The organism is Mycobacterium sp. NGS54, from assembly GCF_059812465.1.
Map to the genome: position 1 here is coordinate 509001 of NZ_JCALCS010000001.1, position 112654 is coordinate 621654.

110 protein-coding genes, 1 pseudogene and 1 riboswitch (1 of these 112 running past the window's edge) are annotated in these 112654 nt (G+C 69.5%); of the genes and pseudogenes, 43 read left to right on the plus strand and 68 right to left on the minus strand.

What is annotated here, in order from left to right:
* The first annotated feature begins 198 nt into the window (after positions 1 to 198).
* Together AC5Y5E_RS02515 and AC5Y5E_RS02520 are read left to right on the plus strand one after the other, a co-directional pair.
* On the plus strand, positions 199 to 1047 hold the full coding sequence (locus tag AC5Y5E_RS02515) for an SDR family oxidoreductase (RefSeq protein ID WP_499901402.1): 849 nt from the start codon (positions 199 to 201) through the stop codon (positions 1045 to 1047).
* Between the two features lie 2 nt (positions 1048 to 1049).
* Positions 1050 to 1535: a YbaK/EbsC family protein gene (locus tag AC5Y5E_RS02520; protein WP_499901403.1), complete on the plus strand. Its 486-nt coding sequence runs from the start codon at positions 1050 to 1052 to the stop codon at positions 1533 to 1535.
* Here the strand turns inward: AC5Y5E_RS02520 and AC5Y5E_RS02525 are convergent.
* From AC5Y5E_RS02525 to AC5Y5E_RS02535, 3 genes are read right to left on the minus strand one after another with little or no spacing between them, the layout of a single operon-like run.
* Positions 1532 to 2353, minus strand: a complete 822-nt coding sequence (locus tag AC5Y5E_RS02525) for an alpha/beta fold hydrolase (protein WP_499901404.1) — start codon at positions 2351 to 2353, stop codon at positions 1532 to 1534. The genes AC5Y5E_RS02520 and AC5Y5E_RS02525 overlap by 4 nt on opposite strands.
* A gap of 27 nt (positions 2354 to 2380) precedes the next feature.
* Positions 2381 to 4072, minus strand: a complete 1692-nt coding sequence (locus AC5Y5E_RS02530) for a PHA/PHB synthase family protein (RefSeq protein ID WP_499901405.1) — start codon at positions 4070 to 4072, stop codon at positions 2381 to 2383.
* Positions 4073 to 4074: 2 nt separating this feature from the next.
* A complete protein-coding gene (locus AC5Y5E_RS02535) occupies positions 4075 to 5583 on the minus strand; it encodes a long-chain-fatty-acid--CoA ligase (RefSeq protein WP_499901406.1) in 1509 nt (502 codons plus the stop codon).
* A gap of 142 nt (positions 5584 to 5725) precedes the next feature.
* Here AC5Y5E_RS02535 and AC5Y5E_RS02540 point away from each other — a divergent pair, with 142 nt between their 5' ends.
* Positions 5726 to 6952, plus strand: a complete 1227-nt coding sequence (locus AC5Y5E_RS02540; RefSeq protein ID WP_499901407.1) for a PucR family transcriptional regulator — start codon at positions 5726 to 5728, stop codon at positions 6950 to 6952.
* Here AC5Y5E_RS02540 and AC5Y5E_RS02545 read toward each other — a convergent pair.
* Positions 6949 to 7530: an HdeD family acid-resistance protein gene (locus AC5Y5E_RS02545; RefSeq protein ID WP_499901408.1), complete on the minus strand. Its 582-nt coding sequence runs from the start codon at positions 7528 to 7530 to the stop codon at positions 6949 to 6951. The genes AC5Y5E_RS02540 and AC5Y5E_RS02545 overlap by 4 nt on opposite strands.
* Positions 7531 to 7643: 113 nt before the next feature.
* Between AC5Y5E_RS02545 and AC5Y5E_RS02550 the strand changes: the two genes are divergently transcribed.
* Both AC5Y5E_RS02550 and AC5Y5E_RS02555 read left to right on the plus strand, forming a co-directional pair.
* On the plus strand, positions 7644 to 9062 hold the full coding sequence (locus AC5Y5E_RS02550) for a phytoene desaturase family protein (RefSeq protein ID WP_499901409.1): 1419 nt from the start codon (positions 7644 to 7646) through the stop codon (positions 9060 to 9062).
* Between the two features lie 48 nt (positions 9063 to 9110).
* On the plus strand, positions 9111 to 9341 hold the full coding sequence (locus tag AC5Y5E_RS02555) for a hypothetical protein (protein WP_499901410.1): 231 nt from the start codon (positions 9111 to 9113) through the stop codon (positions 9339 to 9341).
* A 9-nt stretch (positions 9342 to 9350) separates the two neighbouring features.
* Here the strand turns inward: AC5Y5E_RS02555 and AC5Y5E_RS02560 are convergent, their stop codons facing one another.
* Genes AC5Y5E_RS02560 through AC5Y5E_RS02570 form a run of 3 tightly spaced genes read right to left on the minus strand, consistent with a single transcriptional unit; the run spans position 9351 to position 12474 of the window.
* A complete protein-coding gene (locus AC5Y5E_RS02560; protein WP_499901411.1) occupies positions 9351 to 10217 on the minus strand; it encodes a 3-hydroxyacyl-CoA dehydrogenase family protein in 867 nt (288 codons plus the stop codon).
* Complete coding sequence (locus tag AC5Y5E_RS02565; protein WP_499901412.1) at positions 10214 to 11653, minus strand: PE family protein; 1440 nt, start codon at positions 11651 to 11653, stop codon at positions 10214 to 10216. The genes AC5Y5E_RS02560 and AC5Y5E_RS02565 overlap by 4 nt, the downstream gene beginning before the upstream one ends.
* 53 nt (positions 11654 to 11706) lie before the next feature.
* Entirely contained in the window at positions 11707 to 12474 is a 768-nt protein-coding gene (locus AC5Y5E_RS02570; protein ID WP_499901413.1) for an SOS response-associated peptidase, read from the minus strand.
* Between the two features lie 36 nt (positions 12475 to 12510).
* Between AC5Y5E_RS02570 and aroA the strand changes: the two genes are divergently transcribed.
* A complete protein-coding gene (gene aroA, locus AC5Y5E_RS02575) occupies positions 12511 to 13854 on the plus strand; it encodes a 3-phosphoshikimate 1-carboxyvinyltransferase (protein ID WP_499901414.1) in 1344 nt (447 codons plus the stop codon).
* Positions 13851 to 14831, plus strand: a complete 981-nt coding sequence (rsgA, locus tag AC5Y5E_RS02580; protein WP_499901415.1) for a ribosome small subunit-dependent GTPase A — start codon at positions 13851 to 13853, stop codon at positions 14829 to 14831. Before aroA ends, rsgA begins: the two co-directional genes overlap by 4 nt.
* A gap of 94 nt (positions 14832 to 14925) precedes the next feature.
* Here the strand turns inward: rsgA and AC5Y5E_RS02585 are convergent, their stop codons facing one another.
* The 3 genes from AC5Y5E_RS02585 to AC5Y5E_RS02595 are packed head-to-tail and all read right to left on the minus strand — an operon-like array spanning position 14926 to position 16019.
* A complete protein-coding gene (locus AC5Y5E_RS02585; RefSeq protein ID WP_499901416.1) occupies positions 14926 to 15309 on the minus strand; it encodes a type II toxin-antitoxin system death-on-curing family toxin in 384 nt (127 codons plus the stop codon).
* Positions 15306 to 15512, minus strand: a complete 207-nt coding sequence (locus AC5Y5E_RS02590) for a CopG family transcriptional regulator (protein WP_499901417.1) — start codon at positions 15510 to 15512, stop codon at positions 15306 to 15308. Before AC5Y5E_RS02590 ends, AC5Y5E_RS02585 begins: the two co-directional genes overlap by 4 nt.
* Before the next feature lie 33 nt (positions 15513 to 15545).
* Entirely contained in the window at positions 15546 to 16019 is a 474-nt protein-coding gene (locus AC5Y5E_RS02595) for a winged helix-turn-helix transcriptional regulator (RefSeq protein WP_499901418.1), read from the minus strand.
* 94 nt (positions 16020 to 16113) lie between these two features.
* Here AC5Y5E_RS02595 and AC5Y5E_RS02600 point away from each other — a divergent pair, with 94 nt between their 5' ends.
* From AC5Y5E_RS02600 to AC5Y5E_RS02615, 4 genes and pseudogenes are all read left to right on the plus strand, one after another.
* Complete coding sequence (locus AC5Y5E_RS02600) at positions 16114 to 17295, plus strand: thiolase family protein (RefSeq protein WP_499901419.1); 1182 nt, start codon at positions 16114 to 16116, stop codon at positions 17293 to 17295.
* Between the two features lie 4 nt (positions 17296 to 17299).
* Complete coding sequence (locus AC5Y5E_RS02605; RefSeq protein WP_499901420.1) at positions 17300 to 17791, plus strand: DUF302 domain-containing protein; 492 nt, start codon at positions 17300 to 17302, stop codon at positions 17789 to 17791.
* 275 nt (positions 17792 to 18066) lie between these two features.
* Positions 18067 to 19059: a quinone oxidoreductase family protein gene (locus AC5Y5E_RS02610; RefSeq protein WP_499901421.1), complete on the plus strand. Its 993-nt coding sequence runs from the start codon at positions 18067 to 18069 to the stop codon at positions 19057 to 19059.
* Positions 19060 to 19372: 313 nt separating this feature from the next.
* A pseudogene (locus AC5Y5E_RS02615) lies at positions 19373 to 19522 on the plus strand (DUF302 domain-containing protein); the annotation flags it as partial.
* On the opposite strand, the gene AC5Y5E_RS02620 reads toward AC5Y5E_RS02615, so the two are convergent.
* From AC5Y5E_RS02620 to AC5Y5E_RS02665, 10 genes are all read right to left on the minus strand, one after another.
* Positions 19512 to 20483, minus strand: coding sequence for a carbon-nitrogen hydrolase family protein (locus AC5Y5E_RS02620; RefSeq protein ID WP_499901422.1), 972 nt, complete (start codon positions 20481 to 20483; stop codon positions 19512 to 19514). The pseudogene AC5Y5E_RS02615 and the gene AC5Y5E_RS02620 overlap by 11 nt on opposite strands.
* Positions 20484 to 20600: 117 nt before the next feature.
* Positions 20601 to 20987, minus strand: a complete 387-nt coding sequence (locus AC5Y5E_RS02625; protein ID WP_499901423.1) for a hypothetical protein — start codon at positions 20985 to 20987, stop codon at positions 20601 to 20603.
* 49 nt (positions 20988 to 21036) lie between these two features.
* Positions 21037 to 21369 (minus strand): DUF732 domain-containing protein, encoded by a 333-nt coding sequence (locus AC5Y5E_RS02630; RefSeq protein ID WP_499901424.1) that lies wholly within the window; start codon positions 21367 to 21369, stop codon positions 21037 to 21039.
* 88 nt (positions 21370 to 21457) lie between these two features.
* Positions 21458 to 21994, minus strand: coding sequence for a hypothetical protein (locus AC5Y5E_RS02635; protein ID WP_499901425.1), 537 nt, complete (start codon positions 21992 to 21994; stop codon positions 21458 to 21460).
* Between the two features lie 36 nt (positions 21995 to 22030).
* The gene (locus AC5Y5E_RS02640; protein ID WP_499901426.1) at positions 22031 to 22411 is read right to left on the minus strand and encodes a nuclear transport factor 2 family protein; all 381 of its coding nucleotides are present in this window, start codon (positions 22409 to 22411) and stop codon (positions 22031 to 22033) included.
* 30 nt (positions 22412 to 22441) lie between these two features.
* The gene (locus tag AC5Y5E_RS02645; RefSeq protein ID WP_499901427.1) at positions 22442 to 23722 is read right to left on the minus strand and encodes a fatty acid desaturase family protein; all 1281 of its coding nucleotides are present in this window, start codon (positions 23720 to 23722) and stop codon (positions 22442 to 22444) included.
* Positions 23723 to 23809: 87 nt separating this feature from the next.
* Positions 23810 to 24997, minus strand: a complete 1188-nt coding sequence (locus AC5Y5E_RS02650; protein WP_499901854.1) for a ferredoxin reductase — start codon at positions 24995 to 24997, stop codon at positions 23810 to 23812.
* Between the two features lie 87 nt (positions 24998 to 25084).
* Positions 25085 to 25585, minus strand: coding sequence for a DUF6912 family protein (locus AC5Y5E_RS02655; RefSeq protein WP_499901428.1), 501 nt, complete (start codon positions 25583 to 25585; stop codon positions 25085 to 25087).
* A complete protein-coding gene (gene ppk2 / locus AC5Y5E_RS02660) occupies positions 25582 to 26451 on the minus strand; it encodes a polyphosphate kinase 2 (protein WP_499901429.1) in 870 nt (289 codons plus the stop codon). The genes AC5Y5E_RS02655 and ppk2 overlap by 4 nt, the downstream gene beginning before the upstream one ends.
* A gap of 44 nt (positions 26452 to 26495) precedes the next feature.
* Positions 26496 to 27914 (minus strand): WS/DGAT/MGAT family O-acyltransferase, encoded by a 1419-nt coding sequence (locus tag AC5Y5E_RS02665; RefSeq protein WP_499901430.1) that lies wholly within the window; start codon positions 27912 to 27914, stop codon positions 26496 to 26498.
* A gap of 163 nt (positions 27915 to 28077) precedes the next feature.
* Here AC5Y5E_RS02665 and AC5Y5E_RS02670 point away from each other — a divergent pair, with 163 nt between their 5' ends.
* Positions 28078 to 28587, plus strand: coding sequence for an Rv3235 family protein (locus tag AC5Y5E_RS02670; protein ID WP_499901431.1), 510 nt, complete (start codon positions 28078 to 28080; stop codon positions 28585 to 28587).
* 4 nt (positions 28588 to 28591) lie between these two features.
* On the opposite strand, the gene AC5Y5E_RS02675 is transcribed toward AC5Y5E_RS02670, so the two are convergent.
* From AC5Y5E_RS02675 to mddA, 4 genes are all read right to left on the minus strand, one after another.
* The gene (locus AC5Y5E_RS02675) at positions 28592 to 29731 is read right to left on the minus strand and encodes a cation:proton antiporter (RefSeq protein ID WP_499901432.1); all 1140 of its coding nucleotides are present in this window, start codon (positions 29729 to 29731) and stop codon (positions 28592 to 28594) included.
* A 4-nt stretch (positions 29732 to 29735) separates the two neighbouring features.
* Positions 29736 to 30218 carry a cation:proton antiporter regulatory subunit gene (locus tag AC5Y5E_RS02680; RefSeq protein WP_499901433.1) on the minus strand — a complete coding sequence of 161 codons (483 nt, stop codon included), beginning with the start codon at positions 30216 to 30218 and terminating at the stop codon, positions 29736 to 29738.
* A 51-nt stretch (positions 30219 to 30269) separates the two neighbouring features.
* Positions 30270 to 30743: a GtrA family protein gene (locus AC5Y5E_RS02685; protein WP_499901434.1), complete on the minus strand. Its 474-nt coding sequence runs from the start codon at positions 30741 to 30743 to the stop codon at positions 30270 to 30272.
* 82 nt (positions 30744 to 30825) lie between these two features.
* A complete protein-coding gene (gene mddA / locus AC5Y5E_RS02690; protein ID WP_499901435.1) occupies positions 30826 to 31590 on the minus strand; it encodes a methanethiol S-methyltransferase in 765 nt (254 codons plus the stop codon).
* A gap of 196 nt (positions 31591 to 31786) precedes the next feature.
* On the opposite strand from mddA, the gene AC5Y5E_RS02695 reads away from it, so the two are divergent.
* Complete coding sequence (locus AC5Y5E_RS02695; RefSeq protein WP_499901436.1) at positions 31787 to 33514, plus strand: ABC transporter ATP-binding protein/permease; 1728 nt, start codon at positions 31787 to 31789, stop codon at positions 33512 to 33514.
* A gap of 22 nt (positions 33515 to 33536) precedes the next feature.
* Here the strand turns inward: AC5Y5E_RS02695 and AC5Y5E_RS02700 are convergent, their stop codons facing one another.
* The 6 genes from AC5Y5E_RS02700 to oxlT all read right to left on the minus strand — a co-directional run bounded on the left by AC5Y5E_RS02700 (position 33537) and on the right by oxlT (position 41943).
* Complete coding sequence (locus AC5Y5E_RS02700) at positions 33537 to 34331, minus strand: adenylate/guanylate cyclase domain-containing protein (protein ID WP_499901437.1); 795 nt, start codon at positions 34329 to 34331, stop codon at positions 33537 to 33539.
* A 76-nt stretch (positions 34332 to 34407) separates the two neighbouring features.
* Positions 34408 to 35958: an HD domain-containing phosphohydrolase gene (locus AC5Y5E_RS02705; RefSeq protein WP_499901438.1), complete on the minus strand. Its 1551-nt coding sequence runs from the start codon at positions 35956 to 35958 to the stop codon at positions 34408 to 34410.
* A 99-nt stretch (positions 35959 to 36057) separates the two neighbouring features.
* A complete protein-coding gene (gene secA / locus AC5Y5E_RS02710; protein WP_499901439.1) occupies positions 36058 to 38898 on the minus strand; it encodes a preprotein translocase subunit SecA in 2841 nt (946 codons plus the stop codon).
* Between the two features lie 100 nt (positions 38899 to 38998).
* Positions 38999 to 39688 carry a ribosome hibernation-promoting factor, HPF/YfiA family gene (gene hpf, locus AC5Y5E_RS02715; protein WP_499901855.1) on the minus strand — a complete coding sequence of 230 codons (690 nt, stop codon included), beginning with the start codon at positions 39686 to 39688 and terminating at the stop codon, positions 38999 to 39001.
* A 285-nt stretch (positions 39689 to 39973) separates the two neighbouring features.
* Positions 39974 to 40606 (minus strand): ComF family protein, encoded by a 633-nt coding sequence (locus AC5Y5E_RS02720; protein ID WP_499901440.1) that lies wholly within the window; start codon positions 40604 to 40606, stop codon positions 39974 to 39976.
* Between the two features lie 38 nt (positions 40607 to 40644).
* Positions 40645 to 41943, minus strand: coding sequence for an oxalate/formate MFS antiporter (oxlT, locus tag AC5Y5E_RS02725; protein ID WP_499901441.1), 1299 nt, complete (start codon positions 41941 to 41943; stop codon positions 40645 to 40647).
* Between the two features lie 391 nt (positions 41944 to 42334).
* Between oxlT and AC5Y5E_RS02730 the strand changes: the two genes are divergently transcribed.
* Positions 42335 to 42502 carry a hypothetical protein gene (locus AC5Y5E_RS02730; protein WP_499901442.1) on the plus strand — a complete coding sequence of 56 codons (168 nt, stop codon included), beginning with the start codon at positions 42335 to 42337 and terminating at the stop codon, positions 42500 to 42502.
* On the opposite strand, the gene AC5Y5E_RS02735 is transcribed toward AC5Y5E_RS02730, so the two are convergent.
* The 13 genes from AC5Y5E_RS02735 to AC5Y5E_RS02795 all read right to left on the minus strand — a co-directional run bounded on the left by AC5Y5E_RS02735 (position 42499) and on the right by AC5Y5E_RS02795 (position 55688).
* Positions 42499 to 43443: a R2-like ligand-binding oxidase gene (locus tag AC5Y5E_RS02735; RefSeq protein ID WP_499901443.1), complete on the minus strand. Its 945-nt coding sequence runs from the start codon at positions 43441 to 43443 to the stop codon at positions 42499 to 42501. The two genes, AC5Y5E_RS02730 and AC5Y5E_RS02735, sit on opposite strands and share 4 nt — an antisense overlap.
* A 42-nt stretch (positions 43444 to 43485) precedes the next feature.
* A complete protein-coding gene (locus tag AC5Y5E_RS02740) occupies positions 43486 to 44205 on the minus strand; it encodes an SDR family NAD(P)-dependent oxidoreductase (RefSeq protein ID WP_499901444.1) in 720 nt (239 codons plus the stop codon).
* A gap of 31 nt (positions 44206 to 44236) precedes the next feature.
* Positions 44237 to 45265, minus strand: coding sequence for a nitronate monooxygenase (locus tag AC5Y5E_RS02745; protein WP_499901445.1), 1029 nt, complete (start codon positions 45263 to 45265; stop codon positions 44237 to 44239).
* Positions 45266 to 45417: 152 nt separating this feature from the next.
* A complete protein-coding gene (gene lpqB / locus AC5Y5E_RS02750) occupies positions 45418 to 47175 on the minus strand; it encodes an MtrAB system accessory lipoprotein LpqB (RefSeq protein ID WP_499901446.1) in 1758 nt (585 codons plus the stop codon).
* The gene (gene mtrB / locus AC5Y5E_RS02755) at positions 47175 to 48842 is read right to left on the minus strand and encodes an MtrAB system histidine kinase MtrB (RefSeq protein WP_499901447.1); all 1668 of its coding nucleotides are present in this window, start codon (positions 48840 to 48842) and stop codon (positions 47175 to 47177) included. Before mtrB ends, lpqB begins: the two co-directional genes overlap by 1 nt.
* A gap of 13 nt (positions 48843 to 48855) precedes the next feature.
* Entirely contained in the window at positions 48856 to 49542 is a 687-nt protein-coding gene (gene mtrA / locus AC5Y5E_RS02760) for a two-component system response regulator MtrA (protein ID WP_055576516.1), read from the minus strand.
* Between the two features lie 80 nt (positions 49543 to 49622).
* Positions 49623 to 50255 carry a dTMP kinase gene (locus AC5Y5E_RS02765; protein WP_499901448.1) on the minus strand — a complete coding sequence of 211 codons (633 nt, stop codon included), beginning with the start codon at positions 50253 to 50255 and terminating at the stop codon, positions 49623 to 49625.
* A 91-nt stretch (positions 50256 to 50346) separates the two neighbouring features.
* The gene (gene ahcY, locus AC5Y5E_RS02770) at positions 50347 to 51819 is read right to left on the minus strand and encodes an adenosylhomocysteinase (RefSeq protein WP_499901449.1); all 1473 of its coding nucleotides are present in this window, start codon (positions 51817 to 51819) and stop codon (positions 50347 to 50349) included.
* A gap of 52 nt (positions 51820 to 51871) precedes the next feature.
* Positions 51872 to 52483 (minus strand): TetR family transcriptional regulator AlkX, encoded by a 612-nt coding sequence (alkX, locus tag AC5Y5E_RS02775; RefSeq protein ID WP_499901856.1) that lies wholly within the window; start codon positions 52481 to 52483, stop codon positions 51872 to 51874.
* Between the two features lie 35 nt (positions 52484 to 52518).
* Positions 52519 to 52701 carry a rubredoxin RubB gene (gene rubB / locus AC5Y5E_RS02780; protein WP_068100530.1) on the minus strand — a complete coding sequence of 61 codons (183 nt, stop codon included), beginning with the start codon at positions 52699 to 52701 and terminating at the stop codon, positions 52519 to 52521.
* Positions 52698 to 52871, minus strand: a complete 174-nt coding sequence (locus tag AC5Y5E_RS02785) for a rubredoxin (protein WP_499901450.1) — start codon at positions 52869 to 52871, stop codon at positions 52698 to 52700. The genes rubB and AC5Y5E_RS02785 overlap by 4 nt, the downstream gene beginning before the upstream one ends.
* Positions 52868 to 54103, minus strand: a complete 1236-nt coding sequence (locus tag AC5Y5E_RS02790; protein WP_499901451.1) for an alkane 1-monooxygenase — start codon at positions 54101 to 54103, stop codon at positions 52868 to 52870. Before AC5Y5E_RS02790 ends, AC5Y5E_RS02785 begins: the two co-directional genes overlap by 4 nt.
* Before the next feature lie 100 nt (positions 54104 to 54203).
* On the minus strand, positions 54204 to 55688 hold the full coding sequence (locus AC5Y5E_RS02795; protein WP_499901452.1) for an amino acid permease: 1485 nt from the start codon (positions 55686 to 55688) through the stop codon (positions 54204 to 54206).
* Positions 55689 to 55795: 107 nt separating this feature from the next.
* On the opposite strand from AC5Y5E_RS02795, the gene AC5Y5E_RS02800 reads away from it, so the two are divergent.
* The gene (locus AC5Y5E_RS02800) at positions 55796 to 57166 is read left to right on the plus strand and encodes an FAD-dependent oxidoreductase (RefSeq protein WP_499901857.1); all 1371 of its coding nucleotides are present in this window, start codon (positions 55796 to 55798) and stop codon (positions 57164 to 57166) included.
* Here AC5Y5E_RS02800 and manA read toward each other — a convergent pair.
* From manA to AC5Y5E_RS02820, 4 genes are all read right to left on the minus strand, one after another.
* The gene (gene manA / locus AC5Y5E_RS02805) at positions 57144 to 58370 is read right to left on the minus strand and encodes a mannose-6-phosphate isomerase, class I (RefSeq protein WP_499901453.1); all 1227 of its coding nucleotides are present in this window, start codon (positions 58368 to 58370) and stop codon (positions 57144 to 57146) included. The genes AC5Y5E_RS02800 and manA overlap by 23 nt on opposite strands.
* An 8-nt stretch (positions 58371 to 58378) precedes the next feature.
* Positions 58379 to 59488, minus strand: coding sequence for a TobH protein (locus AC5Y5E_RS02810; protein WP_499901454.1), 1110 nt, complete (start codon positions 59486 to 59488; stop codon positions 58379 to 58381).
* The gene (locus AC5Y5E_RS02815; protein WP_499901455.1) at positions 59485 to 60870 is read right to left on the minus strand and encodes a phosphomannomutase/phosphoglucomutase; all 1386 of its coding nucleotides are present in this window, start codon (positions 60868 to 60870) and stop codon (positions 59485 to 59487) included. Before AC5Y5E_RS02815 ends, AC5Y5E_RS02810 begins: the two co-directional genes overlap by 4 nt.
* 83 nt (positions 60871 to 60953) lie before the next feature.
* Positions 60954 to 61403, minus strand: a complete 450-nt coding sequence (locus tag AC5Y5E_RS02820) for a DUF3499 domain-containing protein (RefSeq protein ID WP_499901456.1) — start codon at positions 61401 to 61403, stop codon at positions 60954 to 60956.
* 186 nt (positions 61404 to 61589) lie between these two features.
* On the opposite strand from AC5Y5E_RS02820, the gene AC5Y5E_RS02825 reads away from it, so the two are divergent.
* Positions 61590 to 62012 carry a metallopeptidase family protein gene (locus tag AC5Y5E_RS02825; RefSeq protein ID WP_499901858.1) on the plus strand — a complete coding sequence of 141 codons (423 nt, stop codon included), beginning with the start codon at positions 61590 to 61592 and terminating at the stop codon, positions 62010 to 62012.
* Between the two features lie 21 nt (positions 62013 to 62033).
* Here AC5Y5E_RS02825 and AC5Y5E_RS02830 read toward each other — a convergent pair whose 3' ends face one another.
* The gene (locus AC5Y5E_RS02830; protein ID WP_499879403.1) at positions 62034 to 62372 is read right to left on the minus strand and encodes a WhiB family transcriptional regulator; all 339 of its coding nucleotides are present in this window, start codon (positions 62370 to 62372) and stop codon (positions 62034 to 62036) included.
* Positions 62373 to 62692: 320 nt separating this feature from the next.
* Here AC5Y5E_RS02830 and cofD point away from each other — a divergent pair, with 320 nt between their 5' ends.
* Genes cofD through AC5Y5E_RS02850 form a run of 4 tightly spaced genes read left to right on the plus strand, consistent with a single transcriptional unit; the run spans position 62693 to position 67161 of the window.
* On the plus strand, positions 62693 to 63685 hold the full coding sequence (gene cofD, locus AC5Y5E_RS02835) for a 2-phospho-L-lactate transferase (protein WP_499901457.1): 993 nt from the start codon (positions 62693 to 62695) through the stop codon (positions 63683 to 63685).
* Positions 63682 to 65043, plus strand: a complete 1362-nt coding sequence (locus AC5Y5E_RS02840) for a coenzyme F420-0:L-glutamate ligase (RefSeq protein ID WP_499901458.1) — start codon at positions 63682 to 63684, stop codon at positions 65041 to 65043. Before cofD ends, AC5Y5E_RS02840 begins: the two co-directional genes overlap by 4 nt.
* A gap of 10 nt (positions 65044 to 65053) precedes the next feature.
* Positions 65054 to 66628 (plus strand): Eco57I restriction-modification methylase domain-containing protein, encoded by a 1575-nt coding sequence (locus AC5Y5E_RS02845; RefSeq protein ID WP_499901459.1) that lies wholly within the window; start codon positions 65054 to 65056, stop codon positions 66626 to 66628.
* Positions 66571 to 67161, plus strand: a complete 591-nt coding sequence (locus tag AC5Y5E_RS02850) for an NUDIX hydrolase (RefSeq protein WP_499901460.1) — start codon at positions 66571 to 66573, stop codon at positions 67159 to 67161. The genes AC5Y5E_RS02845 and AC5Y5E_RS02850 overlap by 58 nt, the downstream gene beginning before the upstream one ends.
* A gap of 52 nt (positions 67162 to 67213) precedes the next feature.
* Here AC5Y5E_RS02850 and AC5Y5E_RS02855 read toward each other — a convergent pair whose 3' ends face one another.
* The 4 genes from AC5Y5E_RS02855 to rfbD all read right to left on the minus strand — a co-directional run bounded on the left by AC5Y5E_RS02855 (position 67214) and on the right by rfbD (position 71033).
* Positions 67214 to 68062: a type IV toxin-antitoxin system AbiEi family antitoxin gene (locus tag AC5Y5E_RS02855; protein ID WP_499901461.1), complete on the minus strand. Its 849-nt coding sequence runs from the start codon at positions 68060 to 68062 to the stop codon at positions 67214 to 67216.
* A gap of 107 nt (positions 68063 to 68169) precedes the next feature.
* Positions 68170 to 69246, minus strand: coding sequence for a mannose-1-phosphate guanylyltransferase (manB, locus tag AC5Y5E_RS02860; RefSeq protein ID WP_499901462.1), 1077 nt, complete (start codon positions 69244 to 69246; stop codon positions 68170 to 68172).
* A gap of 1 nt (position 69247) precedes the next feature.
* A complete protein-coding gene (locus tag AC5Y5E_RS02865; protein ID WP_499901463.1) occupies positions 69248 to 70147 on the minus strand; it encodes a glycosyltransferase family 2 protein in 900 nt (299 codons plus the stop codon).
* A complete protein-coding gene (gene rfbD, locus AC5Y5E_RS02870; protein WP_499901464.1) occupies positions 70140 to 71033 on the minus strand; it encodes a dTDP-4-dehydrorhamnose reductase in 894 nt (297 codons plus the stop codon). Before rfbD ends, AC5Y5E_RS02865 begins: the two co-directional genes overlap by 8 nt.
* A 74-nt stretch (positions 71034 to 71107) precedes the next feature.
* Here rfbD and AC5Y5E_RS02875 point away from each other — a divergent pair, with 74 nt between their 5' ends.
* From AC5Y5E_RS02875 to AC5Y5E_RS02900, 6 genes are all read left to right on the plus strand, one after another.
* On the plus strand, positions 71108 to 72586 hold the full coding sequence (locus AC5Y5E_RS02875) for an LCP family protein (RefSeq protein ID WP_499901465.1): 1479 nt from the start codon (positions 71108 to 71110) through the stop codon (positions 72584 to 72586).
* Positions 72574 to 73296: a TIGR03089 family protein gene (locus AC5Y5E_RS02880; RefSeq protein ID WP_499901466.1), complete on the plus strand. Its 723-nt coding sequence runs from the start codon at positions 72574 to 72576 to the stop codon at positions 73294 to 73296. The genes AC5Y5E_RS02875 and AC5Y5E_RS02880 overlap by 13 nt, the downstream gene beginning before the upstream one ends.
* A gap of 99 nt (positions 73297 to 73395) precedes the next feature.
* Positions 73396 to 73677, plus strand: coding sequence for a DUF1490 family protein (locus AC5Y5E_RS02885; RefSeq protein WP_499879391.1), 282 nt, complete (start codon positions 73396 to 73398; stop codon positions 73675 to 73677).
* Positions 73678 to 73735: 58 nt separating this feature from the next.
* Positions 73736 to 75829: a manganese-exporting P-type ATPase CtpC gene (ctpC, locus tag AC5Y5E_RS02890; RefSeq protein ID WP_499901859.1), complete on the plus strand. Its 2094-nt coding sequence runs from the start codon at positions 73736 to 73738 to the stop codon at positions 75827 to 75829.
* Positions 75830 to 75928: 99 nt separating this feature from the next.
* Complete coding sequence (locus AC5Y5E_RS02895; protein ID WP_499901467.1) at positions 75929 to 76999, plus strand: helix-turn-helix transcriptional regulator; 1071 nt, start codon at positions 75929 to 75931, stop codon at positions 76997 to 76999.
* Between the two features lie 251 nt (positions 77000 to 77250).
* The gene (locus tag AC5Y5E_RS02900; RefSeq protein ID WP_499901468.1) at positions 77251 to 78825 is read left to right on the plus strand and encodes a PE domain-containing protein; all 1575 of its coding nucleotides are present in this window, start codon (positions 77251 to 77253) and stop codon (positions 78823 to 78825) included.
* A 27-nt stretch (positions 78826 to 78852) separates the two neighbouring features.
* Here the strand turns inward: AC5Y5E_RS02900 and AC5Y5E_RS02905 are convergent, their stop codons facing one another.
* Complete coding sequence (locus tag AC5Y5E_RS02905) at positions 78853 to 80496, minus strand: AMP-binding protein (protein WP_499901469.1); 1644 nt, start codon at positions 80494 to 80496, stop codon at positions 78853 to 78855.
* Between the two features lie 79 nt (positions 80497 to 80575).
* Positions 80576 to 80758, plus strand: a riboswitch (cobalamin riboswitch).
* Between the two features lie 35 nt (positions 80759 to 80793).
* On the opposite strand from AC5Y5E_RS02905, the gene AC5Y5E_RS02910 reads away from it, so the two are divergent.
* Positions 80794 to 82359, plus strand: a complete 1566-nt coding sequence (locus tag AC5Y5E_RS02910; RefSeq protein WP_499901470.1) for a PPE family protein — start codon at positions 80794 to 80796, stop codon at positions 82357 to 82359.
* 4 nt (positions 82360 to 82363) lie between these two features.
* On the opposite strand, the gene AC5Y5E_RS02915 is transcribed toward AC5Y5E_RS02910, so the two are convergent.
* A complete protein-coding gene (locus AC5Y5E_RS02915) occupies positions 82364 to 83020 on the minus strand; it encodes a cation efflux transmembrane domain-containing protein (protein ID WP_499901471.1) in 657 nt (218 codons plus the stop codon).
* A gap of 154 nt (positions 83021 to 83174) precedes the next feature.
* Between AC5Y5E_RS02915 and AC5Y5E_RS02920 the strand changes: the two genes are divergently transcribed.
* Positions 83175 to 84089, plus strand: a complete 915-nt coding sequence (locus AC5Y5E_RS02920) for a class I SAM-dependent methyltransferase (RefSeq protein WP_499901472.1) — start codon at positions 83175 to 83177, stop codon at positions 84087 to 84089.
* Between the two features lie 13 nt (positions 84090 to 84102).
* The gene (locus AC5Y5E_RS02925; protein WP_499901473.1) at positions 84103 to 85284 is read left to right on the plus strand and encodes a CoA transferase; all 1182 of its coding nucleotides are present in this window, start codon (positions 84103 to 84105) and stop codon (positions 85282 to 85284) included.
* Here AC5Y5E_RS02925 and AC5Y5E_RS02930 read toward each other — a convergent pair.
* From AC5Y5E_RS02930 to AC5Y5E_RS02955, 6 genes are all read right to left on the minus strand, one after another.
* Positions 85281 to 85730, minus strand: a complete 450-nt coding sequence (locus tag AC5Y5E_RS02930; RefSeq protein WP_499901474.1) for a response regulator — start codon at positions 85728 to 85730, stop codon at positions 85281 to 85283. The genes AC5Y5E_RS02925 and AC5Y5E_RS02930 overlap by 4 nt on opposite strands.
* Positions 85705 to 87285: a sensor histidine kinase gene (locus tag AC5Y5E_RS02935; RefSeq protein WP_499901475.1), complete on the minus strand. Its 1581-nt coding sequence runs from the start codon at positions 87283 to 87285 to the stop codon at positions 85705 to 85707. The genes AC5Y5E_RS02930 and AC5Y5E_RS02935 overlap by 26 nt, the downstream gene beginning before the upstream one ends.
* Positions 87282 to 88463 (minus strand): PP2C family protein-serine/threonine phosphatase, encoded by a 1182-nt coding sequence (locus AC5Y5E_RS02940; protein ID WP_499901476.1) that lies wholly within the window; start codon positions 88461 to 88463, stop codon positions 87282 to 87284. Before AC5Y5E_RS02940 ends, AC5Y5E_RS02935 begins: the two co-directional genes overlap by 4 nt.
* Positions 88464 to 88654: 191 nt before the next feature.
* The gene (locus tag AC5Y5E_RS02945) at positions 88655 to 89824 is read right to left on the minus strand and encodes an acyl-CoA dehydrogenase (RefSeq protein WP_499901477.1); all 1170 of its coding nucleotides are present in this window, start codon (positions 89822 to 89824) and stop codon (positions 88655 to 88657) included.
* Between the two features lie 25 nt (positions 89825 to 89849).
* The gene (gene purE, locus AC5Y5E_RS02950; RefSeq protein ID WP_499901478.1) at positions 89850 to 90365 is read right to left on the minus strand and encodes a 5-(carboxyamino)imidazole ribonucleotide mutase; all 516 of its coding nucleotides are present in this window, start codon (positions 90363 to 90365) and stop codon (positions 89850 to 89852) included.
* A complete protein-coding gene (locus AC5Y5E_RS02955) occupies positions 90358 to 91575 on the minus strand; it encodes a 5-(carboxyamino)imidazole ribonucleotide synthase (protein WP_499901479.1) in 1218 nt (405 codons plus the stop codon). The genes purE and AC5Y5E_RS02955 overlap by 8 nt, the downstream gene beginning before the upstream one ends.
* Positions 91576 to 91641: 66 nt before the next feature.
* Here AC5Y5E_RS02955 and AC5Y5E_RS02960 point away from each other — a divergent pair, with 66 nt between their 5' ends.
* On the plus strand, positions 91642 to 92301 hold the full coding sequence (locus AC5Y5E_RS02960; RefSeq protein ID WP_499901480.1) for a GtrA family protein: 660 nt from the start codon (positions 91642 to 91644) through the stop codon (positions 92299 to 92301).
* On the opposite strand, the gene AC5Y5E_RS02965 is transcribed toward AC5Y5E_RS02960, so the two are convergent.
* The 3 genes from AC5Y5E_RS02965 to AC5Y5E_RS02975 form a co-directional block, all read right to left on the minus strand.
* Positions 92256 to 92774 (minus strand): PH domain-containing protein, encoded by a 519-nt coding sequence (locus tag AC5Y5E_RS02965; RefSeq protein WP_499901481.1) that lies wholly within the window; start codon positions 92772 to 92774, stop codon positions 92256 to 92258. The two genes, AC5Y5E_RS02960 and AC5Y5E_RS02965, sit on opposite strands and share 46 nt — an antisense overlap.
* A 19-nt stretch (positions 92775 to 92793) precedes the next feature.
* Positions 92794 to 93609, minus strand: coding sequence for a biotin--[acetyl-CoA-carboxylase] ligase (locus tag AC5Y5E_RS02970; RefSeq protein WP_499901482.1), 816 nt, complete (start codon positions 93607 to 93609; stop codon positions 92794 to 92796).
* A gap of 76 nt (positions 93610 to 93685) precedes the next feature.
* Positions 93686 to 95254 carry an FAD-binding protein gene (locus AC5Y5E_RS02975; protein WP_499901483.1) on the minus strand — a complete coding sequence of 523 codons (1569 nt, stop codon included), beginning with the start codon at positions 95252 to 95254 and terminating at the stop codon, positions 93686 to 93688.
* Between the two features lie 90 nt (positions 95255 to 95344).
* On the opposite strand from AC5Y5E_RS02975, the gene AC5Y5E_RS02980 reads away from it, so the two are divergent.
* The 7 genes from AC5Y5E_RS02980 (at position 95345) to AC5Y5E_RS03010 (ending at position 101706) form a co-directional block, all read left to right on the plus strand.
* Complete coding sequence (locus AC5Y5E_RS02980) at positions 95345 to 96985, plus strand: acyl-CoA carboxylase subunit beta (RefSeq protein WP_499901484.1); 1641 nt, start codon at positions 95345 to 95347, stop codon at positions 96983 to 96985.
* Entirely contained in the window at positions 96982 to 97218 is a 237-nt protein-coding gene (locus AC5Y5E_RS02985) for an acyl-CoA carboxylase subunit epsilon (RefSeq protein WP_499901485.1), read from the plus strand. The genes AC5Y5E_RS02980 and AC5Y5E_RS02985 overlap by 4 nt, the downstream gene beginning before the upstream one ends.
* On the plus strand, positions 97215 to 97850 hold the full coding sequence (locus tag AC5Y5E_RS02990) for a Maf family protein (RefSeq protein WP_499901486.1): 636 nt from the start codon (positions 97215 to 97217) through the stop codon (positions 97848 to 97850). The genes AC5Y5E_RS02985 and AC5Y5E_RS02990 overlap by 4 nt, the downstream gene beginning before the upstream one ends.
* A 10-nt stretch (positions 97851 to 97860) precedes the next feature.
* Positions 97861 to 98751, plus strand: coding sequence for a sulfurtransferase (locus AC5Y5E_RS02995; protein WP_499901487.1), 891 nt, complete (start codon positions 97861 to 97863; stop codon positions 98749 to 98751).
* Positions 98751 to 99170: a SufE family protein gene (locus AC5Y5E_RS03000; protein WP_499901488.1), complete on the plus strand. Its 420-nt coding sequence runs from the start codon at positions 98751 to 98753 to the stop codon at positions 99168 to 99170. Before AC5Y5E_RS02995 ends, AC5Y5E_RS03000 begins: the two co-directional genes overlap by 1 nt.
* 130 nt (positions 99171 to 99300) lie before the next feature.
* Positions 99301 to 101094 (plus strand): acetyl/propionyl/methylcrotonyl-CoA carboxylase subunit alpha, encoded by a 1794-nt coding sequence (locus tag AC5Y5E_RS03005; protein WP_499901489.1) that lies wholly within the window; start codon positions 99301 to 99303, stop codon positions 101092 to 101094.
* Positions 101095 to 101286: 192 nt separating this feature from the next.
* Entirely contained in the window at positions 101287 to 101706 is a 420-nt protein-coding gene (locus AC5Y5E_RS03010; RefSeq protein WP_499901490.1) for an STAS domain-containing protein, read from the plus strand.
* Here AC5Y5E_RS03010 and AC5Y5E_RS03015 read toward each other — a convergent pair.
* Entirely contained in the window at positions 101677 to 102465 is a 789-nt protein-coding gene (locus AC5Y5E_RS03015; RefSeq protein WP_067010372.1) for an RNA polymerase sigma factor SigF, read from the minus strand. The two genes, AC5Y5E_RS03010 and AC5Y5E_RS03015, sit on opposite strands and share 30 nt — an antisense overlap.
* Complete coding sequence (locus tag AC5Y5E_RS03020; protein ID WP_499901860.1) at positions 102462 to 102899, minus strand: ATP-binding protein; 438 nt, start codon at positions 102897 to 102899, stop codon at positions 102462 to 102464. The genes AC5Y5E_RS03015 and AC5Y5E_RS03020 overlap by 4 nt, the downstream gene beginning before the upstream one ends.
* Before the next feature lie 254 nt (positions 102900 to 103153).
* Between AC5Y5E_RS03020 and AC5Y5E_RS03025 the strand changes: the two genes are divergently transcribed.
* Positions 103154 to 103537 carry a hypothetical protein gene (locus AC5Y5E_RS03025; RefSeq protein ID WP_499901491.1) on the plus strand — a complete coding sequence of 128 codons (384 nt, stop codon included), beginning with the start codon at positions 103154 to 103156 and terminating at the stop codon, positions 103535 to 103537.
* Positions 103538 to 103556: 19 nt separating this feature from the next.
* Positions 103557 to 103874: a protein UsfY gene (gene usfY, locus AC5Y5E_RS03030; RefSeq protein WP_499901492.1), complete on the plus strand. Its 318-nt coding sequence runs from the start codon at positions 103557 to 103559 to the stop codon at positions 103872 to 103874.
* A 1-nt stretch (position 103875) separates the two neighbouring features.
* Here the strand turns inward: usfY and AC5Y5E_RS03035 are convergent, their stop codons facing one another.
* Entirely contained in the window at positions 103876 to 104259 is a 384-nt protein-coding gene (locus AC5Y5E_RS03035) for a hypothetical protein (RefSeq protein WP_499901493.1), read from the minus strand.
* Positions 104260 to 104623: 364 nt separating this feature from the next.
* Here AC5Y5E_RS03035 and AC5Y5E_RS03040 point away from each other — a divergent pair, with 364 nt between their 5' ends.
* The 4 genes from AC5Y5E_RS03040 to AC5Y5E_RS03055 are packed head-to-tail and all read left to right on the plus strand — an operon-like array spanning position 104624 to position 111094.
* Positions 104624 to 105289 (plus strand): TetR/AcrR family transcriptional regulator, encoded by a 666-nt coding sequence (locus tag AC5Y5E_RS03040; RefSeq protein ID WP_499901494.1) that lies wholly within the window; start codon positions 104624 to 104626, stop codon positions 105287 to 105289.
* A 49-nt stretch (positions 105290 to 105338) separates the two neighbouring features.
* Entirely contained in the window at positions 105339 to 109946 is a 4608-nt protein-coding gene (locus AC5Y5E_RS03045; protein WP_499901495.1) for an ATP-dependent helicase, read from the plus strand.
* A 3-nt stretch (positions 109947 to 109949) separates the two neighbouring features.
* Positions 109950 to 110714: an endonuclease VIII Nei2 gene (gene nei2 / locus AC5Y5E_RS03050; protein ID WP_499901496.1), complete on the plus strand. Its 765-nt coding sequence runs from the start codon at positions 109950 to 109952 to the stop codon at positions 110712 to 110714.
* Between the two features lie 59 nt (positions 110715 to 110773).
* Positions 110774 to 111094, plus strand: coding sequence for a DUF732 domain-containing protein (locus tag AC5Y5E_RS03055; protein ID WP_499901497.1), 321 nt, complete (start codon positions 110774 to 110776; stop codon positions 111092 to 111094).
* A 7-nt stretch (positions 111095 to 111101) separates the two neighbouring features.
* Here AC5Y5E_RS03055 and pstS read toward each other — a convergent pair whose 3' ends face one another.
* Positions 111102 to 112214, minus strand: a complete 1113-nt coding sequence (pstS, locus tag AC5Y5E_RS03060) for a phosphate ABC transporter substrate-binding protein PstS (protein WP_499901861.1) — start codon at positions 112212 to 112214, stop codon at positions 111102 to 111104.
* 44 nt (positions 112215 to 112258) lie between these two features.
* Positions 112259 to 112654, minus strand: partial view of an extracellular catalytic domain type 1 short-chain-length polyhydroxyalkanoate depolymerase gene (locus tag AC5Y5E_RS03065; RefSeq protein WP_499901862.1) — the 3' end only. 462 nt of this gene lie beyond the right edge of the window; only the last 396 of its 858 coding nucleotides appear in the window; its start codon lies beyond the right edge, outside the window — the gene reads right to left on this strand; it ends in the stop codon at positions 112259 to 112261.

A 112654-nucleotide genomic window follows, 5' to 3' on the forward strand; every position in this document is an offset into this window, starting at 1 on the left:
AGCGGGTCAACTGCTCGTCCTCCAAGAGGCACGTCGCGGTTGGCACCAGACTGCTCCTCCCAATCTAAAGGCTGCCCCCGACAGTGTCCGTCCGGGCTGCGCATCTGCATCAGAAACCGACTGTTTTAACAGCATCCGCCAGCCGGCTATTTCCCGGGCGGAATCGGGGCGGTTCGGGCGTGGCGTTAATGTGACGCCATGTCCCTGAACGGCAAGACCATGTTCATCTCCGGCGCCAGTCGCGGAATCGGCCTCGCGATCGCCAAACGGGCCGCGCAGGACGGCGCCAACGTCGCGCTGATCGCCAAGACCGCCGAGCCGCACCCCAAGCTGCCGGGCACGGTGTACACGGCCGCCAAGGAGCTCGAGGAGGCGGGCGGGCAGGCCCTGCCGATCGTCGGGGACGTCCGCGACCCGGATTCGGTCGAGGCCGCGGTGGCCAAGACCGTCGAGCAGTTCGGCGGCATCGACATCTGTGTGAACAACGCTTCGGCGATCAACCTGGGCTCGATCACCGAGGTGCCGATGAAGCGGTTCGACCTGATGAACGGCATCCAGGTGCGCGGCACGTACGCGGTCTCGCAGGCCTGCCTGGCGCACATGAAGGGCCGGGAGAACCCGCACATCCTGACGCTGTCGCCGCCGGTGCTGCTGGGCAAGGAGTGGTTGAAGCCGACCGCCTACATGATGGCCAAGTTCGGCATGACGCTGTGCGCGCTGGGGATCGCCGAGGAGATGCGCGACGAGGGGATCGCCTCCAACACGCTGTGGCCGCGCACGCTGGTGGCGACCGCGGCGGTACAGAACCTGCTCGGCGGGGACGAGGCGATGGGTCGGGCCCGCAAGCCCGAGGTGTATTCCGACGCCGCCTACGTGATCCTCAACAAGCCCGCGCGCGAGTACACCGGCAACATGCTGCTGTGCGAGGACGTGCTGGTGGAATCCGGCGTCACCGACCTGTCGGTGTACGACTGCATTCCGGGTTCGAAGCTGGGCGTCGACTTCTGGGTGGACGGCGTCAACCCGCCGGGGTACGCGGGCCCCTAGCCGTGTCCGGCGCTGCCACGCCGGCTCTGGCCGCTCTGACCAAAGCCGGTGTGCCGCACGAGATCGCCAAGTTCGGTCACGATCCCCGGGAATCGTCGTTCGGCGTGGAGGCGGTCCAGGCGCTGGGCCGGGCCGGCGTGGCGCCCGGGCAGATCTACAAGACCCTGATCATCGCCGTGCCCGACGGGTTGGCCGTCGCGATGGTGCCGGCGGCGGCGAAGTTGTCGCTCAAGGCCGCCGCCGCGGCGCTGGGCGTGGCCCGGGCCGGCATGGCCGAACCCGGTGCCGCCGAACGCGCGACGGGCTATGTGGTCGGCGCGGTTTCTCCGTTCGGGCAGCGCAAGCGCCTGCCCACCGTCGTCGACGCGAGCGCGCTGGGCTGGGAACGCGTGTACTGCAGCGCGGGCCGGCGCGGCTGGGACGTCGCGGTCTCGCCGCACGACCTGATCCGGCTGACCGGGGCGGTCACCGCGGACATCCGGGCCTAGGCGCGCTCGCCCGCCTCGCTGAGAAAGCCCTCGATGACGGGGGCGAGTTCGGTCGCGTTGTGCACGATGTCGATGTGCCCGCCCGGATGCAGGTGCAGAATCGAATGAGGCAGCAGCCGGTGCAGGATGTGCGCGTTGACCACCGGGATGATCGGGTCGTCGGTACCCGCGACGATCAGCGTCTCCTGCCGCACGGCGGGCAGCGCGAACAGGCTCGTCCAAATCGACCCGGCGAGCAGTTGGTGCAGGTAGCCCATCTTCGATCCGGCGTGCAACTGGCGCACGAACAGGCGCGCCACGTCTTCACCGTGGGCGCGCACGGTACCGCCGTAGAGGTCACCGGCGATCGACGCGGCGTAGTCGGGATCCGAAAACCTGTGCGGGGTGATCATTTTGGACAGCACCGATAAGCGAGCGGGCACCATGAGCACGCCGGTGCCGGTCGCCACCAACACCATGCGACGGCAACGACGCGGGTTCTGGAAGGCGAACTGCTGCGCCAGGGCACCGCCCCAGGACAGCCCGAGGATGTCGACCACGCTGATGCCGAGTTGGGACAGCACCCGGCCCAAAACCCAGGCGAGGTAGGGAATCCCATACGGCAGCGGCGAGGTCGGCGATCCCCCGGTGCCCGGCACGTCGAACCTGATCACGGTCATCGGCAGCTGTTCGACCAGCGGATCGAGCACCTCGAGGCTGGCGCCGATGCCGTTGCACAGCACCAGCGGCACGCCCGGCCCCCGGCGCACGTTGACGCGGACGCGCTGACCGCCCGCGCTGACGTAGTGCTCCTCGCCCAGCGTGCTTGGCGTAACCACCCGTAGCCGCCTCCGTTGTGCCGTCACTCACTTGTCCATCACGTAGCGGCCCGGGGCCGGCCCGAGCGGCGGGAGTCCTTCTCCGCCGAGCTGTTTCGGCGCCCTGACCTCGGGGCCGCTCCGCTCGGCGAGCCAATTCGCGTAGTCCGGCCACCAGGAGTCGCTGGACTTCTGCGACGATTCCAGCCACTGCTGGGGGTCTTCGGCGTCGACGGCACCGGTCCGGAAGGACGCCTTCGGGTTGCCCGGCGGGTTGACCAGCGCCGCGATGTGGCCACTGGTGGACAGCACGTAGCGGTTGTCCTTGCTGCCGAGCAGGCGTGCGCTGCGATAGGTGGCCTGCCACGGCGAGATGTGGTCGGCGACGCCGCCGACGACGTAGGCGTCGGACGTGACCTTGCCCAGGTCGACGGGGCTGCCCAGCATGCTGACGGCGCCGGGGGTGACCAGCGCGTTGCGCATCGCCATCGACACCATGTCGCGGTGCAGCGCGGCGGCCATCCGGGTGGTGTCGGCGTTCCAGAACAGCACGTCGAACGCCGCCGGCTTGCGGCCCTGCACATAGTTGTTCACCCAGTACCGCCACACCAGGTCGGTTGGCCGCAGCCAGGCGAACATCTCGGCCATGTCGCGCCCGTCCAGGTAACCCTTGCGGCCCGAAACCCGGATCGCCGCCTGGGCCGCGCGGTCGCTCATCGCCGCCACGGCGAATCCGGCGCGGGTCTCGTCGAGCACGGTGACCGACAGGTTCAGACCCGCAATCCGGTCGCCCTGCCCGATGTCGGCGAGGTGGGCCGCCGTCATCGCGGCCAGGATGCCTCCCGAGCAGGTGGCCAGCAGGTGGGTGCTGTCGGTCCCGGCGATCTTCTGCACCGCGTCCATCGCCTCGACGATCGCGGCGCCGTACGCGTCGAATCCCCAATCCCGGTGCCGCTTTTGCGGATTGCGCCACGAGATCGTGAAGACCTGTTGGCCCTGCTGGACGAAGTACTCGATCATGCTGCGCCCGGGCGCGATGTCCATGATGTAGAACTTGTTGATCACCGGCGGCACCATGAGCAGCGGAACCTCGCGCACCTTGGCCGTCTGCGGTGCGTACTGGATCAGCTCGAACATCGGGGTCTGCAGCACGACCGCCCCCTTGGTGACGGCCAGGGTCTCGCCGACGGCGAACGCGTCGGGCTCGACCATCGCCGGCACCCGTGGCTTCGAAAGCATGTCCCGCGCAAAGGCTTTCAGGCCGCGGACCGCGCTCAGCCCCCCGGTGTCGATCATCGCCTTCCAGCCCAGCGGGCTGATCAGCGGGTTGTTGCTGGGGGCCAGGCCCTCGACGAGGTTGTCGACGACGAACCGCATCCGCTCGTTGTCGCGCCAGTCCAGCTGGGCGTCGGCGAGCAGACCCTCGGCGGTCTCGGCGCCGGCGAGGTAGGCCTGCATGATCCGGTGCAGCACCGGATTCTCCTGCCAGGCAGGGTCACTGAAGCGCTTGTCGGCCCGCGCCGGGACGCGTTGCGAATCCCCCACCGCGATGGCGCCCAGCTCGCGCGTCAGCGCGCCGATCCGGTCGGCCACCGCGCCCGGCCGCCGGGCGAGGCTCGCCCCGAAGTGGCTCCAGGTGGCATCGGGCATCATGCGGCTGACGAACGGCTTGGTAGCGCTGGTCAGCAGCAGGTCGAGCGGCGCGGCGAGCTCGTCGGGTTTCGTGTTTACAGTTGCCATGATTATCGTGCGCTTTCGGTTGTCGGAGGGGTGATTTCGCGTTTCAGGACCTTTCCGGTCGGCCCCTTGGGCAGCGCGTCCACGAGCCACACCAGGCGCGGGTACTTGTACGCGGCGACCCGCGCCTTGACGTACCGGCGCAATTCTTCCGGAGTTGCGGCCGCGCCCTTCTTGAGCGCGACGGCGGCGCCGACGTCTTCGCCGAGCGAGTCGTGCGGGACGCCGATGACGGCGGCCTCGGCCACCGCCGGATGCTCGTAGAGCACCTCCTCGATCTCGCGCGGATAGACGTTGTATCCGCCGCGGATGATCATGTCCTTGGTGCGGTCGACGATGTAGAAATAGCCGTCCTCGTCGACGCGCCCGACGTCGCCCGTGTTGAGCCAGCCGTCGGCGGTGATCGTGGCCTTGGTGGCGTCCGGCAGGTTCCAGTAGCCCTTCATCACGTTGTGGCCGCGGATCTGAATCTCGCCCGCCTCCCCGCGCGGAACCTCGACCCCGTCCAGGTCGACCACCCGCATCTCGACGCCCTCGATCGGGGTGCCGATCGAACCCGCCTTGCGGGGCCGGTCGGGATGGTTGAACGCGGCCGCCGGGGAGCTCTCGGATAACCCGTACCCCTCGAGAACGGAGCAGCCGAAAGCCTCCTCGAAGTCGGTGAGCACCTGGACCGGCAGCGCGGCGCCGCCGGAGACGCAGGTCCGCAAGCTCCGGGTGGCGTCGGGTCGGGCCTCGTCGGCGACGCCGAGCAGCGCCGAATACATCGTCGGCACCCCTTGGAACACCGTCACCGCGTCGCGCTGAATGACCTCGAGCGCCTTGCGCGGCTCGAATCGGGGAATGAGGGTCAACGTCGCGCCGGCGAGGACGGCGCCGTTGAGCCCGCAGGTCAGGCCGAAGACGTGAAACAGCGGCAGGCAGCCCATCACCACGTCGTCGGGACCGATCTCGACCAGGGTGCGCACGCTGACCTCGGCGTTGCGACCCAGGTTGCCGTGAGTGAGCATGGCGCCCTTGGGCTTTCCGGTCGTTCCCGAGGTGTGCAGGATGACCGCGACGTCCTCGTCGCCACGCCGCGCCGGGGCGTGGGCGGGCAGGTCGGCGATCAGGGCGCCCAGCGCGGCGTCGTCGACGAGCACGCATTGCGCCCCGGTCTCGGCGGCGCCCGCGCTGGCCTCCTCGCCGAAGGCCGGCGTCGCGAACAACGCCTTGGCGGCGGTGTTGGACAGGTAGTAGGCCACCTCGCGGCGCTTGAGCAGGGGGTTCATCGGGACCGCGACGGCGCCGCGGTACATGATGCCGTAGAACACGATCGCGAACGCGGGTGTGTTGGGCAGCATCACGCCCACCCGGTCGCCGGGCTCGACTCCGGCCCGTTCCAGCAGCGTCGCGACCCGGGCCGCGGCGGCGTCGAATTCGGCGTAGCTGAACCGCAATTCGTCACACCGCAACGCCACCCGGTCCGGGTGACGGTCTTTCGACGCAACGAGATTGGCGCTCAACGCGGTCATGGGGTGCCTCCGGGACGTGGTTTCCTGCGTGCTTCAAGCGTGATCCGGCCGTCCCCGGCCCACAATGTTCGCGAAAACAACAACCGCGGCGGTTGGCTGTGACCGCTCACATTCACCGGCGCCCGGGCATAAGGTTTGCGATATGGGCGTGGCATCGAAAAGCCGCGGCGTCCGGCCCGGCGCGACGACAGTGGACCCCCACGTCGTCGAGCTCGGCAGGCTCATGCTGTCCCGGGCACCGGAACTGGGCCGGGCGATGGCGGACGTGCTGTGCCGCGACATCGACGCCTACCGGGACGGCACCGTCGTCACGACGGAGCAGGTGGCCGAAAGTTGCGTGGCGAACGTGACGTTCATATTCGACTCGCTCGCCGGTGCCGCCGACGTCGATGTTTCGCCCGCGGAGCGTACCGGCACCGAGCGCGCGCTCGCCGGCGTGCCGCTGCCGGCGGTGATGACCGCCTACCGGATCGGTTTTCGGTTCGTGTGGGAGGAGACCCTGTCCGCCGCCCGCGCCGCGGCAATACCGACCGACGCGGTCCTGGACGCCACCGCCCGGATCTTCTTCGCGCAGGACACGTTCACCCAGGCGATGGCCAATGCCTACCGTCAACAGCTGACCTCGCAGATCGTCGAGCGGGAGGAAGAACGATCGGCGTTGGTCGAAGCGCTGCTGGCGCACCGGATCACCGACAAGCAAAGCCTTTGGGAGGCAGCCGATCTGCTGCGGCTGCCCACCGCGGGACCCTACGTCGTGGTGGCGGCCGAGCTGCCCGCGATCGGGAAGCTGGGGTTGCCGGCGATCGAGAACAAGCTGTCCGCCCGCGACATCCGGTCCGCGTGGCGGCTCCTGCCCGACCTGCAGGTGGGCATCGTCCACCTTCGCGGGCCGGCGAATTCGACGACCGTGGAGCCCCTCGTCGAGGTGCTGCACGAGGCCGCGACGGCGCGAGTCGGCATCAGCCCGGCGTTTCGCGACCTGGCCGAGACCAGCGACGCGTTGCGCTTGGCCAGGGTCGCGGTGACCGGCAAGCCCTCCGGCGACTCGCTGATCTCCCTGTTCGATGACACCCCACTGGCCGTCGCGGCGGTCAGCGCGCCCGAAGTGATGGCGAGGATCAAGGCGCTGGTGCTCTCCCGCGTCGAGGAGCTGCCCGCCGAGGAACGCACCATCCTGATCGACACGTTCCGGGCCTGGGTCGAGGCGGGCGGCTCGGCCAACGACACCGCGACGCGGATCTTCTGCCACCCCAACACGGTGCGCCACCGGCTGCGCCGCATCGAGGAGCTGACGAGCCGATCCCTCTCGCGGCCAAGGGATCTCGCCGAGCTGTGCCTCGCGTTCGAGGTCGAGCGGCGACTGCCTTAGCCGACCAGGTGCTTCGCCCGGCTGCGAGTCTGGAACGCGGTGATGATGTCCATGACGCCGATGACGATCAACCACCAGCCGGCCACCAGGGTCAGGATCGCGATCGACCGGAGCGGCGAGACGATCATGACGGCGCCGCCGATCACGATGATCAGCCCGGTCAGCGCCTGCCAGGCGCGGCCCGGCATGTGGTCGAACGACAACGCCGCGGCGAGCAGCGTCATCCCGCGGAACAGCCAGCCGATGCCGATCCAGATGGCCAACAGCCAGACCGCCTCGAATTCTTCGCGGAAGCAGAAGAATCCCAGCACCAGCGAGACGACACCGGTGATGAATGTCAGAACTCTCATTGCCACTCCGGCGTGGGTGCCGAAGGCAGCAAACATGTATCCGATCCCGGACACCACCAGGTAGATGCCGAACAAGACACCCGCAACGAACAGTGTCTTGCCTGGCCAGACCAGCACGATGACGCCCAGCGCCACGGCGGCGAGGCCGATGAGCAGCAGCAGCTGCCACGCGCTGCGAGCAAGCTGCTTCAGTGGACCTTCAAAAACGGTCTGATCGGTATTCGTCATGTGAATATGATTCGCCCTCGTCGGCGTAAAGAAAATGTCTCTGGCGACACGATTCGGTATCGCGCACGGGTATCGCGAACAACGTCCACCCAAAATTCCTGTTGTATGGAGGCATGACAACCGCGCTGGTGGTGGGCGCCGGGCCCAACGGCCTGGCGGCCGCCGTTTGCCTGGCCGCCGAGGGCGTGCAGGTCACGCTGCTCGAGGCCGCCGACGAGGTGGGCGGCGGCACCCGCAGCGGCGAGGCGATCGTCCCGGGCCTGCTGCACGATCACTGCTCCGCGATCCACCCGATGGCCGTCGGCTCGAGCTTCCTGGGCCGCTTCGACATGGCGCGGTACGGGCTGAGGTGGCGCTGGCCCGAGATCGATTGTGTGCACCCCCTCGACGGCGGCGGCGCGGGCGTGCTGCACCGCTCGGTGGACCAGACCGCGGCAGGCCTGGGCCCCGACGGGCCGCGCTGGCGGCTCGCGTTCGGTTACTCCGCCGCCCGGTTCGACGCCCTGAGCGAGGACATCATGGGGCCGCTGCTGCGGGTCCCGCATCACCCGCTGATGCTGGCCCGGTTCGGCGCGCCCACGCTGCTTCCGGGATCGACGTTCGCCCGGCTGTTCCGCACCGACGAGGGCCGCGCGTTGTTCGGAGGCGTTGCGGCGCACACCTTTCGGCCGCTGCATTACCCGATGACCTCCGCCATCGCCCTGGGCCTGATCGCCGCGGGCCACCGGCACGGCTGGGCGGTGGCCGAAGGCGGATCGCAATCGATCGCCAACGCCCTGGCCGCGCTGCTGACCGACCTGGGCGCCAAGATCGAGACCGGCGTGCGGGTCAAGGCGGCCGCGCAGTTGCCGCCCACGGACATCACCATGTTCGACCTGGATCCGGGCGCGGTCGCCCGGATCCTGGGAGATCGCCTGCCGCGCCGCGTTTCCCGCGCCTTCAGCAGGTTTCGCCGCGGCCCAGGCGCGTTCAAGGTCGACTTCGCCGTGGAGGGCGGCGTGCCGTGGGCGAACCCCGACGCACGCCGGGCCGGCACCGTGCACCTGGCCGGGACCTACGCCGAGCTGGCCGCGACCGAGCGGGAGATCCACGCCGGCCGCATGCCCGAGCGGCCGTTCGTGCTGGTCGGTCAGCAGTATCTCGCCGATCCGCAACGCTCGGTGGGCGATACGCACCCGGTGTGGACCTACGCGCACGTCCCCAACGGCTACGCCGGCGACGCCACCGAGGCCATCGTCGCCCAGATCGAGCGATTCGCCCCCGGATTCAGCGAGCGCGTCGTCGGCCGCGCGGTTCGTTCGCCCGCCCAGATGGCGACCTTCAACCCCAACTACGACGGCGGCGACATCATGACCGGCGCCAAGGACATCCGCCAGCTGACGTTCGGCCCCCGAATCACGCTGTCGCCCTACACCATTGGCGTTCCCGGGATGTACATCTGCTCAGCGGCGACACCGCCGGGCCCCGGGGCGCACGGCATGTGCGGCGCCAACGCCGCCCAGCTCGCGCTGCGCACCCTTGTGCGAGCGTAGTCATATGACTACGCTCGTCGCATGCATCGAGCACGCTAGGAGGATGCGGTGAACAAGATTGTCGCAGTGGTCGTGCTGGCCTTTGCCGGGTTACTGACCACCGGCGTGGGCATCAGCAAGGCGGACACGATCCAGACCGAGGGCAGTTATCCGACCCGGGAGGCCTGCCAGGACGCCGGGCCGGGCGTCAAGGCCTCGACGCCGGGGAACTGGAACAACTTCTGGTGTGTCCCCGACCGCACGGCCGCCGGCCAGTGGCGCCTGGTGCTCAGCAACTGAAAAGCCAAGTCAATACTTGTAGAAACCCTCGCCGGTCTTGACGCCGAGCTTGCCGGCATCCACATAGGACGCCAGCAAGTCGCGCACGCTCTTCGGTAGGTGCGGAAACTCTGCGGCGTAATGGTTTTCGATGTCGAGCACCACATCGAGCCCCACCAGGTCCATCATCTGGAACGGCCCGGCCGGCACGCCCCAGTTCGCCTTGAACATCCCGTCGACGTCCTCCGGGCGGGCCACCCCCTCGGCGACCACGGCCAGCGACTCGCGCTTAATGGCCGCCCAGATGCGGTTGAAGATGAAGCCGGTGGACTCCTTGCGGGCCTCGAAGGGCGCAATGCCGAACTCCGGCAGCACGGCCAGCAGCGTGTCCAGCAGGCCGCGGTCGGTCTGGCCGTCCGACATCAGATCGACCGCGTTGAGCTCCGGTGGCATGTAGAAATGCATGTTGCACAAACGCGTTTTGTCGCGGACCTTTTCGGCCATCAGGCGCGACGGGTACGACGACGAGTTGGTCGCGAAGATCGTGCCCGGCGGCGCCGCCCGGTCGATCTCGCCCCACAGCGGGATCTTGATCTCGAGCTTCTCCGGGACGGATTCCACGACGAGCCAGGCGTCCTCGAGCGCCTCGTCGAGCGATCCGGCGCCCGTCGCGACGCCGGCTTCGCCAAAGCCCCTCTGCTGCAGCACCCTCGGCAGGGTTTCGTCCACATACCGGGTGGCCGCTTCCAGTTGCTCCGCACGCCGCGCGTGGATTCGCACGGTTCCACCGCGACTGGCGAACATCACCGCGATGCGCCGGCCCAGCGTTCCGGCCCCGACCACGGCCACCGGGCGGTTGCGAACGTCCTCGAATGTGTGGGTGTAGGCGCCGGTCACAGCACGATCCCGGCGGCGTTGCCGAGGATGATCTGCTGGCCGCCGGGGGGCAGGTAGCCGCCGGTGGGCCCGTAGACGCCGTAGATCGGGTCGGTGGGGCCCGCCCCGGCGTAGATGTCGTTGATCCAGCCCGTGGTCAGGGTGTACACCGCCGCGGTGTTGCCGGGCGGGGAGAACCTGGTCACCAGCTGGGCGACGAAGTCGACAAGGGGATGCCCGCCCACCATCGAGTCGACATGCGAGCCGTTGACGAGCTCGACCCCGACGAACTGCCCCGGGTACAGGCTGATCAGTTGGTTGGTGGTGGCGCCGAATGCGTTCCACGGCTGGGGCGGCGCGGCCACCACGTAGTCGGGAATGTGCAACGCCTGCAGGTTGGCCACCGCAGTCGCGAAGGCCGAGGAATCCATCGCGACCCCGTCGAACATCACCACGCCGAGGAGGTGGTTGCTGGCGGTGTTCGTCCCGAGGTCCGCGATGTAATCGCCGGCGGCGATCGTGGCGAGGCCACCGCCGGCGGAGTGTCCGGCCAGGATGAAATCCACCGGCAGCGTGCCCTGGTAGCCGGCGTGGTTCGCGCTGATGTTCAGCGCCGTCTCGCTGCCGAGGAACAGCGAGGCCACGCCCTGCTGCAGCTGCGGGCCGCCCAGCCAGGCGCCGAACGGCAACGGAAGCGACGGCACGGTGGGCACCACCACGATGCTGTCGGTCTGCTGGGCCAGCTGCATGGCCAGCGGGTCGTAGAACCACCCGATCGCCCCGAAGCCGTGCTGCAGGTAGATGACGCCGTTGGCGTGCACCGAGCCGTCGGCCTGGGTCGGGAAGTACCAGTGCGCGGGGGCGGGGAGGCTGAGCTGACCGAGCGGAATTCCGAAGATCGAGGCCTCGCCGAGCGGGATCTGCAGGAAGGCGAACCCCGTCTTGACCCCGGTCACCCCGTTGGTGGTCGGCGCGGTGGTCACCGCCCCGCCGGTGGGGGTCGTGGCAAGCAGCGTGCCCGCCTGACCGGTGCCGGTGCCGGTGGTGCCGCCGAACAGCGGGTGCCCGAGCAACCGTTCGATGGGCGCCAAGACCCCCAGGCTCTCGACCTGTTGCTCCAGCGCCTGCAGCGGCGGCACGTTCGCGGCCTCGGTGGCCGCGTACGCGGCGCCGGCCGCGCTCAACGCCCGCACGAACTGGGTTTGCAATGCCAGCGTCCGCGCGGTCAGCGTCTGAAATTCCGTGGCGCAGCTGCCGAAAACGTTCGCGACGGCCGCCGAAACCTCATCGCCGGCCGCGGCGACAACCCCCGTCGTCGACGGCGCCGCCCCGGCGGCGGCCGCCTTGATCGCGTCCGCGATCCCGGTCAGGCCCTCCGACGCTTCGCCAAGGGCCACGGGCGCGGCGATCACGTACGACGACATGGTGGCTCCCATCTCCAGCACCGCCAGGCTCAAGATGCTAGCCAGGTTGGCCCCGGCTTCGGGCGCGATCCGACAATCGGGGCGCGCTAGAGCAGCTTCATCTGCTCCGACTGCTCTTCGACCGGCTCGAGCAGCTGCGGCCCGTTGTTGCGCACGCTGTTGACCAGCGTCGACACCTCGCGCATGCGGATGTCCCGCACGTCGGGCGCGCGGGTGAGCAGCTCCTCGTCGACCGGGGCGTCCGGGTCCAGCCAGCGGTCCCAGTCGCGTTCGGGCAGCGCCAGCGGCATCCGGTCGTGGATCTCCGCCAGCTCGCCGGGCGCGTCGGTGGTGATGATCGTGCAACTCAGCAGCGGCGCGCCGTCCTGCTGGTCCTTGGGCTTCCACACCGACCACAAGCCCGCCATGAACAGCGGCTCGCCGTCCTCGCGGTACATGAAGAACGGCGTCTTGCGCGACTTCTTGCCGTCGCGGTCGGGGTTGACGCGCCATTCGTAGTAGCCGTCCATCGGGATCAGGCAGCGCTTCGACTTGGCGCTGGAGCGGAAGGCGGGCGAGTTGGTGACCTTGTCGGCGCGCGCGTTGATCAGCAGCGGGCCCTTGCCCTCCGGCGCCCCGTCGGGACCGGCCTTGACCCAGGGCGGGATCAGGCCCCACCGCATCAGCCGGACGCGCCGGGTGGGGTCGTCGTCGGGCTCGGTGTGCCGGGTGACCACGGTCGCGATGGTCGCGGTGGGGGCGACGTTGTAGTTGGGCTCGCCCGCGCGTTCAGACGTGCCGGTCGCCTCGTCGATCGCCTTGATCTTCTCGGCCAGCTTGGCCGGATCGGTCGTCACGGCAAAACGTCCGCACATAACACCCATGGTGCCCGGTACGGCAGGATGAAGCACGTGAGCTCGTGGACGGCCCCCCAGGCGACCGGACCGGTGCGCGCGACCGTCACGGTTCCGGGCTCGAAGTCGCAGACCAACCGGGCGCTGGTGCTGGCGGGGCTGGCGGCCGCGCAGGGGCAAGGCACCTCGACCCTCAACGGGGCGTTACGCAGCCGCGACACCGACCTGATGATCGGGGCGCTGCGCACCCTGGGCCTGCGCGTCGACGGGCCCGGCTCCGAGCTGACCGTCGGCGGCGGGATCGCGCCGGCGCCGGGCGCCACGGTGGATTGCGGCCTGGCGGGCACGGTCCTGCGGTTCGTGCCGCCGCTGGCGGCGCTGGCCGATTCGGTGGTCGAGTTCGACGGCGACGAGCAGGCCCGCGCCCGGCCCATCGCGCCGCTGCTGGACGCCCTGCGCGGCCTGGGCGTGAAGATCGACGGCAGCGGTCTGCCGTTTCGGGTCCACGGCGGCGGGTCGGTGGCGGGTGGCACCGTGGCCATCGACGCCTCGGCGTCCTCGCAGTTCGTTTCGGGCCTGCTGCTGTCCGCGGCGTCGTTCACGCAGGGCCTGACCGTCCAGCACACCGGGTCCGCGGTGCCGTCCGCACCGCACATCGCGATGACGATCGTGATGCTGCGGCAGGCCGGGGTCGACGTCGACGACTCCGTCCCCAACCGCTGGCGGGTGCGCGCCGGCGCGGTCGCGGCCCGGCACTGGGAGGTCGAACCCGACCTGACCAACGCCGTCCCGTTCCTGGCGGCGGCCGTGGTCAGCGGCGGAACGGTGCGCATCACCGGCTGGCCGGCGACCAGCGTGCAACCCGCCGGCGACATCCTGAGTGTCCTGGGCCAGCTCAATGCCGTTGTGACGCAAACCGATTCGTATCTCGAGGTGAGCGGGCCGGCCGGGTACGCCGGCTTTGACGTCGACCTGCGCGCGGTCGGGGAGCTGACGCCGTCGGTGGCGGCGCTGGCCGCGCTGGCCACCCCCGGGTCGGTGTCCCGGCTGTCGGGCATCGCCCATCTGCGCGGGCACGAGACCGATCGGCTGGCCGCGCTGAGCGCCGAGATCAACCGCCTCGGCGGCGACTGCGCCGAGACGCCCGACGGCCTGGTGATCACCGCGAAGCCGCTGCACGCCGGCACCTGGCGCGCCTACGCCGACCACCGGATGGCGATGGCCGGCGCGATCGTCGGGCTGCGGGTCCCCGGGGTGGCGGTGGACGACATCGGCTCCACCGGCAAGACGCTGCCGGAGTTTCCGCGGTTGTGGGCCGACATGCTGGAGCCCGGTGACGATGCGGGCCGCATCAGCGGCCCGAGGAGGAGGCGGGCAATCGAGCCGGAGCCCGGCGTTTGAAGCCCGGCGACTACGACGAGTCCGACGTCAAGGTCCGCTCCGGCAGGGGCTCGCGACCGCGAACGAAGACCCGTCCGGAGCACGCCGACGCCGAGGCCGCCATGGTGGTCAGCGTCGACCGCGGGCGCTGGGGGTGCGTGCTGGGCGGCCGGCCCGACCGCCGGGTCACGGCCATGCGGGCGCGCGAGCTGGGCCGCACCCCGATCGTCGTCGGCGACGACGTCGACCTGGTCGGCGACCTGTCCGGGCGGACGGACACCCTGGCCCGCATCGTGCGCCGCGGCGAGCGGCGAACGGTGTTGCGGCGCACCGCCGATGACACCGACCCCACCGAACGCGTGGTGGTCGCCAACGCCGACCAGCTGCTGATCGTCGTCGCGCTGGCCGACCCGCCGCCGCGCACCGGGCTGGTCGACCGGGCGCTGATCGCCGCCTACGCCGGCGGCCTGACGCCGATCCTGTGCCTGACCAAGACCGACCTCGCCCCGCCGGGGCCGTTCGCCGAGCACTTCGTGGACCTGGACCTGACGGTGGTCGCCGCCGGCGTCGACGATCCGCTGCTGGCGGTGGCCGGGCTGATCGCCGGGAAGATCACCGTGCTGCTCGGGCATTCCGGCGTCGGCAAGTCGACCCTGGTGAATCGCCTTGTGCCGGAAGCGGACCGGGCCGTCGGCGCGGTCACCGAGATCGGCCGGGGCCGGCACACGTCGACCCAGTCGGTCGCCCTGCCACTGGAAGGCTCCGGCTGGGTGATCGACACCCCGGGAATCCGCTCGTTCGGGCTGGCCCACATCCGGCCCGACGACGTGCTGGACGCCTTCTCGGACCTGGCCGAGGCGATCGACGACTGCTCCCGCGGCTGCGGACACATGGGCCCGCCGGCCGACCCGGAATGCGCGCTGGACGCGCTGTCCGGCCCGGCCGCGCGCCGCGTGGCCGCGGCCCGGCGGCTGTTGGCCGTGCTCAGGGAGACCTGACAAGCACGGCGAGCGCGCGCGTTGGTACGCCGACACGCCGCGCGGGCCGTACATTTGCGCGCCCTCGCGGCGCTGCGCGATGTTTAGGCCTGGCTCAATCCTCGGTGTAGCTCCACGCGCGTAGTTGATCGGCGATCTTGTCCAGATCGGCGAGCGCACCCATGGCCACCTCGATGACGAAATCAAAGCGGTCATCCTCGGGCGCGCGGATCCACTCGCCATTGATCGCGAGGAACGTCCGGCAGGCCGTCCACGCCAGTCGTTTGTTTCCATCCACCAGCGCGTGATTCCGCGCCAGCGAGTGCAGTAGCGCGGCCGCCTTGTGGTGCAGGTCTGGATAGGCGTCCTGGCCGAACACCGATGCGCGCGGTCGTGCCAGCGCCGATTCGAGCAACCCGTAATCGCCGACCGCGACGGCCGGACCGACGGCCGCGCGCGCGATGTCGAGCAGGTCGTCGAGGTCCAGATACTCGGTCACGCGTCCTTAAGGCGCTCCAGCACCCCTGCTTCCTCGCGGACCACTCGCTCCAGGGCCGCGGCAACGCCGGCCTTGTGCGTCCGCCGCGCGATGTATTCGTCGATGGCCGACAACGCGACGGCCTGCATCGACCGCCCCTCGGCGGCGGCCTGCTTGCGCAAGGCTTCCGTCTGCTCATCGCTGGTGCGCAGGGTCATTCCCATGACCGAATGATACCAGAGTGATACCACATGGTCTCAGCCGGACTTGGCCAGCCGCATGCCCAGCTCGCCCGGCGGCACCAGATGCCCCTCGGTGCAGCGGATTTCGACGCTCACCTCGGCGCCGCAGCCCACGTGCGTGAGCCGCAGCCGGTTGCGGCCCGGCAGATGGCGCCGGCCCCACTCGAACATCGCCCAAACCACCGGCATGAAGTCGACCCCCGCGTCGGTCAGCACGTACTCCTCGCGGCCGCGCTGCCCGGGTTCGCGGTAGGGCCGCCGCTCCAGCAGGCCCAAGTCGACGAGTTCGGTCAGCCGCGCCGACGTGGCCGCCTTGGTGATGCCGACCCGGCGGGCGAAGTCGTCGAACCGGGTGGTGCCGTAGTAGGCCTCGCGCATGATCAGCATCGCGGACTTGGTGCCGACCACCGCCATGGTCTTCTCGATCGCGCATTCACCGACGGGCGACCACTTCTCCCGGTCCGCCAGCGCGCCCTGCAGGAATGTCACGCAGATCACCTCCCAGTCTGGGTTGATTTTAGTGTACCTAGATGTTTACCTGGGTACAGCTGGTGATACCCAGCTTCGGACTCGAGGAGGAGCCATGGTTCAAGGTCGCGACGCCGTCATCGTTGGTGCCGTGCGCACCCCGATCGGCAAGGGCAAGGCCAGCGGCGCGCTGCACGACGTGCTGCCCGCCGACCTGCTGGCCCACAGCCTGCGTGAACTGGTGGCCCGCACGGGCGTCGACCCGGAGCGCGTCGACGACGTCATCGCCGGCGCCGTCACCCAGGTCGGCGACCAGGCCGTCAACATCGCGCGCAACGCGCTGCTCGGCGCCGGATTCCCGGAGTCGGTCCCCGGTGTCACCATCGACCGCCAGTGCGGCAGCAGCCAGCAGGCCATCAGCTTCGCCGCCCAGGGCGTGATCGCCGGCGCGTATGACCTCGTCGTCGCCGGTGGGGTGGAATCGATGGGCCGGGTACCGATGGGCACCCAGGTGCTGCCCGGCAGCAACCCGTTCGGCGCGGGCATGGACGCGCGCTACCCCGACGGGCTCGTCCCGCAGGGCATCAGCGCCGAGCTGATCGCGGCCAAGTGGGGCTTCTCGCGCACCCAGCTCGACGAGTTCTCCGCCGGCAGCCACGACAAGGCCGCCCGGGCCACCAAGGACGGGCTCTTCGACAACGAGCTGATCCCGATCGCCGGGCTGACGACCGACGAGATCATCCGGCCCGGCACTACGGTCGAGACGCTGGCCGCCCTGCAGCCGGCGTTCTACAGCGACGCGATGAAAGAGCGCTTCCCGCAGATCAATTGGGAGATCACGCCCGGCAACTCCTCGCCGCTGTCCGACGGCAGCGCGGCGGTGCTGATCACCAGCAGCGAGGTCGCCAAGAAGCTGGGCCTGCGCCCGCTGGCGCGGATCCACACCACGACGGTGGTGGGCTCCGACCCGCTGTACATGCTGACCGGGGTCATCCCCGCAACCGAGAAGGTGTTGCAGCGCGCCGGGCTGACGCTGGCCGACATCGACCTGTTCGAGGTGAACGAGGCGTTCGCGCCCGTCGTCCTGGCCTGGGCGCACGACACCGGCGCCGACCTGGCCACGACCAACGTCAACGGCGGCGCCATCGCGATCGGCCACCCGCTGGGGGCCAGCGGCGCGCGCCTGATGACCACCCTGGTCAACGCGCTCGAGCAGCGCGGTGGCCGGTACGGGCTGCAGACGATGTGCGAGGGCGGCGGGATGGCCAACGCCACGATCATCGAGCGGTTGGGTTAGGCCGATGACCGAAATCAAGTTCGACGGCATAAGGGTCCGCTATCTGAGCACCAAGGGTGTGGACGAGCTCCTAGCCGCGCTACTGGCCGACATCGGCGACAAACCGGTGCCCATCAACGAGATCGCCAAGACCCATGACGACTGGGAGTCATATCGGCAAGAGGTCGAAAAATACGTCGGACCAAGCGGATTCATGTTGTTCGGGTTGTTCGACCACGGTGCATGGATCGCGAAGGCCGGCATCGACCGAAAGGTGTTACGCGTCATCCTCGGCAACCCGCTGATCGCGATCACGATGCTGCGCCACGACGCGAGCGCGGGCCTGTTCGCCCCGGTCGAGCTGCTGATCCTCGATGAGGGGGCCGGCTCCAGCCTGACCTATGTCAAGCCGTCATCGCTGATGGTGGTCGAACCCAACGCCGAATTACTGAGCGCGGCAGAAGAACTCGACGCCAAGCTGGCCGCCCTGGCCGCCAACGTGACCGGCGGCTCGTGACGCAACTTGCTCAGCGCGGCGGTGGTTGCAGGAAATGCTGTAGGCGCGCTGCGGACGATTGATGTCGGGAGATCCAGTAGGTAAGTACTCTTTCGCTATGCACCGCAACAACGCTCAGGAACTCGACACACGCCGCCGTGCCGAAAGCAATAGGCATGGCACGTTGCACCCTCATACCTGAGGCGCCCGCAGCACGGACACCGGACTCGACTCATTCGACAGCGTCGTCGTCATGCTTACTGTGGTCACGAATAGCCGCAAGGGAGAAGGCAGTTATGAAAGCGTGGCTGTGGGATGGACATGCAGGGATAGATCATCTGGCCCTGACTGCCGTGCCTGATCCGGTCCCAAGAGAAGGCGAAGTGGTCATGCAAGTCCACTACGCCGGCTTAAATCCGGCCGACCAGATGATGGCAGAGAGGCGGTACCCATATCCGGTGCACCCTCCCGCACCGCACGTGCTGGGGCGGGATGGCGTCGGGGAAGTAATCAAAGTCGGTAAAGGCGTCGAGGATGTGCAGGTGGGCGACCAGCGCGTTCTCCTGCGCAGTGATGTCGGGCTGCTCCGCTGGGGCATGTTTGCCCAGCAAGTGTCGATACCGGCAGTTAACTTAGCGGAGATCCCCACAGGTTGGACCGAAGAGCAGTCGTCGGGCGCCGCCGTGGTTTATCTATCGGCGTACCGTGCGCTCACCATGTGGGAGCCGCTCAAGCCGAACTCAGTGGTGCTGGTCACCGGCGCATCAGGAGGGGTCGGAGTTGCGGCTGTTCAATTGGCGGCGGCGATGGGCCACACGGTCGTGGCGCTCTCGCGCAGCGACGAAAAGCAACGACACCTCAAGGAACTCGGCGCAACGTTCACATTCAACCCTGAAGACCCGCAGTGGCGAGCTGGTGTCAAGGACGCCCTGAATGGCGGCGGGGTGAACCTGGCAGTCGACACGATCGGGGGCATGCTGCTTCCTGAAGTCATCGATACGATGGGCGATTCGGGAAGACTCAGCTTGGTAGGAGAACTCGGAGGCCCGATGCCCAACTTTTACACGGGCACGCTCTTTTCCCGCTGGCTGCGAATTGGCGCAATGGCTCTCAGCTACTACACACCGGAGCAACACCGCGCCGGCTGGCACGACCTCTTGGGCATATTGGCCCGCTCGGGAGCGCGGCCATTGGTCGACCGTGTGTTTCCGTTCGAACAGTTGCCGCAAGCCTTCGAACGCCTAGCTGACGGCCCGATGGGGAAAGTGGTGATCAAGGTAAAGCCCTGAGGCTGAATCACGTGGAACGTATGGGTCCTGGCGGATTCGAGAACCGTTGCGCAGCTTGACCAAACAGGTCGACGTGAGACGGCACCGCGGCCAATGCTCAACCACGTTTCCCGCAAGGACACACCCTCGCATTGCGAGGGCTGATCGTGAGCCAAAACCCGTACTTCGATCCCGCCGACGAAGTTCCGCCGAGATTTGCGGAGCAGTGGTTCGCCCGATATGAACGCAGCGACGATGTATCACGTTGGTACGGCAGCAGAGCAGGGTTTGGCGGCCCACGTACCTGACGCGCGGGGCGTCCTGGCCGAAGGGCATGCTGCGCCACGACGAGAGCGCCGGCAGCAGCCTGACCTACGTCGAGCCGTCGTCGCTGATGGTCGTCGAACCCAACGCCGAATTTCTCAGCGCGGCCGAGAAGGTGACCGACGAGACGGTGAATTTGAAGCTCGAGTTCACCGAGTGAACATGCCGCGGACGTAGGGCAGCGTGGTCGACAAGTAGTACTGGTGGCCGGTCTCGAGGTCACGTTCCCATTGGCGATAAACCGCTTCGGGAAAATCGGCGATCCAGAAGCTGTCTGGTATCGCTTCCGGCTCATTCGCCACGGGACCGAGCGTGACGTCAGCGGTGATGACGCCTTCGCCTTCTTCGCGGGACATCCGCGCGAGAATGCGGCCGTTACCGTCGACGATTTGAGCCTCGCCCAGGTAACGAGAAGGATAGCTCTCGCCCGAATCGGGCCAGGACTGCCCCACAAACCGTCCCGCGTGCGCGGCGTGAACCACCGGCACGCCAAGCATTCTGGCGAATCGACTCGGCGCGGCTTTCATCACTTCAAGGCCGAACTCGGCCGAAGGGCCATCCGATTGGTCGCTGTCCTTTCCGCCCCACCATCCCGAACCGCCCGCCACGATGTCGACCTTTCCCTTCAACCGCGTCGCCGTCCTGGATCGGATGAACTCCCAACACAGCGCGGCGCCTATGGTGCCCTGGAGGGTGTGCAGAACGCCGTCATCGTCTCCGCCGATGTAATAGCAGTTCTCCCAGAAGGTTGGGGCATCCTTGTCGTGCCGGTGGGTGCTTCCGTCCGGCAGCGCCAAAACAAAGGTGTTATAGACGTGGCGGTCGCGCCACGCCAGAAACGAGCCGCCGACAACGGCGTCGCCTTCGCGCGCCAAGTCCACGAGCAACTGGGCCGGCGGGCCGTCGACCGCCCGAGTCGTCGACGCCATGTGAGGAAAGAATGCATTGCCGGAGGCAAAGAACTCCGGCAGGATGACCAAGTTTGCGCCGCGTTCGAAAGCCGCCCGCACGAGGCGTCGCGCCATCGCCAGGTTGGCGTCGACATTGCCCAATTCGGCGAGCATCTGAATCGCCGCGACACGAATCGTCGGCGAGGTCACGGCGGCCTCATCGTTCGCCATCGCCCGGATATTACCCGTGCGGCAAGCCCCCGAACAGGGAAAAGGCCTGCCGGGCGGGCCTGCATCGCAGGAACTCTGGGTCCGGACGCGAACCCGAGTCGAACCTACCTGCGCCCCTTACGGAGTGCCCTGCCAATGTTTGGCAAGCGGGGTGCCGGAAAACTTTTCGAGCATCAGACGGGAGAAGGACAGCAACGCACTGCGAGGCCGGTGGTTCACCACGACTTGCTGCGTCTGCCCCGCGGCGTTGAAGGTGACCCAGACGATTACGTTGGTTCGCACGCCGCGGATCTCGGTCGTGTAGTCCTCGACGAAGCCGTAGTCGCCAGCGGGTCCGGCGAAATTGAACTCCTGGTCGTCGTACACGTCGCGGGCGGTCACCACGATTGAGCGAACGTCTTCCGCGCCGTGGGCGCTCCCGTCCATTGCCGCGGCTTCCAAGGTGACGTCCTCGGCGAGGTTGTCCAGCCATACCGGGTAATAGGGCTTGCCCATATAGGTCACGGGTGCGCCTCCCTCGAAACCCGGTCGGCCAGCCGGACGCTGCGCTCGCTCAGTCGAACTTGCTGGAGTACTGCGGGCAGTAAACGCCGGTCGCCGCACCCATGATCTTGGCCAGCGAGGTGTCCTGCAACTGCGGGAGCCCCTGTTTCGCATCGGCGAAGGTCTGCTCGAACGTGAACCCGTGCGACCAGTCCGTGCAAACGGCGTGCCCGATCTGGACCATCGTCTGGTCCGCGCTGCTGGGCCAGGTGATTCCCTTGTCCTTCAGCGTTTGCAGGTACGCGTCATCCATTGAGTCGGCACTCGCGATCGCGGCGGTGAAGACGGCGATACCGCCCAAGACGGCAGCGAGCGGGGCGGTCAACCGTGCGGCCTTCTTCATTCGTTGACTCCTCGGTGTGGCCCCCCTGGTGCCTACGCGGCAGCAAATAGATTATCTGGATCCAGCTGCCTCGCAAATCGCGAGGGGTCTACAGCCAGCCGGTGCGGGCGGCGGCGACGGGCTCGGCGGGGGCGGGGGCCAGCGTCCCGTCCCGCACGCCGTCGAGCATCCGTTTCACCGCGGCGACGATCTCCGGGGCCGCCGCGACCAGCCCGGCCAGATCGGCCTCGCTGACGTCATCCAGCGCGACGCCCGCCCGTTCCAGCACCGCGGCCGGGTCGGCCAGCTGGCCGGCCAGCCAGGCCACCGGGTCGGCCGACAGTTCGGGGACGAAGTGCCGGCGCCCCGGCTCCCAGCCGTCGAACCGCGGATGGTGATGGGCCCGGTCCAGCGTCCCGGGCGGGCTCTCGGTGGACCCGAAGAGGTCCACCCGCCACACCGGGCGGGTAAAGGCGATCGGGACGCCCGCGTAGATCGATCCCTGCGGCTCGTCCTTGTCGATCAGGCGAAGTTCGAGCCTGACCCCCCGCTCCGGGGTTTCCTGTCCGGCCAGCGGGGTCGGGTCGACGAAATACATGTCCCCGACGACCACACCGAGGTTTTCGAATCCGAATGCAGCGAGCATCGCGTGCCTTTCCCTATGCCCCTTCGAGCGTAGCGGTCATTCGATGCGTTCGGCCCACTGAGCCCGGGACGGCCCCGGCTCGAATGGTTCGCCGAAGTACTGGGTCTCGTGGACCACCTCGCCACCCTCGAATTCCATGCTGCTCACAACGTAATTCGGTTGCCCGTCATACGTCAGGACGAGTTCGCTGATCCACAGATCATCGCCGCCAAGCACGCGCCGCACGGTGAAGCGTTTCGCGTTCGGCTGGGCCTCGCGCGACGCCTGGATGCCGGCCCGCCCCCGGATCCGTTCGCCCGATTGCGGATACTCGAGAACCGCATCGGCCCGGTAGATTTCGTGCTCCGCCATGAAGTCGTTGGCATCGGAGGCCGCCCAATGACGCCGCAGGGCAGCCCGTACGTCCTCGTCAGCCATGGCCATCCCTCCTCGGAGAGAAACCAAACTCTACGCGGCCAGGTCGCCCGTGCGCCCCTGCTTCAGCTGCTTCTTCGCGCGCCGCCAATCCCGCACGGTGGCGATGGCGGTCTTCAGGCCGCGGCGGCGTCCGGTGGCCGGATCGGTGCCGGCGAAACCGGGCTCCAATTCGGCGAACATCCGCTCGCTGCGCGTCTCCGGCGCGTTGTCGGCGTCGTCGCGCAGGTACTTGTTCGGCAGCGACAGCTTGGCCAGCGTGCGCCACGTCTTGCCGTACTGCACCAGGAAAGAGCCTGTGGTGTAAGGCAAGTCGTACTTGTCGCACAGCGCGCGCACCCGCACCGAGATCTCGTGCAGCCGGTTGCTCGGCAGGTCCGGATACAGGTGGTGCTCGATCTGATGGCACAGGTTGCCGCTCATGAACCGCAGCGCCGGGCCGGCCTCGAAGTTGGCGCTGCCCAGCATCTGGCGCAGGTACCACTGACCCTTGGTTTCGCCGATCATGTCGGTCTTGGTGAATTTCTCGGCGCCATCGGGGAAGTGGCCGCAGAAGATGACGGCGTTGGCCCACACGTTGCGGATGATGTTGGCGACCGCGTTGGCCGTCACCGTGGAGCGGTAGGTCGCGCCGGGCGACAGCGCGGTCAGAGCCGGGAACGCGACGTAGTCCTTGACGACCTGCCGGCCGGCCTTGGCCAGGAACTCGTCGATCCGCTGGCGGGCGTCGTCGTTGTCCATCCGCTTCTTGACGATCTTGCCGAGCTCCACGTGCTGCAGTCCGACGCCCCATTCGAAGAGGAGCGCGAGCATGGTGTTGTAGAACAGGTTGAAGATGTTGAAGCGCTTCCAGCGCTGATCCCGGGTGACGCGCAACAGGCCGTAGCCGACGTCGTCGTCCATCCCGAGGATGTTGGTGTACTTGTGGTGCACGAAGTTGTGGGTGTAGCGCCAGTGCTTGGACGACCCGCTCATGTCCCACTCCCACGTCGAGGAGTGGATCTCCGGGTCGTTCATCCAGTCCCACTGGCCGTGCATGACGTTGTGGCCGATCTCCATGTTCTCGACGATCTTGGCCACGCCCAGCGTGACAGTGCCCGCCCACCAGGCCGAGCGGCGCGAGCTGGCGGCCAACAGCAGCCGCCCGGCCACCTCGAGCGCGCGCTGCGCGGCGATGGTGCGGCGGATGTAGCGCGCGTCGCGCGCCCCCCGAGAGTCTTCGATGTCCTGGCGGATGGCGTCCAGCTCAACGGCCAGGTTCTCGATGTCAGCGTCCGTCAGATGGGCGAATACGTCGACGTCTGTGATTGCCACTCGTCGTCATCTCCCTACGGTCGTCTTGTCGGTGCAATACCTACGCTATCGTAACCTACGAATCCGTAGGTTACCTTTGAGTAGCCTTTAGATGTCGAGCACACAATCGCCGGACGCGGCCGACACACAGGTCTGAATCCGGGTTCCGGGATCGTGTTCGGCGCCGGTTCGCAGATCGCGCACGTGGCCTTCCACCAGGCTTACCACGCAGGACTGGCAGATGCCCATCCTGCAGCCGAAGGGCATCTGCACACCCACGCCCTCGCCGGCGTCCATCAACGATGTCGCCGCGTCGGCCGCGACCTCCCGCCCGCTGCGCGCGAACGTGACGGTCCCCCCGGCCCCGGCGGGTGCGGCCTTGGTCACCGCGAACCGCTCCAGGTGCAGCCGGTCGCCGATGCCCGCCGACGACCACACCTTCTGCGCCTGAGTGAGCATGCCCTCCGGCCCGCACGCCCAGGTCTGACGCTCGCGCCAGTCCGGAACCTGCTGGTCCAGCGAGGAGAGGTCGAGCCGGCCCTGAGTGCGGGTTTCGCGGACCTGCAAGCGGTAGCCCGGCTGGTTGGCGGCCAGGGCGGCCAGCTCGGCGCGGAACATCACGTCCGATTCGGTGGGCGCCGAATGCAGGTGCGTGACGTCGCCAATCTGGTTGCGGCGCACCAACGTTCGCAGCATCGACATCACCGGCGTGATCCCGGACCCGGCGGTCAGAAACAGGATCGACGGCGGCGCCGGGTCGGGCAGGACGAAGTTGCCCTGCGGCGCGGCCAGCCGCACGATGGTCCCGGGCTCGACGCCGGCCACCAGGTGGGTGGACAGGAACCCTTCGGGCATCGCCTTGACGGTGATGGTCACCGTGCGCGGCGAGCCGGAGGTCTCGGCCGGGCTCGAGGTCAGCGAGTAGGACCGCCACCGCCAGCGCCCGTCGACCAGCAGCCCGATCCCGATGTACTGGCCCGGCTGGTAGTCGAAGCTGAACCCCCAGCCCGGTTTGATCACCAGGGTCGCGGAGTCTTCGGTTTCGCGGCGGACCTCGAGGACGCGGCCCCGCAATTCGCGCGCGGACCACAGCGGGTTGGCCAGATGCAGGTAGTCGTCGGGCAACAGCGGGGTGGTGATGCGGGCGGCGAGCTTGCGCAGCGCGTGCCAGCCGGGGTGCCGCTCGGCGCCGGCCACCACGGGTCGCTTGGTGTCGACGACGTTGCCCCGGATCGATGGGTTACGTCTGCCCAGCGGAAGCTCCTGCTCACTAGCCGGCGTCTGGCTTACGCCCAACATTGTCGCCGATTCTGTGCGCTTCACGAAACCTACGGTACCGTAACCTACGGTGTCGTAGCTAGCGCGAATTCCTCACATTCGACGTCAGAGCAGGTCAAGCAGGAACGGCAATTCCTGATTCGCGTACCAGGCGAGGTCGTGATCCAGCGCGTCCCCGACGGTCAGCTCGGCGTCCTCGTCGCCCAGGTCGGCGGCGTCGATGATCTCGATGGCCCGGATGACGTCCGGCTCGGCGGCGGCGTTGTCGATGTAGGCGGCCACCACCTCGTCCATCGTGACGGGCGCGGCGAGCCGGACCACGGCGTCGTCGAGATCGGGGCGGTACGTGGCGTCGGAGACCTCGGCGGCCAGCACCGCGCGCCGCGGCGGCAGGCCGGCGTCCACGCCGCCCGCGAGCAGCCGCAGCGACGCCAGCGCCGCCTCGCGCAGCGCCACGTCGGCGAGCTCGTCGTCGTCGCCCTCCGCGTAGGCCTCCCGCAAGGTCGGCGTGACCGCGAACGCGGTGCCGTTGACCGGCCACAGGGAGCCGTCGGCGACGAGCCGCTGCAGCATCTCGAGCGTGGCCGGGATGTAGACCTGGATCATTGGCTCCCGACCAACGTGGCCGCATAGTCGTCGACGTAGTTCGACAGCTCGCGCGGCGGGCGCTGGTAATTCTCGGCCGCCACCGGCTCCTTGGGCAGCTTGACCTTGGGCCGGCCCACGTCGTAGTACTCGATCGTCGACAGCAGATGCGCCATCATGTTCAGCCGCGCGTGCTTCTTGACGTCGGATTCCACTATGTACCAAGGGCTTACCGGAGTGTCGGTGTGGACCATCATCTCGTCCTTGGCACGCGAGTAGTCCTCCCACCGATACAGCGACTCCATGTCCATGGGGCTGAGTTTCCATTGGCGGACAGGGTCATTCAGGCGCGCTTTGAACCGGCGCAACTGCTCGACCTCGGACACGGAGAACCAATACTTGCGCAACAGGATCCCGTCGTCGATCAGCATCTGCTCGAAGATGGGCGTCTGCCGCAAGAAAAGCACATACTCCTGCGGTGTGCAGAATCCCATCACCCTTTCCACGCCCGCGCGGTTGTACCACGACCGGTCGAACAGCACGATTTCGCCCCGGGCGGGCAGGTGCGCGATGTAGCGCTGGTAGTACCACTGACCCTTTTCCCGGTCGCTCGGCGCGGGCAACGCCGCTATCCGGGCGACGCGCGGGTTCAGGTATTCGGTGATCCGTTTGATCGTGCCGCCCTTGCCAGCCCCGTCCCGGCCCTCGAAAATGATCACGACGCGCGCGCCGACGTGCCGCACCCACTCCTGCAATTTCACGAATTCCGTTTGCAGCCGGAATATTTCGGTTCGGTAGACATCGTCGGGGATTTTGCGCACGGTCGCGGTGCTCGATTTCTTCGCGCTCGCCTTCGCCGACGCCCCGTCATTTGTCGCGGTGCTCACAAGAACGAATCATAGAACCAGGCACCGATTTTCACCCCGACTAATCAGCGGGAAGCTTCGAGAAGTTCCTCGAGCGATTGGCTCAACAGCCCGGGCAGCAGGTGGACGTCGCTCATCGCCTCGCGGTCGGCGTTGATCCCGAAATACAGCATGCCGTTATAGGACGTCACGCTGATCGCCAGCGCCTGATTGTGCAGCAGCGGTGGGACGGCGTAGGTCTCCAGCAGTTTGGTGCCGGCGATGTACATCTGCGACTGGGCGCCCGGGGCGTTGGTGATCAGCAGATTGAACGTCCGCTTGGAAAAGCTCGGGAAGCCGGTCGCGACCCGGATGCCCATGGCGTGCAGGGTCGGTGGCGCGAATCCCGACAGGGTGACGATGGTGCGGGCGTCGACCAGGCTGCCGGCGGTCGGGTTGGATTCGGTGGCGTGGGCGATCTGCGACAGCCGCACCACCGGGTTCGCCTCCCCCACCGGCAGATCCACCAGGAACGGCGTGACCTGACTGATCGTCTGGCCCGGGCCGGTCGAGTCGAGGCCGTCGTCGGCGTAGACCGACAGCGGCGCCATCGCGCGGACCGTCGCGGTCGGTGACACCGCCACCCCGCGGGACAGCAGCCAATTGCCCAGCGCGCCGGCCACCACGGCGAGCACCACGTCGTTGATGTCGCAGTCGTAGCGCGCGCGCACGGCGCGGTAGTCCTCGAGGTTGCCGCGCGCGACCGTGAACCTGCGGTGCCGCGACACGGTCGCGTTCAGCGGGCTGCTGGGCGCGGTGCCCCGCGCCACCGCGCGCGCGATGTCGACGGCGCGGCGGCCGGCTTCGAGCAGCTCGCCGTAGTTCGTCACCAACCCGGCCACCGCCGACCCGACGGCCTGCAGCTGCGTGCCCGGCCCCGCCATCCAGTCGCCGACCGCGCCCAACACCAACCGCGTGTTGCCGGGGTCGCGTTCCGGTATCCAGATGTCTTCGGGGAACGGCGGCGGCCGGCGCGTCCGGTCGGCGATGACGTGGCCGATCTCCACCGCCGTCATGCCGTTGATCAGCGCCTGGTGGGACTTGGTGTACAGCGCGATCCGGTTCTTGGCCAGGCCCTCGACCAGGTACATCTCCCACAGCGGCCGCGACTTGTCCAACGGCCGCGCGGCCAGCCGCGCGACCAGCTCGTGCAGCTGCTCGTCGCTTCCCGGGGACGGCAGGGCCGAGCGCCGCACGTGATAGGTGATGTCGAAGTCGCTGTCGTCGAGCCACACCGGCCTGGCCGTGCCGATCCGCACCTGCCGAACCTTTTGCCGGTAGCGCGGTATCTGGGGCAGCCGCTGTTCGATGGTGGCCAGCAGCGTCTCGTAGCTCAGCCCGGCGCGCGGACGCTGCAGGATGGACAGTGACCCCACGTACATCGGGGTGGCCGTGTTCTCCAGCCGATAGAAGGACGCGTCCGTCGGGGACAACCGGGTCACCATTACGGCGCGTCCCTCCTGGTCAATTCGTCCTCGGTTCCTTGGGTGAACGGATGTACCCGCTCACGGTAATCGAGCGGATACGCGCCGGCCCGACCTGTGCCATGATGACCACTTACCAGCCCGTCTGCCACTCTCCAGCAGGCCTATCCATGGAGAGTGCGCGTTGACCGTTTTCGCCGTGACACCCGTCGTCGACTACGAGCCGCCCAGGCGCGATGTCCCCAAATGCTGGCAGCCGCCCCATGCGACGCCGCGCCGCCGCGCGCGTGCGCCCCGCCGGCCCTCGGCCGGGCAGCCGGCCGGGCCGCCGGGACCGTCCGCGCCCATGCGCCAGGCGGCCGCCTTCGCCGATGCCGCGCTGCGCCGGGTGCTCGAGGTCGTCGACCGCCGCCGTCCCGCCGCGCAGCTGCGCCCGATGCTGGCACCCGGCCTGGTGGACTCAGTGGTCGCGATCGGCGGTTCGGCGGGCGCCCGCGGGCGCGGACGGGACGGGGCGGCGGTGCTGCGCCGGTTGCGGCTGCAACCCTCCGGGCGCCGCGACCCGGAGGCCGCGGCCGAGGTGTTCGGGTCCTACAGCCGCGGGGACCGGATCCACGCCATCGCCTGCCGCGTGGAACGGGTCCCGTCCGGCGCCGGGACGCGCTGGCTGATGGTGGCCCTGCACATCGGGTGACGCGTCAGCCGGCCGCGCGGCCACCCGCGTACCGGGCCAGCACCGGGCCCACGATCGCCATGACGAACACATACGACGTCGCCAGCGCCGCGACCACGGGGATCGAGGTGCCGACCAGGCCGATGATGATCAGCGAGAACTCGCCCCTGGCGATGAGCGCGGCGCCCGCGCGCAGCTGCCCGCGCCGCGCGACGCCGTCGCGCCGGGCGGCGAGCATCCCGGTGGCCACCTTGGTCGCCGCGGTGACGGCGGCCAGGACCAGCGCCACGGGGAGCATCGGAAGGAGCTCGTGCGGGTCCACCGAGAGGCCGATCGCCAGGAAGAAGATGGCGGCGAACAGGTCGCGCAGCGGTCCCAGCACCTGCCGGGCCCGGTCGGCCGTCGCACCCGTCAGGGTCAGGCCCACCAGGAAGGCGCCGACGGCGGCCGAGGCGTGCAGGACCTCGGCCACCGCCGCCACCATCAGGGTGATGCCCAGGACCCGCAGCAACAGCTGCTCGGAATCGGGGTGTTCGACCAGCCGGCCGACGTGGTGCCCCCAGCGGTAGGAGGCGGCGAACGCGGCCAGCAGCGCGCCCACCGCGGCGACCATGCCGACGACCGCGTGCACCCAGCCCCCGCCGGACGCCAGCACCGCGAACAGCGGCAGGTAGGCCGCCATCGCGAAATCCTCGAGCACCAGCACCGAGAGCACCGCCGGCGTTTCCCGGTTGCCGAGCCGGCCCAGGTCGACCAGCACGCGCGCGATGACGCCCGACGACGAGATGTAGGTGACCCCGGCCAGGGCCAGGATCGCGACGCCGTCCAGCCCCAGCAGCCAGCCGGCCACCGCGCCGGGCGTGGCGTTGAGGACGACGTCGACCGCGGCCGACGGCAGGTGGTGTCGCAGGCTGCTGGCGAATTCGGTCGCCGAGAATTCCAGGCCCAGCGTCAGCAGCAACAGCACGACGCCGATGGGCGCGGCCGTCGCGATGAACTCGCCGGCCGCGGCGACGGGCAGCAGCCCGCCCTTGCCCAGCGAGAGCCCTGCCAACAGGTAGACCGGGATGGGCGACAGCGCGAAACGCCTTGCGAGGGCACCCAATACGGCGAGTGTGGCCAGGAGGGCGCCGAGTTGAAACAGTAGCGCCCCCGAAACCTGCATCGGCTCAACCCTTGTCGATGATCCGCTCGACACCGGCGATGCCGTCTTCGGTGCCGATCACGATCAGAACGTCACGCGCGTGCAACATTTCGGCCGGGCCGGGCGAGGCGAGCACTTCCTCGTTGCGCACGATGGCGACGATCGACGCCCCCGTGCGGGTCCGGGCGCGCGTGTCACCCAGCGGGTGGTCCACGAACGGGCTGCCGGCCACGATGTGGACCTGCCCGGTTTCGATACCCGGCAGCCCCCGGGACAGCTCGGTGAACCGCTCGGCGATGCGCGGCGCGCCCAGGATCTGGGCCACCGCCTCGGCCTCGGCGTCGGTCAGGTGCAGAACCGGCTTGGCCTGGTCGGGATCGTCGGGGCCGTAGAGGACGACGTCGAAATCGCCGCCGCGGCGCGCGATGATCCCGATCCGCTCCCCGGTGTGGCTGGTGAATTCGTACCGAAGGCCGACGCCGGGCAGCAACACCTCCTTGACATCCATACCGTCCATCCTTACCAGCCGGACGGGCGCCGAGTTTGCTTCAGGTCGAACTCATCGGCGGAAGACCACCCACCGCATGGCGCAGTACATGAACACCGCTTCGCAGACGCCCGCCAGCACCCGCGACAGCTGGTATTGCACTCCGATCGCCGTCAGCGCGCTGGAGACACCCAGGATCAGCGCCAGGTAGTTGACGACGACCACCACGACGTAGACGGCGACCTGTTGTCCGACCGGCGCGTGGGATTGAAAGTTGAAGGTGCGGTTGAGCACATAGCTGAGCGCGAAGGCGCACGCGTAGGCGACCGTGACGGCGATCGGCACCGGAAGGCCGAGCCCGCCGCGCAGGCCCGTGAGGATCGCCAAGTCGATGCCGAAGGTGAGCCCGTTGATCAGGCAGAAGCCGAGGAACGTGGGCGCGACGACCGATCCGAGCCCGAACGGCAGCCGATCGACGACCGCCTCGCACCACTGGTGGAACCGGTCCACCCGGCGCGCTTGACCGACCCGCGACCCGGTTTGCACACGGGTACCGTGCCATGTTCAGGTATCCGCCACGTGATCAATTGGCCAACGCCGGGCAGAGCGTTTGACGCTGCGTCGAGAGCTAGTGCTGGCCAACCGCTTCCGCCGAACGCCGGCGCGGCCGGTGCTTCAGCGGGACCAGCATGGGGACCTCGCGACGGTATTGGCGGTAGTCGCCGCCCAGCGCCGCGACGAGGCCACGCTCTTCGATGTGCACGGCGATCAGGATGTACCCCGTCATCGCGACCGAGAAGAGCAGATGCCCGGCCGTCATGGTGGGGGTTGCCCAGAACGAGATGAGGAAGCCCAGCATGAGCGGGTGGCGCACCAGCCGGTAGAACAAATGAGTGCGGAAATGCAGCTCGGTGTAAGGCTTTTGGCGCCAGGCCAGATACACCTGCCGCAGCCCGAACAGGTCGAAATGGTTGATCATGAACGTGGCGCCCAGCGCGATCGCCCAGCCCAGCCAGAACAATGCCCACAGCACCGCGCGCGGCGCCGGCTGCCGCACGTCCCAGACGACGTCCGGCATCGTCCGCCACTGCCAATAAAGCAGCAGCAGCACGGCGCTCGACAGCACCACGTAGGTGCTGCGCTCGACCGACCCCGGCACGAATCGGGTCCACCACGCCTTGAACGCCGGGCGCGCCATGACGCTGTGCTGCAGTCCGAACGCCCCGACCAACAACACGTTGACGACAATCGCCTCGCCGAGGGTGGCCGGGAGCCCATGATCGACGGTGCGCGGCACCCAGAGATTCGCCACGAAGGCAACGAGATACAGGAAGGCGACGAGGAACAGCAGGTAGGCCGCCGCGCCGTAAGCAACAGTCAAGTAACGCTTCATGGCCCCAGTGTCGGCCGCGGCGGCAGCTGGGTATATAGGTCATCTGCCTCATCTTTGCGCGGCGGCGCCCTAGTTATTTTTGACTATTCGGTTCTGGGCTCGAGCATTTGAGGCAAACGCCTCATGCGGCCGTCGCAGCGGTGGGCCGATGATCGCCCATGACAAGGCCACTTCGAGAAGACACGGAGACCGGATCATGAGCGAAACGACATGCGACACATCAGCCATCGAGGTACTCGGTACCCGGTCCGCCGAGCCGCCGGGTGGCGCGCGGATCGATGCGATCGACGTAGGCCGGCGCGTCGCCGGCCGGCAGATCCTCGACAAGCTGTCGCTCTCGGTGGAACCCGGCGAATTGGTCGCCATCGCCGGCGGCAGCGGAGCGGGGAAGACCACGTTGCTGGAGATCCTTGCCGGCCTGCAACCGCCGTCCGCCGGTGAGGTTCGGCACGACGGAGTCGTGCGCCGCGCGCGCGTCAGCGCCGATGCGAAAGTCGGCTTCGTGCCCCAGGACGACATCATCCACCTCGAGATGCCCCTGCGCCGGACGCTGCGCTACGCGGCGCTGCTGCGGCTCCCGGCGGGCACACCTGCAGTCGAAGCGGAGCGGATCGTCGAGGAGACCATGCGCGACCTCGACTTGGCCGATCGGGCCGACGTGCCGGTGCGTTCCCTGTCCGGCGGCCAGCGCAAACGGGCCAGCATCGCCGTGGAACTCCTGACCAGGCCCCGCCTTTTCTTCCTGGACGAACCCACCTCCGGGCTCGACCCCTCGACTGCGGCTGACGTCATGCGCCTGCTGCGCCGGCTCAGCCAGCGCGGGGTCACCATCGTTCTCACCACCCACGAGCCCACCGGCATCGACCAGTGCGACCGCGTGGTCTTCCTGGCCCGCGACGGCCACCTGGCCTTTGCCGGCAGTCCGGCCGCGGCGCGGCACTACTTCGGCGTGGAGAATCTCACGGCGGTCTACGAGCGCCTGGCCGCGGAGCACACCCCGCGGATCTGGGCTGAGCGTTTCGCGCAGAGCCGCGCGAGGTCAAACGCCCGGCCCGGCTTCCCCCGGCAGGCCGTCTCGGCGACCAAATCCGACGTCAGGCGAACCGGCACGGTCCGGCAATGGTGGCTCCTGACCCGTCGCAACGTCGACGTTCTCGTCCGCAACCGGCTGACCCTTGCGATCCTGCTCGGATCACCGGTGCTGGTGACGGCGATGATGGCGACGCTGTTCAAGCGCGGTGCGTTCGATCCCGGTGGCGCTGCCGACATCGGCCCGGCCCAGATCGTGTTCTGGATCGCTTTCGACGGCTTCTTCTTCGGGCTGACGTACGGCCTGCTGCAGATCGTCGGCGAGATGGCCGTCTTCCGGCGTGAACGCTTTGCCGGGCTCAGCGTGGGCGCGTACGTGGCGTCAAAGGTGACGGCGCTGCTTCCGATTCTCGCGGGCGTGAGCGCGATGTTACTGCTTGTGCTGCGCGCGCTCGGGAGGCTGCCCGCGGCGGGATGGGACGTCTACGCCTCGCTGTTCGCGACGATTGTGATCGAAGCGATCTCGGCGCTGGCCCTGGGCCTCTTCGCCTCGGCCGCGGTCTCCAACGCCGCGCAGGCTGCCCTCGCCCTGCCGATGCTGTGCTTCCCTCAGGTGCTGTTCGGCGGTGCGATCGTGCCCACCGACCAGATGGCCACCCCCGGACGCCTGATGAGCCTGGCCCTGTCCAACCGCCACGCCTTCGATGCGTTGGGGCGCGACCTGGAACTCGACCGCTACACCGCGACGCTGCCGGCCATGTCCGTGTACCGCGAGACCTTCCAGGGAGGCAACGCCGCCAGTCTCATCGCGCTCGCCTCGTTCGCTATCGCCCTCACGGTGGCAACCGCCTGGCTGTTGGACCGGCGATCCCGGCCCGGAGCGTCCATGCGATGACGGGAACGAGCCGAACGAAGGCTCAAAGCTCGTGGACGAAGACGTTGATCGGCTCGTCCTGCCCCCGCAGAATCAGCGTGCGTTGCTGCATGCCGGCCGTCATTTCATCGGCGACCCCACTGGCCACGAGCAACTCCCCGGCCGCGGCGCGTTGTTGCATCCGAGCCGCAGCGTTGACCGGGCGGCCGAGGGCGGTGAAGTCGACGACGGCCCCACCGACGTTGCCGACGTATGCGACGCCCGCGTGCACGGCGACGCCGACGTCCAGCCAAGGTCCGTTCGGCGTGCCGCAACCGACGGCTCGGAGCAGCTCGATTCCCGCCTCGACGGCTCGTTGCCGGTACCGGGGGCCGCTGATGCCGCGGACGAAAAACGCCATCACCTCGTCGCCGATGAGCTTGTCGATCACGGCGTCATGGCGCAGCAGGGTCTGCGTCGCGGCGCCGTAAAACCGGTTGAGCAACGCGGCGAAGTCTGCGGCGGCCCGGCGGTGACCCAACGCCGTGGAGCCTCGAACGTCAACGAACAGCACCGCGATATCGACTTCAGCTCCTCCGCGCGGCAGCGCATCGCAACATCGCGTGCACAGGTTGGGGTTTTTGCGCGATCGGCGGAATCCGACAACGGCAAAGAGCCGGCCGACGGGGCCGCCGAACGGGTTGTTACACAGCTTGCATCGTGGCGCCGACGGCAGGTAGCGGAAAGCGTGCCGCGCCCGGACCAGCGACGAGTGGCCCTCGGTCAGCACCTTGTCCCACAACCGCGGCGAGAGCCCCGTGTGCGACTCGTAAGGGTGGCTTCGGCCAATGCTGAACATGCAGAAATGGTCGCCTCGATTTCCCGCGTGCACATGAGGCATTCGCCCCAAACATTCGGCCGCCCGGGGCCGGCTTTCAGTTGGGCGCGCTGCCGGTCAGGCCGTGCCGGGTCGCATACAGGCTGGCCCCGATCCGGTTCGACACCCCGATCTTGGCATAGATGTGCTCGACGTGATTGCGCACGGTCTTCTCCGAAATCCAAAGAGCCGAGGCGATTTCGCGGTTGGACCGCCCCTGGGCCACATGGAGCAAGACCTCGGCCTCGCGCCGGGTCAGGCCCGACGGCCTGGCGGCTCTGCGCGACGGCCGGTGACCCGCGGCCTCCAGCACGGCTTCAACCGCGTCGCCGTCCAGGCGAGCGCGCGCCGCCTCGCTGCGCAATTGCGTGGCCGCGGCTGGCCCATCCAGCGCATCGCGATACGGTCGCGGCTCGGTTGAGCCGCAATAGCTTTCGGCGGCGGCGAGTATCCGCTCGCATATCGAAAGATCGTCGCCACGGAGCCCGTTCGGGTAACCCGACCCGTCCAGCCGTTCGTGGTGGTTGACCGCGACCTCCCGGACGGCCTTGAGTCCACCGACGCGGGCCAGGATCCTGCCGGTCAGATAAGGATGCAAGTGCACACGCTCGCGCTCCGCGTGGGTCAATTCACCCGGCTTTTCCCACACCCGGTTGGACACACCAATCCGGCCGAGATCGTGAACGTAGCCGGCGCGGCGCAGCGTGTCGATCTCGTCTGTCGCCAGCCCGGCGCACTTGCCGGCTTTCTCCGCCAGATCGGCCACCGCTCGCGAATGGCCAAGGGTGAAGGGGCATTTCAGGTCCACGAAATCGCCCATCGCACACAGGAGCCGGTCCAGCGACGAACCACTCAGCGTTTCCCCGGGATCCGGCGCCAAGCCGGCAGCCGTCTCCCACGCGTCTTCGTCGTCGCGCAGCAGCTCATCGGCGAGTTCGCAAAACACCGCGACTATGTCGGGGTCGAACTGTCTGCCGCTGCGCCGGCGAACCTCCGCGATCGCGCCGCTCGCGCCGTAGGCGCGATGATGCACTTCGGCGATGTCGGCGAGCTGCGCGACCCGCATGGTCACGGGTATCTGGCTTCCCGCCGCACCAGTGGGAAGGCCGCTGCCGTCCCACCGCTCGTACGCAAAGGGCAGGGCTTCGCACACGTCCTCGCCGAGGCCGATCTCCTCGGCGAGCAGGGCGGCCGAAAGGCAATGGGAGTGCATCAACGTGCCGAGGTTGCCGCGTGCGTCCAAAAACAGCTTCGCCGCCAGCTGGGCCCGTTTCGGCAACGACGACCCGCGGCCCAGGTTGCTGACGAGGAATCGCCGGAACTCTCCGCCGGACCAGTCGATGAAGTGGCTGTCGTGTCGCACCGCGATGTCGTCGCCGAACCACCGCGCGTACTCGTGCGAGTCGGCATGACACCCGATCCACATCACCAGGCCGGTGTAGAAAACCGTCCCGCGCTCACGCTCGCTGAGGCCGAGGCGCTCGGCAAGCCTCGTCCCCATCGCCGCCGACCGCAACATGTGATCCATCGGCTGGCCGAGCCCGAGGTCGATCGCCAACGACAGCGCCGCCAATACCTCAGTCCGCGACACCGCTCCGTCAAAGGGCATAAACTCGCCCCTTCCCGGCCCGTCACGGTGGCGGCGTCGGTGTAGCCACAGAGAAGCCGACGCCTGATAAGCCTATGGCATCGGCGTTGCCCGGTAGGGTCAGCGCCGCTTGACCGACTTCGGCGGCTTGGCGCCGCGCCCCTGCTGTCGCGCGGCCGCGCGACGCTCGCGTCGGCTGCCGCCGCCCGCCACACCGGCCGGCGTCTTCTGCGCGCCACCGCCGTTGCGCTGCACCTGCGCCGAGCCGTCCTCGGACGGCCCGGAATAGGTCAGCGCGGGCGCCTCGTCATCAATGCCCTTGGCGCGCAACACGCTTGGGGTCTCTTCGCGGGCCGCGGCGGGGGCTTCGCCTTCGCCGTCGGGCTGTGGAGAGGAGCCGCCGCCCAATTCCGTCAGCCCCTCGGGCGTCGCCTGCGGGGCGACCTGGGGAGCGGGCACCGCTTCCACGGTGACGTTGAACAGGAAGCCGACCGACTCCTCCTTCATGCCGTCGAGCATGGCCATGAACATGTCGTAGCCCTCGCGCTGGTACTCGACCAGCGGATCGCGCTGCGCCATCGCCCGCAGCCCGATGCCCTCCTTCAGATAGTCCATCTCGTAGAGGTGCTCGCGCCACTTGCGGTCGATGACGTTGAGCAACACGTTACGTTCCAGCTGACGCATCGCGCCCTCGCCGGCGATCTCCTCCAGCTCGGCTTCCCTTGCCGTGTAAGCCTTTTCGGCGTCGTTGACCAGCGCCTCGAGCAGCTCGTCGCGGGTGAGGTCGTCGCGGTCGGAGTCGGCGTCGCGATGCGTCAGCGTCTCGTGCGAGATGCCGACCGGGTAGAGCGTCTTGAGCGCCGTCCACAGCGCGTCCAGGTCCCAGTCCTCGGCGTAGCCCTCGGCGGTCGCGCCGTCGACGTAGGCCGTGATGACGTCGCGGACCATGCTCAGCGCCTGGTCCTTGACGTTCTCGCCCTCGAGGATGCGGCGGCGCTCGGCGTAGATCACCTTGCGCTGCTGGTTCATCACCTCGTCGTACTTGAGGACGTTCTTTCTGACCTCGAAGTTCTGCTGCTCGACCTGGGTCTGGGCGCTCTTGATGGCGCGGGTCACCATCTTGTTCTCGATCGGCACGTCGTCGGGCAGGTTCAGCCGGTTCAGCATCGCCTCGAGCGCGGCGCCGTTGAAGCGGCGCATCAGCTCGTCGCTCAGCGACAGGTAGAAGCGCGACTCCCCCGGGTCGCCCTGCCGGCCGGACCGGCCGCGCAGCTGGTTGTCGATGCGCCGCGACTCGTGGCGCTCGGTGCCCAGCACGTACAGGCCGCCGGCCTCGATTACCTCTTCGGCCTCCTTGCCGGCCTCCTGTTTGACCAGGGCCAGCTCCTCGTGCCACGCCGTCTCGTACTCCTCGGGCGTTTCCACCGGATCCAGGCCGCGCTCGCGCAGCCGCTGGTCGGTGAGGAAGTCGACGTTGCCGCCCAGCACGATGTCGGTGCCGCGGCCGGCCATGTTGGTGGCGACGGTGATGCCGCCGCGCCGGCCCGCCACGGCGATGATGCCCGCCTCCTGCTCGTGGTACTTGGCGTTGAGCACGTTGTGCGGGATGCGGCGCTTGGTGAATTGGCGCGACAGGTACTCGGAGCGCTCGACGCTGGTGGTGCCGATCAGGACCGGCTGGCCCTTCTCGTAACGCTCCTCGACGTCGTCGACCACCGCGATGTACTTGGCTTCCTCGGTCTTGTAGATGAGGTCCGACTGGTCGGTGCGGACCATCGGCTTGTTGGTCGGGATGGAGACCACGCCCAGCTTGTAGATCTCGTGCAGCTCGGCCGCCTCGGTCTGGGCGGTGCCGGTCATGCCGGCCAGCTTCTCGTAGAGGCGGAAGTAGTTCTGCAACGTGATGGTGGCCAGCGTCTGGTTCTCGGCCTTGATCTCGACGTGCTCCTTGGCCTCGATGGCCTGGTGCATGCCCTCGTTGTAGCGCCGGCCGATCAGCACGCGGCCGGTGAACTCGTCGACGATGAGCACCTCGCCGTCGCGGACGATGTAGTCCTTGTCGCGGTTGAACAGCTCCTTGGCCTTCAGCGCGTTGTTGAGGTAGCTGACCAGCGGCGAGTTGGCCGCCTCGTAGAGGTTGTCGATGCCGAGCTGGTCCTCGACGAACTCCACGCCCTTCTCGTGCACGCCGACGGTGCGTTTGCGCAGGTCGACCTCGTAGTGGACGTCCTTTTGCATCAGCGGGGCGATGCGGGCGAACTCGAGGTACCAGTTGGAGGCGCCGTCGGCCGGGCCGGAGATGATCAGCGGGGTGCGGGCCTCGTCGATCAGGATGGAGTCGACCTCGTCGACGATGGCGTAGCTGTGCCCACGCTGCACCAGGTCGTCGAGCGAGTGCGACATGTTGTCGCGCAGGTAGTCGAAGCCGAACTCGTTGTTGGTGCCGTAGGTGATGTCGGCGTTGTAGGCGACGCGCCGCTCGTCGGGCGTCATCTGCGCGAGGATCACCCCGACCTGCAGGCCCAGGAAGCGGTGCACCCGGCCCATCCACTCGCTGTCGCGCTTGGCCAGGTAGTCGTTGACGGTGACGATGTGCACGCCCTTGCCGGCCAGCGCGTTGAGGTAGGCCGGCAACACGCAGGTCAGGGTCTTGCCCTCACCGGTCTTCATCTCCGCGACGTTGCCCAGGTGCAGCGCGGCCGCGCCCATCACCTGCACGTCGAAGGGGCGCTGGTCCAGGACCCGCCAGGCGGCCTCGCGGGCCACGGCGAACGCCTCGGGCAGCAGGTCGTCGAGGGTTTCGCCGTCTTCGAGGCGCTTCTTGAACTCGTCTGTCTTTGCCCGTAGCTCGGCGTCGGTCAGCTTCTCGACGTCGTCGGACAGGGTGTTGACGTAGTCGGCCACCTTCTTGAGGCGCTTGACCATGCGACCTTCGCCAAGGCGCAGCAACTTATCCAGCACGGTGTTGTCCCCTTCGGGATATTCCCCCGTTGATAGGAGTCTTCTTCTTCGTTAGACCGACCCCCATCGTAGGTGACGAGCCGCCGACGGCCGCCGAACCTCAAGCCAGCCTGATCAGCCCGTAGTCGTAGGCGTGCCGGCGGTACACGACGGACGGCCGTTCGGTCTCCTTGTCGTAGAACAAGAAGAAGTTGTGCCCGACCAGCTCCATCTCGTAGAGCGCCTCGTCGACCGACATCGGCGTGGCCTGGTGCTCCTTGGTGCGCACCACCCGCCCCGGCTCGTGGTCTTGCAGGTCCCCGTGGTCGAGACCCACTCCGTCGTGTTGGTGCGCCTCGACGGGTTCGGCGTTGAAGGCCTTCGCGGGAAGCGGCGCCGCGGTGGCGGCGGCCAGTGACACCGGCGTCTTGTCGCCGTAGTGCACCTTGCGGCGGTCCTTGACGCGGCGCAGCCGGTTCTCCAGCTTGTCGACGGCCGACTCGAAGGCGGCGTAGAAGCTGTCGGCGCAGGCCTCCGCGCGGCTGACCGGCCCGCGCCCGCGGGCGGTGATCTCGACGCGCTGACAGGACTTGCGCTGACGGCGGTTGGGAGCGTGTTTGAGCTCGACGTCGAAAAGATAGATGGAGCGATCGAATCGCTCGAGGCGGGCGAGTTTTTGCGAGACGTAGAAGCGGTAATGATCGGGGATTTCGACGTTGCGGCCCTTGAACACGACTTCGGCGTTGAGGGTCAGTTCGGCCGGCTCGCTGCTTTCTGCCGGCGCTTGGTCGAGAATCTGACCGGAATCCACGGTAAGCCTTGACATACGTGTCAACTCGTTTCCTTTTCCACGTCGCACGCGGGGCGTGCCGGCTTCTACAAGACGCGCCGACGGGGGTTGGGAGCGGTTTCCCATAGGTCACCGCCGCAGGCAGCCCGCCGATGCAAGGTGCCGAATTCTCACCCCCTCGTTGTGGCCCGGGCCAAGGATGTTCCTGAAGGTTGTCCTCGACGTTAGCTCGTGTTCGCCTTGGGATGCCACTGATTTCGCACAGCTGTTGCGAGTTCTTCACAACCGCTTGGCCGCCGCACAGGTTCAGGCGGCGGCGACCGCCAGCACGGCGGCGACGCGGATCCCGGCGCCGCGCAGCGTCCGCACCGACTCACGGGCCGTCGCCCCGGTGGTGACGACGTCGTCGACGATGACGACCTCGCTGGCCGGGCGCCGGCCGCGCAGCACCACCCGGCCCGCGATGTTGCGCTCGCGGGCCGACGTGCCGAGGCCCACCGAGTCGCGGGCCAGCGCCTTCATCCGCAACACCGGCGCGACGGCGATGTCCGGGTGCCCGGCCACGGCGGCCCGCGCCAGCCGCGTGACGGGGTCGCCGCCGCGGGCCCGCGCCGCGGAACGCCTCGTCGGCGCGGGCACGATGGTCAGCGGCGTCTCGACCATCCCCCACGTCAGCAGCCGGTGGATACCGAGGGCGAGGCTGCGGGCCAACGGGGTCACCAGGTCGCCGCGCCCGTTCTCCTTGCACGCGAGGATCGCGGCGCGGCGGGCGCCGGCGTAGCGACCGAGCGCGAACACCGGCGCCCCGGGGTCGATGCGGGGGTTGACGACGTGCGGCTCGTCGGGCCTGACCCCGAGCTCGGCCGCGCAGGCGCCGCACCAGCGGGTCGACGGCGCGCCGCAGCCGCCGCATTCCAGCGGCAGGATCAGGTCGAGCATGCCTGCCAGTGTGGCGGTGACGGGTGACAACGGGGCGCTCACGACGGCGCGATCGGTGCTGCTTCGACGAAACGCCTGCGCGCCGGCTTCAACACGAGCACGGCCAGCGCCGCGGTTGCCAGATCGAGTGCAATCGCACACTCGAACACCGGAATCCAGCTCCCGGCTTGCTGATGCAACAGCGCCGCGAGCGGGCCGCCGAAGACCGAACCGATCCCGAAGGAGATGTAGAGCCAGCCATAGTTCGCCGTGGCGTAACGGGTCCCAAAGGTGTCGGTCAACGTGGAGGGGAACAGCGAGAAGATCTCGCCCCATCCGAAGAACACCAAACCCGAAAGGAGGACGAACATCGTGGCGTCGTGTCGCGTCAGCAACCAGAGCGTCATGGCGATACCCTCCAACGCGAAGGCGAACCCCATGGTGTTCTCGCGGCCCAGCCGATCCGATACCCAACCGAACAACGGGCGGGTCAGCCCGTTCGTGAAGCGATCGATGGTCAAGGCCAGCGGCACGGCGGCGAGCCCGAACACCAAGACCTTGCTCACGCCGAACTCTGTGGCGAACGTCGCCATCTGCGACGTGACCATCAGGCCCGAGGTAGCCATCATCGTCATCATCAGGAACATCAACCAGAAGACCCGCCGCGTGAGCATTTCGGACGGCCGGTAATCGCGCACGGTGGTGGACGCGCGGGCGCTCGGTGCGTTCCCTGCCGGAGCCAGCGGCGGCGCGTGCAACCCCTGCGCCGCAACGAAACCCACGGCGGCGAACGCAATGCCGAACAGCCACAACGTGGAGTCGACGCCCCGCGCGGCCAGCGATGAGGCAATCGGAAACGTGGTGAGGATCGCGCCCATTCCGTAGCCGGCCGCCACCACACCGGCGGCGAATCCGCGTCGATCCGGAAACCACTGGACCATCAGCCCGACGACGCCGACGTACACAATCCCCGTGCCGATGCCGCCGACACCGCCATAGGTGAGGTACAGCACCGAGACGGTATGCGCGTAGGAGGCGAGCACCCAGCTCGCGCCCGCCAGCAACGTGCCGATCGAGATCAACCGGCGGGGCCCGAAACGGTCGACCAGCGCCCCCTGGAAGGGGGAGAAAAAGGCCTGCAACATCACGAGAATCGAGAAGGTCACCTGCAACTCTGGCAGGGCAATCCCGAGTTTGGCGGCGAGCGGCTTGGTCATCAGCGTCCACACGTATTGCGGGCTCGATATCGTCATCATGCACACCAGACCGAGGCCGAGCTGAAGCCAGCGGCTGCGCGCGATGGTCGGCGCGATAGCCGGGGCCGCGCCGTCCAGTATGTCCGTGCGAGCAGTCACCATGGTCCTCCGTTTCGATTTCGCCCTGGGCGACCGCCTTGCGGTCAACCCGTCTGACGCCGCCTTGCCCTGCGAATGGGATCGATGCGACGTCAATCTGCGCCGCCAACAGTAAGTTTCGCGTGTTACCCGGAGATTTCCCACCGTAGCGGGCACGTCAACATCCACTCACAGGAGTATGGCCAGCTCTCGAATTACCTTCTGCTACAGACTAATTCACTCATCACCGTCGGCGATCGAGGCGATGACAAACCGTGGGGATTTACCCCGATACAACGGGCGATGTCACTTTGTCTGCGCACTACCGGTGTTAAGTATCGAGTGTTATTCTTCGGCCTTACAACAGATATCGATAAGTCCGGCTGTCATTCATCTGCGTCGCGATGGCTCTCGCGTGAAGGCGGTGCTCGACGAGGACGTGCGGGCGAAGCTGACCGCCAGCGCGGCGACGCACGCGTCACACCAGCGGGCCGACGGGCCGCGCAAGAGCACGCCAGCCGGTGGTGCGGCGGGGGGTGACATCGATGCTCGGTTCGACGCCGGAGACGACCGCCGTACCTAGTCCCCGGAGCCGACCACAGCGCGCCGATCCTCGTCGGCGAAGGCTTCCTCGAGTTGCAGCGGCGAGTAATCGACATCGATGTCGCCGATCGGACGCCCGCGAGCGCTGGAAATCGTGGCCAACCGCCGCGACCCCCTGGCGGAGGAGTAACTCAGAAGTTCGTCCGCCTTCAGGCCGAACGGAGGATCGTCGCCGTAGAGGGCGAACACCTCCTCGGTAATCCCCAGCGCCGGAGGGATTAGTTCGTTCATCCGGGCCTCGAACACCGCCCAATTCGCATCGTCGGCGGCGACGTGGCGGCGGCACGTGAAGGTGCCCCAGGCCATGTGCCGTCGCTCGTCATCACCGATGCGCCGCACCAATTCCCGCATCCCGGGCAGGATTCCGCGGTGCACGCAGATGCTGTTCCAGGCGTGATAGCCGGTCAGGGCCAGCATCCCCTCCACCAGGTGGTTGTAGGTCGCGGAGGCGCGAACCTGGGCCGCCGGCGCCGGGTCGGCCGCCAGGACGGCGAGCGAGGCCGGTAGCTCCTCGTTGAATATCCGCTTGTAGCTTGGCGATTGGTCGAGGTAAGCGTGCAGGTCCTCGGTGATCCCAACCGCGTCGAGCCACAGCCGAAACCCCGCGGTGTGTTTGGCCTCTTCGAATGCGAACTGGGTCAGGTACATCTCGTCGCCAAGTCGGGCCTCGGCCCGCATCGCGGACATGAAGGGCTGGATGTCCTCGGTGACGGCTTCCTCGCCGACGATGAACTGGGCGCACAGCCGGGTCGCGTAGTCACGTTCGCGGTCCGACAGCGCGTCCCAGTCGGCCCGCTCACCGGAGAAGTCGATGTCGGCCGGGTCCCAGAATTTCGCATTGCCCCCGGCGAACAGCCGCAGCGGCAGGCTGTGCCAGTCGAGGCCGTTGGCGGCGAGCGAGCCGTAAAGATTGCGTGGCATGGGGTTTCATTCCTTATCTGTGTGTCGGGATGGTCGCACTTGTCAGTGGCCCGCGCTCTGTCCGCCGTCGACGTGCAGGATCTCGCCGGTGACGAAGGGCGCGGTCTCCAGATACAGCGCGCCGTGCACGACGTCGGCGATGGCGCCGATCCGCCGCTGCGGATGCATGCCCGCGTAGGCGGCGGACGCGTCCACACCGGCGTGCATCGGGGTGTCGATGACGCCGGGCGATATCGCGTTGACGCGTATCCCTTCGCGGGCGTATTCGATGGCCAGCGACTTGGTGACGGCGGTCAGCCCGCCCTTGGTGAGTGCGGTCAATGCCGACGGGACGCCGGAATGCGCGTGTTCCACCAGCGTGGTGGTGATGTTGACGATGTGGCCGCCGCCGCCCTGCGCGAGCAGTTGGGCGACGACGCGCTGCGTGATCCCGAAGAAGCCGAGAGTGTTGACCGACGTCACCAACCCGTAGTCCTCGGGCGTGTAGCGGGTGAAGGGCTTCGCGAGGAAGACGCCGGCGTTGTTGATCAGCGTGTCGATGCGGCCGAACCGTGCCAGCGCCTCGTCGACGATAAGTCCGGGCGTGCCGGGTTCGCCGATATCCGCTGCCACGCAGTGGACGTCGGGATGCGGCGAGGCCGTGATGGCGCGCGACGTGGCGACCACCCCATAGCCCCGCTTGCGGTAAGCCTCGACCAGACCCGCGCCGATCCCTCGCGATGCGCCGGTGATGACCGCGACTTTGCCGTAGCCGGATTCCATTGTGCGAGAACCTTTCTGGTTGCCCGGGCGCTCAGCCCGCCATGTAGTGCACGATGTCTGCGGCCGGGCCCGTTTTGGCCTCGCGGAAGGCCGCGCCCGCCCACATCGCGACGCCGTGTGGATCACCGATTTTCAGCGCGGCGGCCTGAAGCGGCGCGGTGAGCATCGCCACCTGAGGGAAGCCGGAAATCGCATCGGCGTCGTAGGCGTCGAGGAACCTGTTGCGCAAAGCGCGGGCAGGGCGCCCGGTGAACGCGCGCGTCACCGCCGTGTCGGCGAACGCCGGATCACGCAGCGCCGCGCGGTGCACGGCGTTGGTTCCGGCCTCGTCGGCGAGCAGGAACGCCGTGCCGAGCTGGACGGCGGCGGCGCCGGCGTCGCGCAGCCGCCCCACATCGTCGGACGTCCCGAGGCCCCCGGCGGCGACGACGGGACGATCGAAACAGGCCACCAGCGCGGTGACGAGGTCGTCGAGCGAATCGCGGGGCGGCGCGGCGAGGGGGTCGAACGTCGCCCGATGCCCGCCCGCGTCGGGACCCTGGGCAACCAAAGCGTCCACTGGGCAGTTCAGGGCGATCACCGCCTCGCGAACGGTGGTGACGGTGGCGACGGTCGAGACGCCGGCGTCGTGCATCGACCTGCACACCGCGGCGCCGGGCGAGCCGAAGGTGAATGACACCGCCTCCGGCCGAAGCTCCCGCACCACATCGAGTTTCGCGTCCCATTCGTCGTCATACGCGGAAGCGGAAGGTTCTTCGAGCGATACACCGTAGTGGTGCGCTTCGCGCGCCAGGGTTTTCCTGAACGCGGTGAGCTGGTCCAGGTCGGCCGTCGGCCCTTGCGGGACAAACAAATTCACGCCCAAGGGTCCTGACGTCAGCCTTCGCGCCGCGACGATCGCGTCGGCCAGCCCCGTCGCGGACGACATGCCGCCCGCCAGGAAGCCCAGGCCGCCGGCATTGGATATCGCGGCGGCCAGCGCCGGCGTCGACGGCCCACCCGCCATGGGCGCACCGAACACCGGAACGGTCAAGTCCGCCAAGGTGAATCGATCAAACACCGCGAAGCTCCGACTCTCTAGCGAGCGCTTTTCATACTGGTAAACGCGACGCTAGCCCCGCCCCGCACTGCCGCGCGATGCCGATCATGCGACCCCGCGCTATTCGGCCAGGGCGCCGCGTAATTCGGCCGGCAGGCCGCTGCGGTGCCCGCTCAGCCCGGCAAAACCGGCAACGCGCCGGGCGTCGACAACCCGGACACCTCCGACCAGCTCTGCTGGCTTTCGGGGGCCGACGCCGAATACTGCAGCACCCCTTCCGGGGCCGCGACGTACACGGCCGACGGGTTGGCCGCGACCGTCGTGACGGGCATCTGCAGGCCGCGGGACGGGGCGTCGGAGTTCACCCCGTCGAGGTTGACGTAGGACACCGGATGGTTGGCGTCGGTGCGGGTCACCACGATGTCGTCGCCGGTGCGCCACGACAGCGACACCACCGAGTTGCCCAGGCCGAAACCCAGCCGCCGCGGGTAGGTCAGGGCGTACTGCCCGGCCTGCGTCTGCTCCACACCGGCGAGGATCACCTGGCCGCTGATCACCATCGCGGCGCGCGTGCCGTCGCGGGACAGCTGCAGGTCGGTGATGGGCCCGGGGAAGCTGGAGGCCACCACCGCGGAATCCACCGGGATGCGGGCGGGCTGCCCGGTCGCCGGTTCCTGAATCGCGCGCAGCACGTTGTTGTTGTCGACCACCACCCACACGGCGTCGTCGAGCGACCAGCTGGGCCGCGTCAGGCTCCGCCCGTCGGCGGCCTGGACCGCCTCGCCGCCCAGGTCGCCGATCCACAGCGACGCCGCCTGGTCCGGGGCGCCGCGGCGCAGCGTCACCACCGACGCCACCTGCCGCCCGCTGCGGGACAGCGCGGCGCCGGTCTGGTCACCCACCCGCCCGAACGCCCCCGGCACGGTGTTGGCGTGCTGCCCGTCCAGCCCCACCAGCGACCCGTTGACCAGGGCGTGCAGCCCCGCGCCGGCGCCGTCGGCCACGCCCGGGTCGGTGGCGGCGACGTCGGAGGTGGTCCACCCCTCGGCGAACCTGTCGTCCAGCGGTGCGCCGTCGGCGTTGATCACATAGGGGCCCCTGATGTCGGCCCGGGCCAGCGTCCAAATGATCTGTGCCGCAAGCAATGCCCTGCTGTGCGGGTCGGTGGTGGACAGCTTCTCCAGGTCGATGCGGGCGCCGCCGTAGCCCTTGCCGATGCCGTTCTTGCCGCCATCGGCCCGGGTCACCGGCCCGCGCAGCCGCAGCGGTGGGGCGAGCAGGTTACGCACGGTGTGGGCCATCTCGGGCCGCGGCCCGGCCAGCATCTTGGACACCAGCTCGGTGGCCAGCTGGTCGTGATCGGACACCGCGACGTAGCGGGGGTCGGGCACCACCGTCTTGCCGGTCGGGTCGGCGAAGTACAGGGTGTTGCGTTTGTAGGTGGACTGGAACTGCTGCCAGTCCAGGAAGACCCCGTTGGGCAGGCGGTCGATTCGCCAGCCGCCCGACGTCTTGACCAACTCGATCGGCCCCGGGTCCGGCAGCACGCCCTCGGCCGTTTCGAACACCCCGACATCCGACAGCGAGCCCAGGATGTCGGCACGCATGGTCGCCGAAACCCGTTCGGCGCCACGGGTTTCCACGAACACCACGTGGTCGATCAGCAGGGCACTACCGGCGTCGTCCCACGCGTTGGACGCCGACTGCGTGAGAAATTGCCGGGCCGCCAGGTGCCGGTTCGCCGGATCGGCGGTGGCCTTGAGGAATTCGCGCAGCAACACGTCGGGGTCCATCCCCGGGGTGGGCTTGGGCAGGTTCGACGGCGCCGGCCGCTCGACGGTGCCGATGGCCTGCGGGGCCGACGAGCTGGGCACCCCCGCGCAGCCGGCGAGGACGAACGTCAGGGAGAGAAGCGCGAGCAACCGCCACATCAGACGCTCCGCTCGGCGTGCTCGCGTGGGCGCGGCGCGTCCGGGCGCGGCGGCGCGGGCGGCTCCGGGATCGGCTTCAACGGCAGCGGGCTGGTGGTGACCTTGTGGCCGCGCACCAGGGGCAGCGTCAGCCGGAAGCAGGCGCCCTGGCCGGGCTCGCCCCACGCCTCCAGCCGGCCCTGGTGCAGCCGCGCGTCCTCGATGCTGATCGCCAGGCCCAGCCCGGTGCCCCCGGAACGGCGCACCCGCGACGGGTCCGAGCGCCAGAACCGGCTGAACACCAGCTTCTCCTCGCCGGGCCGCAGCCCCACCCCGTAGTCGCGGACGGTGACCGCGACGGTGTCCTCGTCGACGCCCATCCGGATCTGCACCGGCTTGTGTTCGGCGTGGTCGATGGCGTTGGCGATCAGGTTGCGCAGGATCCGCTCCACCCGACGCGCGTCGACCTCGGCGATCACCTCCTCGTCGGGCAGGTCGACGAGCAACTCGATCCCGGCCTCCTCGGCCAGGTGGCCCACGTTGCCCAGCGCGCTTTGCACCGTGGCGCGCAGGTCCACCGCCTCGACGGACAGCTCGGCCACGCCGGCGTCGTGCCGCGAGATCTCGAGCAGGTCGTTGAGCAGGGTCTCGAACCGGTCCAGCTCGTTGACCATCAGCTCGGTGGACCGGGCCAGGGTGGGATCGAGGTCGGCGCTGTGGTCGTAGATCAGGTCGGCGGCCATGCGCACGGTGGTCAGCGGGGTGCGCAGTTCGTGGCTGACGTCGGAGGTGAACCGGCGCTGCAGGTTGCCGAACTCCTCGAGCTGGGTGATCTGGCGCGACAGGCTCTCGGCCATGTCGTTGAACGACACGGCCAGCCGCGCCATGTCGTCCTCACCGCGCACCGGCATCCGCTCGGACAGGTGCCCCTCGGCGAACCGCTCGGCGATCCGCGACGCCGACCGGACCGGCACCACCACCTGGCGCGAGACCAGCAGCGCGATCCCGGCGAGCAGCACCAGCAGCACCGCGCCGCCGGTGATCATCGTGCCGCGCACCAGCTGGATGGTGGCCTGCTCGTTCTTCAGCGGGAAGATCAGGTACAGCTCGAGGTTGGCGACCTGCGACGACGTCGGCGTGCCGATGACCAGCGCCGGCCCGGAGAACCCGTCGGTGTGCACGGTGGCGTACTGATAGGCCGCCTGCCCGGCCTTGACGAAGCCGCGCAACGCGTTGGGCACCTGGTCGACGGGCCCGGCCGCGCTGGCGGCGCGCGGCCCGTCGCCCGGCACCATCAGCACCGCGTCGAACGCGCCGGCCAGCCCGGCGCCCGAGGCGGGATCGGTCTTGGACGTCAACGTGTTGCGGGCCAGCTGCAGGCTGCTGTCCAGCGAGCGGGTCTCCTCGCCGTTGACGATGCCGGCGACGGTGGTGCGCGCCCGCTCGATCTGCTCCATGGCGGCCCGGACCTTCACGTCCAGCACGCGGTTGGTGACCTGGCTGGTCAGCACGAAACCCAGCGCCAGGATGACGGCGAGCGACAGGCCGAGGGTCAGCGCCACCACCCGCAGTTGCAGCGATCGGCGCCAGGCAGCGCCCACGACCCGACTCACCGCACCCATGCCACGCGTCATGGGGCCAGAACGCCCCCAGCGACTCCTAGTGCGTTGCCGAGACCCCCAGATCAACGAACCTCCCGGATCACGGAGGTCCGGCCTTGTATCCCACTCCTCGAACGGTCAACACCACGGTCGGGTTCTCCGGGTCCTTCTCGACCTTGGCCCGCAGACGCTGGACGTGCACGTTCACCAGGCGGGTGTCCGCCGGGTGCCGGTATCCCCACACCTGTTCGAGCAGCACATCACGAGTAAACACCTGGCGCGGTTTGCGTGCCAGCGCGACCAACAGGTCGAACTCCAGCGGTGTGAGGGAGATCTGCTCGCCGTTGCGGGTGACCTTGTGCGCCGGCACGTCGATGTCGACGTCGGCGATGGAAAGCATCTCGGCGGGCTCGTCGTCGTTGCGGCGCAGCCGCGCGCGCACCCGGGCGACCAGCTCCTTGGGCTTGAACGGCTTCATGATGTAGTCGTCGGCGCCCGACTCCAGGCCGAGCACCACGTCCACGGTGTCGGTCTTGGCGGTCAGCATCACGATGGGCACGCCGGAGTCGGCCCGCAACACCCGGCACACGTCGATGCCGTTCATGCCCGGCAGCATCAGGTCCAGCAGCACCAAATCGGGGCGCAACTCGCGCACCGCCGTCAGCGCCTGGGTCCCGTCGCCGATGACCGCGGTGTCGAAGCCCTCCCCACGCAGCACGATGGTGAGCATCTCGGCCAGCGAAGCGTCGTCGTCGACGACCAAAATCCTTTGCCTCATGGAGTCCATGGTGTCACCAGATCGGGACAAATTCGGCGCACCACACGGGCGTTTCGTATTCGATACAGGCAAATCGTGACAATTTTGTGCTATTCGGCCGCCAAAGACGCCGCCAGCCGCCCCGGATCGACGTCGGCGTCGACGATCAGCCAGCGCCCGCCCCAGCCCGCTTCGGCCAACTCGGCGTAGACCGCACCGGTGCGCTGCTGCAGCCCGTCGTCGCGTTCGTAGTTGTCGCGCTCGCGGCCCGGCTCGTGCTCGGCGCGGTGCCGGGCCCGCCGCGCCGCGAGCTCGGCGGGCACCGCGAGCAGCACCTGACGGTCGGGCGCGGGCACCCGCAACCGTTCGTATTCCAGCCGGTGCACCCAGGCGGCCGCCTCGCCGGCCGCGTCCTGGTGCAGCCGCGCCGCGCTGTAGGCGGCGTTGGAGGCGACGTAACGATCCAGGATCACCACGTCGTGGTCGCGGCTCAGGGCCGCGATCTCCCCGATCGCGCCGGCGCGGTCGAGCGCGAACAGCGTGGCCATCGCATACACCGACGACGCCAGGTCGCCGTGCTCGCCGTGCAACGCCTCGGCCGCGATGTCGGCGGTCACCGACTGCCCGTAACGCGGGAAAGCCAGTGTGGCAACCGACTTGCCGGCGCGTTCGAAGGCCTTGCGCAGGCCGTCGGACAGCGTCCGCTTGCCGGAGCCGTCGACCCCTTCGATCGCGATCAGCACGGCGCGAGCCTATCGCCGGTATGCCGAGCAGACGCAGAATCGCACGCGAGTGGCTTCGGTGGTGCGATTCTGCGTCTGCTCGCGCAGGAAATCAGTAGCGGTAGTGGTCGGCCTTGTAGGGGCCGTCGACGTCGACGCCGATGTACTCGGCCTGCTCCTTGGTCAGCTTGGTCAGCTGGCCGCCGAGCGCCTCGACGTGGATGCGCGCCACCTTCTCGTCGAGGTGCTTGGGCAGCCGGTACACCTCGTTGTCGTACTCGTCGTTCTTGGTCCACAGCTCGATCTGCGCGATCACCTGGTTGGAGAAGCTGTTGCTCATCACGAACGACGGGTGCCCGGTGGCGTTGCCCAGGTTGAGCAGCCGGCCCTCGGACAGCAGGATGATCGACTTGCCGCTGTCGCCGAACGTCCACACGTCGACCTGCGGGCGGATGTTCACCTTGGTGGCGCCGGACTTCTCGAGCTGGGCGACCTGGATCTCGTTGTCGAAGTGCCCGATGTTGCCGAGCACCGCGTGGTCCTTCATCGCCTTCATGTGCTCGAGCGTGATGATGTCCTTGTTGCCGGTGGCGGTGATGACGATGTCGGCCTCGCCGATCGCGTCCTCGACCGTCTTGACGTCGTAGCCCTCCATCAGCGCCTGCAGCGCGTTGATCGGGTCGATCTCGGTGACGACGACGCGCGCGCCCTGGCCCTTGACCGAGTCGGCGCAGCCCTTGCCGACGTCGCCGTAGCCGCAGATCAGCACCTTCTTGCCGCCGATCAGCACGTCGGTGCCGCGGTTGATGCCGTCGATGAGGGAGTGCCGGCAGCCGTACTTGTTGTCGAACTTGGACTTGGTGACCGAGTCGTTGACGTTGATGGCCGGGAAGGCCAGGTCACCGGCCGCCGCGAACTGGTAGAGCCGCAGCACGCCGGTCGTGGTCTCCTCGGTGACGCCCTTGACCGACTCGGAGATCTTGGTCCACTTGTCCTTGTCGGTCTCGAAGCGGTTGCGCAGCAGCTCCAGGAAGACCTTCCACTCGGTGGGGTCGTCGTCCTCGGCGGGGGGCACCACGCCAGCTTTTTCGTACTGCGCGCCGCGCAGCACCAGCATGGTGGCGTCGCCGCCGTCGTCGAGGATCATGTTCGCGGGCTCGTCGGGCCAGGTGAGCATCTGCTCGGCGGCCCACCAGTACTCCTCCAGCGTCTCGCCCTTCCACGCGAACACCGGGACACCCTTGGGCTCCTCCGGGGTGCCGTACGGGCCGACGACCACCGCGGCGGCGGCGTGGTCCTGGGTGGAGAAGATGTTGCACGACGCCCAGCGGACCTGCGCCCCGAGCGAGACGAGGGTCTCGATGAGCACCGCGGTCTGCACCGTCATGTGCAGCGAGCCGGAGATCCGCGCCCCCTTGAGCGGTTGCACGTCGGCGTATTCGCGGCGCAGCGACATCAGACCCGGCATCTCCTGCTCGGACAGCTCGATGTCCCGCCGGCCGTAATCCGCCAGCGACAGGTCGGCGACCTTGAAATCGATGCCGTTGCGGACGTCGGCGGTTAACGAACTTTCGGTCGTCGTCATAGCGTTTGCGCTTCCTTTATCAGTGGCTTAAGGGTTCCAAGCGGTACTTAGCTTAGGTATGTTCTTCCGCCACTGTAGCCGCGACCCCATGACGCTCCGCGAACGGCGTCATCAGCCGGGCCAGGTCCCCCGCCACGTCGTGATCGGCCTCCGGCGGCATCGACACATAACTCAGCGCCAGCCGCACGATGGCGCGGGCCAGCACCCCGGCGTCCTCGTCGCTGGTCGCGACCCAGCTCTGGGTCAGCGACGTGGTCAGGCGCGCCGACGCCCGGGTGATGATGGGCCCGCTGTCGGTGGTGATGATCTGCAGCAGGTCGGGCTTGGCGACGCCGGTCAGCAGCGAGATCACCAGCGGGTCGGCGGCCGACTCCGCGAAGAAGGACCGGAAACCCTGCAGGAACGCCTCGTGGATGTGCCCGACGTTGGCGTCGATCGCGGACCCGACGGCGTCGACCAGTCGATCGGCCAGCCGCAGGGCGTACCCCTGCGCCAGGCCCTGGCGCGAGCCGAACTCGTTGTAGATGGTCTGCCGGCTGATGCCCGCGGCGCGGGCCACATCCGACAGCGTGATCGCGGACCAATCCCGCGCCAGCAGCAGGTCCCGCATCGCGTCGAGCACCGAGTCGCGCAACAGGACGCGCGACGCCTCGGCGTAGGGCATCCGCTTCACAGGCGCGACAGTAGTGGTCGAGGCGTTCACGGTCTGGCCACTTCCACCATTTCGAAGTCCGATTTCGCGGCGCCGCAGTCCGGGCAGCTCCAGTCGTCGGGGATGTCGTCCCAGCGGGTGCCCGGCGCGATCCCGTCCTCCGGCCAGCCCAGCGCCTCGTCGTACTCGAAGCCGCATTGGATGCAGCGGAAAAGCTTGTAGTCGCTCATGCCGTAGCTCCTATGGTCTCGAAGTCCACCTTCTCGCGCACCGCGCAGTCCGGACAGCCCCAGTCGTCGGGAATATCCTCCCACCGCGTCCCGGCGGGAAAGCCTTCCCGCGGAGCGCCTTTCGCCTCGTCATAAACGTAGCCGCAACCCGGGCAACGGTAGGCGATCATGCCGCCATCTGGTGCTTCGCGAGCAGCTTCTCGCGAAGCCGCGGCGCCACGTTGACCCGGGTGATGTCGCCGTCGTAGTGCGCCAGCACGCGGTGGTCCATCACCCGGCGCCACAGCGGCGGGAAGTAGGTGAGCGAGATCATCGACGCATACCCGCTCGGCAGGTTGGGCGAGCCCTCGATGCTGCGCAGCGTCTGGTAGCGACGGGTCGGGTTGGCGTGGTGATCGCTGTGCCGCTGCAGGTGATACAGGAACAGGTTCGTCACGATGTGGTCGGAGTTCCAGCTGTGTACCGGCGCGCACCGCTCGTAGCGCGCTTTCCCGGAAGGCGAGTCGAGCTTCTGCCGCAGCAGGCCGTAGTGCTCCAGGTAGTTGACCGCCTCCAGCAGGCTGAACCCGAAGACCGCCTGGATGATCACGAACGGGATCAGCGCCGGGCCGAAGATCGCGATCAGCGCGCCCCACAACACCACCGACATCGCCCACGCGTTGAGCACGTCGTTGGACGGGTAGGTCCGGGGGTCCCACGGGCTCTTGCCCAGCCGGCGCAGCCGCTGCGCCTCCAGGCCCAGCGCCGAGCGCAGGCTGCCGAACACGCTGCGCGGCAAGAACTCCCAGAACGTCTCGCCGAAGCGCGCCGACGCCGGGTCTTCAGGGGTCGAGACGCGCACGTGGTGGCCGCGGTTGTGCTCGATGTAGAAGTGGCCGTAGCAGGACTGCGCCAGGGTGACCTTGGACAGCCACCGCTCCAGCGAGTCCTTCTTGTGCCCCATCTCGTGGGCCGTGTTGATCCCCACCCCGCCGAGGACCCCGACCGACAGCGCCACGCCCAGCTTGCCCGCCCAGCCCAGGCCGCCGCCGAAGCCGAGCCAGCCCAGGTTCGACGCGGTGAACAAGTACGCCCCCAGGACCACGCTGAGGTACTGGAATGGGATGTACACGTAGGTGCAGTAGCGGTAGTACTTGTCGTTCTCCAGCCACTCCATCACCTCGTCGGGCGGGTTCTGCCCGTCGGGCCCAAACCGCAGGTCGAGGATCGGCAGCAGGACGTAGAGCAGGATCGGCCCGATCCACAGCGGTACCTGCGCGGCGGCGTGCCAGCCGAGCCGGTTCAACGCCCAGACGATCGGCAGCATCACGAACAGGGCCGTGGGCGCGATCAGCCCCATCAGCCACAGATGGCGCTTCTTGTCCCGCCAGACCGGCGCCTCGTCGGGCCGCAGTGTGGTCATTTGCCAAACCTCCTTGTGAGTCATGCCACGTCGAGATTGGACAATACAACCGTTTGCGTCTCGTGTCTAGACAAGGGACGCTGTTTTGTAAACCAGATGCTCAGCCGACCGAGGCGAGCTCCCCGGATTGCCGACGCCCCTGAACGGAGTGCCGGTACCCGTAACCGGCGTAGATCGCGGTGCCCACCACCAGCCAGACACCGAAGCGCACCCACGTCAGCGCGCTGAGGTTCAGCATCAGCCACGCGCAGGCGGCGATCGACGCGATGGGCAGCAGCGGCACCCAGGGCGCCCGGAACCCCCGCTCCAGGTCGGGCCGGGTGCGCCGCAGGACCAACACGCCCGCCGACACCAGGACGAACGCGAACAGCGTGCCGACGTTGACCATCTCCTCCAGCTTGGCGATCGGAAACACCGAGGCCGTCGCGGCGATCACGATCGCGACCAGCACGGTGATCCGAACCGGGGTCCCGCGCGCGCCGGTCTTGGCCAGCGACCTCGGCAGCAGCCCGTCGCGGGCCATCGCGAACAGCACGCGGCACTGCCCGAGCACCAGCACCATCACCACCGTGGTCAGCCCCGCCAGCGCGCCGATCGCGATGATCTTGCTGGCCCAGTCGATCCCGTTGGCCGCGAAGGCCGTGGCGAGGTTGGCCGGCTTGCCGCCGGGCACGGTCTTGAGCTGGGTGTAGGAGACCATGCCGGACAGCACCACCGACACCGCGACGTAGAGGACGGTCACGATCGCCAGCGACGCCAGGATGCCCCGGGGCACGTCGCGCTGCGGCTTCTTGGTTTCCTCCGCCATCGTGGCCACGATGTCGAACCCGATGAACGCGAAGAACACGATCGACGCCCCCGCCAGCACGCCGTACCAACCGTAGTGGCTGCTGTGCGCCCCGGTCAGCAGCGACAGCACGGACTGGTTGATGCCCGACGCCTCGTGCCCGGACTCCGGCTTCGGGATGAACGGCGAGTAGTTGGAGCCCTTGATGTAGAAGACGCCGACCAGCACCACGAAAATCACCACCGACACCTTGATGCCGGTGATCACGGCGGAGAAGCGTGACGACAGTTTGGTGCCCAGGGTGACCAGGGTGGCGACCACCGTGACGATCAGCAGCGCGCCCCAGTCGAGGTTGACCGATCCGAGTTGCACTGTGCCCCCGGCGAATCCGAACACGTTGCCCAGGTAGCTCGACCAGCCCTTGGACACGACGGCGGCCCCGATTGCCAACTCCAGCACCAGGTTCCAGCCGATGATCCAGGCGATGAACTCACCGAAGGTGGCATAGGAGAAGGTGTAGGCGCTGCCCGCCACCGGCAGCGTGGAGGCGAATTCGGCGTAGCACAGGGCCGCCAGCGCGCAGGTGACCGCGGCGATCACGAACGAGATCCAGATGGCCGGCCCGGTGATGTCGCCGGTGGTCGACGCCGTGACCGTGAAGATGCCGGCGCCGATCACCACCGCGACGCCGAACACGACCAGGTCCCACCAGGTCAACTCCTTGCGCAGCCGGGTCTCCGGCTCGTCGGTGTCGGCGATCGATTGCTCGACCGATTTCGTCCGCCATCGATTTGCCATTGGCCGCCTTTCCGCCCCGCCGGGGCCCGTTGGGACCCGTTGGACCGCACAGTACTGGGTAGTCTGCGGGCATGCGGGAGAGCGGGGGAAACATGAGGGACCACGCCGTGGTGATCGGGGGAAGCATCGCCGGCCTGTGCGCCGCGCGGGTGCTGTCGGAGTGCTATTCGCGGGTCAGCGTCTACGAGCGCGACGAGCTGCCGGGCGCGCCGGCGCACCGCGCGACGGTCCCCCAGGACCGGCACCTGCACATGCTGATGGCCCGGGGCGCGGCGGAGTTCGAGAGCCTGTTCCCCGGCCTGCTGGACGACATGGTCGACGCGGGCGTGCCCATGCTGGAGAACCGGCCCGACTGCATCCACCTGGGCGCCGCGGGCCACGTCCTGGGGACGGGGCACACGCTGCGCGACGAGTTCACCGCCTACGTGCCCAGCCGCCCGCACCTGGAGTGGCAGCTGCGCCGGCGCGTCCGCGACATCGACAACGTCGAGATCATCCGCCGCTCGGTCGCCGAGCCGCGGTTCGACCCCGCGCGCCAGCGGGTCACCGGCGTGCTGCTGGATCCGCAGGGTGACGGCGAGCCCGAGTTGGTGCCGGCCGACCTCGTCGTCGACGCCGCGGGCCGGGGCACCCGGTTGCCGGTTTGGTTGGAGCAGTGGGGATACCGGCGCCCGGTCGAAGCGACCATCGACATCGGCATCAACTACGCCACCCAGCAGTTCCGCATGCCCGAGGGCCTGATCGCCGAGAAGGTGGTGGTCGCCGGGGCCTCCCACGACGAGTCGCTCGGGCTGGGCATGCTGCACTACGAGGACCGCGTGTGGGTGCTGACGACGTTCGGCGTGGCCGGCGCCAAGCCGCCGGCGACGTTCCCCGAGATGCTGGCGCTGGCCGGCAAGCTGCTGCCCGCGCACTTCAATGCCGCACTGGCGCAGGCGGAACCGGTGGGCGAGCCGGCTTATCACGCGTTTCCGGCCAGCCGGTGGCGCCGCTACCACAAGCTGGACCGCTTCCCGGCCGGCATCGTCCCGCTCGGTGACGCCGTCGCCAGCTTCAACCCCACCTTCGGGCAGGGCATGACGATGACGGTGCTGCAGGCCGGCCACCTGCGGCGGGCGCTGGCATCGAATGACCTTGCCGGCGAACTGAATCGGGCCACGGCCAGGACGACCTACCCGGTGTGGATGATGAACGCCATCGGCGACGTCACCTTCCACCACGCCCGGCCCAAGGGGCCGGCGCCGTGGTGGTGGCGACCGTCCGGCGCGCTGTTCGACCAGTTCCTCGGCGCCGCCGAGACCGATCCCGTTCTGGCCGAATGGTTCTTGCGCCGGTTCTCGCTGCTGGACAGCCTGTACATGGTCCCGCCGCCGCGGATCGTCGGCCGCACCATGGCGCACAACATGCGGCTGTGGCTGCGCGAGCGCCGGGCGGCCGCCAAGCCCCGGCGGCCCCTCACAGCCCTACGGTCGCCCTGAAAAGTTTGGCGGGCTCGCGCGCGACGAGGCGGATCGGTCCGTCGTCGGCCGCCACCCATGCCGCCATTCCACGCTCCAGCGTGAGCGATCCGGACTTGGCGTGCACCGTGGTGCAGCCCTGGGTGGACAACAGGATCTGCGGGCCCTCGTGGGCGCAGCCAGCGTCGACTTCGTGGCCCAGGTACTCGCCGTCGAGCGCCAGCAGCGCGACCGCGAACTCGTCGGTCGGGGTCTGGTAGATCTGGCCGAACCCCTCCCGGCGGATGGGCGGGTGCAGCTGCGCCTCCGTGGTGGGCGTGAAGTCCAGCACCCGCAGCAGCTCGGGCACGTCGACGTGCTTGGGGGTGAGCCCGCCGCGTAACACGTTGTCGGAGTTGGCCATCACCTCGACGGCGAAACCGCGCAGATAGGTGTGCAGGTTGCCGGCCGCCAGGAAGATGGCCTCCCCCGGGGCCAGGGTGATGCGGTTGAGCAACAGCGCCGCCAGCACCCCGGCGTCACCGGGATAGCGTTCGCCCAGTTCCAGCACCGTCTTGGCTTCGGCCGCGAATTCCGTTGCACCGGAGCTGACGTAGTGGATCGCGCCGTCCAGCACGGCGGGCACCAGCACGTCGATGTCGGGCTGGGGTGCGGTGATCCAGGTGGTGAACAGCGCGCGCAGTCCGTCGGCGTCGGACTGGTCGTTCAGCAGGTCGATGTAGGGGTCGAGGTCGGAGACGGCCAGCGCGCGCAGCAGCTCGACGGTCCGCGACGCCTGACGAAAGCCGGCCAGCGCCTCGAACGACTGCAGCGCCACCAACAACTCCGGCTTGTGGGAGGCGTCGCGGTAGTTGCGGACCGGCGAGGTCACCGGGATGCCGAGGCGCTCCTCGCGCAGGTAACCCTCGACCGCCTGCTCGGCGCTCGGGTGGGCCTGCAGGGACAGCGGCTCATCGGCGGCCAGCACCTTGACCAGGAACGGCAACACGTCCCCGAAGCGGGCGCGCGACCCCGGGCCGAGCTGCCCCTCCGGGTCGGCTACCAGCGCCTCCAACAACGAGACCTCGCCCTTACCCGTCTCCAGCCAGGCCGGGTCGCCCGGGTGCGCGCCGAACCACAGCTCGGCCTCCGGGTGGGCCGCCGGGACCGCCCGCCCGGTGAATTCCGCCAGGGCGGTGCGCGATCCCCACGCGTACGTCCGTAAGGCCCCGCGAAGCAGTTCCACTTGTCTCTTTATCCCCGCACCAGTCGCATATAAACCGCGGCCATCTCCAGCCGAACGGCCAATACTGCCAGTTGCTGCTCGGCGCTGATGGCGCCCCCCAACGCCGGCGCGACCGTGGAGCCGGCCGCGCCGCCGGGCCCGTCGGGCACATCCTCGGCGGCGAGCAGGTAGACGTTGTCGAGCCCGGCGGTGCGGGCGGCCACCACCGTCTGCTCGTCGCGCAGCGTCAGCGCCAGCACGCGGAGCCGGTCGGGCCGCGGCCCGTCGATCTCCTCGTCGTGGAAGAGGTCCTCGACCGAGGACGCGGCGCCCCCGGAGCCCCACTGGGCCGCCGCCCGCAGCGCCGCCACCGCGTCGGCCAGCCCGGTGGCGGCGACCACCTCGTGGGCGACCCGCAGCAGCACCGAACTGCCGTGCCGGGCCAGCGCGAGCGTGGCGGCGCAGTCGCCGGCCAGCGCGGCCCGGCGATTGACCAGCCGCTCGGCGATCGTCTTGGCCGGGTTGGTGAACAGCTCACGGCCGGCGCTGTTGCGCAGCGCCTCGGCGTCCAGCTCGTCGGCGAGCGATCCGAGGTCGACACCGGGTCGCGGGTCGACGGTTCGCAGCACGGCCAAGCCCACGGCCAGGTACCGGCACAACCCGAACTCGGCGGGAACCAAGACCCGCGGCTCGAGCACCGCGGCCCGCCCCGCCGTTGAGTCGCGCAGCGGACCCTCGTACGGCGCCGCCACGACGACCCGCGCGCCCCGGCGCACCCCGGTCGCGGCGGAGCTGACCAGCGCGGGATCGCCGGGGTCGTCGCCGGCGACGATCAGCACGTCCAGCGGGCCGACCCACGGCGGCACCTCGCCGACGACGGTGATCGGCTGCGAGGCCGACCCGCCCAGCGTCGCGGCCAGCAGGGCACCGGCGGTCTCGGCGGTCCCGCGGCCGGCCACCCAGATCACGCTGCGCGCGCGGTCGTCGGCCCGCAGCCCCTCGAGCGCGCCTTCGTCGGCCGCGGCGCCGATCGCGCGCACCTGCGCGCCCGCCGACGACGCCGCCCGCAGCAGGCCCTCCCGGTCGGCTTCCAGCAGGCCGCCGGTGTCCTCCAGGTCGATCACCCGGGTGGTGCTCACGGGGCGGCCTCTTGGGCCGCGATCTGGGTGCTGATCGCGGCGACCAGCTCGTCGACGTCCTCGGTCGTGCGGCCCTCCACGTTCAGCCGCAGCAGCGGCTCGGTGTTGGAGCTGCGCAGGTTGAACCAGCTGCCGTCGCCCAAATCGACCGTCACCCCGTCCAGATGATCGATGGACTGAATCCGGGTGCCGAACGACTTCAGCACCGCGTCCACACAATACGACGCGTCGGCCACCTTGAAGTTGATCTCGCCGGAGGACTCGTAGCGCTGGTAGTCGGCGGTCAGTTCCGACAGCGGCCGGTCCTGCTCGCCGAGCGCGGCGAGCACGTACAGCGCCGCCAGCATCCCCGAGTCGGCGCCCCAGAAGTCGCGGAAGTAGTAGTGCGCGGAATGCTCGCCGCCGAAGATCGCGCCGGTGTCGGCCATCAGGCCCTTGATATAGGAGTGGCCGACCCGCGAGCGCAGCGGTGTGCCGCCGCGTTCGGTGACCAGCTCGGGCACCGCGCGGGAGGTGATCACGTTGTGGATGATCGTGGCGCCGATCTCGCGGCCCAGTTCGCGCGCGGCCACCAGGCTGGTCACCGTCGACGGCGAAACCAGGTGGCCGCCCTCGTCGACCACGAAGCACCGGTCGGCGTCGCCGTCGAAGGCCAGCCCGATATCGGCGCCGCTGTCGCGGACGAACTTCTGCAGGTCCACCAGGTTGGCCGGGTCGAGCGGGTTGGCCTCGTGGTTGGGGAACGAGCCGTCGAGCTCGAAGTACAACGGCAACAGCGTGATCGAGTCGATCGCGCCGAGCACCGCCGGGGCGGTGTGGCCGGCCATGCCGTTGCCGGCGTCCACGGCCACCCGCAGCGGGCGCAGCCCGGAGGTGTTCACCAGCGACCGCAGGAACGTCCCGTAGTCCGCGAGCACGTCCTGATCGGTGACCGTGCCGGGTTGCCCGTCGTTCGCCGCGACCCCGGCGATCACGTCCTCGGTGATCACGCCCAGCCCGGTGTCGGCGCCCACCGGTTTGGCGCCGGCCCGGCACAGCTTGATGCCGTTGTAGGCGGCCGGGTTGTGGCTCGCGGTGAACATCGCGCCGGGGCAGTCCAGCAACCCCGAGGCGAAATAGAGCTGGTCGGTGGACGCCAGGCCGATGCGCACCACGTCGAGGCCCTGGCCGGTCACCCCGCCCGCGAACGCGGCGGCCAGCCCCGGCGAACTGTCCCGCATGTCGTGGCCGATGGCCACCCGGCTGGCCCCCTCGGCGCGCATCAGCCTGGCGAACGCGGCGCCGAGGTCGGTGACCAGTGACTCGTCGAGCTCCTCGCCGACCAGCCCGCGCACGTCGTATGCCTTGACGACACGGCGAACGGTCGCGGCGGACCGGGGCATGCGAAACTCCTGACGCTCCTGACAGTGTGGCTCTTGGCGCCAGCCTATCGGCCCGGGAAAAACCTGTGGCGCGTTAGCCGCGGCTAGTCAGCCGGGTCGGGCAACACCCGCAGATGGCCCCGGCGCCGGCCGGAACGATGTTCGGGAGGCGCGAGCAGCCCGCTGCTCGGCGCGGTGGCATGGGCCCCCGCGTGCTGAATGTGGGGATCGGCAAAGCCGTTGACCGGCGCGGCCCCGTACGGCATGGCCGCGTCGGCCGGGCGACCCTCGCGCACCGCGTCGGCCAGGGCGACCAGGTCGTCCTCGTCCGGATGGGCGGGCTCGGAAAGGAGGGGTCCGGCGTGCCGCACCAGCTCCCACCCGCGGGGTGCGGTGATCCGGCCGGCGTGGCCGACACACAGGTCCCACGAGTGCGGTTCCCGCGCGGTGGCCAGGGGGCCAACCACTGCCGTCGAGTCCGAGTAGACGAACGTCAAGGTCGCCACGGCATAGTGCGGACACCCGGGCCGGCAACAGCGACGGGGAACGTTCACGATCGAAAGGCTATCGTGCGGAAACGTCGTGGAAGCGCCGGACACGCGCATCCGCACGACCCGCGATTCCCAACCGTTACCATCGGCCCGATGAGCGATTCCCGCGGCGATTCCCGCGGCTCCCCGCAAAGCGATCGGTCGCGGCGCCGTTCGGCTTCCTACCGTGCGTCGCGCCGGGGCCGCGATATGCGGGGCCCGTTGCTACCGCCGACGGTGCCGGGCTGGCGAAGCCGGGCCGAGCGGTTCGACATGGCGGTGCTGGAGGCCTACGAACCGATCGAGCGGCGCTGGCACGAACGCGTCTCGGAGCTCGACGTGGCGGTCGACGAAATCCCCCGCATCGCCGCGAAGGATCCCGATGCCGTGCAGTGGCCGCCCGAGGTGATCGCCGACGGGCCGATCGCGCTCGCCCGCTTGATCCCGGCCGGCGTCGACGTCCGCGGCAACTCCACGCGGGCACGAATTGTCTTGTTCCGCAAGCCGATTGAGAGACGGGCCAAGGACACCGTCGAACTTGGCGAGTTGCTGCACGAAATCCTGGTGGCCCAGGTGGCCATCTACCTGGACGTCGAGCCCTCGGTCATCGATCCCACGATCGACGACGAATGACGTTGCGGGCGCGCGCCGGGGTCAGATGATGCCGCGCTTGAGGCGGCGGCGCTCGCGCTCGGAGAGGCCGCCCCAGATGCCGAAGCGCTCGTCATGGGCCAGGGCGTACTCGAGGCACTCGTGGCGTACCTCGCAACCGAGGCAGATCTTCTTGGCCTCGCGGGTGGAGCCGCCCTTCTCCGGGAAGAAGGCCTCGGGATCCGTTTGCGCGCACAGCGCGCGGTCCTGCCACTGATCCGGGGTCGGCAGCGGCTCGGGCTCGGGCTCGAAAGCGACTGGGGCGTCGGGAACCACAGTCAGGTGCGGGCGGACGGGTGCCGCCGGCATCGCGCCGATGGTGCTGTGCGGTGTGCTTGTCATAACGCCCCGAAGGTGCTCATAAGACATGCTTCGTCCGCCTCCTCAGGTTTGATTTGAGAGAGTGAGTGAGTTCCCACTGTTCTGATGTACAGACAATTCGAACATGTGATCGAATCTCGGTCTGCGACACCGGAATCGGCCGGCCAACCGGGAAATGACACTGATGTGATTAGACACTTGTTGACCTGCCTGGTCAAGCGTAATGGCGAATTTCCATATCATCTCGTGACCAAATTCCGGCGTTTCCGTTGTTTTGCGGCCTTCGGCGTGTCGATCACAGTCCCCACGCGGGCAGTACTGTCGAGCCCTGTGAAGGTCAAGTGAAGGTCACGGTTTTGGTCGGCGGGGTGGGCGGCGCCCGGTTCCTGCTGGGGGTTCAACAGCTGCTCGGGCTCGGTCAGTTTTCGCAACAGGGCCCAGACGGCGGCGGACACGAACTGACCGCGGTCGTCAACGTCGGCGACGACGCGTGGATCCACGGGGTGCGCGTCTGTCCGGATTTGGACACCTGCATGTACACCTTAGGTGGAGGTGTCGACCCGGAGCGAGGGTGGGGTCATCGCGACGAAACCTGGCACGCCAAAGAGGAATTGGCGCGCTACGGCGTGCAGCCGGACTGGTTCGGGCTCGGCGACCGCGACCTGGGCACCCACCTGGTGCGTACCCAGATGCTCAACGCGGGCTACCCGCTGTCGCAGATCACCACCGCGCTGTGCGACCGCTGGCAACCGGGCGCGCGCCTGCTGCCGGCCACCGACGACCGCTGCGAGACGCACGTGGTGATCACCGATCCCGCCGACGACGGCCGTCGCGCGATTCACTTCCAGGAGTGGTGGGTGCGCCACCGGGCCCAGGTGCCCACGCACAGCTTCGCGTTCGTCGGCGCCGAAAAGGCCAGCGCCACAGCCGAAGCGGTGGCGGCCATCGGCGAGGCCGACGTGATCCTGCTCGCGCCGTCCAACCCGGTGGTCAGCGTCGGCGCCATCCTGGCGGTCCCCGGCATTCGCGGGGCCTTGCGCGCGGCCAAGTCCCCGGTCGTAGGCTACTCGCCGATCATCGGCGGAAAACCGTTGCGCGGCATGGCCGATGCATGCCTTTCGGTGATCGGGGTCCAATCCACCGCGGAGGCGGTCGGCCGGCACTACGGGGCGCGACGGTCCACCGGGATATTGGATTGCTGGCTGATTCACGAGGGCGATGAGGCCCACATCGAGGGGGTGGCGGTGCGCGCGGTTCCGCTGATCATGCGCGACCCCAAGGCGACTGCCGAGATGGTCGCCGCGGGGCTGGAGCTCGCGGGCGTGAGCCTGTGACCGAGCACGGCACCGGCGCGGCGATCGAGATCCTCCCCGTCACCGGGCTCCCCGAATTCCGGCCCGGCGACGACCTGGGCGCGGCCGTCGCCGCCGCGGCGCCCTGGCTGCGCGACGGCGACGTCGTGGTGGTGACCAGCAAGGTGGTGTCCAAATGCGAGGGCCGCCTGGTGCCGGCCCCGCGGGACGCCGAGGAGCGCGACCGGCTGCGCCGCAAGCTGGTCGACGACGAGGCCGTGCGCGTGCTGGCGCGCAAGGGCCAGACGCTGATCACCGAGAACCGGCTCGGCCTGGTCCAGGCCGCCGCCGGGGTGGACGGGTCCAACGTCGGCCGCGACGAGCTGGCGCTGCTGCCGGTCGACCCCGACGCCAGCGCCGCCGCGCTGCGCGCCGGGCTGCGCGAGCGCCTCGGCGTCGTCGCCGCCGTGGTCATCACCGACACGATGGGCCGCGCCTGGCGCAACGGGCAGACCGACGCGGCCGTCGGCGCGGCGGGCCTTCGTGTGCTGCACGGCTATTCGGGGGCCGTCGATGCGCACGGCAACGAGCTGGTGGTCACCGAGATCGCGATCGCCGACGAGGTCGCGGCCGCCGCCGATCTGGTCAAGGGCAAGCTGACCGCGATGCCGGTGGCCGTGGTGCGAGGGCTGCCCGGCAGCGTCGTGACCGACGACGGCACGACGGCGCGGCAGCTGCTGCGGCCCGGCGAGGAGGACCTGTTCTGGCTCGGCACCGCCGAGGCCCTCGACCTGGGCCGCCGCCAGGCCCAGCTGTTGCGCCGGTCGGTGCGCCGGTTCAGCGCCGAGCCGGTGCCACCCGAGCTGATCGAGGCCGCCGTCGCCGAGGCGCTCACCGCGCCGGCCCCCCACCACACCCGGCCGGTCCGGTTCGTGTGGCTGCGCACCCCGGCCACCCGGATCCGGCTGCTGGACCGCATGAAGGACAAGTGGCGCTCCGACCTCACCGGGGACGGCCGGCCCGCCGACTCGGTCGAGCGGCGGGTGGCGCGCGGCCAGATCCTCTACGACGCGCCCGAGGTCGTCATCCCGTTCCTGGTCCCCGAGGGCGCCCACGCCTATCCCGACGCCGCCCGCACCGCCGCCGAACGCACCATGTTCACGGTCGCGGTCGGGGCGGCCGTGCAGGCGCTGCTGGTCGCGCTCGCGGTGCGCGGCGTGGGCAGCTGCTGGATCGGCTCGACGATCTTCGCCGCCGACCTGGTCCGCGCCGAGCTCGAGCTGCCCGCCGACTGGGAGCCGTTGGGCGCCATCGCGATCGGCTACGCCTCTGAGGCCGCCGGGGTGCCGCCCGGGCCGCGCACCGCGCCGGAACCCGGGGATCTGCTGCTGCGCAAGTAATACTGAGCCCATGCGTTTCGCGGGCAAGGCGGCGGCGTCGGCCGACAAGGTCCGCGGCGGCTACTACACCCCCTCCCCCGTCGCGCGGTTCCTGGCCCACTGGGTCCGCGAGGCCGGCCCGCGCATCGTCGAACCGTCCTGCGGCGACGGCCGCATCCTGCGCGAGCTGGCCGGGCTCAGCGACCGGGTGCGCGGCGTCGAGCTGATCGCCGACGAAGCGGCCAAGGCCCGGCGGTTCGCGCCCGTCGACGCCGAGAGCCTGTTCACCTGGCTGGCCCGTGCCGAACCCGGCGGCTGGGACGGCGTCGCCGGCAACCCGCCCTACATCCGCTTCGGCAACTGGGCACCCGATCAGCGCGACCCGGCGCTGGAGCTGATGCGCCGCGAGGGGCTGCGCCCCAGCCGGCTGACCAACGCCTGGGTCCCGTTCGTCGTCGCGAGCGCGGTCCTGGTGCGCGATGGCGGACGGGTGGGCCTGGTCCTTCCGGCCGAGTTGCTGCAGGTCGGCTACGCCGCGCCGCTGCGCGAGTTCCTGCTGAGCCGGTTCCGCGAGATCACGCTGGTGACGTTCGAGCGGTTGGTGTTCGACGGCGTCCTGCAGGAGGTCGTGTTGTTCTGTGGGGTCGCCGGGCCGGGTCCGGCGCGCATGCGCACGGTTCACCTCAGCGACGCGGAGGCCTTGGCGGGCGCGGAACTCGATGCCGCGTGGGCCCCCGCGCTGCTGCACGAGAAGGAGAAGTGGACCAAGTACTTCCTGGATCCCGCCGCGATCCGGCTGCTGCGCGGGCTCAAGGCGGCGCCGGCCATGGCCAGGCTCGGCTCGCTCGCCGACGTGGACGTCGGGATCGTGACGGGCCGCAACAGCTTCTTCACCTTCACCGACGAGCAGGCCGACGAACTCGCGCTGACGCCGCACTGCGTCCCGCTCGTTTCCCGCAGCGTGCAGCTGTCCGGGCTGGTTTACGACGGCGACTGCCGCGCAAGCGATCTCGCCGCGGGGCATCGGACGTGGCTGCTCGACGCGCCGCCCGAGCCGGCCGACACCGCCCTCCTGGGCCACATCGAAGCCGGGGAGGCCGCCGGTGTGCACCGGGGCTACAAGTGCTCGATCCGCGAGCCGTGGTGGATCACCCCGTCGCTGTGGATGCCCGACCTGTTCCTGCTGCGCCAGATCCACCGGTCGCCGCGGCTGACCGTCAACGCCGCCGCGGCGACGAGCACCGACACCGTGCACCGGGTCCGGCTCGCGCCCGGCGTCGACGCGAGCGCGCTGGCCGCCGTTTTTCACAACAGCGTGACGTTCGCCTTCGCCGAGATCGTGGGCCGCAGCTACGGTGGGGGCATCTTGGAGCTGGAACCCCGCGAAGCCGAGCAGCTGCCCATTCCCCCGCCCGCCTATGCCGGCGACGGACTCGCCTGCGACGTCGACCTGTTGCTGAAGGCAGGCGAGGTCGACAAGGCGCTCGACCTCGTCGACCGGCGCGTGCTGATCGACGGGCTCGGCCTGTCCCCCGACGTCGTGATGCGATGCCGCGCGGCCTGGGTCTCGCTGCGGGATCGCCGAACGAGGCGGGGATCGCGGTGAGCCTTCGGGAGTCGGCGGTCTCGATCCTGTCCGACTGGCGCGCGCCCGACCCGGGGCAGGACTCGTTGCGGCACGCCGTGCTGGCCTTCGTGCACGGCCGTCCCGACGCCTGCCGCCGCGAGTGTGTGCCCGGGCACGTCACGGCGTCGGCGCTGGTGCTCGACCACACCGGTTCGCAGGTCCTGCTGACGTTGCACCCCCGGCTGGGCCGCTGGGTGCAGCTGGGCGGGCATTGCGACGAGGACGACCCCGACGTCGTCGCCGCCGCGTTGCGCGAGGCGACCGAGGAATCCGGTGTCGACGGCCTGCGCATCGAGCCCGAGCTGGCCGCCGTGCACGTGCACCCGGTGACCTGCTCGCTGGGCGTGCCCACCCGCCACCTCGACCTGCAATTCGTCGCCCACGCGCCGGCCGGCGCGCGGATCGCCATCAGCGACGAGTCCGACGATTTGCGGTGGTGGCCCGCCGACGCCCTGCCGGACGGCACCGATCACGCGCTGGCGTATCTGGTCGCCCGCGCCACCCGGCGTTGATCGCCGAAATCGACGGCAGCGCGGAAAAGTGCGAGTGAGACGCGCGCTAACGTCAATCTCGGCGATAGCCGCGACGGATCAAAGCTTGAAGGACGCGCTTGATGATGTCGTCCGGCTTGTCTTCGGCGATCACGCGGATGACGACCCAACCCATCTCCGCGAGTTCGCCTAAGCGCCGCTGATCCCGTACGTATTGCCATCGATCGGTGCGGTGTTGATCGCCGTCGTACTCCGCCGCGACCATGTAGTCCTCCCAGCCCATGTCCAACAACCCGACCGTTCGCCACCCGTCGTTGACTGGTATCTGCGTCGTCGGCTTCGGCAGGCCTGCGTCGATGAGAAGCAGCCTCAACCAGCTTTCCTTCGGCGAAGCCGCACCGCCGTCCACCAGAGGAAGCACTTCCGCCAACCGCCGCAGACCGCGGGCGCCGCGGTACCGCTTGACCAACACAGCGACCTCTTCGCAAGTGAACGGCTTCGCGCGCATCAGCGCATCAAGTCGGGCGAGTGCCTGACCGCGCGGCAGGTGCCGTCCGATATCAAAAGCCGTGCGCGCGACCATCGTCGTCGGTAGCCGCTTGACCGTGACCACCTCATCGGGGGCGAGCGTTTCGTTGCGGACGATCAGCCCGCGCTGGGGCCGGGCGCTTGTCGAGACGAGTTCGACGGGCGTGTCGGCGTCGACCCACCGCGCCCCGTGCAGCGCCGATGCCGCGACGCCCGCGATCACGGCCCGCCGGCGCGACCAAAGCCAGGCGCCCAGCGTGCGATCGTCCAAAGACGGCTCGTCCCACTTCGCGACGTAGACGTCACGAAAGATCGGTCGATACCACCGCCGCACCTGATACTCGGTCAGCGCAGCCGCGGCGATCGCTTCGCTGCCCCGGAACACCTCCCCCATGCAGAGATGGTGAACTGCCCCACCGACATGCATCGAAATCGACGGCAGCGCGGAAAAGTGCGAGTGAGACGCGCGCTAACGTCAATCTCGGCGCAAGAGATGCAACCTCACACGTCGGACGAGTAGCGGATCCCGCCGTCGGGAATGGCGACGCCGGGCCACACCCGGGCGCCACGCAACAGCTCGCAGCGCGCGCCGATGTCGGCGCCGTCGCCGATCACGCCGTCGCGGATCAGCGCCCGCGGGCCGATGCGCACCCCGAAGCCGATGATCGAGCGCTCGATCACGCTGCCGGCCTCGACCTTCACACCGTCGAAGATCACCGCGCCGTCCAGCCGCACGCCGGGGCCGATCTCGGCGCCGCGCCCGACGACCGTGCCGCCGATCAGCACCGCCCCCGGCGACACCGCCGCGCCGTCGTGCACCAGCTGCTCGCCGCGGTGGCCGTGCAGGGCCGGCGACGGCGCGATCCCGCGGACCAGGTCCGCCGACCCGCGCACGAAGTCCTCCGGGGTGCCCATGTCGCGCCAGTACGTGGCGTCGACGTAGCCGCAGACCTTCACGTCGGGATCGGACAGCAGCGCGGGAAACACCTCGCGCTCCACCGAGACCTCGCGGCCCCGCGGGATGCGGTCGATGATGCCGCGCTGGAAGACATAGCAGCCGGCGTTGATCTGGTCGGTCGGCGGATCCTGGGTCTTCTCCAAAAACGCTGTGACGCGGCCGTTTTCGGTGGGCACACAGCCGAACGCACGCGGGTCGCCCACCCGCACCAGGTGCAGGGTGACGTCGGCGTGTTCGTTCTCGTGGAATTCGAGCAGCTGGCCCAGGTCGGCGCCGGACAGCACGTCGCCGTTGAACACCATCACGGTGTCGTGGCGCAGGTGGTCTACGACGTTGGCGATACCGCCGCCCGTGCCCAGCGGCTGTTCCTCGGTGACGTATTCGAGCTGCAGGCCCAGCTTGGAGCCGTCGCCGAACTCGGCCTCGAAGACCTGGGCCTGATACGACGTGCTCAGGATGACGTGCTCGATGCCGGCCGCGGCGATCCGCGACAGCAGGTGGGTCAAGAACGGCAGCCCGGCGGTGGGCAGCATGGGCTTGGGCGCGGAAAGCGTCAGCGGCCGCAGCCGGGTGCCCTTGCCGCCGACGAGGACCACCGCGTCGACCTGTGAGGTTCCCATTTCAGTGCCGCCCTCCCGCCGCGTTCCGTCTACTCAGGCGACGCGCGCTGCGCACCATCAGCCGCGAACGCACCACCAGAGAGGCCCGCAGCGTCCAGCGCAGCGGCGCACGCCACCAACCAGAATGCCGGTCGGCGAGGAACAAATAGGTGCTTTTGTGATGAGCGGCCAGGTGGCGTGCCGGGTCGTGGCCGGTGGAGTGGCCCTTGTCGTGCAGCACCTCGGCCGTCGGCACGTAGACGTTCAGCCAGCCCGCCTTGCCCAGCCGGTCACCGAGGTCGACGTCCTCCATGTACATGAAGTAGCGCTCGTCGAACCCACCGACCTGGTGAAACGCCGACCGCCGCACGAGCAAGCAGGACCCCGACAACCAGCCGACCGCCCGCTCGCTGGGCTCCAGCCGTTCCTGGCGGTAGGCCGCCGTCCACGGGTTGCGCTTCCAGAACGGGCCGATCACCGCGTGCATGCCGCCGCGGATGAGGCTGGGCAGGTGCCGCGCTGAGGGATACACCGACCCGTCGGGGTCGCGGATCAGCGGCCCCAGCGCGCCGGCGTGCGGCCAGCGGGCGGCGGCGTCCAGCAAGGCGTCGATGCTGCCCGGGCCCCACTGCACGTCGGGGTTGGCCACGATCACCCAGTCGTCGTCCACCCCCCCGCCCTCGGTCAGGTGCGCGACCGCGCGGTTCACCGCGGTCCCGTAGCCGAGGTTGGCGCCGGTGTCGAAGAACCGGACGTTCGGGAAACGCTCGACGGCCGCCTGCGGGGCCCCGTCCGTGGACCCGTTGTCGGCCAGCAGCACGCTGACCGGGCGCTCGGTGGCGATCGACAGGGAGGCCAGGAACCTCTCGAGGTGCGGGCCCGGTGAGTAGGTCACCGTCACGACCGGCAGGACGTCAGTCACGCGTCGAGGGTAACGGTCGATCGCCGGCGGACGCGGCCAGCGCCGCGACAAGCGCAGGGCGCCAGGGCCTTAACGGTGTCAGGCCGAGCGCGGCGGACTCGCGGCTGCCCAGCGCGGAATAGGACGGGCGCGGCGCGGGGCGCGGGAAGTCGTCGGTCTTGACCGGTCGCACCCGGTCCGGATCCGCGCCGCATTCGGCGAACACCGCGCGGGCCTGCTCGAAACGCGACACCGCCCCCTCGTTGGCGGCGTGCAGGATGGGCCCGGGCACCCGCTCGTCGGCGACCTGCAGCAGCGCGACGGCCAGGTCGGCGACGTAGGTCGGCGACCCGACCTGGTCGTCGACCACGTCCACCGGGCCGTCCCCGGCGGCCAGACGGCGCATGACGGCGACGAAGTCCTTGCCGGTTCCGCCGGTGTACAGCCACGCGGTCCGCACCACGACCGCGTCGGGCAGCGCCGCCAGCACCGCCTCCTCACCCGCCAGCTTGGACAGCGCGTACACGCCGCGCGCGTCGGTCTTGTCGCTCGGCTCATACGGGCGCGGCCCGCTCTCGGGCGGAGGGCCGGTGAACATGTAGTCGGTGGAGACGTGGATGAGCCGGGCGCCGACCTTCGCGCACGCTCGCGCCAGGTGCTCCGGGCCGGTCTCGTTGACCGCGTAGGCCCTCGCCTCGTCGCTTTCCGCGCCGTCGACGTTGGTGTACGCGGCGCAGTTGACGACGACGTCGCCGGCCCGGATGATCCGTTCCGCCGCGGCCGGGTCGGTGATGTCCCACTGCGCCGACGTCAGCGCCAGCAGGTCGCGGCCCCGATCGGCGGCCAGCGCCGTCAGAGAAGTGCCCAATTGCCCGCCCCCGCCGCTGATCACAAGCCTTTCCGACATGTGTTGAGTCTGGCATGGCACAGGCACGCCGCTTTCAGCTACCCGAGAAGCGGCTGTGTCACAAGTAATCTGTTGTGATGCCTGTGCAACGTGTGGTTCGTGTGATTGCCACTGTGCTGACCGTCGCGGTCGTTTTCGGCACCGGAATCGCCTGGAGCAACGTCCGCGCCTTCGAGGACGGCATCTTCCACATGTCCGCACCGTCGCTGGGCAAGGGCGGCGACGACGGCGCGATCGACATCCTGCTGGTCGGCCTCGACAGCCGCACCGACGCGCACGGCAACCCGCTGTCGGCCGAGGAGCTGGCGACGCTGCGGGCCGGCGACGAGGAGGCGACCAACACCGACACGCTCATCCTGGTCCGGATCCCGAACAACGGGAAGTCGGCGACCGCGATCTCGATCCCGCGGGACTCCTACGTCTCGGCGCCCGGCCTGGGTAAGACGAAGATCAACGGCGTCTACGGCCAAACCCGGGAGGCCAAGCGCGCCAGCCTGGTCAAGGCCGGCGCGTCGGCCGCCGAGGCCGAGGCGCAGGGCACCGAGGCGGGCCGTGAGGCCCTCATCAAGACCGTCGCCGACCTGACCGGGGTCACCGTCGACCACTACGCCGAGATCGGGCTGCTGGGCTTCGCGTTGATCACCGACGCGCTCGGCGGCGTCGAGGTCTGCCTCAAAGAGCCCGTGTACGAACCGCTTTCGGGCGCCGACTTCCCGGCCGGCCGGCAGAAGCTGGACGGACCGCAGGCGCTGAGCTTCGTCCGCCAGCGCCACGATCTGCCGCGCGGCGACCTGGACCGGGTGGTGCGCCAGCAGGTGGTGATGGCCTCGCTCGCCCACCGGATCATCTCCGGTCACACGCTGTCCAGCCCCACCACGCTGAAACGGCTGGAGGCGGCCGTCCAGCGCTCGGTGGTGATCTCCTCGGGCTGGGACGTCATGGATTTCGTCCAGCAGCTGCAGAAGCTGGCCGGCGGCAAGGTCGCCTTCGCCACGATCCCGGTGCTGGACGGGGCCGGCTGGAGCGACGACGGCATGCAGAGCGTGGTCCGGATTGACCCCCACCAGGTCGCCGACTGGGTGGGGAGCCTGCTGCAAGACCAGGCGCAGGGCAAGACCGAGGAACTGGCCTACACGCCGGCCAAGACCACCGTCGACGTGGTCAACGACACCGACATCAACGGGCTGGCGGCGGCGGTGTCGAACGTGTTGAGCGCCAAGGGGTTCAGCTCCGGGACCGTCGGCAACAACGATGGCGGCCACGTCAAGGGCAGCCAGGTGCGCGCCGCCAAGACCGACGACCTGGGCGCGCAGCAGGTCGCCAAGGAACTGGGCGGGTTGCCGGTCGTCGCCGACCCGTCGTTGCCGGCCGGATCCGTCAAGGTGGTGCTCGCCAACGACTACACCGGGCCGGGCTCCGGCCTCTCCGGCGGCCCCGACACCCAGGTGCTGCCCGCCGGGGCGTCCAACGCGGGCGCCGCCGGCGGCTCCAACACGCCGCCGCCGTCGCCGATCCTGACCGCCGGCTCCGACAAGCCCGAGTGCATCAACTGAGCACGCTGTCGGGCGCGATCCTGGACCCGATGCTGCGGGCCGACCCGGTCGGCCCGCGCATCACCTACTACGACGACGCGACGGGCGAGCGCATCGAGTTGTCCGCCGTGACGCTGGCCAACTGGGCGGCCAAGACCGGCAACCTGTTGCGCGACGAGTTGGGCGCCGGGCCGGCCAGCCGGGTCGCGGTCCTGCTGCCCGCGCACTGGCAGACGGCGGCCGTGTTGTTCGGGGTGTGGTGGATCGGCGCCGAGGCGGTGCTCGAACCGGGCGGGGCCAGCGACCTGGCGCTGTGCACCGCCGAGCGGCTCGACGAGGCCGACGCTTCGGTGGCGGGCGGCGAGGTCGCGGTCCTCTCGCTCGACGCGTTCGGCCGTCCGGCGCCCGACCTGCCGATCGGCGTCACCGACTACGCCACCGCGGTGCGGGTGCACGGCGACCAGATCGTCCCCGAACGCCGTCCCGGCCCGGCGCTGGCCGGCCGATCGGTCGACCAGGTGCTGGCCGATTGCGAAAGATCGGCCGCGGCAAGGGAATTGACGCCCGGGGACCGGGTGCTTTCCAGCGCCGCCTGGTCCGATCCCGACGAATTGGTGGACGGCCTGCTGGCGATCCTGGCCGTCGGCGCGTCGCTGGTGCAGGTCGCCAATCCCGACCCGTCGGCGCTGGAGCGCAGGATCGAAACCGAAAAGGTCACCCGGGTCCTTTAACGCCGCCGGCGCGCACCGACACATATTGATATCGCAATATTTGGATGTTAACGTCGTGCAAGCATTAACCGACACTGTGACGACAGGAAGGGTGCGGCGATGGCGGTCTACGGGCTCCTGGCAAAGGCGGCGGGGACGGTGGTCACCGGGCTGGTGGGCGTGACGGCCTACGAGGTGGTACGCAAGGCCATGGCCAAGGCGCCGCTGCACGAGACCGCCGTGTCGGCGGCGGAGCTGGGGCTCCGCGGCACCCGCAAGGCCGAGGAGGCCGCCGAGTCGGCGCGCCTCAAGCTCGCCGACGTCATGGCCGAGGCCCGCGAGCGCATCGGCGAGGAGGCGCCCACGCCGTCCGTCACCGAGGCCCACGAGCACGACCACTGATCGCGTGACGCAGGCGAAAGACCCCGCCCTGCATGTGCTTTCGGACGCGGCCGGGCGCATGCGGGTCTCGGTCGGGTGGGTGCGCGCCAACTCGAGGCGCGCCGTGGCGGTCGAGGATGCCGTCGGCAAGGTGGCGGGGGTGCGCGCGGTGCACGCCTACCCGCGCACCGGCTCGGTGGTCGTCTGGTATTCGCCCCGCCGCGCCGACCGCTCGGCGATGCTGGACGCGATCGCCGGCGCCGCCCGCGTCGCCGCGGAGCTGATCCCCGCGCGCGCGCCGCACTCGTCGGAGATCCGCAACGCCGACGTGCTTCGCATGGTCATCGGCGGCGCCGCGCTGGCCCTGCTCGGCGTGCGCCGGTACGTGTTCGCGCGGCCGCCGCTGCTCGGCCCGAGCGGCCGGCTGTTCGCCACCGGCGTCACCGTCTTCACCGGCTACCCCTTCCTGCGCGGCGCGCTGGGCTCGCTGCGCTCCGGGCGGGCCGGCACCGACGCGCTGGTCTCGGCGGCCACCGTGGCGAGCCTGGTGCTGCGGGAGAACGTCGTGGCCCTCACCGTGCTGTGGCTGCTCAACATCGGCGAGTACCTGCAGGACCTGACGCTGCGGCGGACCCGCCGCGCCATCTCCGAGTTGCTGCGCGGCAGCCAGGACACGGCGTGGATCCGGCTGGCGGACGGCGAGATTCAAGTGCCGATCGACACTGTCGAAATCGGCGACGAGGTGGTCGTGCACGACCACGTCGCGATACCGGTGGACGGCGAGGTCATCGACGGCGAGGCGATCGTCGACCAGTCGGCGATCACCGGCGAGAACCTGCCCGTTTCCATCATGGTCGGCGCCCACGTGCACGCCGGCTCGGTCGTGGTGCGCGGGCGGCTGGTGGTGCGCGCGCAGGCCGTGGGCAACCAGACCGCGATCGGGCGGATCATCGCGCGGGTCGAGGAGGCGCAGCACGACCGGGCTCCGATCCAGACGGTCGGCGAAAACTTCTCCCGCCGTTTCGTTCCCACCTCGTTCATCGTCTCGGCCATCACCCTGGCCGTCACCGGGGACGTCCGCCGGGCGATGACCATGCTGCTGATCGCGTGCCCGTGCGCGGTGGGGCTGGCCACCCCGACCGCCATCAGCGCGGCCATCGGCAACGGCGCGCGCCGCGGCATCCTGATCAAGGGCGGCTCCCACCTCGAACAGGCGGGCCAGGTCGACGCGATCGTCTTCGACAAGACCGGCACCCTGACCGTCGGTCGCCCGGTTGTCACCAACATCGTTGCAATGCATAAGGATTGGGAACCGGAGCAGGTGCTGGCCTATGCGGCCAGCTCGGAGATCCACTCCCGCCATCCGCTGGCCGAGGCGGTGATCCGCTCGACCGAGGAACGCCACATCAGCATCCCGCCGCACGAGGAGTGCGAAGTGCTGGTGGGCATGGGAATGCGGACCTGGGCCGACGGCCGGACTCTGCTGCTGGGCAGCCCCTCGCTGTTGCAGTCCGAGAAGGTCAGGGTGTCGAAGAAGGCGAAGGAGTGGGTGGACAGGCTGCGCCGCCAGGCGGAGACGCCGTTGCTGCTCGCGGTGGACGGCACCCTGGTCGGGCTGATCAGCCTGCGCGACGAGGTACGGCCCGAGGCCGCCGCCGTGCTGAAGAAGTTGCGGGCCAGCGGGATTCGCCGGATCGTCATGCTCACCGGCGATCATCCCGAGATCGCCGAGGTGGTCGCCGCCGAGCTCGGAATCGACGAGTGGCGCGCCGAGGTGATGCCGGAGGACAAGCTCGAGGTGGTGCGCGAGCTGCAGGGCGACGGCTTCGTCGTCGGGATGGTCGGCGACGGCATCAACGACGCCCCGGCGCTGGCCGCCGCCGACATCGGCATCGCCATGGGCCTGGCCGGAACCGACGTGGCCGTCGAGACCGCCGACGTGGCGCTGGCCAACGACGACCTGCACCGCCTGCTCGACGTGCGCGACCTGGGCGCCCGAGCCGTCGACGTGATCCGGGAGAACTACGGCATGTCCATCGCCGTCAACGCGGCCGGGCTGATCATCGGCGCCGGCGGCGCGCTCTCCCCCGTGCTGGCCGCGATCCTGCACAACGCGTCGTCGGTCGCGGTGGTGGCCAACAGCTCCCGGCTGATCCGCTACCGGCTGGACTGAACCGCCGCAGCCACGACGCAAAATCGACATTCCGGGTGCGGGGAATACGGCAAACCACGTATCTTTTGCTCCAAACGCTCGGAGCATCGGAACTCGCAAATGAGAAGTCTGAACAGCGATAGCGTCGCCGCCGTCCTGGAGGTGGCGCTGACGGCCTACTCGTTTGACGGGCTGGAGAGCTTTCGCCGCGAGCTGTTGCCTTGCGTGCGACGCCTGGTTCCCGGTGACGTGCTTGGTTACAACGAGATGGACTTGGAGGCCGGAGAGACAATTGTCATCTCCGATACCCCCGACGTGACCTCCCCCGGAATGGTTGAGGCGTTCGTGGAGACCGCGCACCAGCATCCTGGAGTGCAGTTGTGTCAACGCGGCGACTTTCGGCCACACTTCCTCTCGGACCTGGTGACCACCAGCGACTTACACCGCTTAGAGCTCTACCAGGAGGTATACCGGCGGCTGGGCGTGGAAGACCAGCTTTACTTCAACCTCACCGAGTCAGCGGATTTGGCCACCGTCGCCATCGGCCGATCCCGGCGTAGCTTCACCGCGCGTGACCGCGCGATGGTCGAGCTGCTGGAACCACATCTGCGCCGCGCCTACCTTCAAGCACACCGACGCGATCTGGCCAAGGCAGTCATCGCGGCACAGGAGGCGGGCCTGGAAGAGGGTGCCACGGCGGTGATCCTTCTCGACGACCGCGGTCGCGTATTACACGCATCGGGTTTGAGCCAACAGCTGCTCGACACATATTTCCCCGGGCAACACGACATCGGCGGCATTCTGCCCGAATCGTTGGCCAACTGGCTGCACACCAGTAACCGCGACGTCCTCAACAGCATGTGCGTCACCCGACGGCAGGGCCGGCTGCGGATTCGTGCCCTGTCCCGTCGCACCGCCGAGGGGTGGCGCACCCTGCTGCTGGATGAGCAGCCCGCCGACCCCCTGCCCTCTGTCGAATCACTGCTCGCCCTGGGACTGACGAACCGTCAAGCGGAGGTGCTACGCCTACTTTCCAACGGAAACAGCACCCAGGCGATTGCCGACCAGCTATACCTCAGCCCCGCCACGATCCGCAAACATCTCGAAAATATCTACACCCGACTCGGGACGCAGTCCCGGACCGAAGCCGTTGCGATGGCCCTGCGACAGGGCCAGCGCCCAGGTCGCTAAGCGCGGGATTGCCCGAACCTGTTGGCGCGCAACCTATCTCATTGGCTAACACGCCGAGATGCCCTCCGTCGCCACAGTTTGGATAGCTGAGCGAGTCGGCAGGGGCCAGCTCGATCAGCCTCGGCGAAGATACGCGCTTTGCCGTATGTCGCGCCGCGCAGCGGCGAAATAAACTGCGGTTCAGCCACGCCCGCGGCGTGGTCAAGCCTCTGACCTGGTGGGCGGCGGGAACGACCGGTGAAAGGCCAGCTATGACCTACCTGATCGCAGCTCCGGACCTACTGGCCCAGACGGCAACCGAGGTCGCCGATATCAGATCAACCCTCACCGCAGCCCACGCCGCGGCGGCGTCCTCGACGACGACGGTGACCGCGATGGCCGCCGACGAAGTCTCGGCGGCCATCGCCGCGCTGTTTGCCGGTCACGGCCAGCAATTCGCCGCGCTGGGCAGGCAAGCCGGGGCGTTTCACGATGAGTTCGTGCGGGCACTGGCCGCGGCGGGAAGCGCATATGCGGGCGCCGAGGCTGCCAGCGTGGCGCCGCTGCAAACCCCCGCGCAGACGCTGCAGGACCTCGTCGCCACCCTGCCCAACCTGGGCGTCGGCAACAAGGGCAACGCGAACGTGGGCAGCGGGAACACCGGCAGCCAAAACCTCGGCAGCGGAAATACCGGCAACTCGAATGTGGGTGGCGGAAACTTCGGCAGCGGCAACGCCGGCCCCGGGAACTTCGGCAACTCCAACATCGGCGGCGGCAACGCCGGCAACGCGAACTTCGGTTTCGGCAACACCGGCACCAGCTACCTCACCTCCACGGACGGCGCCGACCACAACGTGGGCATGGGCAATACCGGCAACAACAACGCAGGCTTCGGCAACACCGGCGCCTACAACACCGGCGGCGGGAACACCGGCAACGGAAACATCGGCGCCGGCAACACCGGGAACAACAACATCGGCTTCGGGCTGACCGGCAGCAACGAAATCGGCATCGGCAACACGTATTTCAACACCGCGACCAATCAGTTCAACTTCGGCGGGCTGAACTCGGGCAGCGGCAACATCGGCCTGTTCAACTCGGGCAACAACAACGTCGGCTTCTTCAACTCCGGCGACGGCAACATCGGCATGTTCAACACCGGCAGCAACACCTATAACACGAACATTCCCAACAACTTCGGCTTCGGCAACTCCGGCGCCGTCAGCACCGGCATCGGCAACTCCGGCGGCTACGACACCGGCTTCGGGAACTCCGGCGCGCAGGACACCGGCTTCGTGAACGCGGGCGCGGTGAACACCGGTGCCGGCAACGCGGGCTTGGCCAACACCGGCTTCGGCAATTCGGGAAACTTCAACACGGGCAACGGGAATTCGGGCAGCACCAACACGGGCTACTGGAATTCGGGCAACGTCAACACCGGCTTCGGGGCCGCCACCGACAGCGGCGCGGCGAATTCGGGCTTCGGCAACACCGGAACCGGTGTCTCCGGCTTCTTCAACTCGACCACCGGCGGGTCCGGCGGCGATGGCGATGTCTCGGGCTTCGGCAACAACTTCAGCGGCTCGAACTCCCTCTTCGGTTTTGACGGCGTGGGCTCGGGCTTCTTCAACTCGGCCAGCGGACCGTCGTTCTTCAACGGCGACGTCTCGGGCATCTTCAACTCGGCCACCGGTGGGTCCGTCGTCAACGGCGAGAATTCCGGCTTCTTCAACGTCGGCATCCCCGGCAGCGTGGTGGGGCCCGGCAGTAGCGGTCAGCTCTCCGGGTTGTTCAACACCGGCACCCTCCTGTCCGGGCTCTTCAGCCTGAGCCGCCTGCTGCCCTAAGGTCCTCGGCGTAAGCAGGCCAACAGCTCACGGCTGGTCCGGTACCGACTGGACCGATTCCGCCGCTTGCACGCCCAGCAGCCGCTTGAGCACCTTGCCGCCGGCGTTGCGGGGCAGCGCGTCGACGAACAGCACGTCGCGGGGAATCTTGAAGCGCGCCAACCGGTTCCGCACATACTCCTGGACGTCGCGCTCGGTCAGCGACGCGCCCGCCCGCGGCACGACGTAGGCACGCAGTCGCTGCCCGAACTCCTCGTCGTCGACGCCGAGGACCGCCACGTCGAGGATGTCGGGGTGCTGCGCGAGCGCATCCTCGACCTCGCCCGGGTAGACGTTCTCCCCGCCGGACACGATCATCTCGTCGTCGCGCCCGTCGATGAACAGCCGGCCGGCGGCGTCGAAATGACCGACGTCGCCGGTGGACATCAGGCCCCCGATCGACTCCTTGGTGCCGCCGCTCGTGTACCCCTCGAAGGCGAGCACGTTGCCGACGAAGATCCGCCCCGGCGTCCCGGGGGGAGCCTCCCGCCCCTCGGCGGTGAAAACCTTGACCACCGACCCGGGCACCACCCCGCCGACGCACCCCGGCGCGACGGCCAGGTCGGCCGGCGTGGCGATGGTGGCGTAGGCGACCTCGGTGGAGCCGTACATGTTGTAGACGACGGGCCCCAGGTCGCGCAGGGCCCGGGCGGCGAGCGCGGCACCGAGCTGGGATCCGCCGACGAACACGATGCGCAGCGAGGTCAGATCGCGCTCGGCCAGCGCCGACCAGCCCAGGTCGAGAATGCGCCGCAGCATGACCGGCACGACGATCATCGCGCTGGCCCCGTGCGCGGCGACGCTGTCCAGCGCCCGCTCGGCGTCGAAGTGCCGGCGCAACACCAGCGTCGAGCCCAGCACCATCGCGTACATCGCATGGCTGAAACCCATCGAATGAAACAGCGGCACACAGCATTCGGTGACTTCGCGGCCGCGGAACGGCACCTTGCCGAGCAGCCCGCCGACCGGGATCAGCGAGTAGGGCTCGGAGCGCAGGGCGCCCTTGGGAACACCGGTCGTCCCGCTGGTCGAGATGACGATCTTGGGCCGGCCGCCGGAGCTGGGGGGCGGGCCGGGGTCGCCGCGCTCGATCAGCGCGTCGAGGGTGTCGGCCCCCGGCGTGTCCGCCCACGCGCGAAGGCGGCCCAACCGCGGATGGACGTCGGCGACCACGCCGGCGTACTCCTCGTCGTAGACCAGGAGGTCGGCACCCTCGCGGGCCAGCACCTCGGCCAGCTGGGCGCGACCGAAGCCGGTGTTGAGCAGCAGCACGACGGCGCCCGACTTGGCGGTGGCGAAGACCGCCTCCAGGAAGCCGCGGTGATTGCCGGCCAGGATGGCCACGCTGGCGCCCGGGCCGAGCCCGCGCCGGCGCCACTCGTTGGCCAGCGCGTTGGTCCGCTCGTCCAGCTCGCCGAACGTCAGCGGCCCACGCTCGTCGATCAGCGCCAGCCCGTCACGATCCCGCGCGGCCGCGATCACCGTCGCCGCGCCCATCAGGCCGTAGCGGTCGAGCGCGCGGAGCACCGGTACGATCCGGCCGGGCGGCATCGTCCGCAATCCCCCGGACCGGGCATACATCAGCAGCGACGAGGCTTCCAACCCGAGACGGCTGAGCAGTTTCGCGGTCATTGCTTTGACTCTGCCGATCGATCGCGGCGCCGCGAAGGGCGCAACGCCACCACCTGCCGGGACTTTGGTCACGGCGCGGCAACCGCGGGCGTGCGACAATACTGCGCGTAAGGCGATGACGATGCAGGAAGCCGGTGCGAATCCGGCGCGGTCCCGCCACTGTCATCGGGGAGCGACCCTCAGCAGCCACGGCGTGAGCTGGAAGGCGAGGCGAGCAGCGATCCGAGAGCCAGGACACTCGCGTCGTCGCATCCTGCGACCCGGGGCGGTGTACCCCGAGAGAGCTGGCACCCCCTCATGCCACATTCGTCATGGCATCGCGCCCCGATCTGGATGGCGTCCCCGCCAGAAGTGCATTCAGCGTTGATCAGCAGCGGCCCCGGGCCGGGTGCGTTGCTCGCGGCCGCCGCGGCGTGGGGTGCGCTCAGCACCGAATACGCGGCGGCGGCAAAGGAACTCGAGGCGCTACTGGCCGCGGTGCGGGCGGGCTCGTGGGCCGGGCCGGCCGCCGAATCCCATGCGGCCGCGCACGCCCCGTATCTGGCGTGGCTGGAGCGGGCCGGGGCGGACAGCGCCGCGACGGCCGCCCAGCAGGAGATCGCGGCCGCCGCGTACGCCGCCGCGCTGGCGGCGATGCCGACCCTGGCGGAGCTGGCCGCCAACCACGCGACCCACGCGGGGTTGGTGGCGACGAATTTCTTTGGCATCAATGCGATCCCGATCGCGCTGAACGAGGCCGACTATGTGCGGATGTGGATTCAGGCCGCGACCGTGATGAGCGCGTATCAGGGCGCGACGACGGCGGCGCTGGCGGCGGCACCCCGGACCACCGCGGCGCCGCAGATCGTGACGGCCGATGCGCTCGTGGCCGCGGCCGCCGCGCCATTACCCCCCGACCGGCAGGACGTCGTCCTGCAATGGTTGCAGCGCAACGGGTTTACCGACTTCTACTCTGCCCACCTGCAGCCGTTGATCGACTCGCTGATGCTCGACCCGTTTTTCCAGTCGCTGTTCTCCGGCTTCGATCCGTGGCTGCCCGTGCTCGGCAATCCCCTGAGCTTCCTCAGCCCGTTCAACATCGCGTTCGCTCTCGGCTACCCGATGGATTTCGGTTCGTACTCCGCCTTTCTGGCGGAGACGTTCGCGTTCATCGCGGTGGATGTCACCGCGGCGCTCGCCTCGGGTAATCCCACGACCATCGGCTGGACCCTGGTTTTCGTCACCGTCGAGGCCGTCGGCACGATCATCACCGACACCATCGCGTTGCTCAAAACCCTGCTGGAGCAGAACATCGTGCTGCTCGCGGTCTTCCTGCCGCTGATCACCGCCTCCTTGGCGCCGCTGGCCGCCGTCCCGGCCACGCTGGGCGGCCTGTCCGGCCTGGCCGGCATCAAGGGCCTGATCGTCGTGGTGCCGCCCGCGGTGCCCGCCGCCATGCCGCCGGTGGTCGCGCTCGCCCCGGCAATGCCGGCCCCGAGCCCGCCGCCGCCCGCTCCGGTCCCGGCGCCGGCTCCGGCCGCCGCGACCGCGGCCGCTCCCACCGCCGGCCCGCCGCCACCGGCCGGCACGCCACCGACGCTGACCGGGGCGGCCATGGGCGCCGGCATGGACGGCTCGGCCTACCTGGTCGGTGGGCTGAGCGCGGACACCCGTCGGGCGGCGGGCGTCGCCGCGCGGAAGGAGGCGCCGGAGCCGGACAGCGCCGAGGCTCCGGCGGTCGCGGCGACACCCGAGGAAGCCGGATCGCCGCGGCGCCGCCGCCGGCCCAAGGCGACGCGGCCGGGCCGCGGCTACGAATACATGGATCCCGAGCCCGAGGCGCCGCGCCTGCCGATGCTCCCGCGAACGTGGGAACCCCAGTGACGGCTCAGCAGCCGCAGGAGTGGCCGCGCCAGGTCCGGACGCCCTGCCAGGCCGCGGCCCCGGCGACCCCAAGACCCACCGCGGGGTCAACCCACCACGCGCCCGACCAAAGTCCCGTCAGCGCGAGGGTGATCAGCACCCCGGCGGCCTGCACGCCGCACAGGTAGTTCTGCGTGCCTTCGCCCTCGGTGGCCTCCGAGCCGAGCCGCGCGCCCAGTCGGCGGTTGGCCCGCCCGAGGATCGGCATCAGCACCAGGCCGAGGGCGGCGAGCGCGATGCCGATCACCGACGTTTCGGCGTGGTGCTCCTCGGTCAGGTCCCGCAGGGATTCGGCGGCGATGTACGGGGCGGTCAGCCAGAACGACACCGCCACCCCGCGTTGCGCGCGCCGCTCGGCCGTCTCGGAGAGCGCCCGCGCGCCGCTGAACCGCCAGATCACCATCGCGCTGGCCAGCGCCTCGGCCCCGCCGCCGAGCGCCCACCCGGTCAGCGCGATGGACCCGACCGCCACTCCCTGCCACAAGCCGACGCCGCCCTCGACAAGCACCACGACCAGGCTGATCCAGGCCAACTGGCGCGCCCACCGGGCGTCGGCCCGCCAGCCCACATCCCGGCTCGCGGCGGCGTGGCATTCGCCGACGACGGCGGGCGAAATGGTCATTGCGCGAGGCTAGCGACGGCGGGGTGGGCCTGCGGGCCCGCACACGCGGACGTAACACAACCGTGTCCGGGCTCTTACACACCGCACCCGCGGGCGGTCGGCGCCCGGGCGCCGTCGTTATTGTGGCTAACCAGTAGCGGCGAGAAGGGACGGCATGGCGCGCACCGACAACGACACCTGGGACCTGGCGACCAGCGTGGGAGCCACCGCCACCATGGTGGCCGCGGGACGCGCCCGCGCGACCCGGGACGCGCTGATCGACGACCCGTTCGCCGAGCCGCTGGTGCGCGCCGTCGGAGTCGACTTCATGACCCGGTGGGCCGCCGGCGAATTGAGCACCGAGGACGTCGACCTGCCCGGCGCCCCGTGGGGCATGCAGCGCATGACCGACATGATGGCCGCCCGCACCCGCCACATCGACGCGTTCCTCGCGGAGGCGCAAAGCGCGGGCATCCGCCAGGTGGTGATCCTGGCCTCCGGCCTGGACGCGCGGGCGTACCGGCTGCCATGGGCGCCGGGCACCACGCTGTTCGAGATCGACCAGCCGCGGGTCATCGAGTTCAAGACCACCACCCTCGCCGAGCTCGGCGCCGAGCCCACCGCCGAGGTGCGCAATGTGCCGATCGACCTGCGCCACGACTGGCCGGAGGCGCTGCGGCAGGCCGGGTTCGACACCGCCCGCCCGGCCGCGTGGGTCGCCGAGGGCCTGCTCGGCTTCCTGCCGGGCGAGGCCCAGGACCGGCTGCTCGACGACATCACCGCGCTGTCCGCCGACGGCGGCCGGCTGATGGCCGAGGTCTTCTTCAACACGGGCGTCAGCGGGGACGCGCTCAACGCGCCCAGCGAGAAGTGGCGGGAGAACGGCCTCGACATCGCGCTGGGTGACCTCGGTTTCCCGGGCGAGCGCAGCGACGTGGCGACCTACCTGACCGGGCGCGGCTGGCGGCCGTCCCGCACGCCGCTGAATCGGGTGTTGGCCGACGCGGGATTGCCGTTGCAACCGGAAGGCCCCGACGCGCCCTTCGCACGCAACTACTACTGCACCGCGGTGCTGCACCGGGCAGCCTAGAGGAAGGCCGCACATGCCAAACAGCAAGCCCGCCAAGCCACTTGACGGGTACCGGGTACTCGATTTCACCCAGAACATCGCCGGCCCGCTGGCGGGGCAGGTGCTGGCGGACCTGGGCGCCGAGGTGATCAAGGTGGAGGCCCCCGGCGGCGAGGCGGCCCGGCAGATCACCGCGGTCCTGCCCGGGCGCCCGCCGCTGCCGACCCTGTTCCTGCCCCACAACCGCGGCAAGAAATCGGTGGCGGTGGACCTCACCGACGACGAGAACAAGCAGCAGATCCTGCGGCTTGTCGACACCGCCGACGTTGTGCTGGAAGGGTTTCGGCCCGGGGTGATGGAACGGATGGGTCTGGGTCCCGACGAGCTGCGGGCGCGCAACCCGAGGCTGATCTACGCGCGGCTGTCGGCCTACGGCGGCAATGGCCCGCAGGGCAACCGGCCGGGCGTCGACCTGATGGTCGCCGCCGAGTCGGGCATGAGTACCGGGATGCCCACGCCGACCGGCAAGCCGCAGATCATCCCCTTCCAGCTCGTCGACGCCGCGAGCGGTCACGTGCTGGCCCAGGCGGTGCTGGCCGCGCTGCTCAACCGGGAGCGCCACGGGGTGGCCGACGTCGTCCGGGTCGCGATGTACGACGTCGCGGTCAACCTGCAGGCCAGCCAGCTCACCGTCCACCTCAACAAGCCGAGCGAGCCGAAATCCGATTCGGAGCCGAAAGCCAAGAAGCGCAAGGGAGTTGGCTTCGCCACCCAGCCGTCGGACGCGTTCAGGGCCGCCGACGGCTACCTGGTGATCAGCGCGTACGTGCCCAAGCACTGGGCGAAGCTGTGCGAGATCATCGGCCGCCCCGAGCTGCTGACCGACGAGCGGTTCATCGACCAGCGTTCCCGCGCAATGAATTACCACGAATTGACCGAGGAGTTGGAATCGGCGCTGGCGGCCAAGACCGCGGCCGAATGGGTCGCGCTGCTGCAGGACGGCGGCCTGATGGCCTGCCACGCCTACACCTGGAAGCAGGTCGTCGGCACCCCGCTGTTCGCCGAGAACGAACTCGCGCTGCGGGTCGGCGGCGGCGAGGACGCCATCACGGTCGTGCGCATGCCGGCGCGCTACGCCAGCTTCGACGCCGCGGCCACCGATCCCCCGCCCGCGCCCGGGCAGCACAACGCGGAGTTCCTGACCGGGTACGGCTAGAGCCCCGGGAGCCGCACCACCTGGATGAAGAACTCGTCGATCTGCCGAACCGCGTTGATGAACTGGTCGAGGTCGACCGGCTTGGTGACGTAGGCGTTGGCGTGCAGTTGGTAGCTGCGCAGGATGTCCTCCTCCGCCGAGGAGGTGGTGAGCACGACGACCGGTATGCGGGCCAGGTCCGGGTCGGACTTGACCTTCTCCAGCAGCTGTCGGCCGTCGTATTTCGGCAGGTTCAGGTCGAGCAGGACGAGGTCCGGTCGCGGCGCGTCCGCGTATGGACCGCGCCGGTAAAGGAAGTCCAGGCCCTCCTCGCCGTCGTGGGCGACGTGCAGGTTGTTCTTGAGCTTGTTGTGCTCGAACGCTTCTCGCGTGATCAGCTCGTCGCCCGGGTCGTCCTCGACGAGCAGGATCTCGATCGCTCTACCGGCCGATGATGGCGATGTCATCGTGTCCTTCTTTCGTCGCGATGGGCAGGGTGAACTGCAGCCGCGTTCCGTCGGTGTAGGTCGAGTCGACCCAGATGGTGCCGCCGTGCTGCTCGACGATCTTCTTGCACAGCGCCAGGCCGACCCCGGTTCCGGAGTACACCTCCCGGCCGTGCAGCCGCTGGAAAATGACGAAGACCTTCTCGGTGAATTCTTCGGCGATGCCAATGCCGTTGTCCGACACGGACAATAGCCACTCGTCGGTACGCCGTTCGCAGTCGATGACCACGCGGGGCCGGCGGTCCTTGTGCCGGAACTTCACCGCGTTGCCGATCAGGTTCTGCCACAGCATGGTCAGCAGCGTGGGATCTCCGATGATGACCGGCAGCGGCTGCGTGGGCCGCACGATTTCGGCGTCCGTCTCCTCGATGGCGGCGGCGAGGTTGGCCAGGCCGTGGTCCAGCGCCGTGCCGAGGTCGACCTCGGTTTGCATGGTGGAAAGCCGACCCACGCGGGAGAAGGTGAGCAGGTCGTTGATCAGCACCTGCATGCGCTTGGCCCCGTCGACGGCGTAGCCGATGTATTCGATCCCGCGCTCGTCTAGCTGGTCGCCGTAACGCTTCTCGAGCAGCTGGCAGAACGAGGCGACCTTGCGCAGCGGCTCCTGCAGGTCGTGGGACGCGACGTAGGCGAACTGCTCGAGCTCGGCGTTCGACCGCCGCAATTCGACGGCCTGATCGTCCAAAAGGGCTCGGGCCGAACGCGATACCTCGAGCTCCTCGACGAGGCGCTCCCGCATGTTCTCCACGTCGATCGCCATGCTGCGAATGTCCTTGGGACGCTTGGGCGGTGAGATGCTCTCGCCGAAGTCGCCGCGCGTGATCCGCCGGCATGCCGCCGCCAGCGCCGCCAGCGGCAAGGTGACCGCGTCGCGCATCAAGAGCCCAAGCGCGGCGGCCGTAGCGAAGAACACCAGCACCATCGCCCCGAGCACCCTGTCCCGCCAGACATCGGTGCGCTGCAGATCCTCCGCCGCGCTCGCCGAGGCCGCCGCCAGGTTCGCGTTTTGCCTGTCGAAAAGCGCACGCAGATGGTCGAATTCGGCTTTGCCGCGTTCGGTGGCGGGCCGGTTCGTGACGTTCCGGGAGTCCGGGGCCACGCTGGCGATCGCCGGCTCGGCATAGTTCGTCCGCCAGTTGGCGGCGGCCTTCTCGATCGAGTCCAGGTCGGCGACGAGGTCCGCGCGCTGCCCCAGCCGGCGCCGGATGTCTTCGGCCGCTTCCCGTTCGGCGTGCTCGCCGTCGTAGTACGGGGTGAGGAACTGCCGATCGGCGGTGATCAGGTAGCCACGGACGCCCGTTTCCTGGTCCCGCAGCGCCGACTGCAGTTGGAACGCCGCCACCCGCGCGGGCTGGATCGCGTCGGTCAACGCGCGCGACGTGTCGTCGGTGCGGTGCAGCAACAGCCCACCGATCACGGCGCCCGCGAGCACCATCACGCCCATGGTGGCCAGCAGCAGCGCCTGCCATCCGCGCACGGTGAGCTGCGCCAGGCGCGGGGGGCGGCCGGCGCTCACCGCGTGGTCCGCTCGACGCGCAGCACCGCGATGTCATCCGTGAGCCCGCCGCGCGGCTGGGCGAGTTCCTGCGCGCCGTCGATCAGGGCGTCGACGAACTGCGGACCGGGCAGCCGCGCGTGCGTGCGGGCCAGCGCCAGCAGGCCGTCCTCGCCCAGGCGCCGCGTGCCGTGCCCGGAGTATCCCTCGAAGAGCCCGTCGGTCAGCAGCAGCAGCCCCCGGCCCGGGGGCAGTTCGAGCTCGTGCCGCGGCCAGTCGTCGTTGCCCAGGCCCAGGGCCGGTCCGGCCGGTGGCTCGAGCCATTCCACCCCGTCGTCGCCGTGCAGCAGCATCCCCGGATGGCCGGCCCGGACGGCGGTGACGCCGGTGCTTTCGGGCTGGATTTCCAGGCTGAGCACCGTCGCGAAGATCCCGGTGCCGGTCCGCTCGGACTGCAGGACCCGCTCGAGCTGGCGCAGCAGCTCGACGCCGTGCACGCCGGCGAAGGTGAGCGCGCGGAACGCGATGCGCAACGCCGCGCCCAGCGCCGCCTCGTGCGGTCCGTGGCCGGCGACGTCGCCGATCAGGACGTGCACGACCCGGTCGGGCGTCTGGACCACGTCATAGAAGTCCCCGCACAACAGGGCGTCCTCGCGGCTCGGCCGGTACCGGGCGACGATGTCGATGCCGGGCTCGTCGAGCAGCAGCGGCGACGGCAGCAGGCCGCGTTCCAGCAGCGCGTTCTCCCGGGCCCGCAGCCGGCTTGCGTGCAGGTCGGCGGCGATGAGCTCGGCCCGTTTGCGCTCGATCGCGTAGAGCAGCGCGCGCCGCAGCATCTCGGGTTCGACGCGCCCCTTGACGAGGTAGTCCTGCGCGCCGGCCGCGACCGCGGAGGCCCCGAAGTATTCGTCGTTCAACCCCGTCAGCACGACGATGGGGACCGTCGCGTCGCGCTTGGCGATGCGGTCCAGCGCGTCCATCCCGCTGGCGTCGGGCAGGTTCAGGTCCAGCAGCACGCAGTCGGGCCGCGCCGACGCAAGCTCCTCTTCCGCGTGCGCGATCGACTGCGCCCACGTCACCCGGATGTCGGCGAGCGCGTCGGCGATCAGCTCTTCCACGAGCAGCGCGTCGGCGCGGTCGTCCTCGACCAACAGCAGCGACAGGGAAGACCGCACGGGCATCAATTCCCGGTCACCCATGCAAGCCCATGGGAAGCCATGTTAGGCATTGGACGCTCCCCTGGCCGCGATAGCACCTTGCTCTGGGACGACGGTCGGAGTGGATAGCCGGTGCCTGTTTACCGGCGCTGGGGTCGGACTTACCGGCCCATCTCGTTGCCGTCGGAGATCCTATTCGGTGCGCCGACGCGTTCCCAACCGGACTCCCGCGATCAGCGCAGCAACGCCCGCGACATCACCACGCGCTGGATCTGGTTGGTGCCCTCGTAGATCTGGGTGATCTTGGCGTCGCGCATCATCCGCTCGACCGGGAAGTCGGTGGTGTAGCCGGCGCCGCCGAACAACTGCACGGCGTCGGTGGTCACCTCCATCGCGACGTCCGACGCGAAGCACTTCGACGCCGCGGAGATGAAGCCGAGGTCGGATTCGCCGCGCTCGGCGCGGGCGGCCGCCTGGTACACCAACATTCGCGCGGCCTCGACCTTCATCGCCATGTCGGCCAGCATGAACTGCACCGCCTGGAAGCTGCTGATCGACTCGCCGAACTGCTTGCGGTCCTTGGTGTAGGCGATCGCGGCGTCCACCGCGCCCTGCGCGATGCCGACGGCTTGGGCGCCGATGGTGGGACGGGTGTGGTCCAGCGTGGCCAGCGCGGTCTTGAAGCCGGTGCCCGGCTCGCCGATGATGCGGTCCCCCGGGATGCGGCAGTTCTCGAAGTAGAGCTCGGTGGTCGGCGAGCCCTTGATGCCCAGCTTCTTCTCCTTGGGACCGACGGTGAAGCCCTCGTCGTCGGAGTGCACCATGAACGACGAGATGCCGTTGGCGCCCTTGTCCGGGTCCGTCACCGCCATCACCGTGTACCAGGTCGACTTGCCGCCGTTGGTGATCCAGCACTTGGCGCCGTTGAGGATCCAGTCGTCGCCGTCGGCCTTGGCCCGGGTGCGCATCGACGCCGCGTCGCTGCCGGCCTCCCGCTCACTCAGCGCGTAGGACGCCAGCAACCCGCCCTCCGCGAGTGAGGGCAGCACCTGCTTCTTCAGCTCCTCCGAGCCGCGCAGGATCAGGCCCATGGTGCCCAGCTTGTTGACGGCGGGAATCAGCGAGGCGGACGCGTCGACGCGGGCCACCTCCTCGATCACGATGCACGCCGCGACCGAGTCCGCGCCCTGCCCGCCGTACTCCTCCGGCACGTGCACGGCGTTGAACCCCGAGGCGTTCAGCGCCTCCAGCGCCTCCTGGGGGAACCGCGCGTTCTCGTCGACGTCGGCCGCGTACGGCGCGATCTCCTTCTCCGCCAGCGCGCGGATCGCGGCGCGCAACTCCCGGTGCTCCTCGGGCAGTTGGAACAGATCGAACGACGGGTTTCCGGCCCATCCAGCCATCTTCGGCCTCCTAGCACTCTTCCGGTTACTGGCCGGTAACTTTACCCTGGCGCTGTTGCAGCGCCGCATCCTTGGCCTTCACGCTCTCGGCCAGCTGGTCGGAGAAGGCGACGAGCCGCGCCCGCAGCGCCGCCTCGGACGAGGCCAGGATGCGCACCGCGAGCAGGCCCGCGTTGCGGGCGCCGCCGATGGAGACCGTGGCGACCGGAACGCCGGCCGGCATCTGCACGATCGACAGCAGGGAGTCCAACCCGTCCAGCCGGGCCAGCGGCACCGGCACCCCGATCACCGGGAGCGGCGTGGCCGAGGCGACCATGCCGGGCAGGTGCGCGGCGCCGCCGGCGCCGGCGATGATCACCTGTAGCCCGCGGTCGGCCGCCGTGCGGGCGTAGTCGAACATCACCTGCGGCGTGCGATGCGCCGAGACCACCCGGACCTCGGCCGGGACGTCGAACTCGGCCAGCGCCTCGGCGGCCTCGTGCATCACCGACCAGTCGCTGTCGCTGCCCATGATGACCCCGACGCGGGGACTGTTAGCCATGTGGATCCCATCCGTCCGTCCACTGCCCGTGTGACAACCAGTGTGCCGCCAACTCGGCGCGCTCCCGCAGCTGGACCAGCCGCCCCGGCTCGGCGCCCAGGAAGTTGACGTGCCCGATCTTGCGCCCGGGCCGTTCCTCCTTGCCGTACAGGTGAGCCCGGACGTCGGGCATCCGCGCGAACAGGTGGTGCAGCCGCTCGTCCATGCTCATCGCGGGGGTCTGGGGTGCGCCGAGCACGTTGGCCATCACAGTCACCGGCGCGATGGCGTCGGTGTCGCCGAGCGGATAGTCGAGCACCGCGCGCAGGTGCTGTTCGAACTGGCTGGTGCGCGCCCCGTCCATGGTCCAGTGCCCGGAGTTGTGCGGTCGCATCGCGAGCTCGTTGACCAGCAGCGCGCCATCGGTGGTCTGGAACAGCTCGACCGCCAGCACGCCGACGACACCGAGCTCGGCGCCCAACCGCAACGCCAGCTGCTGGGCTCCGGCGGCCACGTCGTCACCCAGGTCCGGCGCGGGCGCGATCACCTGCACGCAGATCCCGTCGCGCTGCACCGTCTCCACGACCGGCCAGGCCGCGCCCTGCCCGAAGGGCGAGCGCGCCACCAGGGCCGACAGTTCGCGGCGCAGGTCCACCTGCTCCTCGGCCATCACCGGCACGCGAGAGGCCAGGAAACTTTCCGCGATTTCGCGGGCGTGCGAGGGGTCGCGGGCCATCCGCACCCCGCGCCCGTCGTAGCCCCCGCGGACCGCCTTCACCACCACCGGGCCGCCCACCCGGACGGCGAACGCGTCGAGCTCGTCGAGGTTGGCTATCCCGGCGTAGCGCGGCACCGGCGCGCCCAGGGCCTCCAACCGCCGCCGCATCACCAGCTTGTCCTGCGCGTGCACCAGGGCATGCGGCGGCGGCGCCACGTTGACGCCCTCCGCGACGAGCTTTTCCAGCAGCTCGGACGGGACGTGCTCGTGGTCGAAGGTCAGCACGTCGGCCCCGGCCGCGACCCGGCGCACGTCCTCGAGCTCGGTGTGCGAGCCGATCACCACGTCGGGGCTGACCTGCGCGGCCGGCTCGTCGGGGGCGGTGGCCAGCACCCGCAGCGTCTGGCCCAGCGCGATCGCGGCCTGGTGGGTCATGCGGGCGAGCTGACCGCCGCCGACCATCGCAACCACGGGGGCGGCCTTCGGTGAGCGCGTGTTGGGCACGGCCCTCATGGTGTCACGGCCCCCGGCGAGACACATTTTGCGTCGTTTTCGCGTCCGTCCGTACACTGGCGTGTTGTGTCCTTCGCCGATGCCGTCATTACGCGCCTGCCAGAGGCCGTTCAGCCCTATTTGCTGCGCCATCACGAGCTGATCAAATTCGCGATCGTCGGCGGCACCACATTCGTCATCGACTCGGCGATCTTCTACACCCTGAAGCTGACCGTCCTGGAACCCAAGCCGGTGACCGCCAAGGTGATCGCGGGCATCGTCGCCGTCATCGCCTCCTACGTGCTGAACCGCGAGTGGAGCTTCCGCGACCGCGGGGGCCGCGAGCGCCACCACGAGGCGTTGCTGTTCTTCGCGTTCAGCGGCGTGGGCGTGCTGCTTTCCATGGCCCCGCTGTGGTTCTCGCACTACGTGCTGCAGCTGCGGGTGCCCGAGGTGTCGCTGACCCTGGAGAACATCACCGACTTCATCTCGGCCTACATCATCGGCAACCTGCTACAGATGGCGTTCCGCTTCTGGGCGTTCCGGCGCTGGGTGTTCCCCGAGGAGTTCGCCCGCAACCCCGACAAGGCGATCGAATCCGCGCTTACCGCAGGCGGTTTCGCCGAGGTGCTGGAAGACGAGCTCGAAGGCGGGAACGTCACCCTGTTGCGGTCCTGGCGCAAGAAGGCGCGCCGGTCTCCTCAGCTCGGCGACTCCTCCGAACCCAGGGTGTCGAAGACTTCGTGATACAGCAGCGCGTGCACCTCGCGCAGCCGCGGAATGTCGTAGAACTCCAACGGATCTTGTGACGCCGACTCGATGATCAGCGTCCCGGTGCGAAACATGCGCTCGGACAAGCGGTCCCGGAACTCCACGCTGTTGATGCGCGCCAGCGGGATGTCGATGCCGCTGCGGGTCAGCACCCCGTGCCGGAACATCACCCGGCGGTTGGTGACGACGAAATGTGTGGTCAGCCAGCCCAGCAACGGCCAGAGCGCGAGCCAGCCGACGACCACCAGCCAGATGCCCCAGATGACTCCGTAGAGGATGTTCTTGGCGAGCTGCTCCCAGTGCGTCGAGTTGAGGTAGCCGGAGCCGAACGCGGCCAGCGCGGTCGCCAGCACGAGAACCATGACGGGCCAGATCAGGCGCTTCCAGTGCGGGTGGCGGTGCAGGACGACCTGCTCGCCGGCGGCCAGGGAGTTGTCCGGATAGCTCACGTGCCGAAGTTACCGCTTCCTAACGTAGATGCACCACGTCGCCGGCGGAAACCGTGACGGTTTGGCCGCCGGCCTCCAGGCATAACCGGCCCTGGTCGTCGACGGCGGTCGCGGTGCCCACGACCTCCTTGCCGCCGGGCAGCACGGCGCGCACCGCGCGCCCGATGGTCAGGCTGCGCGCCCGGTAGTCGGCCGCCAGCGCCCAGTCGGCGCCCCGCGCGGCCCGCCAGGCCACGATCCGCCGGCCCAGTTCGGTCAGCACCGCGCCCACCAGCCGCCCGCGGTCGGGCGCCGCCACGCCCTGGTCGAACAGCGACGTCGCGCCGGGCCCGTCGACCTCCTCGGGTGCCTGAGTCACGTTGAGCCCCAACCCGATTACCACGACCGGGCGGGCCACCTCGGCGAGGATGCCGGCCAGCTTGCCCGGGGACTCGGGCGGGCCGGCCAGCACGTCGTTGGGCCACTTGAGGCCGGCCTGCACGCCGGTGACGGCCAGCACCGCGTCGACGATCGCCACCCCGGTGGCCAGCGACAGCCAGCCCCATCCCTCGGTCGGCACGTCGACGACGCTGACGCCCACCGACATCGTGATCTGGGCCCGCGGGCTGGCCGTCCATCCGCGCCCGTGGCGCCCCCGGCCGGCCGTCTGGTGCTCGGCGATCAGCACCGCCCCGGCGACGTCGTCGCCGGCCGCCGCGCGCGCCAGCAGGTCGGCGTTGGTGGAGCCGGTCTGCTCGACGACGTCGAGCCGGCGCCAGCCCAACCCGGTCCCGATCAGCTCGGCGCGCAGCGCGGCCTGATCCAGCGGTAGCCGAAGCGAAGCGCGATCCGTCACTCCACCCAGCCTAGATCGCATGTCGGTCGGGTTGGGCTCACCGGACGCGTCGAGCAACCGGGCAGCAGGCGTCGTGTCAGTGGCGCCGGTTTCTCATGTCCATCACGGCCAGGTGACTGAAGAGCATGCTGGTCCCGATCGGGTTGCCGCCGCCTGGATACGCGGTGCCGCTAGGCGCGGCCATCGTGTTGCCGGCCGCGTACAGGCCGGGGATCGGGTTGCCCGACCCGTCGAGCACCCGCGCCGCTGTGTCGGTGCGCAGGCCGCCTTTGGTGCCCAGATCGGACAGGCCGAACGCGGCGGCGTGAAACGGAGGCTTGTCGATGGACACCAACGGCGACGCACCCGCGGAGAACGCGCGGTCGAACGCCTCGTCGCCGCGGCCGAAGTCCTCGTCGACGCCGGCGGCGACGAAGGCATTGAACCGGGCCACCGTCGCCGCCAACCGGTCCGATGGCACCCCGATCTTGGCCGCCAGCTCCTGGAGTGTGTCCGCGGAGTGCCACAAGCCGGCGGCGACGTATTTCTCGGTCCCCACAATCGAGACGTTGGCCGCCTTGACGGGTGGCACCTCGCCCTCCTTGTCGTCGTAGATCATCCAGTACGGCAACGTGATCGAGCCGTCCCGGAGCGCAGCGAGAATCTCGCGTCCGGCGCGGTCGTACGCGCGGGATTCGTTGACGAATCGGTCACCGGACTGGTTCACGAAGATGCCGCCGGTGAACCACAGCGCGAACGCCGAGCGTCCATCGGGATGAGTCATGCCCGGCGACCACCAGGCCTGATCCAGCAGGTCGGTGTCCGCGCCCGCAGCGATGCCCGCCTGCAGCGCCTGGCCACGACTTCCCGGGCCGCCCATGGTGTCTCGCGCCTCGCCCGGGACGCCGTATCGACGGCGCAGGACGTCGTTGTTTTCGAATCCGCCGGCGGCCAGCAGCACCCCAAGGCGGGTGCGGATCGCGCGGCGCAGGCCGTCGCTCTCCACGATCGCACCCTCGACGCGCCTTTCGGGGCCGTCCGAGCGCACCAGCTCGACGAGCGCGGTGTCGCGTCGCAGCGTCGCGGTCGGGTACTGCCCGATGGCCTTGAGGAAGCGGGCGATCAGCGCGCGGCCGCCCACGTAGTAGTCGGGCGGGGTCTCGGCGCCGAGCCTGTCGGTGTCCAGCGGTCCGCGGATCGCGTCACGCAATTCCGGCGCGGCGGCGACCTTCAACGGCTTCGCCGCGATGTGACGCTGGCCGTCGAGACGGGCTTTCGGCGCCTTGCCGTAGTAGTCGGGCCAGGGCAACGGCACGAATTTGATGTCCGGATCCTGCTCGAGGTACTCGATCAGCGGCGCGCCGCCCCGGACGAAGGCCTCCTGCAGCTCGCGGGGCGTGCGGTCGCCGACGACCGCGTGGTAGTAGGTGAGGGCGTCCTCGATGGTGTCGTCGGTGCCGGCCCGGACCAGCACCGGATTGCACGGAAACCACACCCCGCCGCCACCGGAGTAGGCGGTGGTGCCGCCGAATTTGTCGGTCGCCTCGACGAGCAGGACGTCGAGGCCTTCGCGGGCCGCGGTGTAGGCGCCGGTGACACCCCCGCCGCCGGATCCGGCGACGAGCACGTCATGTTCTTCGACCCAGTCGACTCCCGCGCCGCGCATGTTCCGGAGATTACTTGTCCTCAAGACTGCTTAAGGAGTTATTAAGGGCCTCCGACGGGTCGAGCTGGTCTGCCGATAGCATCGAGTCCCATGACAAGCGTTACCGACCACACGGCCGAGCCGGCCGCCGAGCACACCATCGACATCCACACCACCGCGGGCAAGCTGGCCGAGCTGCACAAGCGGCGGGAGGAGTCGCTGCACCCGGTCGGTGAAGAGGCCGTCGAGAAGGTGCACGCCAAGGGCAAGCTGACCGCCCGCGAGCGCATCCTGGCCCTGCTCGACGAGGACTCGTTCGTCGAGCTCGACGCGCTGGCCAAGCACCGCAGCACCAACTTCGGGCTGGAGAACAACCGCCCGCTCGGCGACGGCGTGATCACCGGCTACGGCACCATCGACGGGCGCGACGTGTGCATCTTCAGCCAGGACGCCACGGTGTTCGGCGGCAGCCTGGGCGAGGTGTACGGCGAGAAGATCGTCAAGGTGCAGGAGCTGGCGATCAAGACCGGCCGCCCGCTCATCGGCATCAACGACGGCGCCGGCGCGCGCATCCAGGAGGGCGTCGTCTCGCTGGGCCTGTACAGCCGGATCTTCCGCAACAACATCATCGCGTCGGGCGTCATCCCGCAGATCTCGCTGATCATGGGCGCGGCCGCGGGCGGCCACGTCTACTCCCCCGCCCTGACCGACTTCGTGATCATGGTCGACCAGACCAGCCAGATGTTCATCACCGGCCCCGACGTCATCAAGACGGTCACCGGCGAGGACGTCACCATGGAGGAGCTCGGCGGCGCCCACACCCACATGGCCAAGTCGGGCACCCTGCACTACGTCGCCTCCGGCGAGCAGGACGCCTTCGACTGGGTCCGCGACCTGCTGAGCTACCTGCCGCCGAACAACGCGACCGACCCGCCGCGCTACGCCGAGCCCGCCCCCGCGGGGCCCATCGAGGAGAACCTCACCGACGAGGACCTCGAGCTGGACACCTTGATCCCGGACTCGCCCAACCAGCCTTACGACATGCACGAGGTGATCACCCGCATCCTCGACGACGACGAGTTCCTGGAGATCCAGGGCGGTTACGCGCAGAACATCGTCGTCGGGTTCGGCCGCATCGACGGCCGGCCGGTCGGGATCGTCGCCAACCAGCCGACCCAGTTCGCCGGCTGCCTGGACATCAACGCCTCGGAGAAGGCGGCCCGCTTTGTGCGGACCTGCGACTGCTTCAACATCCCGATCGTGATGCTGGTCGACGTCCCGGGCTTCCTGCCGGGCACCGGCCAGGAATACAACGGCATCATCCGGCGCGGCGCCAAGCTGCTGTTCGCCTACGGCGAGGCGACCGTGCCGAAGATCACCGTCATCACCCGCAAGGCCTACGGCGGCGCCTACTGCGTCATGGGTTCCAAGGACATGGGCTGCGACGTCAACCTGGCCTGGCCGACGGCCCAGATCGCGGTGATGGGCGCCTCCGGCGCGGTCGGGTTCGTCTACCGCCAGCAGCTGGCCGAGGCCGCCCGCAACGGCGAGGACGTGGACGCGCTGCGCCTGCAGTTGCAGCAGGAGTACGAGGACACGCTGGTCAACCCCTACGTCGCGGCCGAGCGCGGCTACGTCGACGCGGTGATCCCGCCGTCGTACACCCGCGGCTACATCGGCACGGCGCTGCGCCTGCTGGAACGCAAGATCAGCCACCTGCCGCCCAAGAAGCACGGGAACATTCCGCTGTGAGTGACGACCAGACGCAACCCGCGCACGATCCGCACATCCACATCGTCAAGGGGAATCCCACCGACGCGGAGCTGGCGGCGCTGGTGGCCGTGCTCGGCGGCGTGGGCGCCGCCTCCCCCGAGCCCGCCCAGCCCGAGAGCACCCGCTGGGGGCTCGCGGTCGACCGGCTGCGCTACGCGATGTCGAACTACCAGCGGCTGACCCTACAGCAAATGACGCACATGAGCCGTTGACCCGGCTGGTGCTGGGGTCGGCCTCGTCCGGCCGCCTCAAGGTGCTGCGCCAGGCCGGCCTCGAACCGGCCGTCGTGGTGTCCGGCGTCGACGAGGATCTGATCGCCGCGGGCCTGGGGTCCGACGCCTCGCCGGACGACGTGGTCTGCGCGCTGGCCGCGGCCAAGGCCGACGACGTCGCCGGCCGGCTCGACGCCGCCACCGCGGCGGACTGCGTTGTCCTGGGCTGTGATTCGATGCTCTGGGTCGACGGCCGGCTGTGCGGCAAGCCCGGGTCGGCCGATGCCGCCGTGGACCAGTGGCGGCTGATGGGCGGGCGGTCGGGCCGGCTGCACACCGGGCACTGCCTGCTGCGGCTGCGCGACGGCGCCGTCGCCCATCGTGAGGTCCAATCCGCCTGTACCACAGTGCATTTCGCCGTACCGGCCGAGGCGGACCTGCGGGCCTACGTCGCCCACGGCGAACCGCTGGGCGTGGCGGGCGGCTTCACCCTGGACGGGCTGGGCGGCTGGTTCGTCGACGGGATCGACGGCGACCCGTCGAACGTGATCGGCGTGAGCCTGCCGCTGCTGCGCGCGCTGCTGGGCCGGGCGGGGCTCTCGGTGGCCGCGCTGTGGACGGCCCAGCGGTAGGCTCGAAGTCGTGTCATTACCCCCCGATCCACACCCGTCCCTGACCGAATACGCCCACCCCGAACGACTGGTCACCGCCGACTGGCTGTCCGCCAACATGGGCGCCCCGGGCCTGGCGATCGTCGAGTCCGACGAGGACGTGTTGCTCTACGACGTCGGCCACATTCCCGGCGCGGTCAAGATCGACTGGCACACCGACCTCAACGACCCGCGGGTCCGCGACTACATCAACGGCGAGCAGTTCGCCGAGTTGATGGACCGCAAGGGCATCGCCCGCGACGACACCGTGGTGATCTACGGCGACAAGAGCAACTGGTGGGCGGCGTACGCGCTGTGGGTCTTCACCCTGTTCGGCCACCCCGACGTGCGCCTGCTCAACGGCGGGCGCGACCTGTGGCTGGCCGAGCGCCGCGACACCACCCTGGACGTCCCGACCGCGACGTCGAGCGGCTACCCCGTCGTTCAGCGCAACGACGAGCCCATCCGCGCGTACAAGGACGACGTGCTGGCCATCCTCGGCACCGAGCCGCTGATCGACGTGCGCTCGCCGGACGAATACACCGGCAAGCGCACCCACATGCCCGACTACCCCGAGGAGGGCGCGCTGCGGGCCGGGCACATCCCCACCGCCGTGTCCATCCCGTGGGGGAAGGCGGTCGACGAGAGCGGCCGCTTCCGTCCCCGCCCGGAGCTCGAGGAGCTCTACGGCTTCCTGCGGCCGGACGACAAGACCGTCGTCTACTGCCGCATCGGCGAGCGGTCCAGCCACACCTGGTTCGTGCTCACCCACCTGCTGGGCAAGCCGGGGGTGCGAAACTACGACGGCTCCTGGACCGAGTGGGGCAACACCGTGCGGGTGCCGATCGTCGCTGGCGAGCAGCCGGGAGCCGTTCCGGTCTGATGAGCATGCCCGCCCCGCTGGCCGAGGTGGTGTCCGACTTCGCCGAAGTCCAGGGCCAGGACAAGCTGACGCTGCTGCTGGAGTTCGCCAACGACCTGCCCGCGCTGCCGTCCGACCTCGAAGAGGCGGCGATGGAGCCGGTGCCCGAGTGCCAGTCGCCGCTGTTCCTGCACGTCGACGCCAGCGACCGCAATCGGGTGCGGCTGCACTTCAGCGCGCCCGCCGAGGCGCCCACCACCAGGGGATTCGCGTCGATCCTGGCCGCCGGGCTGGACGAGCAGCCCGCCGCCGACATCCTCGCGGTGCCCGAGGATTTCTACACCGAGCTGGGCCTGGCCGCTCTGATCAGCCCGCTGCGGCTGCGCGGCATGTCGGCGATGCTGGCCCGCATCAAGCGGCGATTGCGCGAGACGGCCTGATCAGAAAGGGATTTGGAGACCGGGTGACAGCCCGCGCGGCGCGGCGCATAAACTTCCCCGGACAAGACTTGTAAGAAATTCTCTTAGAGACGAAGAGACGAGAGAGACGTCCAGCCGAACAGGAGGCGAAGTGGCTAGTCACGCCAGCTCGAGGATCGCCAAGGTGCTCGTCGCCAATCGCGGTGAGATCGCCGTCCGGGTGATCCGCGCGGCCCGCGACGCGGGCCTGCCCAGCGTGGCGGTGTATGCCGAGCCCGACGCCGACGCGCCGCACGTGCGGCTGGCGGACGAGGCGTTCGCCCTCGGCGGTCAGACGTCCGCGGAGTCCTACCTGGACTTCGGCAAGCTCCTCGACGCGGCGGCGAAGTCCGGCGCCAACGCCATCCACCCCGGCTACGGCTTCTTGAGCGAGAACGCCGACTTCGCGCAGGCGGTCATCGACGCCGGCCTGATCTGGATCGGCCCCAGCCCGCAGTCGATCCGCGACCTCGGCGACAAGGTCACCGCCCGCCACATCGCCGCCCGCGCCCAGGCGCCGCTGGTGCCCGGCACCCCCGACCCGGTCAAGGACGCCGACGAGGTGGTGGCCTTCGCCAAGGAGTACGGCGTGCCGATCGCGATCAAGGCCGCCTTCGGCGGCGGCGGCCGCGGCATGAAGGTCGCCCGCACCCTCGAGGAGATCCCCGAGCTGTTCGAGTCGGCCACCCGCGAGGCCGTCGCGGCGTTCGGCCGCGGCGAATGCTTCGTCGAGCGCTACCTGGACAAGCCCCGCCACGTCGAGGCCCAGGTGATCGCCGACCAGCACGGCAACGTCGTCGTCGCCGGCACCCGCGACTGCTCGCTGCAGCGTCGCTTCCAGAAGCTGGTCGAGGAGGCGCCGGCGCCGTTCCTGACCGACGCGCAGCGCAAGGAGATCCACGAGTCGGCCAAGCGGATCTGCAAGGAGGCGCACTACTACGGCGCCGGAACCGTCGAGTACCTGGTCGGCCAGGACGGCCTGATCTCCTTCCTGGAGGTCAACACCCGCCTGCAGGTCGAGCACCCGGTCACCGAGGAGACCGCGGGCATCGACCTGGTGTTGCAGCAGTTCAAGATCGCCAACGGCGAGAAGCTGGACATCACCGAGGACCCCACCCCGCGCGGGCACGCCATCGAGTTCCGGATCAACGGCGAGGACGCCGGCCGCGGCTTCCTGCCCGCCCCCGGCCCGGTGACCAAGTTCCACCCGCCCGCCGGCCCCGGGGTGCGGATGGACTCCGGCGTGGAGACCGGCTCGGTGATCGGCGGCCAGTTCGACTCGATGCTGGCCAAGCTGATCGTGTACGGCGCCGACCGGCACGAGGCGCTGGCCCGCGCGCGGCGCGCCCTGGCCGAGTTCGAGGTCGAGGGCCTGGCCACCGTCATCCCGTTCCACCGCGCCGTGGTGAGTGACCCGGCGTTCATCGGCGACGACAAGGGCTTCTCGGTGCACACCCGCTGGATCGAGACCGAGTGGGACAACACCATCGAACCGTTCACCGGCGGCGAACCGATCGACGAAGAGGACGCCCGGCCCCGCCAGACGGTGGTCGTCGAGGTCGGCGGGCGCCGGCTCGAGGTGTCGCTGCCCGGCGACCTGGCGCTGTCGAACGGTTCCGCCGACCCGGCCGGGGTCATCCGCAAGAAGCCCAAGCCGCGCAAGCGCGGATCGCACGCGGGCGTGGCCGCCTCGGGTGACGCGGTGACGGCGCCCATGCAGGGCACCGTGGTCAAGGTCGCGGTCGAGGAGGGCCAGGAGGTCGCCGCCGGGGACCTGGTGGTGGTCCTCGAGGCGATGAAGATGGAAAACCCGGTGACCGCGCACAAGGACGGCACCATCACCGGGCTTGCCGTCGAGGCCGGCGCGGCCATCACCCAGGGCACGGTCCTCGCCGAGATCAAATAAATCCGGGATCAATTGAATCCCAGATCAACCAAATGTTGTCCGACCCTGCCCGCCGCGGGTAGGGTCGGGTCAGGTTGAGTTCACAGCCACCCGGATAACGCCAGGCACGCGGGGTGCGAACTCCCGGTGTTGAACTATTAACGACCACCTGACGTCATCCACAGCAGGATCCTCCAAATGACGGAGACAAGCATGTCTGTGGCCCAATCCTGGCAACAAAGCCGCACCGCACAATTCACCTCGCGCTGGAGCGCGCTGGGGGCGCTGATCACCGTCGACGGTGAGCTCGACGCCGCCAACGCCGACCAGCTCGCCATCTACGCGCAACGCAGCGTCAGGCGCGCCCGCCGGATCATCGTCGACCTGCGTGGCCTGGAATTCATTGGCACCGCTGGATTTTCGGCGCTACACCGAATCAACGTCGCGTGCTCGGGCGCCCAGGTGCACTGGGCCATGGTGCCGAGCCCGGCCGTGGCGCGGTTGCTGAGAATCTGCGACCCCGACGGCACCCTGCCGGTGACGACGCCGCAGGCCGAGCCGCTGCTGCGGCCCGCGCGGGCCGACCGCGACGGGTCCCGGCCGCTACTTCAGCTGGTCCCGCAGCCGCGTTAGCGACTTGGCCAGCAGCCGCGACACGTGCATCTGCGAGATGCCGACCCGTTCGGCGATCTGCGTCTGCGTCATCGACTCAAAAAACCTGAGCACCAACACCATTCGTTCCCGCTCGGGTAGCGCCTCGAGCAGGGGGCGCAACGCCTCGCGGTCCTCGATGCGGTCGAGGCCGGCGTCCACGTCGCCCAGGGTGTCGGCGATGGCGCGGGCGTCGTCGTCGTCGCTGCCGCCGCCGGTGTCGATGGACAACGTGTTGTAGGAGCTGCCCGCCACCAGGCCCTCGACCACCTCGTCGCGCTCCATGCCGAGTTCGGCGGCGAGTTCCGTTGCGGTCGGCGCCCGGCCGAGCCGCTGCGACAGATCCGCGGTGGCGGTGCCCAGTCGCAGGTGCAGTTCCTTCAGGCGCCGCGGAACCTTGACCGACCAGCTGTTGTCGCGGAAGTGACGGCGAACCTCGCCCATGATCGTGGGCACCGCGAAAGAGACGAAGTCCGAGCCGGTCTCGACGTCGAAGCGGACCACGGCGTTGACCAGGCCCACGCGCGCCACCTGAACCAGGTCGTCGCGCGGTTCGCCGCGGCCCTCGAACCGGCGGGCGATGTGGTCGGCCAGCGGCAGGCACCGCTCCACGATCTTGTCCCGCTGGCGCTGGAATTCCATCGAGTCGGGGGCAACGCCGGCCAACTCCCGGAACATGTCCGGGACGTCCGCATACTCGTTCGGTCGCGAAACCGAACCGCCGGCAGCTCGCGCTGTCACCTGCTAGAGGCCGCCCGTCGCGCGGTCAGCATGATCCCGAAAACACTGCCGGTTTCATCGGGTTCGCGACCGTCGTGGAAGGTCTGGACTTCGTCGGCCAGGGAGGTCAGGACATGCCAGCTGAAGCTGCCGGGCGCCACCACATCGTGGGTGTCGCACGCGGCGGAGGCCTCCACCACCAGCTCGTCGTCGTGCGGGTCCACGACGACCACCAGCGTCGCGCCCGGGGTGGCCGAACGGATCAGGCGCGTGCACACCTCGTCGACCGCGAGGCGCAGATCGGCAACCGCATCGAAATCCAAGTCCTCGAAGGTGCCGATCGCACCGACCAGCGTGCGCAGCATCGCCAGGTTCTCGAGGCGTGCCGCGACGTGCAGCTCGACGGCCCGCTGGCCGCGTTGACGCTTGCTCGCACGAAATCCCGCATCGGTCATATGGTCTCCCGGCAATGTCTGCTTGACACTACTATTGCCGCGCAGCCCGCCGTCGACCGTGGGCTCCAACCGATTAGTCACAATCGCCGCCGCTGGTCATGTCGATGGTTATGGCAGTGGGCATCGATGTCGGTGTCGCTAACGCAACACTTCCGGCACTCATCATGGTTTAGAGCTGATACCCATTTGCGGCGGCGGATAACCCCGTCAGCAGACCCTTAACACCGTCTACCCCGCGACCTACACTTGTTGGCATGAAGCAGGCTCTGCTTCGGGCGGTTGTGCTCCTGACGTCGTGGGCCGTCGGTCTGCTGGCGGCGGCCTGGGTCGTGCCGGGCGTTTCGGTGTCGGCCTCGGGGTTCATCGTCGCCGTGGTGGTCTTCTCGGCGGCGCAGGCGGCCCTGTCGTTGCTGATCGTGAAGTTGCGACGGGCCTATGCGTCGCTTCTCCTGGGGGGCAGCGGGCTGGTGCTGACCCTGGTCGCGTTGAGCCTCGCCACGGCGTTCACCCACGGGCTTACCATCCGCGGCGCCGCCTCTTGGCTCGCCGCCACGATCGTCGTGTGGCTGGTGACCACGATCGGGGCGATTTCGCTGCCCGAGGCGCCCGCGCGCGAGCCGGCGGGCTCGGCAACCTAAAGCGACCGAAGGAGAGGTGATGAGCGACAGGCATCGCGATCCGACAGATCACTTCCGGACGACCCAACCGCACGCCGGTTTCACGATGAAGGACAACCTCTACTGGCCCGGGTTCATCCTGCTCCTCGTGGCCATCGGGGGAATGATCAGCACCACGGCCGCCGCGGCCTACGGCCACTACGAGTGGATCGCCACGACGGTGCTCGTCGCCGTGCTCGGGACGATCGCCGGGGCGCTGTGGTTCGTCATGGAGCATCGCCGCGTGAGCCGCATCGACGAGCAGTGGCACCCCACCCCACGCACCCAGAGTCCCGGGACTCCCGCGTCGAGTCGATAGGTCAGAGGGCCAGCACCGGGCCGGCGATCGGCGAAACGCCCAGGCCCAGCGTCACCACCATCAGCGTGAGCAGGAACCAGCCCGCGCCGTGCCACCCCCACCAGGTGCCGTGGGCCTTCCACACCCGATACGTGCGCAGGAACGCCCAGAGCCCCCCGGTCAGCAAAATCAGCGGGCCGCCCAACGCCAGCATCGTGCGCTGGGGCGTGCCACAAGCCACCGTGTCGACGCCCGTCCCGGGGCAGGTGCTGACCCACAACGCGGCAAGGACGACGAAGCCGATGCCCGCGGTGGCGGCCAGGGCGGCGAACCGGATGGCGGCGTGCACCTCGCGGTCTTCCTGCCCCAGCCGGTCGCCGGGCGACCGCGGATCTGCTGTTTGCATCCCTGATCCCCCGAGTCGTGATTCTGATTAGCTCTTAATCCATCGTTCGCTGCGTCGCAATGGTTACGCGCCACGACGGTGAAGATGTGGGTACCCTGCGCCACGCCACGATAAACCGCCGTCGGCCCGGCTCACCGGCGCCAACGCGCCGCTCGGGGCGCACGCCGGCGCGACGGTTTCCGCCCGGTTTCGGGCGCAGCCCAACCCAATCACGCGGCGTTGCCACGGCATCGCCAGCGCGACGGCGAGCGGCCGAACTGCGAATACCGTCAATTGTTCGAGTGCATTACCGCTGGCCCAGGGCGTGCGGTTTGGTTGAGCCAATGTGGCGGGGCTCTCATACCGTATGAGTACTATCTGACACATGCCGACAGCCAGAAGGCGGTTATCCCCCGAGGATAGGCGCGCCGAGCTGCTCGCTTTGGGGGCAGAAGTCTTTGGGAAGCGACCCTATGACGAGGTCCGCATCGACGAGATAGCCGAGCGCGCGGGCGTGTCCCGCGCGCTGATGTACCACTACTTCCCGGACAAGCGGGCGTTCTTCGCCGCCGTCGTCAAGGACGAGGCCGACCGACTCTACGAGGCGACCAATAACCCACCGCCCCCCGGCTTGACGATGTTCGAGGAGATCCGGATGGGTGTGCTGGCCTACATGGCCTATCACCAGTCCAACCCGGAGGCCGCCTGGGCGGCGTACGTCGGCCTGGGCCGGTCCGACCCGGTCCTGCTCGGCATCGACGACGAGGCCAAGAACCGCCAGATGGAACACATCATGTCCCGCATCGGCGAGGTCGTCAGTGGGATGCCGGACACCAGCGCGCTGGCAGCGGACGTCGAGCGGGACCTGCGGGTGATCATCCAGGGCTGGCTCGCGTTCACCTTCGAGATCTGCCGGCAGCGCATCATGGACCCCACCACCGACGCCGACCGGCTCGCCGACGCCTGCGCGCACACCCTGCTCGACTCCATCGCCCGGGTCCCGGAGATCCCGGACGAGCTGTCACACGCCATGGCCACCGCGAGGCTGTGAGAAGCCGCTCACCCAAGCCGATGTCGGTGCCCGTTGGCACCATGGTTGGGTGAGCACCCGCGCCGACCCCCGAGCACCCGACCCATTAGGCCGGTTCAGCGCGGTCACCCGCGAGTGGTTCGCCGGCACCTTCGCGGCCCCGACCACCGCGCAGGCGCAGGCCTGGGACGCCATCGCCGACGGCGACGACACCCTGGTCATCGCGCCGACCGGGTCGGGTAAGACCCTCGCGGCGTTCCTGTGGGCCCTGGATTCCTTGGCCAACCTCGCCACGTCGGCCGACCGCCCGGCCGGCACCCGCGTGCTCTACGTGTCCCCACTCAAGGCGCTGGCGGTCGACGTCGAACGCAACCTGCGCACCCCGCTGGCGGGGCTCACCCGCATCGCCGAGCGGCGCGGCCTGCCCCCGCCCGGCATCAGCGTCGGGGTCCGCTCCGGCGACACCCCGCCCGCAGCGCGCCGCCAGCTCATCGCGCACCCGCCCGACGTGCTGATCACCACCCCGGAGTCGCTGTTCTTGATGCTGACCTCGGCGGCGCGCGAAACGCTCGCCGGCGTTCAGACGGTGATCGTCGACGAGATCCACGCCATCGCCGGCGGCAAGCGCGGCGCCCACCTGGCCCTGTCCCTCGAGCGCCTCGACGACCTGCGCCACGCCTTTGCCCAGGAGCGGCCCGCGCAGCGCATCGGGCTGTCGGCGACCGTGCGCCCGCCCGAGGAGCTGGCGCGCTTCCTGTCCGGAGCGGGCCCGGCCAGCCGGACACGGATCGTGGCGCCGCCGTCGGCGAAGACCATCGAGCTCACGGTGCAGGTGCCCGTGCCCGACATGGCCAATCTGGCCAACAACACGATCTGGCCGGACGTCGAGGCGCGCCTGGTGGACCTGATCGAGTCGCACGGCTCGACCATTGTGTTCGCGAACTCGCGGCGGCTGGCCGAGCGGCTGACCTCCCGGCTCAACGAGATCCACGCCGAGCGCGCCGGCATCTCGCTCGACGCGGACCTCAACCCCAGGGTTGCGGGCGGCGCCCCGGCGCACCTGATGGGTAGCGGCCAGAGTTTCGGCGCGCCGCCGCTGCTGGCGCGCGCCCACCACGGTTCGGTCAGCAAGGAGCAGCGCGCCCTGGTCGAGGAGGACCTCAAACGCGGGCTGCTCAAGGCGGTGGTGGCGACGTCGAGCCTGGAGCTGGGCATCGACATGGGCGCCGTCGACCTGGTGATCCAGGTGGAGGCGCCGCCGTCGGTGGCCAGCGGCCTGCAGCGCATCGGCCGGGCCGGCCACCAGGTCGGCGAGGTCTCGCGGGGGGTGCTGTTCCCCAAGCACCGCACCGATTTGATCGGGTGCGCGGTGACGGTGCAGCGCATGCTCGGCGGGCAGATCGAGACGATGCGGGTGCCCGCCAACCCGCTCGACATCCTGGCGCAGCAGACCGTGGCGGCCGCCGCGCTGGAGCCGCTGGACGCCGACCGGTGGTTCGACACCGTGCGGCGGGCCGCCCCGTTCGCGACCCTGCCGCGCAGCGTGTTCGAGGCCACCCTGGACCTGCTGGCCGGCAAGTACCCGTCCACCGAGTTCGCCGAGCTGCGCCCGCGCCTGGTCTACGACCGCGACGCCGGCACGCTGGCCGCGCGGCCCGGGGCGCAGCGGCTGGCCGTCACGTCCGGCGGCGCCATCCCCGACCGCGGGCTGTTCACCGTGTATCTGGCCTCGGAGGCCGAAAAGCCGTCGCGGGTCGGCGAACTGGACGAGGAGATGGTGTACGAGTCGCGTCCCGGCGACGTGATCTCGCTGGGGGCCACCAGCTGGCGGATCACCGAGATCACCCACGACCGGGTGCTGGTGATCCCCGCGCCGGGGCAGCCGGCCCGGTTGCCGTTCTGGCGCGGCGACGACGTGGGCCGCCCGGCGGAGCTGGGCGCCGCGCTTGGCGCGTTCACCGGGGAGCTGGCCGGCCTCGACCGCGGCGCATTCGACAAGCGTTGCGCCGCTTTGGGTTTCGATGCCTACGCGACCGACAACCTGTGGGGTCTGCTGGACGAGCAGCGCACCGCCGCCGGGGTGGTCCCCACCGACGCCACGCTTCTGGTCGAGCGGTTCCGTGACGAGCTGGGCGACTGGCGGGTGATCCTGCACTCGCCGTACGGGCTGCGGGTGCACGGGCCGCTCGCGCTGGCCGTGGGCCGGCGACTGCGCGAGCGCTACGGCCTGGACGAGAAGCCGACGGCCTCCGACGACGGCATCGTGGTGCGCCTGCCCGACACCGAGTTTTCCGCCGAAGACGGTACCCCGCCGGGCGCGGAACTGTTCGTCTTCGACGCCGACGAGATCGACCCGATCGTCACCGCCGAGGTGGGCGGCTCGGCGCTGTTCGCGTCGCGGTTCCGGGAATGCGCGGCGCGCGCCCTGCTGCTGCCCCGCCGGCACCCGGGGAAGCGATCGCCGCTGTGGCACCAGCGCCAGCGCGCCGCCCAGCTGCTGGACGTGGCCCGCAAATACCCCGACTTCCCGGTGGTGCTGGAGGCCATCCGCGAATGCCTGCAGGACGTCTACGACGTCCCGGCCCTGACCGCGCTGATGGCCGGCATCGCCCAGCGCAAGGTCCGGGTGCTCGAGACGGAGACGCAGCGGCCGTCGCCGTTCGCGGCCTCGCTGTTGTTCGGTTACGTCGGCGCGTTCATGTACGAGGGCGACACCCCGCTGGCCGAGCGCCGGGCCGCGGCGCTGTCCCTGGACAGCACGCTGCTGGCCGAGCTGCTGGGCCACGTGGAGCTGCGCGAACTGCTCGACGTCGACGTCGTCGCCGCGACCGGGCGGCAGCTGCAGCACCTGTCGGCCGACCGGGCCGCCCGCGACGCCGAAGGGGTCGCGGACCTGTTGCGGCTGCTGGGCCCGCTGACCGAGGAGGAGGTCGCGGCCCGCACTGACGTCGCCGACGGCAAAAGCGTTGCCGGGTGGCTGGAGGGGCTGCGGGCTGCCCGGCGCGCGCTGACCGTGCCGTTCGCCGGCCGCAGCTGGTGGGTGGCCGTCGAGGACATCGGCCGGTTGCGCGACGGGGTCGGGGCGGCGGTCCCGCTGGGCGTCCCGGCCGCGTTCACCGAGGCGGTGGCCGACCCGCTGGGCGAGCTGCTGGGCCGCTACGCGCGCACGCACACCCCGTTCACCACGGCCGAGGCCGCCGCCAGGTTCGGCCTGGGGTTGCGCGTCACGGCCGACGTGCTGAACCGGCTGGCCGCCGACGGGCGGCTGGTGCGCGGCGAGTTCGTCGCCGCCGACCTGGTCGCGGGCGCCGGCGGCGAGCAGTGGTGCGACGCCGACGTGCTGCGCATCCTGCGGCGGCGTTCGCTGGCGGCGCTGCGCGCGCAGGTGGAGCCGGTGAGCACCGCCGCCTACGGGCGCTTCCTGCCGGCCTGGCACCACGTGTCGTCGCCCCAGGTGGGCATCGACGGCCTGGTCTCCGCGATCGATCAGCTGACCGGCGTCCGGATGCCGGCCTCGACGCTCGAACCGCTCGTCCTGGCCCCGCGGGTGCGCGACTACTCCCCCGCGATGCTCGACGAACTGCTCGCCACCGGCGAGGTCACCTGGTCGGGCGGCGGGTCGATCTCGGCCGGCGACGGCTGGATCGCGCTGCACGCCAGCGATTCCGCCCCGCTGACCCTGCCCGGGCCCGCCGAGCTCGACTTCACCGACGCGCACCGCGCGATCCTGGACACCCTGGCCGGGGGCGGCGCGTACTTCTTCCGCCAACTGGCCCAGGGCCCGATCCCCGAGTCAGAACTGAAAAACGCGCTGTGGGAACTGATCTGGGCCGGCTGGGTCACCGGCGACACGTTCGCGCCGCTGCGTGCGATGCTCGCCGGCACCGGGGCCCGCAAGCGGTCCGCGCCCGCGCACCGCACCCGGCGCGCGCCGCGGCTGAGCCGTTACAGCGTCGCGCACGCCGCGCACCGCAGCGCCGACCCGGCCGTGGCCGGCAGGTGGTCGGCCCTGCCGGCCCCAGAGCCGGATTCCACGTTGCGCGCCCATTACCAGGCCGAGCTGCTGCTGAACCGCCACGGGGTGCTGACCCGGGGCGCGGTGGCGGCCGAATCGGTGGCGGGCGGATTCGCGACCCTCTACAAGGTGCTGAGCACGTTCGAGGAGGCCGGCCGGTGCCAGCGCGGCTATTTCGTCGAGTCGCTGGGCGGCGCGCAGTTCGCGGTGGCCTCCACGGTCGACCGGCTGCGCAGCTACACCGACGACGTCGACCAGGAACGGCCGGAATACCGGGCGGTCGCGCTGGCCGCCGCCGATCCCGCCAACCCCTACGGCGCCGCCCTGCCCTGGCCCGCCGCCCGCGCGGACGGCGAGGGCCCGGCGGCCCGGCCGGGCCGCAAGGCGGGCGCCCTCGTCGTGCTGGTGGACGGCGAGCTGGCCTGGTTCCTGGAACGCGGCGGCCGATCGCTGCTGACGTTCACCGACGACCCAGCGGCCCACCATGCCGCGGCCGCGGCACTGGCCGAGCTGGTGGCCGCGCGGCGCGTCGCGTCGATCCTCGTCGAGCGCATCGACGGCACGCCGGCGCTGCACCCCCACGCCGGGGGACCGGGTCCCGTCGCCGAGGCGCTGGCCGGGGCCGGGTTCGCCCGCACCCCGCGCGGAATGCGGTTGCGATAACCCATGCCCGAGGGCGACACCGTCTGGCACACCGCGGCCCTGCTGCGTGAGCATCTGGCCGGGCAGACGCTGACGCGCTGTGACGTCCGGGTGCCCCGGTTCGCCACCGTCGACCTGACCGGGCAGACCGTCGACGAGGTGCTCAGCCGCGGCAAGCACCTGTTCATCCGGGTCGGGCGGGCCAGCATTCACTCGCATTTGAAGATGGACGGCAGCTGGCGGGTCGGCAACCGGCCGGTGCGGGTGGATCACCGGGCCCGGATCATCTTGGAAGCCAACGGGATTCGCGCGGTGGGCGTCGACCTGGGCGTGCTGGAGATCCTGGATCGGGACACCGACGGCGACGTGGTCGCGCACCTGGGGCCCGACCTGCTGGGCCCGGACTGGGACCCCGCCCGCGCCGCCGCCAACCTGGCGGCGCGCCCGGACCGGCCGATCGGCGAGGCGCTGCTGGACCAGCGGGTGCTGGCCGGCATCGGCAACGTCTATTGCAACGAGTTGTGTTTCGTCACCGGGCATGCGCCCACCGCGCCCGTCGGCGCGATCACCGATCCACGCCGGCTCGTCTCCCGCGCCCGAGACATGCTGTGGGCCAACCGCTTCCGCTGGAACCGCTGCACCACCGGCGACACCCGGGCGGGCCGGCAGCTGTGGGTCTATGGGCGGGCCGGGCAACCCTGCCGTCGATGCGGCACCCCCATCCGTCACGACGATCACGCCGACCGCGTCAGGTATTGGTGCCCGTCCTGCCAGGTCGGCATGCAATGATCTGAGTGCAAAAGCGGCCCGGATGGCCCTGAATCACTACCCGGCGGGAGGTCCCAGCGATGACGACCACCCGCACGCGCCTATCGGCCGGCCTCGCCCTGACCCTGTTGAGCCTCGCGGTGGTGGTCTCCCCAACCGCGAACGCCGACGCCGTCGACAACCTCTTCGTGACGGCGGTGAAGAACAAGGGCATCGAATTCGCCTCGCCGCAGGCCGCGATCGTCGCCGGTCACGAGGTCTGCGACGAACTCGACATCGGCAAGCAGAAGTCCGAGATCGCCTCCGAGGTGATGACGAACAGCAACCTGGACGGCTACCGCGCCGGGTTCTTCATCGGCGCGAGCATCGCCGCGTACTGCCCCAGGTACCGCGGAAGCTGAGGCCGGCTCAGGAGATGGCGTCGACCGCGGTCGACAGCCGCGACTTGAACTCCTGCGGAATGGGGACGTATCCGTTGTCCGCCAGGCCGTCCTGGCCGGCGCCGATGGTGCTGCGCAGGAACGCCTTTACCGCCGCGCCGACCTGCGGATCGGGGTATTTGGAGCACACGATCTCGTAGGTCGCGAGCACGATCGGGTACGCGTCGGGCTCGTTGGGCCGGTAGAACGAGATGGTGTCGAGGGCGAGGTCGTTGCCCTTGCCGATGAACCAGGCGGAGGCGATCGTCTTACCCACGGACTCCGCGCTGATCGTCACCGGGTCCGGGCCGGCCGACGTGAGGACCTTGGCCGTATTCAGGTGCTGCGCCTGGGCGAACGACCATTCGAGGTAGCTGATCGCCCCCTCGGTGCCCTTGACGGCGGCGGCGGCGCCGTCGTTCCCCTTGGCCCCCTCCCCGATACCGCCGTTGAACGTCTTGCCGGCGCCCTTGCCCCACGCGCCGTTGGAGGCGCTGTCGAGATACCGCTGGAAGTTGTCGGTGGTGCCGGACTCGTCGCTGCGGAACACGACGTGGATCGGCTCGGCGGGCAGGGTGACGCCGGGGTTGAGCGCCCCGATCGCGGGATCGTTCCAGCCGGTGATGCCGCCGCTGAAGATCCGGGCCGCGGTCGCGCCGTCGAGGTTCAGCGAGGTCACGCCGTTGACGTTGTAGCCGATGACGATTGGGCCGAACACCACCGGCAGGTTCCACGCGGGCGAGCCGCACCGTTGTTGCGCCTTCGCGTGCTCGTCCTTGCTCAGCGGCGAGTCCGATCCGGCGAAATCGGTTTGATTGCCCACGAATTCGCCGATCCCGGCGCCGGAGCCATTGGCGGTGTAGTTCAGGGACTGGCCGGGGCAGGCCTGTTCGAAGGCCTTGACGAAACGGGTCATCGCGTTCGCCTGGGCGGTGGAGCCGCTGGCCCGCAGGGTCGGCTTGCCGCCGCACGCCACCTTTGCCGGCGACGGGCCCGTCGTGCCGCTTGCGCCACCCGGATGGTTGTCACTGCCGCACGCCGAAAGCATCGCCGCGCCGGTGGCCAGAACGGCCAGCGTCACACCAAATCGATTGAGTTTCAATGGGATGCCCTCGTCAAGGCCATGAGGCATAGTAACCGCTTCCGCTAGTTCCGGCCGTGGGCGAGGAAAAACTGGGCGATGACCTCCGAGGCGTCCAGGGCGCGCGAGGTGCGGCCGATGATGGCCTGGGGCAGGTATTGCTTGCCCCCCGGCCAGGTGTGGCCGCCGTTGTCGATCCGGTAGAAGATCACCTCGGTGGACGCCGCGCACGCCGCGGACTCGAAACGGTGCACGACGGTGCCGTCGCCGACGCCGGGCAGCACCTGCGTCGACGGATCGCCTTGGCACCCATCGGCCGAGCGCCAGGTGTCCACCATGCTGGTCGCCGAGACGGAATGGCTGACCCCGCCCCGGCCGCGCACGTCCCCGCCCTTGAATGGCACCAGCGGGTCGGTGGTCCCGTGCGCCGCCAACACGGACACCGGGCGCGACGGGTGGCA

Coding starts and splice junctions, on each gene's coding strand:
- AC5Y5E_RS02515 (WP_499901402.1), top strand. CDS start 199: ATGTCCCTGAACGGCAAGACCATGTTCATCTCCGGCGCCAGTCGCGGA.
- AC5Y5E_RS02530 (WP_499901405.1), bottom strand. CDS start 4,072: ATGGCAACTGTAAACACGAAACCCGACGAGCTCGCCGCGCCGCTCGAC.
- AC5Y5E_RS02535 (WP_499901406.1), bottom strand. CDS start 5,583: ATGACCGCGTTGAGCGCCAATCTCGTTGCGTCGAAAGACCGTCACCCG.
- AC5Y5E_RS02540 (WP_499901407.1), top strand. CDS start 5,726: ATGGGCGTGGCATCGAAAAGCCGCGGCGTCCGGCCCGGCGCGACGACA.
- AC5Y5E_RS02545 (WP_499901408.1), bottom strand. CDS start 7,530: ATGACGAATACCGATCAGACCGTTTTTGAAGGTCCACTGAAGCAGCTT.
- AC5Y5E_RS02550 (WP_499901409.1), top strand. CDS start 7,644: ATGACAACCGCGCTGGTGGTGGGCGCCGGGCCCAACGGCCTGGCGGCC.
- AC5Y5E_RS02570 (WP_499901413.1), bottom strand. CDS start 12,474: ATGTGCGGACGTTTTGCCGTGACGACCGATCCGGCCAAGCTGGCCGAG.
- AC5Y5E_RS02590 (WP_499901417.1), bottom strand. CDS start 15,512: ATGGGAATGACCCTGCGCACCAGCGATGAGCAGACGGAAGCCTTGCGC.
- AC5Y5E_RS02600 (WP_499901419.1), top strand. CDS start 16,114: ATGGTTCAAGGTCGCGACGCCGTCATCGTTGGTGCCGTGCGCACCCCG.
- AC5Y5E_RS02605 (WP_499901420.1), top strand. CDS start 17,300: ATGACCGAAATCAAGTTCGACGGCATAAGGGTCCGCTATCTGAGCACC.
- AC5Y5E_RS02610 (WP_499901421.1), top strand. CDS start 18,067: ATGAAAGCGTGGCTGTGGGATGGACATGCAGGGATAGATCATCTGGCC.
- AC5Y5E_RS02620 (WP_499901422.1), bottom strand. CDS start 20,483: ATGGCGAACGATGAGGCCGCCGTGACCTCGCCGACGATTCGTGTCGCG.
- AC5Y5E_RS02630 (WP_499901424.1), bottom strand. CDS start 21,369: ATGAAGAAGGCCGCACGGTTGACCGCCCCGCTCGCTGCCGTCTTGGGC.
- AC5Y5E_RS02635 (WP_499901425.1), bottom strand. CDS start 21,994: ATGCTCGCTGCATTCGGATTCGAAAACCTCGGTGTGGTCGTCGGGGAC.
- AC5Y5E_RS02640 (WP_499901426.1), bottom strand. CDS start 22,411: ATGGCTGACGAGGACGTACGGGCTGCCCTGCGGCGTCATTGGGCGGCC.
- AC5Y5E_RS02655 (WP_499901428.1), bottom strand. CDS start 25,585: ATGATCCAGGTCTACATCCCGGCCACGCTCGAGATGCTGCAGCGGCTC.
- AC5Y5E_RS02665 (WP_499901430.1), bottom strand. CDS start 27,914: ATGGTGACCCGGTTGTCCCCGACGGACGCGTCCTTCTATCGGCTGGAG.
- AC5Y5E_RS02675 (WP_499901432.1), bottom strand. CDS start 29,731: ATGCAGGTTTCGGGGGCGCTACTGTTTCAACTCGGCGCCCTCCTGGCC.
- AC5Y5E_RS02680 (WP_499901433.1), bottom strand. CDS start 30,218: ATGGATGTCAAGGAGGTGTTGCTGCCCGGCGTCGGCCTTCGGTACGAA.
- mddA (WP_499901435.1), bottom strand. CDS start 31,590: ATGAAGCGTTACTTGACTGTTGCTTACGGCGCGGCGGCCTACCTGCTG.
- AC5Y5E_RS02695 (WP_499901436.1), top strand. CDS start 31,787: ATGAGCGAAACGACATGCGACACATCAGCCATCGAGGTACTCGGTACC.
- AC5Y5E_RS02700 (WP_499901437.1), bottom strand. CDS start 34,331: ATGTTCAGCATTGGCCGAAGCCACCCTTACGAGTCGCACACGGGGCTC.
- AC5Y5E_RS02705 (WP_499901438.1), bottom strand. CDS start 35,958: ATGCCCTTTGACGGAGCGGTGTCGCGGACTGAGGTATTGGCGGCGCTG.
- AC5Y5E_RS02720 (WP_499901440.1), bottom strand. CDS start 40,606: ATGCTCGACCTGATCCTGCCGCTGGAATGCGGCGGCTGCGGCGCGCCG.
- oxlT (WP_499901441.1), bottom strand. CDS start 41,943: ATGGTGACTGCTCGCACGGACATACTGGACGGCGCGGCCCCGGCTATC.
- AC5Y5E_RS02735 (WP_499901443.1), bottom strand. CDS start 43,443: ATGCCACGCAATCTTTACGGCTCGCTCGCCGCCAACGGCCTCGACTGG.
- AC5Y5E_RS02740 (WP_499901444.1), bottom strand. CDS start 44,205: ATGGAATCCGGCTACGGCAAAGTCGCGGTCATCACCGGCGCATCGCGA.
- lpqB (WP_499901446.1), bottom strand. CDS start 47,175: ATGTGGCGGTTGCTCGCGCTTCTCTCCCTGACGTTCGTCCTCGCCGGC.
- mtrA (WP_055576516.1), bottom strand. CDS start 49,542: ATGGACTCCATGAGGCAAAGGATTTTGGTCGTCGACGACGACGCTTCG.
- ahcY (WP_499901449.1), bottom strand. CDS start 51,819: ATGACGACGACCGAAAGTTCGTTAACCGCCGACGTCCGCAACGGCATC.
- alkX (WP_499901856.1), bottom strand. CDS start 52,483: ATGCCCTACGCCGAGGCGTCGCGCGTCCTGTTGCGCGACTCGGTGCTC.
- rubB (WP_068100530.1), bottom strand. CDS start 52,701: ATGAGCGACTACAAGCTTTTCCGCTGCATCCAATGCGGCTTCGAGTAC.
- AC5Y5E_RS02785 (WP_499901450.1), bottom strand. CDS start 52,871: ATGATCGCCTACCGTTGCCCGGGTTGCGGCTACGTTTATGACGAGGCG.
- AC5Y5E_RS02790 (WP_499901451.1), bottom strand. CDS start 54,103: ATGACCACACTGCGGCCCGACGAGGCGCCGGTCTGGCGGGACAAGAAG.
- AC5Y5E_RS02795 (WP_499901452.1), bottom strand. CDS start 55,688: ATGGCAAATCGATGGCGGACGAAATCGGTCGAGCAATCGATCGCCGAC.
- AC5Y5E_RS02815 (WP_499901455.1), bottom strand. CDS start 60,870: ATGCCCCGGTCCGCCGCGACCGTTCGCCGTGTCGTCAAGGCATACGAC.
- AC5Y5E_RS02825 (WP_499901858.1), top strand. CDS start 61,590: ATGCGGGGCCCGTTGCTACCGCCGACGGTGCCGGGCTGGCGAAGCCGG.
- AC5Y5E_RS02830 (WP_499879403.1), bottom strand. CDS start 62,372: ATGACAAGCACACCGCACAGCACCATCGGCGCGATGCCGGCGGCACCC.
- AC5Y5E_RS02845 (WP_499901459.1), top strand. CDS start 65,054: ATGCGTTTCGCGGGCAAGGCGGCGGCGTCGGCCGACAAGGTCCGCGGC.
- AC5Y5E_RS02850 (WP_499901460.1), top strand. CDS start 66,571: ATGCCGCGCGGCCTGGGTCTCGCTGCGGGATCGCCGAACGAGGCGGGG.
- AC5Y5E_RS02855 (WP_499901461.1), bottom strand. CDS start 68,062: ATGGGGGAGGTGTTCCGGGGCAGCGAAGCGATCGCCGCGGCTGCGCTG.
- manB (WP_499901462.1), bottom strand. CDS start 69,246: ATGGGAACCTCACAGGTCGACGCGGTGGTCCTCGTCGGCGGCAAGGGC.
- rfbD (WP_499901464.1), bottom strand. CDS start 71,033: ATGTCGGAAAGGCTTGTGATCAGCGGCGGGGGCGGGCAATTGGGCACT.
- AC5Y5E_RS02885 (WP_499879391.1), top strand. CDS start 73,396: ATGGCGGTCTACGGGCTCCTGGCAAAGGCGGCGGGGACGGTGGTCACC.
- ctpC (WP_499901859.1), top strand. CDS start 73,736: ATGCGGGTCTCGGTCGGGTGGGTGCGCGCCAACTCGAGGCGCGCCGTG.
- AC5Y5E_RS02895 (WP_499901467.1), top strand. CDS start 75,929: ATGAGAAGTCTGAACAGCGATAGCGTCGCCGCCGTCCTGGAGGTGGCG.
- AC5Y5E_RS02900 (WP_499901468.1), top strand. CDS start 77,251: ATGACCTACCTGATCGCAGCTCCGGACCTACTGGCCCAGACGGCAACC.
- AC5Y5E_RS02905 (WP_499901469.1), bottom strand. CDS start 80,496: ATGACCGCGAAACTGCTCAGCCGTCTCGGGTTGGAAGCCTCGTCGCTG.
- AC5Y5E_RS02910 (WP_499901470.1), top strand. CDS start 80,794: ATGCCACATTCGTCATGGCATCGCGCCCCGATCTGGATGGCGTCCCCG.
- AC5Y5E_RS02915 (WP_499901471.1), bottom strand. CDS start 83,020: ATGACCATTTCGCCCGCCGTCGTCGGCGAATGCCACGCCGCCGCGAGC.
- AC5Y5E_RS02920 (WP_499901472.1), top strand. CDS start 83,175: ATGGCGCGCACCGACAACGACACCTGGGACCTGGCGACCAGCGTGGGA.
- AC5Y5E_RS02925 (WP_499901473.1), top strand. CDS start 84,103: ATGCCAAACAGCAAGCCCGCCAAGCCACTTGACGGGTACCGGGTACTC.
- AC5Y5E_RS02930 (WP_499901474.1), bottom strand. CDS start 85,730: ATGACATCGCCATCATCGGCCGGTAGAGCGATCGAGATCCTGCTCGTC.
- AC5Y5E_RS02940 (WP_499901476.1), bottom strand. CDS start 88,463: ATGGGTGACCGGGAATTGATGCCCGTGCGGTCTTCCCTGTCGCTGCTG.
- AC5Y5E_RS02945 (WP_499901477.1), bottom strand. CDS start 89,824: ATGGCTGGATGGGCCGGAAACCCGTCGTTCGATCTGTTCCAACTGCCC.
- purE (WP_499901478.1), bottom strand. CDS start 90,365: ATGGCTAACAGTCCCCGCGTCGGGGTCATCATGGGCAGCGACAGCGAC.
- AC5Y5E_RS02955 (WP_499901479.1), bottom strand. CDS start 91,575: ATGAGGGCCGTGCCCAACACGCGCTCACCGAAGGCCGCCCCCGTGGTT.
- AC5Y5E_RS02975 (WP_499901483.1), bottom strand. CDS start 95,254: ATGCGCGGCGCGGGAGTCGACTGGGTCGAAGAACATGACGTGCTCGTC.
- AC5Y5E_RS02980 (WP_499901484.1), top strand. CDS start 95,345: ATGACAAGCGTTACCGACCACACGGCCGAGCCGGCCGCCGAGCACACC.
- AC5Y5E_RS03000 (WP_499901488.1), top strand. CDS start 98,751: ATGAGCATGCCCGCCCCGCTGGCCGAGGTGGTGTCCGACTTCGCCGAA.
- AC5Y5E_RS03010 (WP_499901490.1), top strand. CDS start 101,287: ATGTCTGTGGCCCAATCCTGGCAACAAAGCCGCACCGCACAATTCACC.
- AC5Y5E_RS03020 (WP_499901860.1), bottom strand. CDS start 102,899: ATGACCGATGCGGGATTTCGTGCGAGCAAGCGTCAACGCGGCCAGCGG.
- AC5Y5E_RS03025 (WP_499901491.1), top strand. CDS start 103,154: ATGAAGCAGGCTCTGCTTCGGGCGGTTGTGCTCCTGACGTCGTGGGCC.
- usfY (WP_499901492.1), top strand. CDS start 103,557: ATGAGCGACAGGCATCGCGATCCGACAGATCACTTCCGGACGACCCAA.
- AC5Y5E_RS03035 (WP_499901493.1), bottom strand. CDS start 104,259: ATGCAAACAGCAGATCCGCGGTCGCCCGGCGACCGGCTGGGGCAGGAA.
- AC5Y5E_RS03040 (WP_499901494.1), top strand. CDS start 104,624: ATGCCGACAGCCAGAAGGCGGTTATCCCCCGAGGATAGGCGCGCCGAG.
- nei2 (WP_499901496.1), top strand. CDS start 109,950: ATGCCCGAGGGCGACACCGTCTGGCACACCGCGGCCCTGCTGCGTGAG.
- AC5Y5E_RS03055 (WP_499901497.1), top strand. CDS start 110,774: ATGACGACCACCCGCACGCGCCTATCGGCCGGCCTCGCCCTGACCCTG.